The sequence below is a fragment of the Pseudomonas xionganensis genome, from assembly GCF_009763245.1.
GTDB lineage: Bacteria > Pseudomonadota > Gammaproteobacteria > Pseudomonadales > Pseudomonadaceae > Aquipseudomonas > Aquipseudomonas xionganensis.
This window is the reverse complement of sequence record NZ_WKJZ01000002.1, coordinates 1-111,103: the sequence shown is the minus strand read 5'-3', so window position 1 is coordinate 111,103 and position 111,103 is coordinate 1. Positions and strand designations below refer to the sequence as shown.

Annotated in this window: 113 protein-coding genes and 7 tRNA genes (1 of these 120 cut by a window edge); 75 read left to right on the top strand and 45 right to left on the bottom strand. The window is 62.3% G+C overall.

All coding sequences use genetic code 11. The features are described from left to right. The 22 genes from fliL to GJV18_RS13000 form a co-directional block, all read left to right on the top strand. Positions 1-255: the final stretch of a flagellar basal body-associated protein FliL gene (gene fliL / locus GJV18_RS13105; protein WP_160346310.1), read on the top strand. 267 nt of this gene lie to the left of the window's left edge; only the last 255 of its 522 coding nucleotides appear in the window; its start codon lies beyond the left edge, outside the window; it ends in the stop codon at positions 253-255. A gap of 9 nt (positions 256-264) precedes the next feature. Further along, entirely contained in the window at positions 265-1,236 is a 972-nt protein-coding gene (fliM, locus tag GJV18_RS13100) for a flagellar motor switch protein FliM (protein ID WP_160346308.1), read from the top strand. 46 nt (positions 1,237-1,282) lie between these two features. Next, positions 1,283-1,750: a flagellar motor switch protein FliN gene (fliN, locus tag GJV18_RS13095; protein ID WP_160346306.1), complete on the top strand. Its 468-nt coding sequence runs from the start codon at positions 1,283-1,285 to the stop codon at positions 1,748-1,750. Between the two features lie 2 nt (positions 1,751-1,752). Continuing rightward, positions 1,753-2,178, top strand: coding sequence for a flagellar biosynthetic protein FliO (fliO, locus tag GJV18_RS13090; RefSeq protein ID WP_160346304.1), 426 nt, complete (start codon positions 1,753-1,755; stop codon positions 2,176-2,178). After that, positions 2,178-2,963, top strand: coding sequence for a flagellar type III secretion system pore protein FliP (fliP, locus tag GJV18_RS13085; protein ID WP_160346302.1), 786 nt, complete (start codon positions 2,178-2,180; stop codon positions 2,961-2,963). The genes fliO and fliP overlap by 1 nt, the downstream gene beginning before the upstream one ends. 2 nt (positions 2,964-2,965) lie before the next feature. Then, on the top strand, positions 2,966-3,235 hold the full coding sequence (gene fliQ, locus GJV18_RS13080) for a flagellar biosynthesis protein FliQ (protein ID WP_160346300.1): 270 nt from the start codon (positions 2,966-2,968) through the stop codon (positions 3,233-3,235). A gap of 1 nt (position 3,236) precedes the next feature. Beyond that, positions 3,237-4,013: a flagellar biosynthetic protein FliR gene (gene fliR, locus GJV18_RS13075; RefSeq protein WP_160346298.1), complete on the top strand. Its 777-nt coding sequence runs from the start codon at positions 3,237-3,239 to the stop codon at positions 4,011-4,013. A gap of 9 nt (positions 4,014-4,022) precedes the next feature. Further along, a complete protein-coding gene (gene flhB, locus GJV18_RS13070) occupies positions 4,023-5,153 on the top strand; it encodes a flagellar biosynthesis protein FlhB (RefSeq protein WP_160346296.1) in 1,131 nt (376 codons plus the stop codon). 132 nt (positions 5,154-5,285) lie between these two features. Further along, positions 5,286-7,409: a flagellar biosynthesis protein FlhA gene (gene flhA, locus GJV18_RS13065; RefSeq protein WP_160346294.1), complete on the top strand. Its 2,124-nt coding sequence runs from the start codon at positions 5,286-5,288 to the stop codon at positions 7,407-7,409. A gap of 11 nt (positions 7,410-7,420) precedes the next feature. Continuing rightward, positions 7,421-8,722: a flagellar biosynthesis protein FlhF gene (flhF, locus tag GJV18_RS13060; RefSeq protein ID WP_160346292.1), complete on the top strand. Its 1,302-nt coding sequence runs from the start codon at positions 7,421-7,423 to the stop codon at positions 8,720-8,722. A 66-nt stretch (positions 8,723-8,788) separates the two neighbouring features. After that, positions 8,789-9,619 (top strand): flagellar synthesis regulator FleN, encoded by an 831-nt coding sequence (fleN, locus tag GJV18_RS13055; RefSeq protein ID WP_178113451.1) that lies wholly within the window; start codon positions 8,789-8,791, stop codon positions 9,617-9,619. Next, complete coding sequence (fliA, locus tag GJV18_RS13050; RefSeq protein WP_160346291.1) at positions 9,616-10,362, top strand: RNA polymerase sigma factor FliA; 747 nt, start codon at positions 9,616-9,618, stop codon at positions 10,360-10,362. The genes fleN and fliA overlap by 4 nt, the downstream gene beginning before the upstream one ends. A 133-nt stretch (positions 10,363-10,495) precedes the next feature. Continuing rightward, positions 10,496-10,870: a chemotaxis response regulator CheY gene (locus GJV18_RS13045; RefSeq protein WP_178113450.1), complete on the top strand. Its 375-nt coding sequence runs from the start codon at positions 10,496-10,498 to the stop codon at positions 10,868-10,870. 19 nt (positions 10,871-10,889) lie between these two features. After that, positions 10,890-11,678, top strand: coding sequence for a protein phosphatase CheZ (locus GJV18_RS13040; protein WP_160346287.1), 789 nt, complete (start codon positions 10,890-10,892; stop codon positions 11,676-11,678). 11 nt (positions 11,679-11,689) lie between these two features. Further along, positions 11,690-13,918 carry a chemotaxis protein CheA gene (locus GJV18_RS13035; RefSeq protein WP_160346285.1) on the top strand — a complete coding sequence of 743 codons (2,229 nt, stop codon included), beginning with the start codon at positions 11,690-11,692 and terminating at the stop codon, positions 13,916-13,918. A 44-nt stretch (positions 13,919-13,962) separates the two neighbouring features. Next, positions 13,963-15,072 (top strand): protein-glutamate methylesterase/protein-glutamine glutaminase, encoded by a 1,110-nt coding sequence (locus GJV18_RS13030; RefSeq protein ID WP_160346283.1) that lies wholly within the window; start codon positions 13,963-13,965, stop codon positions 15,070-15,072. Then, complete coding sequence (locus GJV18_RS13025; protein WP_160346281.1) at positions 15,072-15,812, top strand: flagellar motor protein; 741 nt, start codon at positions 15,072-15,074, stop codon at positions 15,810-15,812. Before GJV18_RS13030 ends, GJV18_RS13025 begins: the two co-directional genes overlap by 1 nt. Positions 15,813-15,824: 12 nt before the next feature. After that, positions 15,825-16,694, top strand: coding sequence for a flagellar motor protein MotD (motD, locus tag GJV18_RS13020; protein ID WP_160346279.1), 870 nt, complete (start codon positions 15,825-15,827; stop codon positions 16,692-16,694). A gap of 49 nt (positions 16,695-16,743) precedes the next feature. Further along, a complete protein-coding gene (locus GJV18_RS13015) occupies positions 16,744-17,532 on the top strand; it encodes a ParA family protein (RefSeq protein WP_160346277.1) in 789 nt (262 codons plus the stop codon). An 87-nt stretch (positions 17,533-17,619) separates the two neighbouring features. Further along, positions 17,620-18,459 carry a CheW domain-containing protein gene (locus tag GJV18_RS13010; RefSeq protein ID WP_160346275.1) on the top strand — a complete coding sequence of 280 codons (840 nt, stop codon included), beginning with the start codon at positions 17,620-17,622 and terminating at the stop codon, positions 18,457-18,459. A 150-nt stretch (positions 18,460-18,609) separates the two neighbouring features. Next, positions 18,610-19,089, top strand: a complete 480-nt coding sequence (locus GJV18_RS13005; protein WP_160346273.1) for a chemotaxis protein CheW — start codon at positions 18,610-18,612, stop codon at positions 19,087-19,089. A gap of 3 nt (positions 19,090-19,092) precedes the next feature. Beyond that, positions 19,093-19,497: a DUF2802 domain-containing protein gene (locus GJV18_RS13000; protein ID WP_160346271.1), complete on the top strand. Its 405-nt coding sequence runs from the start codon at positions 19,093-19,095 to the stop codon at positions 19,495-19,497. Here GJV18_RS13000 and GJV18_RS12995 read toward each other — a convergent pair whose 3' ends face one another. Next, positions 19,498-19,824 carry an EscU/YscU/HrcU family type III secretion system export apparatus switch protein gene (locus GJV18_RS12995; RefSeq protein WP_160346269.1) on the bottom strand — a complete coding sequence of 109 codons (327 nt, stop codon included), beginning with the start codon at positions 19,822-19,824 and terminating at the stop codon, positions 19,498-19,500. Beyond that, positions 19,821-21,371: a flagellar hook-length control protein FliK gene (gene fliK, locus GJV18_RS12990; RefSeq protein WP_160346267.1), complete on the bottom strand. Its 1,551-nt coding sequence runs from the start codon at positions 21,369-21,371 to the stop codon at positions 19,821-19,823. The genes GJV18_RS12995 and fliK overlap by 4 nt, the downstream gene beginning before the upstream one ends. A gap of 204 nt (positions 21,372-21,575) precedes the next feature. Between fliK and ccmA the strand changes: the two genes are divergently transcribed. The 9 genes from ccmA (at position 21,576) to ccmI (ending at position 28,552) form a co-directional block, all read left to right on the top strand. Continuing rightward, entirely contained in the window at positions 21,576-22,211 is a 636-nt protein-coding gene (gene ccmA, locus GJV18_RS12985) for a cytochrome c biogenesis heme-transporting ATPase CcmA (protein ID WP_160346265.1), read from the top strand. Beyond that, the gene (gene ccmB / locus GJV18_RS12980) at positions 22,208-22,879 is read left to right on the top strand and encodes a heme exporter protein CcmB (RefSeq protein WP_160346263.1); all 672 of its coding nucleotides are present in this window, start codon (positions 22,208-22,210) and stop codon (positions 22,877-22,879) included. Before ccmA ends, ccmB begins: the two co-directional genes overlap by 4 nt. A 63-nt stretch (positions 22,880-22,942) precedes the next feature. Then, the gene (locus GJV18_RS12975; RefSeq protein ID WP_178113460.1) at positions 22,943-23,701 is read left to right on the top strand and encodes a heme ABC transporter permease; all 759 of its coding nucleotides are present in this window, start codon (positions 22,943-22,945) and stop codon (positions 23,699-23,701) included. After that, on the top strand, positions 23,698-23,874 hold the full coding sequence (ccmD, locus tag GJV18_RS12970; protein WP_160346259.1) for a heme exporter protein CcmD: 177 nt from the start codon (positions 23,698-23,700) through the stop codon (positions 23,872-23,874). Before GJV18_RS12975 ends, ccmD begins: the two co-directional genes overlap by 4 nt. After that, complete coding sequence (gene ccmE, locus GJV18_RS12965) at positions 23,871-24,359, top strand: cytochrome c maturation protein CcmE (protein WP_160346258.1); 489 nt, start codon at positions 23,871-23,873, stop codon at positions 24,357-24,359. Before ccmD ends, ccmE begins: the two co-directional genes overlap by 4 nt. Then, positions 24,356-26,329 carry a heme lyase CcmF/NrfE family subunit gene (locus GJV18_RS12960; RefSeq protein ID WP_160346255.1) on the top strand — a complete coding sequence of 658 codons (1,974 nt, stop codon included), beginning with the start codon at positions 24,356-24,358 and terminating at the stop codon, positions 26,327-26,329. Before ccmE ends, GJV18_RS12960 begins: the two co-directional genes overlap by 4 nt. Further along, entirely contained in the window at positions 26,326-26,865 is a 540-nt protein-coding gene (locus GJV18_RS12955; RefSeq protein WP_160346254.1) for a DsbE family thiol:disulfide interchange protein, read from the top strand. The genes GJV18_RS12960 and GJV18_RS12955 overlap by 4 nt, the downstream gene beginning before the upstream one ends. Continuing rightward, positions 26,862-27,344 (top strand): cytochrome c-type biogenesis protein, encoded by a 483-nt coding sequence (locus GJV18_RS12950; protein ID WP_160346251.1) that lies wholly within the window; start codon positions 26,862-26,864, stop codon positions 27,342-27,344. The genes GJV18_RS12955 and GJV18_RS12950 overlap by 4 nt, the downstream gene beginning before the upstream one ends. Continuing rightward, positions 27,344-28,552 (top strand): c-type cytochrome biogenesis protein CcmI, encoded by a 1,209-nt coding sequence (gene ccmI, locus GJV18_RS12945; RefSeq protein WP_160346249.1) that lies wholly within the window; start codon positions 27,344-27,346, stop codon positions 28,550-28,552. The genes GJV18_RS12950 and ccmI overlap by 1 nt, the downstream gene beginning before the upstream one ends. Before the next feature lie 25 nt (positions 28,553-28,577). On the opposite strand, the gene GJV18_RS12940 is transcribed toward ccmI, so the two are convergent. From GJV18_RS12940 to GJV18_RS12915, 6 genes are all read right to left on the bottom strand, one after another. After that, on the bottom strand, positions 28,578-29,021 hold the full coding sequence (locus GJV18_RS12940) for a MerR family transcriptional regulator (protein ID WP_160346248.1): 444 nt from the start codon (positions 29,019-29,021) through the stop codon (positions 28,578-28,580). Positions 29,022-29,088: 67 nt separating this feature from the next. Beyond that, on the bottom strand, positions 29,089-29,841 hold the full coding sequence (locus tag GJV18_RS12935; RefSeq protein WP_218572121.1) for an MlaA family lipoprotein: 753 nt from the start codon (positions 29,839-29,841) through the stop codon (positions 29,089-29,091). Between the two features lie 13 nt (positions 29,842-29,854). Beyond that, a complete protein-coding gene (locus tag GJV18_RS12930; protein ID WP_160346244.1) occupies positions 29,855-31,153 on the bottom strand; it encodes an alpha/beta fold hydrolase family protein in 1,299 nt (432 codons plus the stop codon). Between the two features lie 94 nt (positions 31,154-31,247). Continuing rightward, positions 31,248-31,472, bottom strand: a complete 225-nt coding sequence (locus tag GJV18_RS12925) for a DUF2061 domain-containing protein (protein ID WP_160346243.1) — start codon at positions 31,470-31,472, stop codon at positions 31,248-31,250. A 185-nt stretch (positions 31,473-31,657) separates the two neighbouring features. Then, on the bottom strand, positions 31,658-31,867 hold the full coding sequence (locus tag GJV18_RS12920) for a cold-shock protein (protein WP_004423761.1): 210 nt from the start codon (positions 31,865-31,867) through the stop codon (positions 31,658-31,660). A gap of 230 nt (positions 31,868-32,097) precedes the next feature. Next, positions 32,098-32,670: a COG3904 family protein gene (locus tag GJV18_RS12915; RefSeq protein ID WP_160346241.1), complete on the bottom strand. Its 573-nt coding sequence runs from the start codon at positions 32,668-32,670 to the stop codon at positions 32,098-32,100. Between the two features lie 132 nt (positions 32,671-32,802). Here GJV18_RS12915 and GJV18_RS12910 point away from each other — a divergent pair, with 132 nt between their 5' ends. Then, a complete protein-coding gene (locus GJV18_RS12910) occupies positions 32,803-33,240 on the top strand; it encodes an HIT family protein (RefSeq protein ID WP_160346239.1) in 438 nt (145 codons plus the stop codon). Between the two features lie 76 nt (positions 33,241-33,316). Then, entirely contained in the window at positions 33,317-33,739 is a 423-nt protein-coding gene (locus tag GJV18_RS12905) for a 3-isopropylmalate dehydratase (RefSeq protein ID WP_160346237.1), read from the top strand. Between the two features lie 127 nt (positions 33,740-33,866). Here GJV18_RS12905 and GJV18_RS12900 read toward each other — a convergent pair whose 3' ends face one another. From GJV18_RS12900 to GJV18_RS12890, 3 genes are all read right to left on the bottom strand, one after another. Next, complete coding sequence (locus GJV18_RS12900) at positions 33,867-34,619, bottom strand: substrate-binding periplasmic protein (RefSeq protein WP_160346235.1); 753 nt, start codon at positions 34,617-34,619, stop codon at positions 33,867-33,869. Then, the gene (locus GJV18_RS12895; RefSeq protein ID WP_160346233.1) at positions 34,620-35,231 is read right to left on the bottom strand and encodes a LysE family translocator; all 612 of its coding nucleotides are present in this window, start codon (positions 35,229-35,231) and stop codon (positions 34,620-34,622) included. A 131-nt stretch (positions 35,232-35,362) separates the two neighbouring features. Beyond that, on the bottom strand, positions 35,363-36,436 hold the full coding sequence (locus GJV18_RS12890; RefSeq protein ID WP_160346231.1) for a hypothetical protein: 1,074 nt from the start codon (positions 36,434-36,436) through the stop codon (positions 35,363-35,365). Between the two features lie 336 nt (positions 36,437-36,772). On the opposite strand from GJV18_RS12890, the gene GJV18_RS12885 reads away from it, so the two are divergent. The 7 genes from GJV18_RS12885 to GJV18_RS12855 all read left to right on the top strand — a co-directional run bounded on the left by GJV18_RS12885 (position 36,773) and on the right by GJV18_RS12855 (position 43,075). Beyond that, entirely contained in the window at positions 36,773-37,894 is a 1,122-nt protein-coding gene (locus GJV18_RS12885; RefSeq protein WP_160346229.1) for a beta-ketoacyl-ACP synthase III, read from the top strand. Continuing rightward, on the top strand, positions 37,891-38,505 hold the full coding sequence (locus GJV18_RS12880) for an RNA polymerase sigma factor (RefSeq protein ID WP_160346227.1): 615 nt from the start codon (positions 37,891-37,893) through the stop codon (positions 38,503-38,505). Before GJV18_RS12885 ends, GJV18_RS12880 begins: the two co-directional genes overlap by 4 nt. Continuing rightward, positions 38,499-38,732 (top strand): anti-sigma factor family protein, encoded by a 234-nt coding sequence (locus GJV18_RS12875; protein WP_160346225.1) that lies wholly within the window; start codon positions 38,499-38,501, stop codon positions 38,730-38,732. The genes GJV18_RS12880 and GJV18_RS12875 overlap by 7 nt, the downstream gene beginning before the upstream one ends. Positions 38,733-38,965: 233 nt before the next feature. Continuing rightward, complete coding sequence (locus GJV18_RS12870; protein WP_160346224.1) at positions 38,966-40,318, top strand: OprO/OprP family phosphate-selective porin; 1,353 nt, start codon at positions 38,966-38,968, stop codon at positions 40,316-40,318. Positions 40,319-40,479: 161 nt separating this feature from the next. Then, the gene (locus tag GJV18_RS12865) at positions 40,480-41,604 is read left to right on the top strand and encodes a GNAT family N-acetyltransferase (RefSeq protein ID WP_160346222.1); all 1,125 of its coding nucleotides are present in this window, start codon (positions 40,480-40,482) and stop codon (positions 41,602-41,604) included. 112 nt (positions 41,605-41,716) lie between these two features. Next, a complete protein-coding gene (locus tag GJV18_RS12860; protein WP_160346220.1) occupies positions 41,717-42,208 on the top strand; it encodes an REP-associated tyrosine transposase in 492 nt (163 codons plus the stop codon). Between the two features lie 126 nt (positions 42,209-42,334). Beyond that, the gene (locus tag GJV18_RS12855; RefSeq protein WP_218572111.1) at positions 42,335-43,075 is read left to right on the top strand and encodes an MgtC/SapB family protein; all 741 of its coding nucleotides are present in this window, start codon (positions 42,335-42,337) and stop codon (positions 43,073-43,075) included. A 48-nt stretch (positions 43,076-43,123) separates the two neighbouring features. On the opposite strand, the gene GJV18_RS12850 is transcribed toward GJV18_RS12855, so the two are convergent. Genes GJV18_RS12850 through GJV18_RS12840 form a run of 3 tightly spaced genes read right to left on the bottom strand, consistent with a single transcriptional unit; the run spans position 43,124 to position 45,428 of the window. Continuing rightward, the gene (locus GJV18_RS12850; protein WP_160346218.1) at positions 43,124-43,678 is read right to left on the bottom strand and encodes a peptidylprolyl isomerase; all 555 of its coding nucleotides are present in this window, start codon (positions 43,676-43,678) and stop codon (positions 43,124-43,126) included. A 14-nt stretch (positions 43,679-43,692) separates the two neighbouring features. Next, the gene (locus GJV18_RS12845) at positions 43,693-44,496 is read right to left on the bottom strand and encodes an alpha/beta fold hydrolase (protein WP_160346217.1); all 804 of its coding nucleotides are present in this window, start codon (positions 44,494-44,496) and stop codon (positions 43,693-43,695) included. A gap of 23 nt (positions 44,497-44,519) precedes the next feature. Next, entirely contained in the window at positions 44,520-45,428 is a 909-nt protein-coding gene (locus tag GJV18_RS12840) for a LysR family transcriptional regulator (RefSeq protein ID WP_160346215.1), read from the bottom strand. A gap of 90 nt (positions 45,429-45,518) precedes the next feature. Between GJV18_RS12840 and GJV18_RS12835 the strand changes: the two genes are divergently transcribed. The 7 genes from GJV18_RS12835 (at position 45,519) to GJV18_RS12805 (ending at position 51,017) form a co-directional block, all read left to right on the top strand. Beyond that, positions 45,519-45,833: a 3-phosphoglycerate kinase gene (locus tag GJV18_RS12835; protein WP_160346213.1), complete on the top strand. Its 315-nt coding sequence runs from the start codon at positions 45,519-45,521 to the stop codon at positions 45,831-45,833. A gap of 144 nt (positions 45,834-45,977) precedes the next feature. Next, the gene (locus tag GJV18_RS12830) at positions 45,978-46,577 is read left to right on the top strand and encodes an FMN-dependent NADH-azoreductase (RefSeq protein ID WP_160346211.1); all 600 of its coding nucleotides are present in this window, start codon (positions 45,978-45,980) and stop codon (positions 46,575-46,577) included. Positions 46,578-46,786: 209 nt separating this feature from the next. Further along, complete coding sequence (pomA, locus tag GJV18_RS12825) at positions 46,787-47,554, top strand: flagellar motor protein PomA (protein WP_160346209.1); 768 nt, start codon at positions 46,787-46,789, stop codon at positions 47,552-47,554. Between the two features lie 6 nt (positions 47,555-47,560). Next, positions 47,561-48,469, top strand: coding sequence for a flagellar motor protein MotB (locus GJV18_RS12820; RefSeq protein ID WP_160346207.1), 909 nt, complete (start codon positions 47,561-47,563; stop codon positions 48,467-48,469). Positions 48,470-48,538: 69 nt separating this feature from the next. Continuing rightward, positions 48,539-49,411 (top strand): carboxylate/amino acid/amine transporter, encoded by an 873-nt coding sequence (locus GJV18_RS12815; protein ID WP_160346206.1) that lies wholly within the window; start codon positions 48,539-48,541, stop codon positions 49,409-49,411. Further along, entirely contained in the window at positions 49,408-50,322 is a 915-nt protein-coding gene (rarD, locus tag GJV18_RS12810; RefSeq protein ID WP_160346204.1) for an EamA family transporter RarD, read from the top strand. The genes GJV18_RS12815 and rarD overlap by 4 nt, the downstream gene beginning before the upstream one ends. After that, positions 50,322-51,017: a cupin domain-containing protein gene (locus GJV18_RS12805; RefSeq protein ID WP_160346202.1), complete on the top strand. Its 696-nt coding sequence runs from the start codon at positions 50,322-50,324 to the stop codon at positions 51,015-51,017. The genes rarD and GJV18_RS12805 overlap by 1 nt, the downstream gene beginning before the upstream one ends. On the opposite strand, the gene GJV18_RS12800 is transcribed toward GJV18_RS12805, so the two are convergent. Next, entirely contained in the window at positions 50,987-51,403 is a 417-nt protein-coding gene (locus GJV18_RS12800) for an anti-virulence regulator CigR family protein (RefSeq protein ID WP_160346964.1), read from the bottom strand. The two genes, GJV18_RS12805 and GJV18_RS12800, sit on opposite strands and share 31 nt — an antisense overlap. A 50-nt stretch (positions 51,404-51,453) precedes the next feature. Further along, on the bottom strand, positions 51,454-52,725 hold the full coding sequence (locus tag GJV18_RS12795) for a mechanosensitive ion channel family protein (RefSeq protein WP_218572109.1): 1,272 nt from the start codon (positions 52,723-52,725) through the stop codon (positions 51,454-51,456). Positions 52,726-52,900: 175 nt separating this feature from the next. Between GJV18_RS12795 and GJV18_RS12790 the strand changes: the two genes are divergently transcribed. Then, positions 52,901-54,253: a DEAD/DEAH box helicase gene (locus GJV18_RS12790; RefSeq protein ID WP_160346198.1), complete on the top strand. Its 1,353-nt coding sequence runs from the start codon at positions 52,901-52,903 to the stop codon at positions 54,251-54,253. 65 nt (positions 54,254-54,318) lie between these two features. On the opposite strand, the gene GJV18_RS12785 is transcribed toward GJV18_RS12790, so the two are convergent. Continuing rightward, complete coding sequence (locus GJV18_RS12785; protein WP_160346197.1) at positions 54,319-55,299, bottom strand: zinc-dependent alcohol dehydrogenase family protein; 981 nt, start codon at positions 55,297-55,299, stop codon at positions 54,319-54,321. A gap of 157 nt (positions 55,300-55,456) precedes the next feature. Between GJV18_RS12785 and GJV18_RS12780 the strand changes: the two genes are divergently transcribed. Both GJV18_RS12780 and GJV18_RS12775 read left to right on the top strand, forming a co-directional pair. Next, complete coding sequence (locus GJV18_RS12780) at positions 55,457-56,179, top strand: substrate-binding periplasmic protein (protein WP_160346195.1); 723 nt, start codon at positions 55,457-55,459, stop codon at positions 56,177-56,179. 131 nt (positions 56,180-56,310) lie between these two features. Next, positions 56,311-57,411, top strand: a complete 1,101-nt coding sequence (locus GJV18_RS12775; protein ID WP_233280184.1) for a PQQ-dependent sugar dehydrogenase — start codon at positions 56,311-56,313, stop codon at positions 57,409-57,411. 48 nt (positions 57,412-57,459) lie between these two features. On the opposite strand, the gene GJV18_RS12770 is transcribed toward GJV18_RS12775, so the two are convergent. Then, positions 57,460-57,648, bottom strand: coding sequence for a hypothetical protein (locus tag GJV18_RS12770; protein WP_178113449.1), 189 nt, complete (start codon positions 57,646-57,648; stop codon positions 57,460-57,462). Positions 57,649-57,946: 298 nt separating this feature from the next. On the opposite strand from GJV18_RS12770, the gene GJV18_RS12765 reads away from it, so the two are divergent. Then, positions 57,947-58,789, top strand: a complete 843-nt coding sequence (locus tag GJV18_RS12765) for a CvfB family protein (RefSeq protein ID WP_160346191.1) — start codon at positions 57,947-57,949, stop codon at positions 58,787-58,789. Between the two features lie 50 nt (positions 58,790-58,839). After that, a tRNA-Thr gene (locus GJV18_RS12760) sits at positions 58,840-58,915 on the top strand. A gap of 169 nt (positions 58,916-59,084) precedes the next feature. Here the strand turns inward: GJV18_RS12760 and GJV18_RS12755 are convergent. Together GJV18_RS12755 and GJV18_RS12750 are read right to left on the bottom strand one after the other, a co-directional pair. Continuing rightward, a complete protein-coding gene (locus GJV18_RS12755; protein WP_160346189.1) occupies positions 59,085-60,755 on the bottom strand; it encodes a GGDEF domain-containing protein in 1,671 nt (556 codons plus the stop codon). Between the two features lie 90 nt (positions 60,756-60,845). Further along, entirely contained in the window at positions 60,846-63,032 is a 2,187-nt protein-coding gene (locus GJV18_RS12750) for a hypothetical protein (protein ID WP_160346187.1), read from the bottom strand. Positions 63,033-63,337: 305 nt separating this feature from the next. Between GJV18_RS12750 and GJV18_RS12745 the strand changes: the two genes are divergently transcribed. Continuing rightward, the gene (locus tag GJV18_RS12745) at positions 63,338-64,684 is read left to right on the top strand and encodes a spinster family MFS transporter (RefSeq protein ID WP_160346185.1); all 1,347 of its coding nucleotides are present in this window, start codon (positions 63,338-63,340) and stop codon (positions 64,682-64,684) included. Between the two features lie 120 nt (positions 64,685-64,804). Then, on the top strand, positions 64,805-66,757 hold the full coding sequence (locus tag GJV18_RS12740) for an HD domain-containing phosphohydrolase (protein ID WP_160346183.1): 1,953 nt from the start codon (positions 64,805-64,807) through the stop codon (positions 66,755-66,757). A 220-nt stretch (positions 66,758-66,977) separates the two neighbouring features. On the opposite strand, the gene GJV18_RS12735 is transcribed toward GJV18_RS12740, so the two are convergent. The 4 genes from GJV18_RS12735 to rapA form a co-directional block, all read right to left on the bottom strand. After that, positions 66,978-67,865 carry a M48 family metalloprotease gene (locus GJV18_RS12735; protein WP_160346181.1) on the bottom strand — a complete coding sequence of 296 codons (888 nt, stop codon included), beginning with the start codon at positions 67,863-67,865 and terminating at the stop codon, positions 66,978-66,980. A 16-nt stretch (positions 67,866-67,881) separates the two neighbouring features. Further along, entirely contained in the window at positions 67,882-68,388 is a 507-nt protein-coding gene (locus GJV18_RS12730; RefSeq protein WP_160346179.1) for an SH3 domain-containing protein, read from the bottom strand. After that, positions 68,381-70,225, bottom strand: coding sequence for a CHASE2 domain-containing protein (locus GJV18_RS12725; protein WP_160346178.1), 1,845 nt, complete (start codon positions 70,223-70,225; stop codon positions 68,381-68,383). Before GJV18_RS12725 ends, GJV18_RS12730 begins: the two co-directional genes overlap by 8 nt. 141 nt (positions 70,226-70,366) lie before the next feature. Continuing rightward, positions 70,367-73,210, bottom strand: coding sequence for an RNA polymerase-associated protein RapA (gene rapA, locus GJV18_RS12720; RefSeq protein ID WP_160346176.1), 2,844 nt, complete (start codon positions 73,208-73,210; stop codon positions 70,367-70,369). A 162-nt stretch (positions 73,211-73,372) separates the two neighbouring features. Here rapA and GJV18_RS12715 point away from each other — a divergent pair, with 162 nt between their 5' ends. The 4 genes from GJV18_RS12715 to ccoM all read left to right on the top strand — a co-directional run bounded on the left by GJV18_RS12715 (position 73,373) and on the right by ccoM (position 74,740). Next, entirely contained in the window at positions 73,373-73,672 is a 300-nt protein-coding gene (locus GJV18_RS12715; protein ID WP_160346174.1) for an aspartate-semialdehyde dehydrogenase, read from the top strand. Positions 73,673-73,708: 36 nt separating this feature from the next. Further along, on the top strand, positions 73,709-74,314 hold the full coding sequence (locus GJV18_RS12710) for an alpha-ketoglutarate-dependent dioxygenase AlkB family protein (protein ID WP_160346172.1): 606 nt from the start codon (positions 73,709-73,711) through the stop codon (positions 74,312-74,314). After that, positions 74,304-74,471 carry a hypothetical protein gene (locus GJV18_RS18535; protein WP_178113448.1) on the top strand — a complete coding sequence of 56 codons (168 nt, stop codon included), beginning with the start codon at positions 74,304-74,306 and terminating at the stop codon, positions 74,469-74,471. Before GJV18_RS12710 ends, GJV18_RS18535 begins: the two co-directional genes overlap by 11 nt. 152 nt (positions 74,472-74,623) lie before the next feature. Next, positions 74,624-74,740, top strand: a complete 117-nt coding sequence (gene ccoM, locus GJV18_RS18775; protein ID WP_325065257.1) for a cytochrome c oxidase subunit CcoM — start codon at positions 74,624-74,626, stop codon at positions 74,738-74,740. A 71-nt stretch (positions 74,741-74,811) separates the two neighbouring features. Here the strand turns inward: ccoM and glpD are convergent, their stop codons facing one another. Next, the gene (gene glpD, locus GJV18_RS12705) at positions 74,812-76,353 is read right to left on the bottom strand and encodes a glycerol-3-phosphate dehydrogenase (RefSeq protein WP_160346170.1); all 1,542 of its coding nucleotides are present in this window, start codon (positions 76,351-76,353) and stop codon (positions 74,812-74,814) included. Between the two features lie 291 nt (positions 76,354-76,644). Continuing rightward, complete coding sequence (locus GJV18_RS12700; protein ID WP_160346168.1) at positions 76,645-77,403, bottom strand: DeoR family transcriptional regulator; 759 nt, start codon at positions 77,401-77,403, stop codon at positions 76,645-76,647. Between the two features lie 99 nt (positions 77,404-77,502). Here GJV18_RS12700 and ybaK point away from each other — a divergent pair, with 99 nt between their 5' ends. Both ybaK and glpK read left to right on the top strand, forming a co-directional pair. Further along, positions 77,503-77,973: a Cys-tRNA(Pro) deacylase gene (gene ybaK, locus GJV18_RS12695; RefSeq protein ID WP_160346166.1), complete on the top strand. Its 471-nt coding sequence runs from the start codon at positions 77,503-77,505 to the stop codon at positions 77,971-77,973. A gap of 39 nt (positions 77,974-78,012) precedes the next feature. Then, a complete protein-coding gene (gene glpK, locus GJV18_RS12690; protein ID WP_160346164.1) occupies positions 78,013-79,500 on the top strand; it encodes a glycerol kinase GlpK in 1,488 nt (495 codons plus the stop codon). 58 nt (positions 79,501-79,558) lie between these two features. On the opposite strand, the gene GJV18_RS12685 is transcribed toward glpK, so the two are convergent. After that, the gene (locus GJV18_RS12685; RefSeq protein WP_160346162.1) at positions 79,559-80,347 is read right to left on the bottom strand and encodes a type IV pili methyl-accepting chemotaxis transducer N-terminal domain-containing protein; all 789 of its coding nucleotides are present in this window, start codon (positions 80,345-80,347) and stop codon (positions 79,559-79,561) included. Between the two features lie 54 nt (positions 80,348-80,401). Next, positions 80,402-81,631: an alginate export family protein gene (locus GJV18_RS12680; RefSeq protein ID WP_160346160.1), complete on the bottom strand. Its 1,230-nt coding sequence runs from the start codon at positions 81,629-81,631 to the stop codon at positions 80,402-80,404. Positions 81,632-82,026: 395 nt separating this feature from the next. Here GJV18_RS12680 and GJV18_RS12675 point away from each other — a divergent pair, with 395 nt between their 5' ends. Continuing rightward, positions 82,027-82,833, top strand: a complete 807-nt coding sequence (locus tag GJV18_RS12675) for a PhzF family phenazine biosynthesis protein (RefSeq protein ID WP_160346158.1) — start codon at positions 82,027-82,029, stop codon at positions 82,831-82,833. 35 nt (positions 82,834-82,868) lie between these two features. Here GJV18_RS12675 and GJV18_RS12670 read toward each other — a convergent pair whose 3' ends face one another. Further along, entirely contained in the window at positions 82,869-83,978 is a 1,110-nt protein-coding gene (locus GJV18_RS12670; protein ID WP_160346156.1) for an ABC transporter ATP-binding protein, read from the bottom strand. Then, complete coding sequence (argF, locus tag GJV18_RS12665; RefSeq protein WP_160346154.1) at positions 83,975-84,895, bottom strand: ornithine carbamoyltransferase; 921 nt, start codon at positions 84,893-84,895, stop codon at positions 83,975-83,977. Before argF ends, GJV18_RS12670 begins: the two co-directional genes overlap by 4 nt. Positions 84,896-85,225: 330 nt before the next feature. Between argF and GJV18_RS12660 the strand changes: the two genes are divergently transcribed. From GJV18_RS12660 to grxD, 3 genes are all read left to right on the top strand, one after another. After that, positions 85,226-85,657 carry a hypothetical protein gene (locus tag GJV18_RS12660; RefSeq protein ID WP_160346152.1) on the top strand — a complete coding sequence of 144 codons (432 nt, stop codon included), beginning with the start codon at positions 85,226-85,228 and terminating at the stop codon, positions 85,655-85,657. Between the two features lie 141 nt (positions 85,658-85,798). Continuing rightward, positions 85,799-87,907 (top strand): molybdopterin oxidoreductase family protein, encoded by a 2,109-nt coding sequence (locus GJV18_RS12655; protein WP_160346150.1) that lies wholly within the window; start codon positions 85,799-85,801, stop codon positions 87,905-87,907. Positions 87,908-88,028: 121 nt separating this feature from the next. After that, positions 88,029-88,355, top strand: a complete 327-nt coding sequence (gene grxD / locus GJV18_RS12650; RefSeq protein ID WP_160346148.1) for a Grx4 family monothiol glutaredoxin — start codon at positions 88,029-88,031, stop codon at positions 88,353-88,355. Positions 88,356-88,423: 68 nt separating this feature from the next. Here grxD and bfr read toward each other — a convergent pair whose 3' ends face one another. The 4 genes from bfr to pyrC all read right to left on the bottom strand — a co-directional run bounded on the left by bfr (position 88,424) and on the right by pyrC (position 91,247). Beyond that, complete coding sequence (gene bfr / locus GJV18_RS12645; RefSeq protein WP_160346146.1) at positions 88,424-88,894, bottom strand: bacterioferritin; 471 nt, start codon at positions 88,892-88,894, stop codon at positions 88,424-88,426. 207 nt (positions 88,895-89,101) lie between these two features. Then, positions 89,102-89,320, bottom strand: coding sequence for a bacterioferritin-associated ferredoxin (locus GJV18_RS12640; RefSeq protein ID WP_160346144.1), 219 nt, complete (start codon positions 89,318-89,320; stop codon positions 89,102-89,104). Positions 89,321-89,529: 209 nt separating this feature from the next. Then, on the bottom strand, positions 89,530-90,204 hold the full coding sequence (gene rnt / locus GJV18_RS12635) for a ribonuclease T (RefSeq protein WP_160346143.1): 675 nt from the start codon (positions 90,202-90,204) through the stop codon (positions 89,530-89,532). Next, on the bottom strand, positions 90,201-91,247 hold the full coding sequence (gene pyrC / locus GJV18_RS12630; protein WP_160346141.1) for a dihydroorotase: 1,047 nt from the start codon (positions 91,245-91,247) through the stop codon (positions 90,201-90,203). The genes rnt and pyrC overlap by 4 nt, the downstream gene beginning before the upstream one ends. Positions 91,248-91,428: 181 nt before the next feature. Between pyrC and GJV18_RS12625 the strand changes: the two genes are divergently transcribed. From GJV18_RS12625 to gloA, 3 genes are all read left to right on the top strand, one after another. Next, on the top strand, positions 91,429-92,346 hold the full coding sequence (locus GJV18_RS12625; RefSeq protein WP_160346139.1) for a flagellar protein MotY: 918 nt from the start codon (positions 91,429-91,431) through the stop codon (positions 92,344-92,346). A gap of 113 nt (positions 92,347-92,459) precedes the next feature. After that, a complete protein-coding gene (locus GJV18_RS12620) occupies positions 92,460-93,677 on the top strand; it encodes an argininosuccinate synthase (protein ID WP_160346137.1) in 1,218 nt (405 codons plus the stop codon). Positions 93,678-93,752: 75 nt separating this feature from the next. Beyond that, positions 93,753-94,145 carry a lactoylglutathione lyase gene (gloA, locus tag GJV18_RS12615; protein ID WP_160346135.1) on the top strand — a complete coding sequence of 131 codons (393 nt, stop codon included), beginning with the start codon at positions 93,753-93,755 and terminating at the stop codon, positions 94,143-94,145. Positions 94,146-94,197: 52 nt separating this feature from the next. Here the strand turns inward: gloA and GJV18_RS12610 are convergent, their stop codons facing one another. The 9 genes from GJV18_RS12610 to metG form a co-directional block, all read right to left on the bottom strand. Beyond that, positions 94,198-94,377, bottom strand: coding sequence for a PA3496 family putative envelope integrity protein (locus tag GJV18_RS12610; RefSeq protein ID WP_160346133.1), 180 nt, complete (start codon positions 94,375-94,377; stop codon positions 94,198-94,200). 107 nt (positions 94,378-94,484) lie between these two features. Continuing rightward, entirely contained in the window at positions 94,485-95,123 is a 639-nt protein-coding gene (nth, locus tag GJV18_RS12605; protein WP_160346131.1) for an endonuclease III, read from the bottom strand. Further along, a complete protein-coding gene (locus tag GJV18_RS12600; RefSeq protein WP_160346129.1) occupies positions 95,120-95,827 on the bottom strand; it encodes an electron transport complex subunit E in 708 nt (235 codons plus the stop codon). The genes nth and GJV18_RS12600 overlap by 4 nt, the downstream gene beginning before the upstream one ends. Further along, positions 95,824-96,459 carry an electron transport complex subunit RsxG gene (gene rsxG / locus GJV18_RS12595; RefSeq protein WP_160346127.1) on the bottom strand — a complete coding sequence of 212 codons (636 nt, stop codon included), beginning with the start codon at positions 96,457-96,459 and terminating at the stop codon, positions 95,824-95,826. Before rsxG ends, GJV18_RS12600 begins: the two co-directional genes overlap by 4 nt. Before the next feature lie 2 nt (positions 96,460-96,461). Beyond that, the gene (locus GJV18_RS12590) at positions 96,462-97,493 is read right to left on the bottom strand and encodes an RnfABCDGE type electron transport complex subunit D (RefSeq protein ID WP_160346125.1); all 1,032 of its coding nucleotides are present in this window, start codon (positions 97,491-97,493) and stop codon (positions 96,462-96,464) included. Positions 97,494-97,686: 193 nt separating this feature from the next. Continuing rightward, entirely contained in the window at positions 97,687-100,368 is a 2,682-nt protein-coding gene (rsxC, locus tag GJV18_RS12585; protein ID WP_407692361.1) for an electron transport complex subunit RsxC, read from the bottom strand. Further along, positions 100,365-100,940: an electron transport complex subunit RsxB gene (gene rsxB / locus GJV18_RS12580; RefSeq protein ID WP_160346123.1), complete on the bottom strand. Its 576-nt coding sequence runs from the start codon at positions 100,938-100,940 to the stop codon at positions 100,365-100,367. The genes rsxC and rsxB overlap by 4 nt, the downstream gene beginning before the upstream one ends. Next, positions 100,937-101,521 (bottom strand): electron transport complex subunit RsxA, encoded by a 585-nt coding sequence (rsxA, locus tag GJV18_RS12575; RefSeq protein WP_160346121.1) that lies wholly within the window; start codon positions 101,519-101,521, stop codon positions 100,937-100,939. The genes rsxB and rsxA overlap by 4 nt, the downstream gene beginning before the upstream one ends. A gap of 219 nt (positions 101,522-101,740) precedes the next feature. Beyond that, positions 101,741-103,786 carry a methionine--tRNA ligase gene (gene metG, locus GJV18_RS12570; protein WP_160346119.1) on the bottom strand — a complete coding sequence of 682 codons (2,046 nt, stop codon included), beginning with the start codon at positions 103,784-103,786 and terminating at the stop codon, positions 101,741-101,743. A gap of 156 nt (positions 103,787-103,942) precedes the next feature. Between metG and apbC the strand changes: the two genes are divergently transcribed. After that, positions 103,943-105,031, top strand: a complete 1,089-nt coding sequence (gene apbC, locus GJV18_RS12565) for an iron-sulfur cluster carrier protein ApbC (protein ID WP_160346117.1) — start codon at positions 103,943-103,945, stop codon at positions 105,029-105,031. Positions 105,032-105,227: 196 nt separating this feature from the next. On the opposite strand, the gene GJV18_RS12560 is transcribed toward apbC, so the two are convergent. Both GJV18_RS12560 and GJV18_RS12555 read right to left on the bottom strand, forming a co-directional pair. Continuing rightward, positions 105,228-105,303: transfer RNA gene (locus GJV18_RS12560), tRNA-Asn, on the bottom strand. Positions 105,304-105,370: 67 nt separating this feature from the next. Further along, on the bottom strand, positions 105,371-106,567 hold the full coding sequence (locus GJV18_RS12555; RefSeq protein WP_160346116.1) for an amino acid aminotransferase: 1,197 nt from the start codon (positions 106,565-106,567) through the stop codon (positions 105,371-105,373). Between the two features lie 187 nt (positions 106,568-106,754). Here GJV18_RS12555 and uvrB point away from each other — a divergent pair, with 187 nt between their 5' ends. The 7 genes from uvrB to GJV18_RS12520 all read left to right on the top strand — a co-directional run bounded on the left by uvrB (position 106,755) and on the right by GJV18_RS12520 (position 111,100). After that, positions 106,755-108,770, top strand: coding sequence for an excinuclease ABC subunit UvrB (uvrB, locus tag GJV18_RS12550; RefSeq protein ID WP_160346114.1), 2,016 nt, complete (start codon positions 106,755-106,757; stop codon positions 108,768-108,770). Between the two features lie 87 nt (positions 108,771-108,857). Continuing rightward, on the top strand, positions 108,858-110,339 hold the full coding sequence (gene gltX / locus GJV18_RS12545; RefSeq protein ID WP_160346112.1) for a glutamate--tRNA ligase: 1,482 nt from the start codon (positions 108,858-108,860) through the stop codon (positions 110,337-110,339). Positions 110,340-110,517: 178 nt separating this feature from the next. Continuing rightward, positions 110,518-110,593, top strand: a tRNA-Ala gene (locus GJV18_RS12540). Positions 110,594-110,653: 60 nt separating this feature from the next. Beyond that, positions 110,654-110,729: transfer RNA gene (locus GJV18_RS12535), tRNA-Glu, on the top strand. Positions 110,730-110,778: 49 nt separating this feature from the next. Then, positions 110,779-110,854: transfer RNA gene (locus tag GJV18_RS12530), tRNA-Ala, on the top strand. Positions 110,855-110,901: 47 nt separating this feature from the next. Then, a tRNA-Glu gene (locus tag GJV18_RS12525) sits at positions 110,902-110,977 on the top strand. Positions 110,978-111,024: 47 nt separating this feature from the next. After that, positions 111,025-111,100 (top strand) — tRNA-Ala (locus GJV18_RS12520). Positions 111,101-111,103 lie beyond the last annotated feature (3 nt).

The following is a 111,103-nucleotide window of genomic DNA, read 5'->3' as shown; positions in this document are numbered from 1 at the left end:
CGCTATATGCAGGTCAGCGTGGCTCTGCAGAGTCGTGATCAGGTGGCGCTCGATGCGCTCAAGGTGCATATGCCGGTGCTGCGCAACCGCCTGGTTATGCTGTTTTCCAGTCAGGATTTTGATGCCCTGCTGACGCCTGTCGGCAAGGACATGCTGCGCCAGCAGGCCACCGCCAGCGTGCAGGAACTGGCGCAGAAAGAAACCGGCAAGACCGTGGTCGAGCAAGTTCTGTTCACCAATCTCGTATTGCAGTAGGAGCCACAGATGGCTGTGCAAGACCTGCTTTCCCAGGACGAAATCGATGCCTTGCTGCATGGTGTCGACGATGGCTTGGTGGACACCGAGGACGAAGCCGAACCGGGTACGGTCAAGCAATATGACCTGACCAGTCAGGATCGCATCGTTCGTGGTCGCATGCCGACCCTGGAAATGATCAACGAGCGCTTTGCCCGTTACACCCGTATCAGCATGTTCAACCTGCTGCGCCGCTCGGCCGATGTGGCCGTGGGTGGGGTGCAGGTGATGAAGTTTGGTGAGTACGTGCACTCGCTCTATGTGCCGACCAGTCTCAACCTGGTGAAGATGAAGCCGCTGCGTGGCACCGGGCTGTTTATCCTCGACGCCAAGCTGGTGTTCAAACTGGTGGACAACTTCTTCGGCGGTGATGGCCGCCACGCCAAGATCGAGGGTCGCGAATTCACCCCCACCGAGTTACGCGTGGTGCGCATGGTGCTGGACCAGGCCTTTGTCGACCTCAAGGAAGCCTGGCATGCGGTGATGGACATCAACTTCGAGTATGTCGGTTCGGAGGTCAACCCGGCCCTGGCCAATATCGTCAGCCCCAGCGAAGTGATTGTGGTATCCACTTTCCATATCGAGCTGGACGGCGGCGGCGGCGATCTGCACATCACCATGCCCTACTCGATGATCGAGCCCATTCGCGAGATGCTCGATGCCGGCTTCCAGTCCGATGTGGATGATCAGGATGAGCGCTGGATCAAGGCCCTGCGCGAGGACATCCTGGGGGTCAGCGTGCCCCTGGGCGCCACCGTGGCGCGCCGGCAGCTGAAGCTGCGCGATATTCTGCATATGCAGCCCGGCGACGTGATTCCGGTCGAATTGCCGGAAAGCGTGGTCATGTGTGCCAATGGCGTGCCGACTTTCAAGGTCAAGCTGGGGGCGCACAAAGGCAACCTGGCGCTGCAGGTGCTTGAACCCATTGAACGTCAGCGTTGATGCTGCCGACTCGTTAACCCGTTGCAAGATAAGTTGAGGAAACCCCATGGCCGAAGACGAAAACGAAGCCACCTCGCCCGAGGAACAGGCGCTGGCCGATGAATGGGCGGCAGCCTTGTCCGAAGCCGGGGATGCCGGCCAGGACGATATCGATGCCATGCTCGCTGCCAGTGATGCCGCTCCGGCTGCGCCGCGGGCGCCGATGGAGGAGTTCGACAGCGCGCCCAAGGTCAATCTGCCGGTCAATATGGACGGGCCCAACCTGGATGTGATCCTGGATATTCCGGTGTCCATTTCCATGGAAGTCGGCAATACCGACATCACCATCCGCAACCTCCTGCAGCTCAACCAGGGCTCGGTGATCGAGCTGGACCGCCTGGCCGGTGAGCCGCTGGATGTGCTGGTCAACGGCACACTGATCGCCCATGGCGAGGTGGTTGTGGTCAACGAGAAATTCGGCATTCGCCTGACTGATGTGATCAGTCCGAGCGAGCGCATCAAGAAGCTGCGCTGATCATGTACCGACTTCTTGCGTGTGTCGGGTTCGCCCCGCTGTCGGTTGTCGCGGCCGAGGCGACGCAGGCAGCTCCGGCTGTTTCCTCGGACATGAGTGGGCAGCTGCTGCAGCTGCTGCTGGGTCTGCTGCTGGTGATCGGGGTCATCTTCCTGATGGCCTGGCTGCTGCGTCGGATGCAGCAGATCGTGCCCAGAGGCGGTCAGGTCATCAAAATTGTCGCCACCCAGGCGCTGGGGCCGCGGGATCGTCTGGTGCTGGTACAGGTGGGCGGCGAGCAGATTTTGCTGGGCCTCTCCCCGGGCACTATCACCTCCCTGCATGTGATGAATGAGCCGGTGCACCTGCCCGATGCCGAACCCGCCTCCACCGAGTTTGCTCAGCGCCTGATGGAGCTGTTGGGCAAGGATCAGAAGGACAAATCCTGATGTTGCGTTTGTTGCTGGTGCTGGTTCTGAGCCTGGGCGCCTCGCTGGCTTTTGCCGAAGATCCGCCGGCCGCCAGCGCACTGATTCAGCAGGGCGCCAGCCCGTTGTCGATTCCAGCCATCACCCTGAGTACCGATACCGAGGGGCAGCAGGAGTATTCGGTCAGCTTGCAGATCCTGCTGATCATGACGGCGCTGAGTTTTATCCCGGCCTTCGTCATGCTGATGACCAGCTTTACCCGCATCATCATCGTATTTTCTATCCTGCGTCAGGCCCTGGGTCTGCAGCAGACACCGTCCAATCAGATCCTGGTGGGCATGGCGCTGTTTCTCACCATGTTTATCATGGCGCCGGTGTTTGACGAGATTAATCGCACCGCCTTGCAGCCCTATCTGAATGAGCAGCTACCGGCCCAGCAGGCGATCAGTCGGGCGGAGATCCCGATCAAGAACTTTATGCTGTCGCAGACCCGCGAGAGCGATCTGGAGCTTTTTGTGCGCCTGTCCAAGCGCACCGATATTGCCAGCCCCGATCAGGCGCCCCTGACCATTCTGGTCCCTGCCTTTGTCACCTCCGAGCTGAAAACTGCTTTCCAGATCGGTTTTATGATCTTTATCCCCTTTCTGATCATCGACCTGGTGGTGGCCAGTATCCTGATGGCCATGGGCATGATGATGCTTTCACCCCTGATCATCTCGCTGCCGTTCAAGATCATGCTGTTTGTGCTGATCGACGGCTGGGCGCTGATCATGGGCACCCTGGCCGCCAGCTTTGGGGGAACCTAGCCATGACTCCAGAAGTCGCGGTCGATCTGTTACGTGGTGCCTTGTGGCTAACGGCCGTCATCGTTGCCATTACCGTGGTGCCGAGCCTGTTGGTGGGCTTGCTGGTGGCCATGTTTCAGGCAGCCACCCAGATCAACGAGCAGACACTGAGCTTTCTGCCGCGCCTGCTGGTTATCCTGATGACCTTGATCTTTGCCGGGCCCTGGCTGGTGCGTGAACTGATGGAATACACGCAGATGCTGATCATGAATATCCCCATGATGATTGGCTGACATGCTGGAGCTCAGTGATGCGCAAATCGGTGGCTGGGTAGGCAGTTTTCTCCTGCCCCTGTTTCGTATTGCCTCCATGCTGATGCTGATGCCCATTATCGGCACCCAGTTGGTCTCGGGGCGGATACGCCTGTATCTGGCCCTGGCCATCTGCCTGGTGCTGATGCCGACCTTGCCGCCGATGCCGCAGATCGATGCCATCAGCGTGCAGGCCTTTATCTGGATTGCTCAGGAAATACTGATAGGCGCCATGCTGGGCATGACCCTGCAGCTGTTGTTTCAGGTGTTTGTGATCGGTGGGCAGATTGTCGCCATGCAAATGGGTCTGGGCTTCGCCTCCATGGTCGATCCGGCCAATGGCATTTCGGTGCCGGTGATCGGTCAGGTCTTTATGATTCTGGTGACGCTGTTGTTTCTGGCCATGAACGCCCATCTGGTGGTATTCGAGGTGCTGGCCGAGAGTTTCTTCACCTTGCCGGTGGGGGCCGGGTTTCTGGTGGACAGCTACTGGCAGCTGGTACTCAGGCTCAGCTGGGTAATCGCCGCCGGGCTGCTGCTGGTATTGCCGGCCGTGACGGCCCTGTTGGTGGTCAACCTGGCCTTCGGGGTAATGACCCGCGCCGCGCCGCAGCTGAATATCTTCTCGATTGGTTTTCCTTTGACCCTGGTGTTGGGGCTGGTGATCGTCTGGATCGGTATGGGCGATATCCTTGCCCAGTACCAGCTGTTCGCCACTGAGGCTCTGCAGTTTCTGCGGGTCATGGCAGGGGCGGGTTGAGGAGGGGAAATGGCAGAGTCGGAGAGCGGTGCCGATAAAAGCGAGGAACCCACGGAGAAACGCCTGCGCGAATCCCGTGAGAAGGGGCAGATTGCCCGTTCCAAGGAGCTCAATACCCTGGCTGTAACCCTCGGTGGTTTTGGTGCGCTGCTGATGTTTGGTGGCAGCATGGGCAATGCCATGCTGGAGATCATGCGCGGCAATTTTTCCCTGCCGCGCGAGGTGCTGATGGATGAGCGCAGCATGGCGCTCTGGTTCGCCGCTTCCGGGCAGATTGCCCTGGAGGCGATTGCTCCCTTTCTGTTGATGCTGCTGGCGGCTTCCATCATCGGTCCCGTCTCCCTGGGCGGCTGGCTGTTTTCCGCCGAGGCTATGGCGCCCAAATTCAGTCGTATGAACCCGCTGGCCGGGCTGAAGCGGATGTTCTCCGTTCAGGCTCTGGTTGAGCTGCTCAAGGCCCTGGCCAAGTTTGTGCTGATTCTGCTGGTGGGCCTGGCGGTATTGTCGGCCTGGCAGGGGGATTTGCTGGCTATCGTCCATGAGCCCATCGAGTCGGCCATTCTGCATGCCATGACCGTGGTGGGCTGGAGCGCGTTCTGGATGTCCTGTGGGCTTATTCTGATCGCCGCGGTGGATGTGCCCTTCCAGCTCTGGAGCAACAAGCAGAAGCTGATGATGACCAAGCAGGAAGTGCGCGACGAATACAAGGACAGCGAGGGCAAGCCCGAGGTCAAGTCGCGGATTCGCCAACTGCAACGGGAGATGTCCGAGCGGCGCATGATGCAGGCGGTGCCCGAGGCCGATGTGGTGATCACCAACCCGACCCACTTCGCCGTGGCGCTCAAATACGACCCGCAGAAGGGCAGTGCCCCGCTCTTGCTGGCCAAGGGTGGTGATTTTGTCGCCTTGAAGATTCGCGAAATCGCCAACGAGCATCAGGTCATGGTGCTGGAGTCGCCCGCCCTGGCCCGTGCCGTGTTCTATTCCACCGAGCTGGACCAGGAAATTCCCGCTGGCCTTTACCTGGCGGTCGCCCAGGTGCTGGCCTATGTCTACCAGCTGCGCCAGTACCAGGCTGGCAAGGGCAAGCGCCCGGGGCCCCTGCCGGATCTGCCGATTCCGCCGGATCTGCAAAAGTAGCGGTTGCCCCTGGCGCGCCCTTGCTGGCGGCTATTTGAGTCGCTGGGCCAAGTTGGAATGCTTCTTGCCATAACCTCCCCAAGGCGCCTCGAAGCGTCAAAAAATTGAGCGGGCTGGGGTAGAGCAGTGGCAATGGATCGGACACAAGTCATCAGCGATGTGCGCAGCAACCTGTCGGGTTTGCGCCAGGGCAACCTGGGGATTCCGCTGCTGCTGCTGGTCATGCTCGGCATGGTCATGCTGCCAATTCCGCCGTTTCTGCTCGACGTGCTGTTCACCTTCAGTATCGCCCTGTCCATCGTGGTGTTGCTGGTGGCCATCTATGCCCTGCGCCCTCTGGACTTTGCCGTCTTTCCCACCATCCTGCTGGCAGCCACCCTGCTGCGTCTGGCCCTGAACGTGGCCTCCACCCGGGTGGTGCTGCTCAATGGCCATGCTGGCGGCGATGCGGCCGGCCAGGTGATCAAGGCCTTCGGTGAGGTGGTGATCGGTGGCAACTACGTGGTGGGTATCGTGGTGTTCGCCATCCTGATGATCATCAACTTCGTGGTGGTCACCAAGGGCGCCGGGCGTATCTCGGAAGTGTCGGCGCGTTTTACCCTGGATGCCATGCCCGGCAAGCAGATGGCCATCGATGCCGACCTCAATGCCGGTCTGATCGATCAGGCCGAGGCCAAGAAGCGGCGCTCGGAGGTTTCTCAGGAAGCCGACTTCTACGGCTCCATGGACGGTGCCAGCAAATTCGTCCGGGGTGATGCCATTGCCGGTCTGTTGATTCTGTTTATCAACCTGATTGGTGGCGTCGCCATCGGCATGTTCCAGCATGGGCTGAGCTTTGTTGACGCGGGCAAGGTGTACACCCTGCTGACCATCGGTGATGGCCTGGTGGCGCAGATTCCTTCGCTGTTGCTGTCCACCGCTGCGGCCATCATGGTCACCCGGGTTTCCACCTCGGAAGACATGGGCGCCCAGGTTGGCCGGCAGATGTTTGCCTCACCCCGGGCTCTGGCGGTGGCGGCGGCGATCATGATCGCCATCGGCCTGGTGCCGGGCATGCCGCATTTCTCCTTTATCAGCCTCGGCCTGCTGGCGGCGGGGGCGGCCTACTGGATCGCCAACAAGCAGCGGGTGACCAAGGAAAACGAGATCAAGGAAGTGCAGCGTCAGCAGGAGTTGCTGCCGGCGCAGAAGGCCCAGGAGGTCAAGGAACTGGGCTGGGATGACGTGATGCCGGTGGATATGGTGGGGCTTGAAGTGGGCTACCGCCTGATTCCCCTGGTGGATCGCAACCAGGGCGGCCAGTTGCTGGCGCGAATCAAGGGGGTGCGCAAGAAGCTGTCCCAGGAAATGGGCTTTCTGATGCCCTCGGTGCATATCCGCGACAACCTGGATCTGCAGCCCAATGCCTACCGCCTGACCCTGATGGGCGTCAGTGTGGCCGAAGCCGAGGTCTACCCGGATCGCGAGCTGGCGATCAACCCTGGGCAGGTGTTTGGTCCGCTCAATGGCATTGCCGCCAAGGATCCGGCGTTTGGCCTGGAGGCGGTGTGGATCGACCCCGGCCAGCGCGATCAGGCGCAGTCTCTGGGCTACACGGTGGTTGATGCCAGTACCGTGGTGGCCACTCACCTGAATCAGGTCCTGCACAAGCACGCACACGAGTTGCTCGGTCATGAGGAAGTGCAGCAACTGCTGCAGCTACTGGCCAAGAGCTCGCCGAAGCTGGCCGAGGAGCTGGTGCCGGGGATGATTTCCCTGTCGACCCTGCTCAAGGTATTGCAGGCATTGCTGCAGGAGCAGGTGCCGGTGCGTGACATCCGCACCATTGCCGAAGCCATCGCCAATGTGGCGGTGAAGAGTCAAGATCCCGCCGCGATGGTGGGCGCCGTGCGTGTCGCCCTGGCCCGCGCAATCGTGCAAAGCATTGTGGGGCTTGAGTCCGAGCTGCCTGTGATCACTCTTGAACCCAGGTTGGAACAGATCTTGCTCAACAGTCTGCAGAAGGCCGGTCAGGGCTCCGAGGATGGCATCCTCCTGGAACCTGGCATGGCCGAGAAGCTGCAGCGATCCCTGGTGGAAGCGGCGCAGCGCCAGGAAATGCTCGGCAAGCCGGTGATACTGCTGGTGGCCGGTCCGGTCCGGGCGATGCTCTCGCGCTTCGCGCGGCTGGCGGTTCCGAATATGCACGTACTGGCATATCAGGAAATCCCGGACAACAAGCAAGTCACCATAGTTGCGACTGTGGGACAGAACTGAGGTAACAGGCCATGCAGGTCAAACGCTTTTTCGCCGCCGATATGCGCACCGCCATGAAACTGGTGCGTGATGAGCTGGGTGCTGATGCCTCGATTATTGCCAATCGCCGGGTCGCCGGTGGTGTCGAGCTGACGGCCGCCCTGGACTATCAGGCGCCTGCCGCACCCGTGCGTCAGGCCAATCCGGCGCTGGAAGCCGAGCTGCGCAAGACCCAGGCGAAGATCGCCACCGCCCAGGCGGAACTGGCAACCCGCGGCAAGCCCGAGGTTACCGGCGATCGTCAGCTCTTTGGCGCTGCCCCGGCCGAGCCTGTCAGCCGACCTGCAGCGGCAGCGTTGCCGGCGCAAGCCGCCAGTCGTGAACGGGTCGACCAGCAGGCCCTGGAAGCCATGCGCTTCGAACTGCATGGCCTGCGTGAGCTAATCGAGGTGCAGCTGGGCTCGATTGCCTGGGGCCAGCTGCAGAGCCATCGCCCGCAGCAGGCCAATTTGTGGCGCCGTCTGCAGCGCATGGGCCTGTCGGCGGAGCTGTGCAAGTCGTTGCTGGAGCGTGTCGGTCAGATCAGCGAGCCGCGTCAGGCCTGGCGCATGCTGCTGGCCCATCTGGCCCATGCCATTCGCACGCCGCAGCAGGAACCGATGGAAGAGGGTGGGGTCATCGCCCTGGTTGGTCCGGCCGGCATGGGCAAGACCACTACCCTGGCCAAACTGGCGGCGCGCTATGTACTCAAGTACGGCGCGCAGAACATTGCCCTGGTCAGCCTGGACAGCTATCGCATCGGTGCCCAGGAGCAGCTCAAGACCCTGGGGCGTATTCTCGACGTGCCGGTGACCCTGGTCGACCCGGGCCAGTCATTGACCCAGGCGCTGGCGCCACTGGCGCGCAAGAAGGTGGTACTGGTGGATACCGCGGGTCTGCCGGCCAATGATCCGGCCCTGCGCATGCAGCTGGAAGCCTTGGGCAGTCGTGCCATCAAAGCGAAAAATTATCTGGTATTGGCGGCAACCAGCCAGGATCAAGTGCTCAAAGCCGCCTACCATAGTTATAAGCGCTGCGGCCTGAGTGGCTGCATTCTGACCAAGCTGGACGAGGCGGCGAGCCTGGGTGAGGTTTTAGGACTGGCTATTGGCCAGCGTCTGCCGGTAGCCTATCTCACTGATGGGCCACGTATTCCGGATGATATCCAGGTGCCGCGCAGTCATCAGCTGGTCAGCCGGGCGGTGGGCCTGCAGGCCACTCAGGATCCGAGTGAGGAAGCCATGGCCGAGATGTTCGCCGGGTTGCATCAGCAACCAACGCGCCGCGCCAGTTGAGGGTGTAGAGGCTGCAGACGTAATTGGGTGGTTCCAGTCGAAGTTATACAAGGTATGTAGAAAATTATGGCTATGCATCCCGTACAGGTGATCGCAGTGACCGGCGGCAAGGGTGGCGTCGGCAAAACCAACGTCTCGGTCAATCTGGCCCTGGCCCTGGCTGATCTCGGTCGCCGTGTGTTGTTGATGGACGCCGACCTGGGCCTGGCCAATGTCGATGTACTCCTGGGCCTGAGTGCCAAACGTACCCTGGCCGATGTGATCAGTGGTGAGTGCGACCTGCGTGACGTGATCCTGCAGGGGCCGGGTGGTATTCGCATCGTGCCGGCTGCTTCCGGTATCCAGAACATGGTGCAGCTTTCGCCCATGCAGCATGCCGGCCTGATTCAGGCATTCAGCGATATCAGCGACAACCTCGATGTGTTGATCATCGATACCGCCGCCGGCATTGGCGATGGTGTGGTCAGCTTCGTGCGCGCCGCCCAGGAAGTGCTGGTGGTGGTGTGCGACGAGCCCACCTCGATTACCGATGCCTATGCCCTGATCAAGTTGCTCAACCGCGATCACGGCATGACCCGCTTCCGTGTGCTGGCCAATATGGCCCACAGCCCCCAGGAAGGGCGCAATCTCTTTGCTAAGCTGACTAAAGTGACGGATCGATTTCTGGATGTCGCCCTGCAGTATGTGGGCGCCGTGCCGTACGATGAATCGGTGCGCAAGGCCGTGCAGAAACAGCGCGCGGTCTATGAGGCCTATCCGCGTTCGAAATGTGCGCTGGCGTTCAAGGCGATAGCCCAGAAGGTCGATACCTGGCCCTTGCCGGCCAACCCTCGTGGGCATCTGGAGTTTTTCGTTGAACGCCTGGTGCAGCAACCGACCGCGGACAATGCCGTATGACAGCAGCCTCTGGACTTCGTATGTATAGCAAGGCGCAGGCTCAGGATTCCCAGCATCAGTTGATCGAGCGCTACGCGCCTCTGGTCAAGCGTATTGCCTATCACCTGCTGGCGCGGTTGCCGGCGAGTGTGCAGGTCGATGACCTGATTCAGGCGGGGATGATTGGTCTGCTCGAAGCCGCGAAAAAATACGACTCCAGCAAGGGCGCCAGCTTTGAAACATTCGCCGGCATCCGCATCCGTGGTTCCATGCTCGATGAGGTACGCAAGGGCGATTGGGCGCCGCGCTCGGTGCACCGCAACAGCCGCATGGTCAGCGATGCGATCCGCGTGGTTGAGGCCAGAACCGGACGCGACGCTAAAGATCACGAGGTTGCGGCCGAACTCCAATTGAGTCTCGAAGATTACTACGGCATTCTTGGCGACACTTTGGGCAGCCGCCTGTTCAGCTTCGATGACCTGTTGCAGGACGGTGAACATAGCGGTTTGCGCGAAGACGCCAGTTGCAATCAGCTCGAACCTTCACGGGACCTGGAAGATGAGCGTTTTCAGGCGGCCCTTGCTGATGCCATCAGCAAGTTGCCTGAACGCGAACAGCTGGTGTTAGCGCTATATTACGATGAAGAGCTGAATCTCAAGGAAATTGGCGAAGTACTGGGGGTTAGCGAGTCGCGGGTGAGTCAGCTACACAGCCAGTGTGCCGCCCGCTTGCGCGCGCGTTTGGGTGACTGGCGAGCCAGCTGAATACTTTGCAGGTTTCTGGGAAAGCCCGCCTATGCATGTGCTGCAGCGGTTTACCAGGCCGGTTTCACGATTAAGGGCGTAGCCAGGTGCTGGATACGTTTGGGACTGTACGGAGGTCGACTTGGACAAGAACATGAAAATCCTCATCGTTGATGACTTTTCAACGATGCGACGGATCATCAAGAACCTCCTGCGTGATCTGGGGTTCACCAATACCGCGGAGGCCGATGACGGCACCACCGCCTTGCCGATGCTGCAAAGTGGCAGTTTCGATTTTCTGGTCACGGACTGGAATATGCCCGGTATGACCGGCATTGACCTGCTGCGTGCGGTGCGCGCCGATGAGCGCCTGAAGACCTTGCCGGTGCTGATGGTCACGGCCGAAGCCAAGCGCGATCAGATCATCGAGGCGGCACAGGCCGGCGTGAATGGCTATGTAGTTAAGCCATTCACTGCCCAGGTGCTTAAGGAGAAGATTGAGAAGATCTTCGAGCGGGTCAACGGCTGATGTCTGCCGCGAGGGTACTATGGAACACAAAGATTCCCCTCAGGGTGACCTTGAGTCGACCCTGAAGCAAAGCGCTCGTCAGCTGGTTGATAGCCTTGAAAAAGGCAACTTCGGCGAAGCTGTGCAACTTATTCATGAACTCAACAAGGCCCGCGACCGCGGCCTCTACCATGAGGTCGGCAAACTCACCCGCGAGCTGCATAACGCCATCGTCAACTTCCAGCTCGACCCTCGCGTGCCGCATGCCACCGAGGTGTCGCAGATCACCGACGCCACCGAGCGCCTCAACTACGTGGTGACGATGACGGAGAATGCGGCCAACAAGACCATGGACCTGGTCGAGCAAAGTGCGCCGCTGCTCAACGAACTCAACGATGAAGCCCAGAGCCTGAGTGCCGACTGGGGGCGCTTCATGCGCCGGGAAATGAGTGCCGACGGCTTTCGCGAGCTGGCCAAGCGGGTCGAGTCGTTTCTGGCCCGCAGCGAGCGTGATAGCGCCAAATTGTCCGGGAACATGAACGATATTCTGCTGGCCCAGGATTTTCAGGACCTGACCGGGCAGGTGATCAAGCGGGTCACTCAGCTGGTCACCGAAGTCGAGAGCAACCTGCTCAAGCTGGTGATCATGGCCAGCCAGGTCGACCAGATTGCCGGTATCGAACACAACCATGAGTTGCTTCGTGCCGAACAAGAACAACAAAAAATGCCTTCCAGTGGTGAAGGTCCGCAGATTCATGCCGATAAGCGTGATGACGTCGCATCCAATCAGGATGATGTCGACGATCTGCTTTCCAGCCTAGGATTTTAGGAGCACGTCTTATGAGCTTCGGCGCCGATGAAGAAATCCTCCAGGACTTCCTGGTAGAGGCCGGCGAGATTCTTGAATTGTTGTCCGAGCAGCTGGTAGAGCTGGAGAGCCGGCCGGATGACATGAATCTGCTCAATGCGATTTTCCGCGGCTTCCATACCGTCAAGGGGGGGGCCGGCTTTCTCCAGCTCAACGAGCTGGTGGAGTGCTGCCATATTGCGGAAAACGTTTTCGACATCCTGCGCAAGGGTGAGCGCCGTGTCGACTCGGCCCTGATGGATGTGGTGCTGGAAGCACTGGATGCGGTCAACAGCATGTTTGGCCAGGTGCGTGAGCGTACCGAGCTGACACCCGCGACGCCGGAGCTGCTGGCGGCCCTGGCCCGTCTGGCCGAGCCGGCTGGGGCTGATGAGGTCGCAGCTGTCGAGCCGGAACCCGAGTCCGAACCTGCCGCTCCCGAACCCGTAGCCGAAGCCGCATCGGACATCACCGATAGCGAGTTCGAGCAATTGCTGGGCGCCCTGGACGAAGACCCGGCCGAAAGCGCAAATGCGGCGGCCAGCGATGAAATCACCGACGATGAGTTCGAGGCCCTGCTCGATCAGCTGCATGGCAAGGGACAGTTTGTCGCCGCCGAGGCTGCCGCTGCGCCAGCCGCGCCTGCCCAGGCCAGTGCGGCGCCGGCCAGCGATGAGATTACCGATGACGAATTCGAGTCGCTGCTTGATCAATTGCACGGCAAGGGACAGTTTGTTCCTCCTGCGGTGACGCCGCCTGCTGCTGCCAAGGACGAGCCCGTTGCGGCCGCCCCTGGCGGTGACGAGATCACCGATGATGAGTTCGAGGCGTTGCTCGACCAGCTGCATGGCAAGGGCAAATTCGTTGAGCCCGAGGCGATCAAGGCCGATGAGGTGGCGCCGGTCAAGCCGGCTGCCCCTGCCAAAGCGGTAGAATCCGCCAAAGCCGCGGCCAAACCGGCACCTAAGGCTGAAAGCAAAGCCGCTCCCGCGCCGAAGGCTGAGCCGATCAAGGCAGCTGCTCCGGCACCTGCTGCCGCAGCACCGGCCAGCGAAGCGGAAACCACCGTGCGGGTGGACACGGCGCGCCTGGACGAGATCATGAACATGGTCGGCGAACTGGTGCTGGTGCGTAACCGTCTGGTGCGCCTGGGCGCCAACAGTGGCGATGAAGCCATGTCCAAGGCGGTATCCAACCTTGATGTGGTGACTGCCGATCTGCAGACCGCGGTGATGAAAACCCGCATGCAGCCGATCAAGAAAGTCTTTGGGCGCTTCCCACGCCTGGTGCGCGACCTGGCTCGCAGCCTGAAGAAAGAGATCAACCTGGAGCTGGTGGGCGAGGAAACCGACCTCGACAAGAACCTGGTCGAGGCCCTGGCCGATCCACTGGTGCACCTAGTGCGCAATGCCGTCGATCACGGTGTGGAAACCCCGGAGGAGCGCGAAGCCGCCGGCAAGCCCCGTGGCGGCAAGGTGGTGCTGTCGGCCGAGCAGGAGGGCGATCATATCCTCTTGTCCATCTCCGATGATGGCAAGGGCATGGATGCCGACGTGCTGCGCGCCAAGGCCGTGGAAAAAGGCCTGCTGGACAAGGATGCAGCCGACCGGCTCAACGAGTTCGAATGCTACAACCTGATCTTCGCCCCGGGTTTCTCCACCAAGACCGAGATTTCCGACGTGTCCGGCCGCGGTGTGGGCATGGACGTGGTGAAAACCAAGATCACCCAGCTCAATGGCACGGTCAACGTGTTCTCGGTCAAGGGCCAGGGCTCGAAGATCATCATCAAGGTGCCGCTGACCCTGGCCATCATGCCGACGCTGATGGTGATGCTGGGCAATCAGGCCTTTGCCTTCCCGCTGGTCAATGTCAACGAGATCTTCCATCTGGATCTGTCGCGTACCAATGTCGTCGATGGTCAGGAAGTGGTGATCGTCCGTGACAAGGCCCTGCCACTGTTCTACCTCAAGCGTTGGCTGGTAGGTGGCGCAGCTCACGAAGAACCGGGGGAGGGGCACGTGGTGATCCTCACCGTGGGCAGTCAGCGCATAGGTTTTGTCGTCGATCAATTGGTCGGTCAGGAGGAAGTGGTAATTAAGCCACTGGGCAAGATGCTGCAGGGCACCCCGGGCATGTCCGGGGCAACTATTACCGGCGACGGTCGCATTGCCCTGATTCTTGATGTGCCCAGCATGCTCAAGCGCTACGCCCGGCGTATCTGATTGATCAGCGGCACGGTCTGTATTCGTGCCGTCTAGGAGTGTTTATGGCTGTTAAGGTTTTGGTGGTGGACGACTCCGGCTTCTTTCGCCGGCGTGTTTCGGAAATTCTCTCAGCCGACCCGGATATCCAGGTCATCGGCACTGCCACCAACGGCCGTGAGGCCATCGAGCAGGCGCAGTCGCTCAAGCCCGATGTGATCACCATGGATTACGAGATGCCGATGATGGATGGCATCACGGCGGTGCGTAATATCATGCAGCGCTGTCCGACCCCGGTACTGATGTTTTCCTCGCTGACCCATGAAGGCGCCCGGGTGACTCTGGATGCGCTGGAGGCGGGTGCTGTCGATTTCCTGCCGAAGAATTTCGAGGATATTTCGCGTAACCCCGAGCGGGTCAAACAGTTGCTGTGCGAGAAGATCCATACCATTGCGCGCAGCAACAGGCGCAGCCTCAGTTCATCCAGCATGGCGGCGCCTGCCCCGAGCAGCAGTGCTGCGAGCAAGGTCGCCGCGCGTCCCAGCAGTCTGGCCAGACCTGCCCCGGCTCCCGCTCCGGCGCCGGCCAGTAGTTCGGCGCCGGCCAAGCGCAAGGCCTACAAGCTGGTGGCTATCGGCACCTCCACCGGTGGTCCGGTGGCGCTGCAGCGGGTGCTGACCCAGTTGCCGGCCAGTTTCCCCGCGCCATTGGTGTTGATCCAGCATATGCCTGCTGCCTTTACCAAGGCCTTTGCCGAACGCCTGGACAAGCTGTGCAAGATCAGCGTGAAAGAAGCCGAAGATGGCGATGTGCTGCGGCCCGGCCTGGCCCTGTTGGCCCCCGGCGGCAAGCAGATGATGGTCGATGCCCGTGGGGTGATCAAAATCCTGCCGGGCGATGAGCGCCTCAACTACAAGCCCTGTGTCGATATCACCTTTGGCTCGGTGGCCAAGTCCTATCACGACAAGGTCCTGGCCGTGGTGCTGACCGGCATGGGCGCCGATGGTCGCGAAGGGGCGCGCCTGCTCAAGCAGAGCGGCAGTCAGGTGTGGGCTCAGGATGAAGCCAGCTGCGTGATCTATGGCATGCCCATGGCCATCGTCAAGGCCAACCTGGCGGATGCGGTCTACTCGCTGGATGACATTGGCAAGCGCCTGGCCGAGACCTGCATGTAATGGATGTCCTGAGCCTTATAGGGGTCATCCTGGCGTTTGTCGCCATTCTCGGTGGCAACTACCTGGAAGGCGGTCATGCGACGGCATTGCTCAACGGGCCGGCCGCACTGATTGTGATCGGTGGCACCCTGGGTGCGGCCTTTCTGCAGGCCCCGATGGCGGTGTTCAAGCGCGCCCTGATGATCATCCGCTGGATTTTCTTCCCCCCCCATGTGGACCTGGCCGGCGGTATCAACCGGGTGGTGGGCTGGAGCCTGACCGCGCGCAAGGAAGGTCTGCTCGGTCTTGAGGCCGTAGCCGATGCGGAGCCCGATCCCTATGCGCGCAAGGGGCTGCAGTTGTTGGTCGATGGCGTCGAGCCGGAATCCATCCGCAGTATTCTCGAAGTCGATCTGTATACCCAGGAAGGGCGGGACATTCAGGCCGCCAAGGTGTTCGAGAGTATGGGGGGGTATGCGCCCACCATTGGCATCATTGGTGCGGTCATGGGCCTGATCCACGTCATGGGTAACCTGGCCGATCCCAGCATGCTGGGCAGCGGCATCGCTGTGGCGTTCGTTGCAACCATCTATGGCGTGGGTCTGGCCAACCTGCTGCTGCTGCCCATTGGCAACAAGCTCAAGAGCATCGCCCTGCGCCAGTCGCGTTACCGGGAGATGCTGCTCGAAGGCATCCTGTCCATCGCCGAGGGTGAGAATCCGCGCTCCATCGAGCTGAAGCTGCAAGGCTTTATGGACTGATGGAGGTAGCCCATGCCCCGCAGGCGTCATCACGAAGAGCATGAAAACCATGAGCGCTGGCTGGTGTCCTATGCCGACTTCATCACTCTGTTGTTCGCCTTTTTCGTGGTCATGTACTCGATCTCCTCGCTGAACGAGGGCAAGTACAAGATCCTCTCGCAGAGCCTGACAGGAGTGTTCAATCAGCCTGATCGCTCGATCAAGCCGATTCCAGTGGGGGAGGAGCGGCCGCGTACCAGTGAGGCGGAGCTGGTGCTGCCCGAGGATGGTGCTCCCCAGGCTCCGATGGACTCTCTGGAGAGCATCGCCAGCAGTGTGCGTGAGGCTTTTGGCGATCTGATCCAGAGCAGTCAGCTGAAGGTCAGCGGCAACGAGTTGTGGATCGAGATCGAACTGAGTTCCAGTCTGCTGTTCTCCAGTGGCGAGGCGCTGCCAAACAATGCGGCGTTCGAGATTATCGAGAAGGTTGCCAAAATTCTGGCGCCCTATGAGAACCCCATTCACGTTGAGGGCTTTACCGACAACCAGCCGATCCAGACCGCGCAGTTCCCGACCAACTGGGAATTGTCGGCAGCCAGGGCGGCCAGCATCGTGCGCATGCTGGCCATGGATGGGGTCAATCCTGGGCGTATGGCCGCGGTGGGCTATGGTGAATTTCAACCGGTGGCGGACAATGCCACGGCTGAGGGGCGGGGGCGCAATCGGCGGGTGGTGCTGGTGGTGTCGCGCAACCTCGATGTGCGCCGCAGCGTCAGCGGCGTGGGCAGTGGCAATGCGCGCCCGGATGCAGCCCTGCAGCGGGCTGGCACGCAATCTGCACCAGAGCAGCCAGTACAGGCCCCGCCCGCGGGCGCCGTCAATCCCCCGTCGCCCGCCCCTTAGGCGAGCACCTGATCTCGGTTGTCGTTATGCCGCCGGGAGGATAAAGAGAATGAGAGTCTGGGCAGTAGCGAATCAGAAAGGTGGCGTCGGCAAGACCACCACATCCATTGCCTTGGCCGGCCTGTTGGCCGACGCCGGCAAGCGGGTGGTGGTGGTCGACCTCGATCCCCATGGGTCCATGACCAGTTACTTCGGGCATGACCCCGACAGCCTGGAACACAGCAATTTCGATCTGTTTCAGCATCAGGGCAGCGTGCCCCGTGGCCTGCCGCAGCAGTTGCTGTTACCCACCAGTCATGAGCGTATCTCGCTGCTGCCCTCCAGCACCGCGCTGGCCACCCTGGAGCGCCAGTCGCCCGGGCAGAGCGGCCTGGGCCTGGTGGTGGCCAAGAGCCTGGCGCAGCTGTGGCAGGAGTTCGACCATGCGGTGATCGACAGCCCGCCGCTGCTCGGGGTGCTGATGGTTAATGCCCTGGCGGCCAGCCAGCAGTTGGTGATTCCTGTGCAGACCGAGTTTCTCGCGGTCAAGGGGCTGGAGCGCATGGTCAGTACCCTGGCGATGATCAACCGTTCGCGTCAGCAGGCCCTGCCCTATACCATCGTGCCGACCCTGTTCGATCGCCGTACCCAGGCCTCGATGAGCACCTTGCGGGTCCTGCGCAATACTTATCCCGAACACCTGTGGCAGGCTTATATTCCAGTGGACACGCGTCTGCGTGATGCCAGCCGAGCCGGCTTGACGCCATCGCAGTTCGACAACAACAGCCGCGGGGTGATTGCCTATCGTGCGCTGCTCAAACATCTGCTGGCGCAACAGGCCGCGGCCCAGGTAGCCTGAGATGAGGGTCTATGCTCAAGATAATCGCTCAAGTCTGCAGCTTGAGTGGCCGATAGTCTGTACAGAGTGTTCTAGCGGGTTGTATTCATGAGTCGTTCCCCGGTTATTGCCACACGTTCGCAACAGGCTTTGCAGTCCTATCTGGACGGCCTGCTGCAGGAGGCTGCGAGCGAATTGGCCGAAAGCATCAGCCTGGATGAGTTCGAGGCGGCTGTGCTGGAAGAGCAGGTGCGCGACTCCCGGCCACTGCGTGCCGCCAGCCCGCCGATTGCCCGCCCTCTGGCCGAAGCCGAGGTGCGCCCCCTGACGCTGACGACTCTGAGCATGCCCCAGCCGCTGCCCGAGGTAGCGTCTGTGGTTGAGCCGGTGGCGTTGGTTCCGACGCCGGCCGAACCTGAGGTGGAGCTGGCGCCAACCCCTCCCGTACAGGCCAAGCCCGCAACTGAAGGACGTCCCGCCTGGGCCGAGGAGCCGTTCGAGTGCCTGCTGTTTGATGTGGCGGGCCTGACCCTGGCGGTGCCGCTGGTGTGCCTGGGCAGCATCTACCCCTTGAGTGGCCAGGAGCTGACGCCATTATTTGGCCAGCCGGACTGGTTTCTCGGCATACTGCCGTGCCAGGCCGGCAACCTGAAGGTGCTGGATACCGCGCGTTGGGTGATGCCTGATCGCTACCGTGACGATTTTCGCGATGGGCTGCAGTATGTGATTTCCGTCGAAGGGTATGAGTGGGGGCTGGCGGTGCATCAGGTCAGCCGCTCCATACGTCTGGATCCGGCCGAGGTCAAATGGCGCAGCCACAGGACTCAACGACCCTGGTTGGCCGGTACGGTCATCGAGCACATGTGTGCTCTGCTCGATGTGGCGGCCCTGGCGGAGTTGATCGCCAGTGGCGCGGCCCGTCGTATGCAGATGGGGCGGGTGCATTAACCATGCTATCCGGCCTGTAACAGGTCGTGCTTAACGCAGGCTTGCCCGCGCAGGTAGTTTTCAACGGCCGGCTGGGGGCAACTATAGTAACCAGAGCGGGGCTAACACCCGCGTTCGCCGCCCCGAGCGGTTTATGACGAGGCTAGGGATATGAATAAAAGTTCTGCACAGGGTTCTGACGATCCGATTCTGCAGTGGGTGACCTTCCGCCTGGATAACGAAACCTATGGCATCAATGTGATGCAGGTGCAGGAAGTCTTGCGTTACAGCGAGATCGCCCCGGTTCCTGGTGCGCCGAGTTATGTGCTGGGCATCATCAACCTGCGTGGCAATGTGGTGACCGTGATTGATACCCGCCAGCGCTTTGGCCTGGATTCCTGCGAGGTGACGGACAACTCGCGTATCGTCATCATCGAGGCGGACAAGCAAGTGGTCGGCATTCTGGTCGATAGCGTCGCCGAGGTGGTCTACCTGCGTCAGTCCGAGGTGGAAACCGCACCGAATGTCGGTAACGACGAGTCGGCCAAGTTTATCCAGGGCGTGTGCAACAAGAACGGCGAGCTGCTGATTCTGGTTGAGCTGGACAAGCTGATGAGTGAAGAAGAGTGGTCTGAGCTGGAGAGCATCTAAATCATGCTCGAATGGCTGCTGCTGGTGTTGGCGCTGATCTGCATGGGGCTGGTGGCGACCTGTGTCTGGCTGGCCATGCAGCAACGCCATGCCCAGCAGCTGCAGGCCGAGCGTGATGCGGTGCGGGATCGGCGCATCAAGGAGCTCGGAAAGCGTTTGGATGCCTACCTGACCGGTAGCATCCAGATGGGTGAGGAATTGCACGAGCTGCGCCGGGTGGTGGCGCCGCTGCCAGACAAACTCAACCAGATCGAGCAGCGTGATCCCGGCAGCCTGTCCTTTACCCAGGCCGCACGTCTGGCGGGTATGGGCGCCACCGTCGATGATCTGACCCAGTCCTGTGGCCTTAGCCAGGCCGAGGCCGAGCTGGTCAGCAAGATGCAGCAGGCCAAGCGCCTGCGTTCCTGATCAGCCCTGGGGGCCACCGAGAAGGATCTGTCCGGGGCTGATATCCCGTTCCTGCTCGCTGCCCGCCGGGCGCTTGCCCTTCAGGTACCAGGCAAAGGCGATGATTTCCGCAATGCAGCGGTACAGCTGTTCGGGAATTGCCTCCCCCAGTTCCAGGCGCGCCAGCAGACCAACCAGCTCGGCATTCTCGTAGATCGGCACTTCGTATTCGCGGGCGATGGCCAGGATCGCTTCGGCCAGTTCGTCATCCCCCTTGGCGGTGAGGGTGGGCGCGTTCTGGCCATCGTAGTTGAGGGCAATGGCCTGCTTCGGGCTGTGTTTGCTCATGCGGTTTCATCCACCCAGCGCTGCTCCAGGGTCGTGCGCGGCCCCTGGGGCGGAATGCCCTGATTACAGGCCAGCTCGCCAACCTGCAGGCCAGCGGCATTCAGGCGCTGGCGCAGATTGTCCAGTTCGGCTTCGATCAGGCTGGCGGTGCTGGCACGTTCGGCCCAGAGCTGACTGGACAATCGGCCGTGAGCCAGCTGGGCCTGTACCTGGAGTGGGCCCAGTGGGTCGAGATCGAAGGCCAGTTCGACCTTCCACAGGGTTTCCTTCTTTTCCTCTTTGGCCTTGCTCTGCGCTTCATCGCGTTGGATTTTCAGCTGCAGCGGCACCAGTTCCTGCTGATTGCGCATGGGCAGCTCCAGTTGCCAGGTGGTCAGCAGGTTGCCATCCGGGCCGACCTGGCTCTGCGCCAGGCTGGACAGCTGATGGGTCTGCAGGCGTGACAGGGCGGCGGCAGCCAGTTTCAGCAGCGTCTCCAGATCGGCTTCGCCTTCCATGTTCTGCAACAGGCGCGAGGGGAGAGGGAATTTCAGTGCCTGCAGGCGACTGTTCTGTTGCTCCAGACCGCCGAGCAGATTGCGCGCCAGGGCCGGCAGGGCCAGCGCCAGGGCATTGCCGGCATTGGCTGCGGCCAGGGGCGAGGCGCCGGGTGTCAGGGGCAAAAGCTGGGTAATCAGGCGCAGCAGATTGGCTTTCAGGTCTTGGCCAAGGGCGCTGCTCTGGCCTGCCAGCAGTTTGCTTTCCAGCAGCAGGCCACTGTTCTCCAGGGCCTGGCTGACGCCCTTGGCCGTGCTCAGCTGGGCGCTGTCCGGCAGGGCGGCAAAGAGCTTGTCAATGGCGCCGCGCACCCCTTCATTGCCAGCGCCGGCCTGAGTATGCAGGCCCTGCAGGGCGGTAAACAGGGTCTGTAGCGAGCCCTGGCGTTCATGCTGAGTGCCCAGTTGCTGGCTCAATACCAGCTGATCCAGGCGGCTGCTCAGGGGGAGGAAACTAAGTGACTGGCTGCCCTGTACCTGGGCGCTGAGCAGGCTGCCGACCGGCAGGGCAAGGGGGGTTTCCAGGGCCAGCTTGCTGCCGGCCAGAGGCGTATTGAGCAGGCTCAGGACCACCTTGTACAGCACCTGTGCGCCCTGCTGTGGCATGGGCAGCGGCTCGCGGCTGATCACCTTGCCCTGGAGCAGGGTGCCCTGAGGTAGCGTGTTCAGGTCCAGGCTGCTCAAGAGCTTTTCGCTGCTACCGGTCAGGGCAACGGCCAGTTGGCTCTGTGACAGCGCGGTAACCGCCAGGGCGGTGCCCTGGGCCAGGGGGCGCGGGCTTTCGGCCTGCAGGGTGGTCTGCCGGCCGTTTTCCAGGGTCAGTTTGAGCACCAGTTGGAAACTCTGAGCCATCTCCTTGAGGGCAATGACCTCGGCCTTGGCACTCTCGCCACTGGCCAGTAGCCCCTGCATGGGCTGCAGCAGCTTGAGCGCCAGCTCGGTCGCGGCGGCTGGGGCTCTGCTGCTGGGGGCGACGGCTGGCAGGGGGCGGGTGCCGCTGATTTCGCTCATGGGCGGGTTACAACCTGTTGAAAATGCTCGCTGCGGGAGGGCGGGCCTGGCATGTATAATCGCGCCCCGTCTCAACCGGCTGCGCACTGTACTCGCGTCAGTATAGCGGCCAAGACCTCGTCGACTTGAAGCGCCTTGCGGTTCTGCTTCGGCCTGGTGAATGCGGCTTATGCCGGAAACTCCATCGACCCCGGTACTTATGTCTTGAGCAGTCCTCTTCTTGAAGCCGTGGCGCTCGCCTGTGAGCGGGATTGGCGCATGCTGTTCGAGCGCCTTGACCTGCGTCTGGAGGCCGGTCAGATGCTGCAGGTGTCCGGCCCCAATGGCAGCGGCAAGACCAGTCTGCTGCGTCTGCTGGCCGGGCTGATGCAGCCGACTGCCGGGGAAATACGCTGGCAGGGCCGAACCCTGAGTGAACAGCGTGCCGAGGTGAGCCGCAATCTGCTGTGGCTGGGCCATGCAGCCGGGATCAAGGGCCTGCTCACTGCCGAAGAGAACCTGGCCTGGCTCTGCGCCCTGCATCAACCCGCCGAACGCGCGGCTATCTGGCAAGCCCTGGAGGCGGTCGGTTTGCGCGGTTTCGAGGATGTGCCCTGCCATACCCTGTCGGCCGGTCAGCAGCGCCGTGTCGGCCTGGCGCGTCTGTATCTGCCGGCGCCGCCGCTATGGATTCTCGACGAACCCTTTACTGCCCTGGACAAGGCCGCCGTGGCCCAACTGGAAGCCCATCTGGCCGAGCATTGCCGTCAGGGCGGGCTGGTGGTGCTGACCACTCACCACAGCCTGGCGCTCAAACCCGACGGCTACCGCGAACTTGATCTGGGGCAGCGCAGCCTATGAGCAATGTCTTTAGCCTGCTGCTGGCCCGGGAAACCCGCCTGCTGTTCCGCCGTCCGGCCGAGCTGGCCAACCCGCTGGTGTTCTTCGCCATCGTGATCGCCCTGTTCCCCTTGGCGGTGGGCCCGCAGACCCAGTTGTTACAAAGCCTTTCGCCGGGCCTGGTGTGGGTGGCGGCCCTGTTGGCCGTGCTGCTCTCGCTGGACGGGCTGTTTCGCAGTGATTTCGAGGACGGCTCCCTGGAGCAGTGGGTCCTTTCGCCGCACCCCCTGCCTCTTCTGGTGCTGGCCAAGGTGCTGGCACACTGGCTGTTCTCGGGGCTGGCGCTGGTACTGCTGGCACCGCTGCTGGCGCTGATGCTCGGCTTGCCGGGGCGCTGCCTGCCGGTGCTGCTGTTCTCCTTGTTGCTCGGTACCCCGGTGCTCAGCCTGCTTGGCGCCGTCGGTGCGGCCCTGACCGTGGGGCTGAAGCGTGGTGGCCTGCTATTGGCCTTGCTGATCCTGCCGCTGTATATCCCGGTGCTGATTCTCGGCAGCGGCGCGCTGCAGGCCAGCCTGCAAGGATTGCCAACCCTTGGTCACCTGTTGTGGTTGGCCAGCCTCACCGCCCTGGCGGTGACCCTGACACCCTTTGCCATCGCCGCGGGTCTGAAGATCAGCGTTGGTGAGTGATAGATAAACCCGCCGGGAGCATGTTGCAGAGAACGTGCAGCATCCTGGAGTAGAACGAGTAGCCTGATGAATTGGACATGGTTTCACAAATGGGGCTCGCCCAAGTGGTTCTATGAGATGAGCGGCCGCTGGCTGCCCTGGCTCAGTGTCGCCGCCGTGCTGTTGATGGCCGTGGGGCTGGCCTGGGGACTGGCCTTTGCGCCGCCGGACTACCAGCAGGGCAACAGCTTTCGCATCATCTATATCCATGTGCCGGCGGCGTTTCTCGCCCAGTCGGTGTACGTGATGCTTGCGATTGCCGGGCTGGTCGGGCTGGTGTGGAAGATGAAGCTGGCCGATGTGGCCCTGCAGCAGGCCGCGCCCATCGGCGCCTGGATGACCGTGATTGCCCTGCTCACCGGCGCCATCTGGGGCAAGCCGACCTGGGGCACCTACTGGGTGTGGGATGCGCGTCTGACCTCGATGCTGATTCTGCTGTTTCTGTATTTCGGTGTGATCGCCCTGGGCCAGGCCATCACCAACCGCGACAGCGCGGCCAAGGCCTGCGCCGTGCTGGCCCTGGTCGGGGTGGTGAACATCCCGATCATCAAGTACTCGGTGGACTGGTGGAACACCCTGCACCAACCGGCCACCTTCAGCGTGGTGGCCAAACCGGCCATGCCGTTCGAGATGTGGATGCCGTTGCTGCTGATGGTGCTCGGCTTCTACTGTTTCTTCGGCGCTGTGCTGCTGTTGCGCATGCGCCTGGAAGTGCTCAAGCGTGAGGCCCGCGCCAGTTGGGTGAAGGCTGAGGTGCGCATGCAGGTGGAGAAGGGCTTATGAGTTTTGCATCCTTTGCCGAATTTATCGCCATGGGTACCCATGGGCCTTATGTCTGGGCCTCCTATGGCGTCAGCCTGGCGATCATCGGTTTGAATGTGGCACTGCCGCTACTGGCACGTCGCCGTTATCTGCAAGACGAGGCGCGCCGTATGCGCCGGGAGGAGTCGAAGTGAACCCTGTGCGCAAGAAACGTCTATATGCCCTGATGGCCCTGCTGGCCGGTGTCGGCATCGCCGTGGCGTTGGCCCTCAGCGCCCTGCAGCAGAATATCAACCTGTTCTATTCGCCCGCCCAGATCGCCGCCGGCGAAGCGCCTCAGGATACCCGCATCCGTGCCGGCGGCCTGGTGGCCGAGGGCTCGGTCAAGCGCGCCAGTGACTCGCTGGATACCGACTTCGTGGTCACCGATGGCGCCGCCAATGTGACCATCCGCTACAGCGGCATCCTCCCGGACCTGTTCCGCGAAGGGCAGGGCATTGTCGCCATGGGCAAGCTCAATGCGCAGGGCGTGCTGATCGCCGACGAGGTGCTGGCCAAGCATGATGAGAACTATATGCCGCCAGAGGTGATGCAGGCCCTGGAGCAAAGCGGCATGAAGCAGCAGCACGATGCCGCCACCGCCGGCAAACAGGCCTATCAGCAGGAGGGCGGGCAATGATCCCCGAGCTCGGCCATCTGGCCATGATCCTGGCACTGTGCATGAGCCTGGTGCAGGCCACGCTGCCGATGATTGGTGCCTGGCGCGGTGATCGGCAGTGGATGAGCCTGGCCCAGCCCGCAGCCTGGGGTCAGTTCGCCTTCCTGCTGTTTTCCTTTGCCTGCCTAACCTACGCCTTTATGGTCGACGACTTCTCGGTCGCCTATGTGGCCAACAACTCCAATACCGCACTGCCCTGGTACTACAAGTTCAGCGCGGTGTGGGGTGCCCACGAAGGCTCGCTGCTGCTTTGGGCCCTGATCCTGGCCGGCTGGACCTTTGCCGTGGCGATCTTCTCGCGCCAGCTGCCGGAAGAGATGCTGGCCCGGGTGCTGGCGGTGATGGGCATTATCAGCATTGGTTTTCTGCTGTTTCTGATCGTCACCTCCAACCCCTTTGAGCGGCTGATTTTCAACGCACCGGCCGATGGTCGCGACCTCAATCCTCTGCTGCAGGACTTCGGTCTGATCATCCATCCGCCGATGCTCTACATGGGCTATGTCGGTTTCTCCGTGGCCTTCGCCTTCGCCATTGCCGCGCTGCTCGGCGGCAAGCTGGATGCGGCCTGGGCGCGCTGGTCGCGGCCCTGGACCCTGGTGGCCTGGGCCTTTCTCGGCATCGGCATCGCCCTGGGCTCCTGGTGGGCCTATTACGAGCTGGGTTGGGGTGGCTGGTGGTTCTGGGACCCGGTGGAGAACGCCTCCTTTATGCCCTGGCTGGTGGGCACGGCGCTGATTCACTCCCTGGCCGTGACCGAGAAGCGCGGCGTGTTCAAGAGCTGGACCGTGCTGCTGGCCATCGCGGCCTTCTCCCTGAGTCTGCTCGGCACCTTCCTGGTTCGTTCCGGGGTGCTGACCTCGGTGCATGCCTTCGCCAGCGACCCTGAGCGCGGGGTGTTTATCCTGGCCTTCCTGTTGCTGGTGGTGGGCAGCTCCCTGGCGCTGTTTGCCATCCGCGCTCCGGTGGTCAAGAGCCAGGTGGGCTTTGCCCTGTGGTCGCGGGAGACCTTGCTGCTGATCAACAACATCATTCTGGTGGTGTCGGCAGCGATGATTCTGCTCGGCACCCTCTACCCGCTGGTGCTGGATGCCCTGACCGGAGCCAAACTGTCGGTGGGGCCACCTTACTTCGATGCCCTGTTCGTGCCGCTGATGGGCCTGCTGATGGCGATGATGGCGGTGGGCGTGCTAGTGCGCTGGAAGGACACCCCGCTGAACTGGCTGCTGGGCATGCTCACCCCGGTGCTGATCGCGACCGTGGTGCTGGCCGTGATCCTGACCTTCGTGCATGGCGACTTCAGCTGGGCGGTGCTGGGCGTCTGTTTGCTGGCCCTGTGGGTGGTGCTCGCCGGTGTGCGCGATATCCGCGAGAAGACCCGGCACAAGGGCCTGCTGCGCGGCCTGCCGAGCCTGACCCGCAGCTACTGGGGCATGCAGATAGCGCACCTGGGTATGGCCATCTGCGCGGTGGGCGTGGTGCTGACCAGCGTGGGCAGCTTCGAGCGCGATATGCGCATGGATAAGGGCGACTCGGTGGAGATCGGCGGCTATCGCTTTGTCTTCGAGGGCGCGGTGCATTTCGACGGGCCCAACTTCAGCTCCGACAAGGGCACGGTGCGGGTGCTCCAGGGTGAGCGGCAGATTGCCGTGCTGCACCCGGAGAAGCGTCTGTATACCGTGCAGCAGACCGTGATGACCGAAGCCGGCATCGATGCCGGGATCACTCGCGACCTGTTTGTCGCCCTGGGTGAACCCCTGGAAGACGGGGCCTGGGCGGTGCGTGTGCATATCAAGCCGTTCGTGCGCTGGATCTGGTTCGGTGCCTTGCTCATGGGCCTGGGTGGTTTCCTGGCAGCGATGGATCGGCGTTATCGGCTCAAGGTGCGTACCCGGGTGCGTGAAGCCCTGGGGCTGGCGGAGGCTCAGGCATGAAACGATTGATCCTGTTGCTGCCTTTGGCGGTGTTTCTCGGGGTGGCGGTGTTTCTCTACCGTGGCCTGTTTATGGACCCTTCGGAGCTGCCCTCGGCGCTGATCGGCAAACCGTTTCCAGCGTTCTCCCTACCGGCTCTGGATGACCCCGAGCGGACCCTCAGCGAGGCCGATCTCAAGGGCCGGCCGGCTCTGGTCAACGTCTGGGCCACCTGGTGCCCGTCCTGTCGCCATGAGCATCCGGTGCTCAATCAACTGGCCGAGCGTGGTGTGCTGATTCATGGGGTCAATTACAAGGACGAGCGCGGCGCGGCGCAGAAGTGGCTGCGCGAATTGCACGATCCCTATCAGCTGAATATCGAAGATGCCAAGGGCACCCTGGGCCTGGATCTGGGCGTGTACGGCGCCCCGGAGACCTTCTTTATCGACGCCCAGGGCATCATTCGCCACAAGTTCGTCGGCACCATCGATGAGCGCATCTGGCGTGAGCAGCTGGCGCCCATCTATCAGTCCCTGGTCGACGAGGCTACGCCATGAAGACCTGGATCAGTGCCGCACTGCTGAGCCTGGCGCTGGTTGCCAGCAGCCAGGCGGCCATCGACACCTACGAGTTCGCCAGCGAGGCCGAGCGTCAACGTTATCGCAGCCTGGTGGAAGAGCTGCGCTGCCCCAAGTGCCAGAACCAGAATATCGCCGACTCCGATGCGCCGATTGCCATGGACCTGCGTGAGCAGATCTTCCGCATGCTGGAGGAAGGCCAGAGCAACGAGCAGATCGTCGAATTTCTGGTCAGCCGCTATGGCGACTTTGTCCTCTACAAGCCGCCGGTGACGGCGCGCACCCTGCTGCTCTGGTACGGCCCGGCGGTTTTTCTCGGGATCGGCTTTGTCCTGCTCGGGGTCATCGTGCTGCGCCGTCGCGGCCAGTCAGCTAGCGCGGCCAGTGGCCTGTCAGCCGATGAACAGCAACGCCTTACGGCGCTGCTCAAGCAAACGTCCGTGGATAACAAAGACTGATGATCGAATTCTGGTTGTGCGCCGGTCTGCTGCTGCTGACCGCTCTGGCGTTTCTCCTGCTTCCCGTGGTGCGTGGGCGTGGCGTCCAGGCCGAGGAAGACCGTACCGCATTGAACGTTACCCTCTATCAGGAACGCCTGCAGGAGTTGCAGACCCAACATGCCAGCGGCGCCCTGGATGACGCCCAGTTGCAGCGGGGCCGTGACGAGGCCGCCCGCGAACTGCTGGCCGACACCGAAGGCGCCGAAGCGCAGCGCAAGCGTGGCGTGCTGGGCAGCAAGATCCCCTTTGCCGCCGCCTTGCTGATGCCGGTGCTGGGCTATTTCCTCTATATGCACTGGGGGGCCATCGATGAGCTGGAGCGGGCGCGCAATTTCGCCAATCAGCCGCAGAGCATCGAGGAAATGACCGCGCGTCTGGAAGCCAATCTCGAGAGCAACCCCGAGTCTGCCGAAGGCTGGTATTTCCTCGGTCGCACCTATATGGCCCAGGACCGGGCTGGCGATGCGGCGCAAGCCTTCGAGCGCGCCATCGGCATCGCCGGGCGCGCGCCGGAACTGCTCGGCCAGTGGGCCCAGGCCCTGTATTTCGCCGGCAACAAGCAGTGGAGCGAACAGCTCCAGGGGTTGACCGAGGAGGTGTTGCAGGCTGACCCCGAAGAAGTTACCACCCTCGGTCTGCTGGGCATCGCTGCCTATGAGGAGGGGCGCTACCAGGCGGCCGTGGATTACTGGCAGCGCCTGGTTGCCGTGCTGCCCGCCGGCGACCCCTCGCGTCAGGCCATCGAGGGTGGTATCGCCCGGGCCCGGCAGGAACTGGGGCAGGCCGAAACACCGGAAGCAGTGACTGAGGACACTGTCCATACGCTGCAAGTCAGGGTGCAATTGAACCCTGAGCTGCAGGGCCAGGTTCAGGCCGATGACAGCGTGTTTGTCTTTGCCCGTGCCGTATCCGGGCCGCCCATGCCATTGGCGGTCAAGCGCCTGCGTGTGGCGGATCTGCCGGCCCAGGTCAGCCTGTCCGACAGCGATGCGATGATGCCGCAGCTCAAACTCTCGGCCTTCGAGCAGGTGGAGTTGGTGGCGCGGGTATCTCGTGCCGGCAACGCCACGGCAGGGGAGTGGATCGGTCGCAGCCAGCCGCTGGCCAGCGATACGGTGGAACTGCAGCAGCTGGTGATCGACCAGGTCGATAGCCCGGCGCGGTAATTTGTCGACTGCCTGTGCCCGCTGCCTAGTGGGCCGGGCAGGGGCTGGCCGGTCTGCGCTCAACCTCGGCTTCGAAATCCTCGATCAGGCGGCAGATGGCCTGGCCGTCGGGGGCGCACTGGCCCTTGTCTGCCCAGCTGTCCAGGGCCTTTTCCATCACCGCCGCCAGGCGTGTGCACTCCTCGATATGGGCCTTGAGCTCGCTCAGCCTGCCTTGCATCAGTTCCCGCACATCCGCACAGGGTGCCTGACCCTGATCGGCGCTGGCGAGGATGCGCTGGCAATCCCTGAGGCTAAAGCCCAGGCGCCGCGCCCGGGCGATAAAGTGCAGGCGTTGCAGATCCCGCGCTGGATAGTGTTGATAACCGTTATGGGGATCACGGCTGGGTCTGAGCAGGCCCAGGTCGGTGTAATGGCGCACGGTTTCGGCGCTGACACCAGCGGCCTTGGCCAGTTGCGAGACGCGCATAGGGACTCCACAAGTAGTTGCTGCCTGCAGACTAAACCCCCGGGGCGGCCCCAGGGTCAAGGCGCTCTTACTCGGCTATCAGCAAGTTGCGCGACTCATGGTAGAAGTAGCGCAGCTTTTCGTATTCGAAGGGCGAGTTGAGCTGGCCGTAGCGGAAGTTGACGGTGGAGCGCTGATCAACCACCTCAAGCAGGGTGATAGCGGGGTGCTCGCGGCTGGCCTCGGCGACATTCAGCCAGTTCACCTGGCTGCTGAGGTTGAAGTCCACCACCAGGCCGCCGGTGTCGCGCAGGTTGGAGGGGCCCAGCAGCGGCAGCATCAGGTAGGGGCCGGCCGGCACACCGTAGAAGCCCAGGGTCTGGCCGAAATCTTCCTTCTGCTTGGGCAACCCCATGCGCGTGGCCGGGTCCCACAGGCCGGCCACGCCCAGGGTGGTGTTGAGCAGCAGGCGGGCAGTGGTCTGCATCGAGCGCTTGCCCTTGAACTGCAGCAGGCTGTTGAGCAGGTTGGGCACATCGCCCAGGTTGCTGAAGAAGTTGCTCACCCCGCTCTGCAGCAGATTGGGGGTGATAGTGCGGTAGCCGTCGACTATAGGCAGGAACACCCACTCATCGAAGCGGTAGTTGAAGTGGTACACCCGCCGATTCCAGCCTTCCAGAGGGTCATGTACGCGCAGTGCTCTAAGGCTGGAGCGCTCGAACTCATGCTGATCCAGCGCCGGGTTGAATTGCAGGTGCTTGAGCGGCTGCTTGAAACCATCCTCCTCGACCTGATGCTGGGCCAGGGCCAGGGGGCTGCCGAGCAGTAGAGCCAGTATCAATACCGGACAGAACTTAACCACGGAAAAACTCCAGAATGGCGGCGCTGTTGACGTGATAGTTGAGGTTGCCGCAGTGACCACCGTAGGGATAAACCGTCAGGCGTGGGCCCAGGGTGCGGCGTAGGAAACCCAGGTCGCCGGAGCCCAGAATCATATCGTCGGCGTTGTGCATTACCCCCAGCTTGTTGCTGCTTTGCAGATAGTCCTCAAGGGCGTACAGGCTGACTTCATCGATCAGCTGCTCCAGCGTCTGGCCACCATGACGGGCCTGCCATACCGGCATCAGCTGCTCGGTCAGGTAACACTCGAAATCGCACTCTAGGGCCTCGCGGAAAAACGGCGACAGGCTGGTGCCTTCACGAATCGGCTCATCAATGGGGGTAATCAGGCCGCGACGGTTGATAAGGTCCGAGGTAAAGGCAATGTCGGCTGAGGAGAAGCGGAATACCGCACCGATCAACATGGCCATCTGCTCGTCGCTCAGTTGCTCGCGGGACTTCTGGAAGTCGTAGAGCAGGGCATCGTTGATATCCACATAGCCTTTTTCCTGGAAGTAACGGGTCAGCTTGCCCAGGATCACTTCATAAAAGGTGGTGCTGTTGTCGATACCTTCGACCCGGGTCTGCACCAGCTTGTCCAGGTTGCTGACCGAGGTATAGAGATTGACGGGTGGATTGAGCAGCAGCACGCGCTTGAAATTGAAGCTGCGCCGGGTTTCATCCAGTTCACTGACAAAGGCCGCATTCAGGCCGCCAAGGCTGTAGCCGGTCAGGTGGTATTCGCTGACTTGTAGGCGCGGATGCTGTGCGCGCACGGCCTGCATGGCGCGGTACAGATCATCGGCATCTTCACGGCTCAGGCCTGGAGTGGCATAGCGCGAGGCGGCGCTCATAAAGTCGTAGCTGGTGGGCGAGGACAGCTGTACCACGTGGTAGCCCGCGCCATAGAACAGCTTCTTCAGGTACTCCGGGGTGCTGCTGGCATAGTGCGCGCCAGTGCCGGCAATGATAAAGATCAGTGGTGCCTTGCCGCTCTGCTGGGCCAGGCGGTAGCGCATTTTCTTCACTGGCCAGAAGTTCGCCGGTAGCTCGAACTCCCGTTCCGGGCGCAGTTTGATCTGGTAATCGGCTTGGCGGATATCGCGGTCAGCTGGCAGATCTGGGCGCAGCGCCGGTGGCGTGCTGACCAGGGTGGCCTCGAAGGGGTTGCTCAGGGGGTAGTCGTAATCCTCAGGATCGATATCCGTTGCCAGCAATGGAGCGCTGGCGAGCATGCCAAACAGCAGGCAGAGCAAGCGGTTGGGTAGCGACATTTTCAGATCCCTTGAGACAGGCAGGACATTGGGCATTTATCAGACAGTGCGTGTCGGTCAGAGTGCCCTAATTGTGGCCAGCCGTCATGGGGTGTCAGGCCTGATGGTGCAGCCAGGCGTGGGCGGGTCGTTCGCCGTTGGGGCGAGGGCCTTTTTCCAGGCGCTGCCAGATTTTCTCGTGGAAGTAGAAACCCACCGAGTTGCACAGTGGCTCGATGGCTGCGACCAGGCTGCTGGCGGCCACGCTGCCGGTCAGTGCATAGGTAACCCCGAAGGCAATGCAGAAATGCATCAGGGTGAAGGTCAGGGTCTTAAGCATGGCGCACCTCAGCTCAGCGTTTGTCTCTGAGGTTGAGCGTAGTTGGATGGCGATTATTAATTAAATAATTTGAGCGAATTGTTTCGATAGTTTTTGATTATTTAGATGGTCGCGTCTGCTTTTCATGCAGGCATAAAAAAACCCCGCACAAGGCGGGGCTTTTTCTCAAGCCAGGTTAGTGCAGGTTATACAACCTGAACTTCCTCAGCCTGCATGCCTTTCTGACCACGGGTGGCCACGAAAGTCACTTGCTGGCCTTCTTTCAGGCTCTTGAAGCCATCGCTCTGGATAGCTTTGAAGTGTACGAAGAGGTCGTCACCGGATTGCGGGGTGATGAAGCCGTAGCCTTTCTCATCGTTGAACCACTTAACGGTGCCAGTTTGACGATTGGACATGTGATGTCTCCTAACAAAAGTAATAACAGCCCTGGAAAAGCCCAGGCCGGGACTGAGTGCAACGAGTACTAGGAGTCGGACGATGTTTGGATCGAAATCTAGGCATCAAGTAGCGATTCGCGGTGACACATGCAGCACAGTGGGATCACCATACCCGCTTTTCGCGCCAAGCGCGAATGCTCTGTGCATCTTTTGACGAATTACTGATTTTTGGCCACTGCCAGGCTGGCTTATCTGAGGCCAAAACCGGCCAGCTCCTGGGTTGTCAGCACCTTCATGCGATGGGGCTCGATGCGCTGCATCTCCTCGGCCAGCCGACTGGATACCTGCATCTCGCGAAAATAGGCCGCGGGACTGTAGCGCTCATGGCGATGCAGGCTGCGAGCCAGAGCGGACTCGCCGCTGGGGTGATGGGGACGATGCAGGCCGACCGGGCCGTTGACGGTTCTTCTGTGCCCGGCGGCCAGAAGATAGATGCAACTGCCCTGGCACAGGCCGGTGGAAGGCACCACGGCATCGAAGCCGGTTTCCCGCAGCAGGCGGCCCATGCGAATGGCTTCCGGGGCACTGCCGCCGATGCTGTCGAGCAGAACAATCTTGCGTGAGTAGTGGCCGGGATGGGCGCGAATGCCTCGGAGCAGTGCCTCGTAGTCGCCAGGGGCGATGTCCTCACTGATCTTGGCGGCCAGGATGCGGCCCATGCTCTGATGCTGCAGAGCTTCGACCTCGACCTTGGCCTGGCTGGTAAAGCTGAATAGCAGAGCACAGCCGAGTGCGGCGGGGCGCAGGATGGAACAGAGCATGATGTGATCCCGTAGAGGCGATAGTGGGCAGAAGATACCTCTCGCGGCCGGGCTGTGCATCTGCCCGCTAGTTAACTATTACGCGCCAAGGCGCTATGGTGCGTGCTTTCCATTGTCCCGAGGAGAGACCTGATGAGCCTGCATGGCGACTACGATCCGCAGAACATCTTCGCCCAGATCATTCGTGGCCAGGCCCCCTGCTACAAGCTTTATGAGGATGAGGATGTGCTGGCCTTTCTCGATGTGTTTCCGCAGTCCTATGGCCATACCCTAGTGATTCCCAAGCGGGTTGCGGCGCGCAATATTCTCGATGTGGACAGCGATAGCCTGGCCAAGGTCATGACCGTGGTGCAGCGTCTGGCTCGCGTGCTGGTTGAGGAGCTGGAACCCGCTGGTGTACAGGTGGCGCAGTTCAACGGTGCGCCGGCCGGGCAGACCGTGTTTCATCTGCATATGCATATCGTGCCGCGCTATGCCGGTGAAAAGTTGGAGTTGCATGCCAGTGCCCGGGCCGAAGCCTCGCTGCTGGAGCAGTTGCAGGCGCGCTTGCTGCGCCGGATCAATGCCTGACGGAAGCCCGCTGGCTGATTGTGAAACGCTACATCGGCCTCATCCGGCTGACCTCATGCGCCCAAGGAGGGCCTTTATGCGTCTGATTCTTGCTGTACTCCCCCTGTTGCTGGCTGGCTGTTCTTCCTGGAAACCTGACGCTGAATATATAAAGCCCATACCTGAAGATCGCCTGCTGGGGTATCAGCAGGTGCAGCAATGGGGCGGGCAGATCGAGGTGACCCGGGACTTCGGCGGCATGGGCAGTGGCTGCTATGTAGCGGTGCTGGTGGATCGCCAGTTGGCGGCACGCATCGGTGTTGGCGAGCAGGCCAGTTTTCAGGTGCCGGTAGGTACCCGGGTGCTGGGCATTGGCATCGACCCGCTGGACGATACCCTGTGCGGCAAGGGGCGTCTGCGCCGTGAGCTGGCGGTCAAGGTCGAGGATGGCAGTCGCCAGCAGTTCCGCATCATCAGTCAGAACCGCGGCGGCTTCGATATTCTGGCCGTGGAGCCTTGAAGCCTCTTGCGCCAGCACCCGTCACTTCGGTGTGGCCGCTGCGGGTAGAAAACACTGCAGCAGGCCCCGTGCTGTGCCCATTTTCCTGCTGCTCGCTGTCGAGGTGCGGCAAGGGCCTTGCCAAGCTTTAACGATAGGCCCGGAGAATGGCTTCGAACTCACCGGCCTGCTTCATCTGCACCATGGCCCGCAGCAGAGCCATGGTGGGCACGTCCGGCGCATCGCGGACGATGCAGGCGATGGGGTCGCTGCTGATTTCGCCAAGGGCATGCAGGCGCGGGCTGGTTGGGTGCTGGCGGTTGAACCAGTGCAGGGAGAGGTCATTGCTGACTGCGTAGGGATAGCGGCCAGCTTGCAGTTTGAGCAGCACCTGCTCCTGGGTGCGGGCGTCTTCCCGGCGTAGCCGGCCATCGGCAAAGAGTGGTTCCAGGCTGGGGTAGGTGAAACCCAGTACGGTGCCCAGGCGCTGGTTCCTGAGCTGCTCGGGTCTCAGTGTGCCTTTCTCGCGACCGACCAGAAGATCGCGCTGGGTCATAAAGGGCAGGCTCCAGATATAGCGGTGGTGGCCGCTGCCCAGCCAGTTGGGACTGACATAGCAGCGCACGTCGATATCGCCATTCTCCAGGGCCTGCTGCACACGCAGGCGTGGCATCACCAGCATCCTGGCCTGGCGTCCGACCTTGGTCGCGAGGCGCTGCTGCAAGTCGAAGAGAATGCCGCCGACGGCCTGGCCTGCTTCGATTCTGACCATGGGCATGGCCCAGCTGTCGTTTACTGAAAAGCGCAGTGCTCGGTCATTGGCCAGGCTGGCCTGGGCCGCGAACAGCAGCCCGAGGGTGAGCAACTGGCAATAGCGATGTTGTCCGAGGCGGCTGGGCATCTAGCGGGTCATGGGCAGGGCCGCGCCCATCAGGGCAAACAGCCCACCGCAGGTGCGGTTGAAAGCCTTGCCGCTGCGTTGCAGCCAGGGGCGAATACGCTGGGCCATACGCGCCAGCAGATACTCCGTCATGCCTTCAACCACGGCAAAAGTGGCCGCCATGATCAAGAACTGCAGCCACAGCGGATTGCCGGGGCGGATAAATTGCGGCAGGAAGGCGGCGAAGAACAGGATCACCTTGGGATTGGACAGGGCAGACAGCAGGCCCTGGCTAAAGAGCTGCGTGCTGTGGCTGGACGTGGCCGGGCGCTCAAGCTGCAGATGCAGGGCCGGCGCGCGCCAGAGCTGGACGCCGAGCCAGATCAGGTAGGCGCCACCCAGCCATTTGAGCAGGATCAGGATATCGGCCGAGGCTTGCAGCAGGGTGCCAATGCCGAGCATGGACAGGGCCATCAGCAGGGTAAAGCCGAGCACGCCACCGGCTATGGTGAACAGGGTTTTGCGATGGCCATGCATGGCCCCGTGGCTGAGCGCCAGCAGGCCATTGGGGCCGGGGGTGAGGGATAGGCCGATCACCGCGATGAGATACAGCAGCCAGGTATGCAGGGCCATGGGCAGGGTTCCAAAAAAACAGCAGGCCACACCGGGAGGGTGGCCTGCTGTTTTTTCATGCTGTGACTGGATAGTCAAGTCGCGCTGCGTCGCCTGAGGCGTCCCGCTGCCTGGCTGCAGTGGTGCAGAGGTTAGCGATTGACGCTCTTGAAGTTGTCGTCGGAAGGTTCCTTGGTATAGGCACCCTGGTCATGCACCAGCTTCTTGCTGCCATTCATCAGGGTGCTGATGCGACTGTCGCTGGTCCTGGCCGAGGCCGCCTGGCTGGTGGTGCCGGTAATCAGCGGTGGGTTGAAGCTGAAGGACCAGAGGTAGTGCCAGACGGCGGCATTGTGCTTCTCGGTCTGCTGCACGGAGTTGAAGTACCAGGGTTTGAGCTCGCTGAAGGCGGTCATCTTCATCAGGCCGGTATTGGCATCGCCGACGAACACCGTGCTGGTCACCGAGGAGGTGCGATAGGCTTCGAAGATCACGCCCTTGGTTTTCAGCTCGCTGACATAGGTCCGGCACACTTCGCCGACCCATTTGTTGCCCAGATAGCTCTTGGCGTAATTGGAATAGAAGGGGTCGAGCAAAGCCACCCGCTTGGGCAGCAGGCGGCTGGGCAGTGTGCCGGCACTGACTGCATCGCTGATTTTCTTGGTCAGGACGATGGCCATCTGGTTGCCCAGGGAGTGGCCGAGGATGCGAATATTGCTGCCGGTGTAGCTGGCCATGTTGGCCTTGTAGTGATCGAACAGCAGATCGCCGGCGGACTTGTTCGGCCCGCTGCTGTAGACGCCGCTGCTGTTGCGCCAGCGCATGGCACGCGGGCCGCTGGCGGTCCAGATCTTGGCTTCGGCGTCCTTGACTTCACCTTCGTCGGCGAACTGGTTCCAGTACAGGATGCCGACGTTGTAGCCTGCCGCTAGCCAGGCATGGGCAAGATCCAGATCCGGGCCGCCGGCGTCCTTGCGGTTGAAGGTTTCGCGATTCTTCCTCTGGGTGGCGCCGTTCTGCCAGCCGTGGATATAGATAACCGTGGGTTTGCTGTTGGCGAAGTAGGCATTGCTCTGGCCGGGCACGGCCTTTTGCCAGCTGTCGCCGTAGCCGAACCAGTACAGACCATGGTCGAGGTTCTGGAAGGTGCTGTCGGGGAACACGCCGACGGCGGCATGCAGCAGGGAGGAGAAACTCAGCACAAGCAACAACAGGAGCTGGCGCATGACGGAACCTTTTATTGTTATGGGGTGGTGCCGGCAGTCTATGGATTGTCGGACAATTGCCTATCGCCCGAACGGGTGAACCCCCAGGACTGTCGCGTCGGTGTGTCCTGCTGCGCGCTGTGCGCATCTTTGCCTAAATAGCCGCCTGTTTACGCCATAAACGCTGATCAGCCGAGCGGACGCAGGCCCCGCGCCTGTGGCAAACTCAGCGGCTAGTTACAGGACGTTTCAGGGAATGAGGCATTACTGTCAGCCTAATTTTGTTCTCGGCCCCAGCGGGTCGAGACTTGACGCATACCTGGCCGCCGCACGCGGCAGCGAACAAGAGGAATCACCGTGCATAAAGTCGTGATCAGTGGTACCGGCCTCTATACCCCGGCCAACAGCATTTCCAATGATGAGCTGGTCGAGTCCTTCAACGCCTATGTGCAGCTGTTCAACGCCGAGCATGCCGAAGCCATTGCCCGGGGTGAGGTCGAGGCCCTGAGCGAATCGAGCAGTGCCTTTATCGAAAAGGCCTCGGGTATCAAGAGCCGCTTCGTCATCGACAAGGCCGGCATCCTCGATCCGCGGCGCATGACCCCGCGCATCCCGGAACGCAGCAACGAGGAGTGGGGCATCCTCTGCGAGATGTCCGTGGCGGCGGCCAAGCAGGCACTCGAGCGCGCCGGCAAGACCGTGGCCGATATCGACGGGGTGATAGTCGCCTGTTCCAACCTGCAGCGCGCCTACCCGGCGGTGGCCATTGAAGTGCAGGCGGCCCTGGGCATCCAGGGCTGGGGCTATGACATGAACGTGGCCTGTTCCTCGGCCACCTTCGGCATCCAGGCCGCGACCAACGCGATTCAGACCGGCCAGGCCCGCGCCATCCTGATGGTCAACCCGGAAATCTGCACCGGGCACCTGAATTTCCGGGACCGCGACAGCCACTTCATCTTCGGTGATGCTGCCACTGCGGTGATCATCGAACGGGCCGAGCAGGCCACCTCCAGCTATCAGTTCGATGTGGTCGGCACCAAGCTGATCACCCAGTTCAGCAACAATATCCGTAACAACTTCGGCTTCCTCAATCGCTGTGCCGAAGAGGGCATCGGCGCCCGCGACAAGCTGTTCGTGCAGGAAGGGCGCAAGGTGTTCAAGGATGTCTGCCCCATGGTGGCCGAGCTGATCGCCGCACACCTGGCGGAGAACCAGCTGAACGTCGGTGACGTCAAGCGCTTCTGGCTGCACCAGGCCAACCTCAACATGAACCTGCTGATTGCGCGCAAGCTGCTGGGGCGTGACGCCGAACCGAGCGAAGCGCCGGTAATTCTCGACAGCTACGCCAATACCAGCTCGGCCGGTTCGGTGATCGCCCTGCACAAGCATCAGGACGACCTGCCCAGCGGGGCGCTGGGTGTGCTGAGCTCCTTCGGTGCCGGCTACTCCATCGGCAGTGTGATCCTGCGCAAGAAGTGACGGACTATCCTGCCGACCAGGCCCTGCTCGCCCGTCTGCGGGCGGGCGAGCAGAAGGCGTTCCGCGAACTGGTCGCCACCTACCAGGGGGCGATGCGTGCGGTGGCATTTGCCATAGTCGGCAGTCGTCAGGCCGATGAAGCGGTGCAGGACGCCTGGCTGTCCGTGGTGCGTGGTCTGGATGCCTTCCAGGCGCGTTCCAGCCTGAAGACCTGGCTGCTCACCATCACTGCCAATAGCGCGAAAAATCGTCTCAAGCAAAATCGCCGCGAAGTGCTGCTGGATGATCTGCCGGCCCCCCATGGCAGCATCGGAGATGAGCGTTTCAGTGAGTCAGGCCACTGGCTGCTGGCTCCTCATGCCTGGCATCACGACAGCCCGGATGCACTGCTGACCGAGGATGAACTGCGCCAGTGTCTGGAGAGGACCCTGGCCAGTCTGCCGTCACAGCAAGGCAGTGTGCTGCACCTGCGTGAGCGCGAAGGCCTTGAACTGGAGGAGATCTGTAACCTTTTGCAGGTTTCCGCCTCCAATGTCCGGGTGCTGCTGCACCGCGCCCGACTCAAGGTGTACGCCACCCTTGAGCACTTCGAGGAGACCGGTCAATGCTGAGTTGCAAGGAGCTGGTGGCCCTGTCCAGCGACCTGCTGGACGCTCATCTGAGCCTGCGCCAGCGAGTGGCCGTGCGTCTGCACCTGGCCATGTGTTACCGCTGCCGCCGCTTTATCCGTCAGATGCGCTTGAGCCGGGCGGTCTTGCGCCAACTGCCGCAAGGGCAGAGCGCCGAACTGGACGCCCTGGCTGCACGCCTGGCCGAGTTGCGTCGCCAGCAAGGCTGACCCTCACAGCGGCCCTTCCTCCTGCTCCGCTCGCTTCTGCGCTGGCGGCATCACGAGCCGATGGGCTGCTGTTTCACTTATATTTAAAAGAATTAAAAAGTTCCTCTGTAATCAAAAGTTTATCTATCAGCAACTGCCCCGAAATATTTCCTCGCCAAGATTCCCTCCAGCACGAACGAGCCCCCAGTGCTCGGGTGTTTTCAACACTTAAAGTCCATTTAGAGGAATCTTCGATGATCCGTAAGCACAGCTTCCGTGGAGTAATGGCCGGCTTCGCCACCAGCGCTCTGGCCATGGCTATTTCCGCCCAGGCTTTCGCCGGTACCGTCACCACTGATGGCGCCGACCTCGTGATCAAGACCAAGGGTGGCCTGGAAGTCGCCACCACTGACAAGGAATTCAGCTTCAAACTGGGCGGCAAGCTGCAGTGGGATGCCACCAACTTCGATGGCCTGCAGGCTGCCGGTCAGAACAAGCCGTTCGATGACACCTTCAATACCTATATCCGTCGTGGCGAAATCGGCCTGGAAGGCGTGGCCTACAAGGACTGGGGTTGGGGTGTGCGCCTGTCCTACGACGGTTTCGCCGATGGCACTGACATTGACCGTGCCTATATCACTTACACCGGCCTGGATGTTGTTGATGTAACCGTGGGTCGTTTCGGCGTGGACTACGGCCTGGAAAATACCACCAGCTCGTCCTGGATCACTGCCATCGAGCGTCCCTTCATGTACGACTTCCTGCATGGTGATGAAGATGCGCAGTTTGGCGTAAACGTTAAGCACTCTGGCGACAACTACGGCTTTATGGCTCAGGTTGCGACCTATGATGTAAGCGACAACAACAACAACTACGAGTCTGACGGCAACGATGAGCTGTTCGGCTACACCCTGCGTGCCCACTGGGCTCCGTACCTCAACGGTACTGACGTGATTCATCTGGCGGCCAACTACCATGACAGCAGCTCGGATGATGACCGTGCTCGCGCCCGCACCCGTCTGGGTATTCGCAGCGATGACGATCAGCGCCTGACCTTCGCCAATGTGGCGGTGGCTGACAAAGACAGCGAATGGCTGCTTGAGTCCGGGGCTCAGTTCGGCTCTTTCCGCGCCGCAGCCGAATACTTCCAGCGCAGCATTTCCGGCGAAACCGCAGGCGGCCTCGACTCCGATGCTGACCTCAGCGGCTATACCGCTCAGGTTTCCTATATGTTCGGCGCGGCCCGCGGCTACAAGGGCAGTGACGGTAAGTGGGACAAACCGACCGATATGAAGGGCACCTGGGAGGTCTTCGCCCGCTACGAGAGCACTGATATTGACTCTGATGCCAATGCAATTCCGGGCGATCTGGCTGGTCTGGATAATGCCGATTTCATAGGCGATATCTCGGCAGCTAATATGAATGATGAGTTCACGGCCAGCGCCATGGTGGTGGGTGTCAACTATTTCGCCACGCCTGCTGTGCGTATGAGCCTGAACTACGTTGACTATGAGGTCGACAACATTGATACCACTGGCCAAGTAAACGGCAAGGACGTGCAGGACGATGGCAAGGCCATCGTGGGTCGTCTGCAGTACGTGTTCTAAGCACTATCGTTCAAGCGTTGCTCCTACCTTCCAGCCCCGCCTCTGTGCGGGGCTTTTTTATGTCTTGTTGGCCCTTGCGGTCACCCTGTGGGCCGTCGTTACGCGACGTTAAAAAGACTCCTGGCCTTTTTTTCGTGTGGGCAACAGGCCAGACTGCGCTTATGACCCTATCCAGCCTACCTGCACTCAAGCACCTCGACGCCGATTGTTGGGACGGTCTGTGCGCCGAACCCCAACCCTTTCTAAGGCATGGCTTTCTCAGTGCCCTGGAAGAAAGCGGCAGTGTCGGGCCCGGGACGGGCTGGATGCCGGCTCACCAAGTGATGCTGGGCGCTCGGGGTGAGCTGTTGGCGGCCTTGCCGGCGTATATAAAAGACCACTCCTATGGCGAATATGTGTTCGACCATGGCTGGGCCGACGCCTGTCGACGTGCCGGTATCGCCTATTACCCCAAGCTTCTGGGGGCCATTCCCTTTTCTCCGGTCAGCGGCCCACGCCTGCTGGGGGAGCCCTCTGCCGCTGGGCGGCTGCTTGCAGCACTGACCGGCAATCTGCAGCCGCAAGGATTGTCCGGGCTGCATATCAACTTTACCCGGCCGGAAGATGATGTCTTGCTCCAGGGGCAGGAGGGCTGGCTGGCGCGGCTGGGCTGTCAGTTCCATTGGCGCAATCGGGGTTACCGGGATTTTCAGGACTTTCTCGATACCCTGGCCTCACGCAAGCGCAAGCAGATGCGCAAGGAGCGTGAGCAGGTAGCGGGGCAGGGGATCGAGTTCGACTGGCGCGAGGGCCATCAGCTCAGCGAGGCTGAGTGGGATTTCGTCTACCTGTGCTACGCCAACACCTACCGGGTACGGGGACAGGCGCCCTATCTGACCCGCGTGTTTTTCAGCCTGCTGGCCGAGCGCATGCCCGAGATGATTCGCGTGGTGCTGGCGCGGCGGGCAGGGCAGCCGGTGGCCATGGCCTTTAGTCTGGTCGGTGGCGACAGCCTCTACGGCCGTTACTGGGGTTGCCTGGCCGAGTTCGACCGCCTGCATTTCGAAACCTGTTTCTATCAGGGCATGGAGTACGCCATTGCTAAGGGATTGCAGCGCTTCGATGCCGGGGCCCAGGGTGAGCACAAGCTGATTCGCGGCTTCGAACCGGTGATCACGCGCTCCTGGCATTACTTGTGTCATCCGGGGCTGCGGGCAGCGGTGGCGCAGTTTCTCAGCGAGGAGCGCCTCGCTGTGCAGCGTTACGCCGAGCAGGCCCGAGAACTATTGCCTTATCGTCAAAGCTGATCAGCCCTGATCGCTGCCATGGGCCGCTCCTACGGTGCAGCTTATTGGCAGTCTATCCTGCACGTAGGAGCGGCCCCTGGCCGCGATTCTGCAGAGGTGGAGGCATAAGCTTATGGATGAGCGCAACTCGATAGTTCCCACGTGTGATAGTCGCTCTGGCCACCGCGCTCTACGCCGTGGCAGGGTTTCACTCAGCTACAGCGTTTATCTGGTAACTGCAACCACCCTAGGACGGCAAGCATTCTTCAGGCATTTTTCGGCAGCTTGCTCGGCCAGCCGCTGTTTCGCCGATCGGGCTCTGTTAGGTGATAGTCAGATGCTGGCCTGGGTCTTGATGCCCGATCATGCGCACTGGCTGCTGCAGTTGGGTAGGCAAGAGTCGCTCAGTGATCTGGTCAGCCGCCTGAAATCAGCCAGCGCCCGTCATGCCAATCGTCAGCTTGGTCGTATTGGGGGATTATGGGCTCCGGCCTTTTACGATCAGGGGCTGCGTCATGAACATAACCTGCAGAACATGGCCCGCTATATCGTGGCCAATCCTTTGCGTGCGGGGTTGGTTCGCCGCATTGGCGACTATCCGTTCTGGGATGCAGTTTGGTTATAGGTTGTTCGCGGCCATGGGCCGCTCCTACAGGGTGCGGGACATGCCGCTGAGTCACCCTGACAGGCGCGCACAGTTGATTGGTGGCAACTAGGCTAAGAGCATCGCTGTTGCCGTTTGAGGTTTCCCGTGAGCGCATTTCCTCTGTTTGATGAGCTCGGTTTGCTGCCCGGTGTCGCAGTCAATCTGACCCTGTTTTTCAATATGATCGGTGCCCTGCTGTTGGGCCTGCTGGTGGGCTATGAGCGCTCCTACCATGGCCGCGCCGCGGGGATGCGCACCTATGGCATGGTCTGCATGGCCTCCTGCGCCCTGACGGTGCTGTGCGTCTATCCGCAGTACTGGCTGGGCGATCATTCCCTGAGCGGGGTTGATCCAACCCGGGTGATTCAGGGCGTGGTCACCGGCATCGGCTTTCTCGGTGCCGGGCTGATCATGAAGGACGGCATGAGCATCAGTGGCCTGACCACGGCGGCGTCAATCTGGGCCTCGTCGGCTATCGGCGTGCTGGTGGGGGTGGGCTTCTATGGCGCGGCGGTGCTGCTCAGCCTGGTGTCTGCGGCGCTGATGATGTGGGGCGCCAAGCTGGAGGCCAGATTACCGTCGCGGCCGGCGATTGCCATCGTGCTGCGCTTTGCCCCGGGCTTTGTCCGCCCGGATGAAGCGACCCTGCGCCGTATCGCCCGTGAACGCGGCTATGTGATTGCCGGCGGCTCCTTTACCGTGAGCTTCGAGCTGGGCCAGCTGGAATGGCGCTTTGTGGCCGTGGCGGTGGAGGGGCAGCGCAGTGCGCGGATCAGCGATATGGCCGATGAACTGGCGCAACTGGAAGGTGTAGCAAAATTTCAGATGTCCCATGCGCGCAATTGAACGAGCAGGACGGGCAGGCCGTGGCGCTGTCCGTCCTGCCGTCAGTGTTTACAAGCGTTTCGCTTCAAGAATCAGCACCGGCTGCTGCGGCACATTCTGGTGGCCGGCGCGGTTGCCGGTGGGCACCTGGGCGATCTTGTCCACCACCTCCATGCCGCGGGTCACCTTGCCGAATACGGCATAGCCGAAGTCGCGGGCGCCGTGGTCGAGAAAGGCGTTGTCCTTGTGGTTGATAAAGAACTGGCTGGTGGCCGAGTCGCGCACCTGGGTGCGGGCCATGGCCAGTGTGCCGCGCAGGTTGCGCAGGCCGTTGTCGGCTTCGTTCTTGATCGGCGCTTCGGTCTGCTTCTGCTGCATGTCGGCGTCGAAGCCACCGCCCTGGATCATGAAGTTGGGGATGACCCGGTGGAACTGGGTGTTGTTGTAGTAGCCGCGGTCGACGTAGCCGAGGAAGTTCTCCACGCTGACCGGGGCTTTCTGGGCTTCCAGCTCGATTTCGATCTCGCCCAGGCTGGTGGTCATCAGCACCTTGGGGTTTTCGGCGGCGTGCAGGCTGCCGGCCAGCAGCAGGGAACAGGCGGTGAGGGCGATTGTTTTCAGCATGGTTGGGTTCCTTGTTAGCGGTTGGGAGCGACCTGTTCGACTTCGGCGAGGAAGGCGAGCAGGCTGCTGTTAAATGCCTGGGGTTGATCCATGGGGGTGGCGTGGCGCGAATCCTCGATCACCAGCAGACGGGCATCAGGCAGTTCGCGCACATAGGCTTCCTTCTGCGCCACCGGGGTGTAGTCGCGGTCGGCCGTCACCACCAGGGTGGGACAGCTGATAAGGCTGAGGCGTTCCCGCACGCCCCAGCCGATAATGGCATCCAGGCTGGCCAGATAGGCACGCTTGTCGTTCTGCGGCCAGCGTTCTTCGATCTTGCGCCGCAGCTCGCCCTGTTCCGGCTTGGGAAAGAGCAGGCGGCCCAGGCCCTTGGCGATGGTTTCCAGGCTGAGCAGGCGCGACAGGCTCCAGCGTTTGCCGATTTCCAGCCAGTCGCGCAGGCTTTTGGCCTTGACCTCCGGGCCGCTGTTGACGATGCACAGGCTCTTGAGCCGCTCGGGGTTGTCCACGCCCAGCTGAAAACCGATCATGCCGCCCATGGAAATGCCCACCAGATGCACCTGGGGCAAACGCAGGTGATCGAGCAGGGCCAGTACGTCGCCGGCGAAATCACTGATCTGGTAACGCTCGCTGGGCTTGTCGGAGCGACCGTGCCCCCGCACATCAAGGGCAATGACCCGGTACTGCGCCGCCAGGTCGGGAATCTGGTATTCCCAGTCGCGGGTGCTCGAACCCAGGCCATGCACCAGTACCACCGGGGCGCCATGACCATATTCTTCGTAGTGCAACTGGCAGCCGTTGTGAGTGAAGTAAGACATGCTTGGGCATCCTTTGCGCGTGGCTACAGGTCCGGTGAGTCGGCTGCGGGCGTGTCGTAGAGCTTGATCAGGTTGATCAGGATCTGAGTGGCCGGCCCCAGTACCTTGTCCTTGTTACTGTACAGGCTGAAATGGGGCCTGCGGGTGCTGCCTTGCTGCAACGGCAGCGGTTTGAGCAGGCCTTCGGCCAGCTCGCGGACGATCAGGTGCTGTGGCAGCCAGGCAAATCCCAGGCCGCTGCTGACGAAGGTGCGTGCGGTGGGCAGGCTGCCGACCGTCCAGCGCTGTTCGGCGCCCAGCCAGCCGGAGTCGCGTGGCTGGATGCGACCGCTGTCGCGAATCACCACCTGCATGTGCCCTTCCAGATCCTGAAAGCTCAGTTCACGTTCCAGGCGGTGCAAGGCGTGGTCTGGGTGCGCCACCGCAATGAATTCCACCTCGCTCAGCTCGATAGGCAGGTAGCCGGTGATATTGAGGGAGCTGATGGCCAGGTCGGCGGCGCCTTCCAGCAGTACCTCCTCGACCCCGGACAATACTTCTTCGCGCAGGCGCACGCGGCAACCACGGCTTTGCGGCATAAAGGCGGACAGCGCGCGGACGATATTGGCGGTGGGGTAGGCGGCATCCACCACCAGGCGCACTTCGGCTTCCCAGCCCTGCTCCAGATGATGGGCCAGCTCTTCCAGCTGGCTGGCCTGCCTGACCAGATGGCGCGAGCGGCGCAGCAGCACTTCACCGGCTTCGGTCAATACGGCCTTGCGGCCATCGATACGCAGCAGCGGGGCCCCCAGCTGTTCCTGCATGCGTGCCACGGTGTAGCTGATCGACGACTGCGAACGGTGCAGTACTTCGGCGGCCTGGGCGAAACCACCCTGATCGACCACGGCCTGCAGGGTGCGCCACTGATCCAGGGTTACGCGCGGGGCTTTCATCAATCATGTCCTATATGCATGGCGTAGAAGGGTGCAAATGCTGACTTGTTCCACCTAAACTGGCCGCCTGTTCACCGGAGAGTTGTCACCATGAAATCAATTTGCTGTGTCCTGCTGGCGTTGTTGCCGCTGACTGCATTCGCCTATCCCATCGATGTGGAGCGACAGATGAATGGTGCCGAGGTGTCGGTCACGCCCCAGGAGATCGACCACAACATGGCCGCACTGCTGCTCTACAACTATGGCGCCAGCGCCGCCGAGTGCACGGCCGTGATACGCAATGGCCCGGAGTCGCCGCGCACCCGCAAGGTGGCCATCGAGCCTGGCGCAAGTAGCAATATCACCGCCAAGTTCACCCGCAGCATCATTCGACTCAGGATCAAGCTGGACTGTGGTCTGCAGTGATCGGCTTGCCTTTGAGGCTAAGCCAGGCTCACTTATAAATCAATTTATTCGATTGCTTTAGCCGATTATTTGCGCTTTTTAATCGGTTTAGGCATTCGTAAGCTGTGCCCATCGACAGTTACTTCCCACGATGGAGCACACAGCATGTCCCAGATCCTGGTTATCGAAAGCAGCGCCCGTAAGCAAGGTTCGGTCTCCCGTCAGCTTACCGAACAGTTTATCGCCCACTGGCAGGCCGCCCACCCGGGCGACCAGATCAAGGTGCGTGATCTGGCCGTGGACCAGGTGCCACACCTGGATGGCAACCTGCTCGGCGGCTGGATGACCCCGGCCGAGCAGCAGAGCGAGGCCGAGCGTGCGGCCCTGGCGCTGTCCAATACCCTGACCGATGAACTGCTGGCCGCCGACGTGCTGGTGCTGGCCGCCCCCATGTACAACTTCGCCATCCCCAGCACCCTCAAGGCCTGGCTGGATCATGTGTTGCGTGCCGGGGTGACCTTCAAGTATGGCGAGCAGGGCCCCGAAGGCCTGTTGCAGGGCAAGCGCGCCTTTGTCCTGACCGCCCGCGGTGGTGTCTACGCCGGCACTGGTCTGGATCATCAGGAGCCCTACCTGCGCCAGGCCCTGGGCTTTATCGGTATCGAGGATGTGCAGTTTATCCATGCCGAAGGTCTGAACATGGGCGGCGAGTTCCAGCAGCAGGGTCTGGCCAAGGCTCAGGCGCAGCTGGCGGCCGTCGCTTAACAGGCTGCTTAAATCCCCTTTCCCGTATCACCGCTCCTTTGGATACGACCAGGCACCCAGGTGCCTGGTTTTTTCTGTCTGCCGTCAATCCTTTGGCCTTTTGCCAGCACGCGATGCATTACTGTTCATCTTTTGTCGGCTAAACTCTCCAGCCTGCATCAATATGTACAGGTCTTGTAGGGCATTCGCCTCGCATTTAAGGAGTTCAGGTGGATCTCGCCACGCTTATCGGGTTGTTCGGCGCCTTTCTGGTGATCGGTTCGGCCATCATTCTGGGTGCCTCCAGTGAGGTGTTCTTCAACGTTCCCTCGCTGCTGATTGTGGTGGTGGGCAGTCTGTTCGTGGTGCTGATGAAGTTCAGCCTCAAGCAGTTTCTCGGTGCCTTCAAAGTGGCGGCACGGGCGTTCAAGTTCCGTCTGCCCAGCGTCGAGGAATCCATTGTTGAACTGGTGGAAATCGCCCAGGTGGCGCGCAAGGAGGGGGTGCTGGCCCTGGAGGAGCGGGAGATCAGCTCGCCTTTTCTCAAGGCCGGCATCCAGCTGATGATCGACGGCCAGGGCCAGGACACCATTCGCGCCTTTCTGGAAAAGGAGCGCCTGCTGACGCTGGATCGCAACCGCTGGGGCGCCAAGGTATTCAGCGCCATGGGCGATGTGGGGCCGGCCATGGGTATGATCGGCACCCTGATCGGTCTGGTGCAGATGCTCTCCAATATGGAAGACCCCAAGTCCATCGGCCCGGCCATGGCCGTGGCCCTGCTCACCACCCTGTATGGCGCGATGATGGCGACCATGCTGTGTTTGCCCCTGGCCGACAAGCTCAACCTGCGCATGACCGAGGAAGCGCGCATGCAGGCGTTGTGGATCGATGCCCTGCTGGCCATTCAGGACGGCATCAATCCACGCATCATCGAGCAGATGCTGAAAACCTACCTGCCGCCGGACAAGCGCGCCGCGGCTGATGCTGAGGCAGGCTAGGGCGTTATGAGCGATCTGGAAGAAGAGGCCCCCGCCGGCATCCCCGCCTGGGTGATGACCTTCGCCGACCTGATGTCGCTGCTGATGTGTTTTTTCGTGTTGCTGCTGTCTTTCTCCGAGATCGACGCCATGCGCTTCAAACAGATCGCCGGCGAAATGGCCAAGGCCTTTGGCGTGCAGCGCGATGTGCCGGCACTGGAAGTGCCCATGGGCACCAGCGCGGTATTCGACAAGTTCTCCCCGGGCAAGCCGGAGCCGACCCTGGTCGATCAGGTGCGCCAGCAGGCCAGTGAACAGGCCCCGGAGCTCGATACCCTGCGCGGTGAAGACGCCGATGCCGAGGCGGAAAAAACGCGCCAGGCCCAGCGTCAGGCCGAGGCCCAGCTGCAGGAGAGTCGCGCGCAGCTGGAGCAGATTCTGCAGCAGGAGCTGCAGGCCGGGCGTATGCAGCTGTTGGAAGAAAGCCGGCGGATTATCCTGCGGGTCGAGGAGAAGGGCTCCTTCCCCTCGGGCTCGGCCGACCTGACGATGGAGTTCGAGGACTTGCTGATGCGCATCTCCGATGCCCTGGTGACCATCCCCGGGGAACTGACCATCGAAGGGCATACCGACAATATCCCCATCAGTACCGCGCGCTTCAATTCCAACTGGGACCTGTCTGCCGCACGCGCTTCGGCAGTGACCAATACCCTGCTGTTCAATCCCGCTGTCGATCCTGCGCGCCTGAGCCTGCGTGGTTATGCCGATACGCGCCCACGGGTGGCCAACGACACGGCGGAAAACCGCGCGCTGAACCGGCGGGTGGAGATCATCATCGATCAGTCCGGCAGCGACGATCAGCACGATGAGCAATTGCGCAGCCTGCTACGCGGCGGTGAGGGGTTGCAGCAAGAGATGGACGTGCAGCAAAACTGATCCCTCATCACTGTATCTGAGCAGTCGGCAGCGGCCCTGTTAAGATCGCCGGCCCCTATGGAGGTGGTGATGCGTTATCTGCTGGTTGTAACCCTGCTCTGGGCCTTTTCCTTCAGCCTGATCGGTGAATACCTGGCCGGTCAGGTGGACAGCTACTTTGCCGTGCTCAGCCGGGTGCTGATTGCCGGCCTGCTGTTTCTGCCACTGACCCGCTGGCGCGGTGTGCCCGGTGGTTTTGTGCGCGGCATGCTGCTGATCGGCGCGCTGCAGTTCGGCATCACCTATGTCTGCCTGTACCTGAGCTTCAGTGTGCTGACGGTACCCGAGGTGCTGCTGTTCACCATCCTCACGCCGTTGCATGTGACCCTGATCGAGGATGCCTTCAACCGCCGCTTCAATCCCTGGGCGCTGCTCGCCGCGCTGGTGGCGGTGGCAGGAGCGGCGATCATTCGCTATGACCAGGTCAGTGCCGACTTCTTCCTGGGCTTCTGTCTGTTGCAACTGGCCAATGCCACCTTCGCCGCCGGCCAGGTGTTCTACAAGCATCTGCTGCTGCGTTATCCAAGCCCGGCGCCGCAGTACCAGCGCTTTGGCTATTTCTACCTGGGCGCCTTGCTGGTGGTGCTGCCGGCCTTTGTTCTGTTGGGCAACCCGGCAAGACTGCCCAGCACGCCGCTGCAATGGGGCGTATTGGCCTGGCTCGGTGTGGTGGCCTCGGGTATTGGGCTTTACTGGTGGAATAAGGGCGCCAGCCTGGTCGATGGCGGTACCCTGGCGGTGATGAACAATGCCCTGGTGCCGGCCGGCCTGCTGGTCAACCTGCTGCTGTGGAACCGTGATGCCGATCTGCTGCGCCTGGCCCTGGGCGGTGCGGTGATCGCCGCCTCCCTGCTGCTGACCGGCCTGGGTGCGGCGCCACGTGAGCAGAAGGTGATGGGATGAATCTATCCGGGCGGGGCGTGGCTCTTTCGGTGGGCGCTTCGGCGCTGTTCGCCGTGATTCCGGCCTATGTGCAGCAACTGGCACCTCTGGATGGCATGCAGGTGTTCGCTCAGCGGGTGCTCTGGTCGCTGCCGGCGGTACTGTTGATGGTCGCCCTGGCGAGCCAGTGGGCGGTGCTGGGCGAGGCCTTTGGCCGTCTGCGTCGCGAGCCTCGGTTACTGGCGGCCTTGCCCCTGGCGGCGGCGATGATGGGCGTGCAGTGGGCGCTGTTTGTCTGGGCGCCTTTGGCCGGACGCATGCTGGAGGTGTCTCTGGGCTATTTCCTGTTGCCCTTGAGCATGGTGCTGGCCGGGCGCCTGTTCTATGGCGAGCGTCTGCGTCCGTTGCAGCGCCTGGCGGTGGCGGCGGCGCTGTTGGGCGTGCTGCATGAGCTGTGGCTGACCTGGGCCTTTTCCTGGGTGGTGCTGGTGATCGTGCTGGGCTATCCACCGTATTTCATGCTGCGCCGCTGGATGGGCCTGGATGCCCTGAGCGGCTTCGTACTGGAGATGCTGGTGCTGTTGCCTGTGGCCGTCTGGCTGGTGCTGACGGCTTCGCCGGCGCAGCTGTTTGCCCAGGCGCCACAGCTGTGGTGGTTGCTGCCGGGCCTGGGGCTGCTCAGCGCCATGGCCTTCGCCGCCATGATGGCGTCCAGCCGCCTGCTGCCCCTGGGGCTGTTCGGCATTCTCAGCTATGTGGAACCGGTGCTGCTGTTTCTGGTGGCCCTACTGTTTCTTGGCGAGTCCTTCAATACCGAGCAATGGCTGACCTATCTGCCGATCTGGCTGGCGGTGCTGCTGGTGGGGTGGGACAGTGCGCGCTTGCTGATCAAGCAACAGCGCAAGGGCACGTTGCTGCGGGAGGGTGAGTGATGCGGGTCAATGCCAATCTGAATGAACGGGTGGTGATCGATACGACCCAGCTGCCCTGGCTGGACTCGCCGCTGCCGGGCGTGCAGCGTCGCCCCCTAGAGCGCTTTGCCGCGGAAAGCGGGCCCACCACCTCCATCGTGCGCTATGCCCCAGGTTCGGCGTTCAAGCCCCATGAGCATCCGGGCGGTGAGGAAATTCTGGTGCTGGAAGGTGTTTTCAGTGACGAGCAGGGTGATTATCCGGCGGGTACCTGGATAAAGAATCCACCGGGCAGCCGGCATCGCCCGTCCAGCGCACCGGGCTGCCTGCTGTTGGTCAAGCTCTGCTACCAGGCGCCGGATGACCAGGCGGTGCTGCGTATCGACACGCGGCAGGCGCAATGGCGGCCGGGGCTGGTCGAGGGCCTGAGCGTCTTGCCACTGCACAGTCATGGCACGGTGCACACGGCCCTGGTGCGCTGGGCACCGGGCACCCGCTTCAGCAGGCATCGGCACTGGGGTGGGGAAGAGATTCTGGTGCTGGAAGGGGTGTTTCAGGATGAACAGGGCGACTACCCGACCGGTACCTGGCTGCGCAACCCGGATGGCTCGGTGCACGAGCCGTTTTCCTCTGCCGGGTGCCTGATCTATGTCAAGGTCGGACACCTGGCCGAGGGGCTGGCGGATCAGTCCAGCACGTTTCTCAATATCTCGTAAATGATGCCGGTGGCAGTGACCAGCACGATATCGCTGCCCACCTGTTTCCATTCATAGCCGTCGTAGCGTGGCAGCTGGCCGAGCAGGCGGTTGTCGAAATTCTTGGCGATACCCGGTGGCAGCGGCTTGCCGCGGGCCAGGTTCTTGGCGATGCCTGGCGGCAGCGCCTGTGTGCTGCCGAGCAGCTGGCGGTTATCGCCAAGGATGCGGCGGATCAGTTGTTCGTCAATATCAGGGGCATGTTGACTGTACTGCTGTTCATGGGTCGGTTTTTTCCCGCCCGCCTTGCCGGGCTTGTCCTGAGGAGGGCTGGCCAGGCTGCTTTGGGTGCCGAGCAGCAGGGCCATACAGCTGATGAGCAGGGACACGCGTAGTTTGAACATGATGTAGCTCCATGGCAGTGACAAGGTATTTGAGCCGGATCCGGGCAATTGGTTCAGGCGTGTGCTGTTGCCCTGGCCGATCCGTCCTGCAGCCCCTGGCGCAGGTCATGGCCGCTGGGTTGCTGGAACAGATTGAGATCGAACTCCGGCAGCAGGGCCAACAGGTAGTCGAACAAATCGGCCTGGATGCGCTCATATTCCAGCCAGTCTGTGGTGCGGGTAAAGCAGTAGACCTCCAGGGGAATGCCCTGGGCGCCGGGCTCCAGCTGGCGGACCATGCAGGTCATGTCGGGGTGAATGCTCGGGTGGGCCTTGAGGTAGGCCTCGGCATAGGCGCGGAAGGTGCCGATATTGGTCAAGCGCCTGCGGTTGGCGGACAGCTCGCCATGGCCGCCCTGGGCCGCATTCCACTGGCGCAGTTCAGCCTGTTTGCGTTCCAGATAGTCGCTGAGCAGGCTGACCTGACGCAGGCGCTGCTCCTGTTCGGTCGTGAGAAAGCCCACGGCGCTGGCGTCCAGATGCAGGCAGCGCTTGATGCGCCGGCCGCCAGCCTGTTGCATGCCGCGCCAGTTCTTGAAGGATTCGGCCATCAGGCGCCAGGTAGGGATGGAGACGATGGTCTTGTCGAAGTTCTGCACCTTGACCGTATGCAGGGTGATATCCACCACATCGCCATCGGCGCCGAACTGGGGCATCTCGATCCAGTCACCGACGCGCAGCGAATCGTTGCTGGTCAGCTGTACGCTGGCCACGAAGGACAGCAGGGTGTCCTTGTAGATCAGCAGGATCACCGCCGACATGGCGCCAAGGCCGGAGAGCAGCAGCAAAGGCGAGCGGTCGATCAGGGTGGCGATAATGACGATGCTGCTGAAGATATACAGCACCATCTTGGCCAGCTGGATATAGCCCTTGATCGAACGGGTGCGGGCATGACTGGTACGCCCATAGAGCACCAGCAGGGCGCTGAGCAGTGCGCTGCTGGCCAGGGTCAGAAAGAGCAGGGTGACGGCCAGGGCCAGGTTGCGCAGAAATTGCTCGGCCTTGTCGCCCAGCCCTGGCACCAGCACCAGGCCAAACTGGATGATCAGTGAGGGGGCCATCTGCGCCAGACGATTGAACACTTTGCTGTCCAGCAGCGCATCCAGCCAGCGCAGGGGCGCCTGGCGCGACAGCAGGCGCATCGAGTGCAGCAACAGAAAGTGCACCAGGCGACCGACGATAAAGGCGATCAGCAGCAAGGTGCCCAGGCTGATTGCCGTATCCAGCCAGGGGTGTTGGCCAAGCTGCTGCCACAGGTTTTGGCTTTCACTGATTAACGCTTGCATATCCACTCTGGCTGTTTCTCCGCGGGTTGCCTGGGGCCGAATTAAACCATTGCCCGGGCGGTTGATGACAGGCTGAGCAGGACAATGGGCGCTGCTATGCAAAGATGCTCGGCCCGCAGCCCAGAAACCGTTAGGCTATGCAGCTGTTTCTGTTCTTTTCTGAGGTGTCACCGTCGTGTTTGCCCAATTCGCCCTGCATGAACGCCTGCTTAAAGCCGTGGCCGAGATGAACTTCGTCGAGCCCACGCCGGTGCAGGTGGCGGCTATTCCGCCTGCCATCGCGGGCAAGGACCTGCGGGTGATCGCCCAGACCGGCAGCGGCAAGACCGCCGCCTTCGTTCTGCCCATGCTCAACCGGCTGCTCGGCGATGGTGGCTCCCAGGCCCGGGTCAGTGTGCGCGCGATGATCATGCTGCCGACCCGCGAACTGGCCCAACAGACCCTCAAGGAAGTCGAGCGCTTTGCTCAGTTCACTTTTCTCAAGGCCGGGCTGATTACCGGCGGCGAAGATTTCAAGGTGCAGGCCGCCATGCTGCGCAAGGTGGACGTGCTGATCGGCACCCCGGGGCGCCTGATCGAGCATGCCAATGCCGGCAACCTGCTGCTCGATGAAGTCGAGGTGCTGGTGCTGGATGAGGCCGACCGCATGCTCGATATGGGCTTTGCCGAAGACGTGCAGCGCCTGGCCGAGCTGTGCAATGCCCAGCGCCAGACCCTGCTGTTCTCCGCCACCAGTGGTGGCGCGGCATTGCGCGAAGTGATCGCCAAGGTGCTGAAAGAGCCCCAGCACCTGATGCTCAACAGCGTCAGCCAGCTCAATGAGGGCACCCGCCAGCAGATCATCACTGCTGACCACAATCATCATAAAGAGCGCATGGTGGAATGGCTGCTGGCCAATGAAAGCTACGACAAGGCGATTATCTTCACCAATACCCGGGTGCAGGCCGATCGCCTGTACGGCAAGCTGGTGGCGGCCGGGGTGAAAACCTTCGTGCTGCATGGCGAGAAGGACCAGAAGGACCGCAAGCTGGCCATCGACCGTCTCAAGCAGGGCGCGGTCAAGGTGCTGGTGGCCACCGATGTGGCGGCCCGTGGCCTGGACGTGGATGGCCTGGACCTGGTGATCAACTTCGACATGCCGCGCTCCGGCGATGAATACGTGCACCGTATCGGTCGCACCGGCCGCGCCGGCAATGAAGGCCTGGCCATCTCGCTGATCTGCCACAACGACTGGAACCTGATGTCGAGCATCGAACGCTACCTCAAGCAGCGTTTCGAGCGGCGCAACATCAAGGAAATGAAAGGCATCTACCAGGGCCCGAAAAACCTCAAGGCGTCGGGCAAGGCAGTAGGCGCCAAGAAGAAAAAGATCGACCCCAAGACCGGCAAGAAGCTGGCCACGAAAAAGCCGGCAGCCAAGGCACCGAGCAAACGCAATACGGTGAACAAGCCGAAAGTCGAGGCACCGGCCCTGGTCAGCCAGGATGGCCTGGCGCCGCTCAAGCGCCGCAAGCCTGCCGCCGAATAAATCGGCAGATGAAAAAACGGCCGCCTGCATAGGCTATGCAGGCGGCCGTTTTTTTATGGCGACTGTTATTTCGGCACGATCAGGATCTTGCCGCCGCGCTCACCGCCAGCAGCGGCCGCTACGGCCTGCTGGATTTCGCTGACGTCATAGGTTGTGGCCACGCGGGTGTGCAGCTTGCCGCTGGCGATCAGCTGTACCAGTTCGCCAAACACCTTCATCTGCTCGGCCTGGCTGGCGTTCTGGAACCACTTGGCCAACCAGAAACCACGCAGGGTCACGTCCCGGAAGACAAAGGAGGCCGGCGACACCTGGCAGGGCTGGCGGCTCATCATGCCGTAGTTGACCAGGGTGCCGCCGTCACACAGGCAGGCGGCCAGGTGATCGGTGGCTTCACCGCCCACCGCATCGATACCCAGGCGCACTGGTGCGCCCTCGGTGGCGGCGCGCACGCGCTTGGCCAGATCGGGGCCGTCCACTAGCACCAGATCACCGCCTTCGGCCTCGACCCCGGCGACCGCCGACTCACGGCGCACCACGTTGATGGTCTTGAATCCGCGTAGCTTGGCCAGCTGGATCAGGTAGCTGCCCACGCCGGAGTTGGCGGCGTTCTGGATCACCCAGTCGCCGGGCTTGAGGTCGACGAACTCGCTGAGCATCAAGGAGGCAGTGGGTGGGTTGACGGTCAGCATGGCCAACTGCTGCGGATCAGCCTCAGGCAGGGGGATCAGCTTGCTGGCGGGGGCGTTCAGGTGGCTGACCCAGGTACCGCAACCCACCGGCAGCAGCACCATCTGGCCGACCTTGAGGTTGCGCACCTCGGCGCCCAGGGCTTCGACGCGGCCCACACCCTCATTGCCACCAATGGCTGGCAGCGGCGGCAGCATGCCGTACTCGCCGGTCAGGGTCAGTACGTCGGAGGGGTTGATCGGCGCGGCCAGCACCTTGATGCGTGCCTGGTCGGCAGCCGGTTCGGGCAGCTGCAGGGGCACGGCGCTGATCACATCCTGTGGCACCGGGCCGCGTTTCTGGTATTCGGCTTTAAGCATCTGGGCTCTCCTGGGTTGGCTTGAGTGCTGGCAGTCTAGACCGGGGCGTGGGCGAGTGGGCTAATCCGGCTAAATCCATCTGGGTGATAGTCCTCGGGGCTGCACTCAGGAGGTCATGCGGGCTATGCTCCTAGTTCAGTCAGATAAAGGTATGAGCATGAGAGCATGGTGGGGGCTGGGTCTGCTGGTCCTGAGCCTTTCGCTATCGGCACAGACTCTGCGCGTGGGGATGGGCACGGACAAACCCCCCTATGTTTTCGAGAACCAGGCCCGTGGGCTTGAGTACGATATCGTGGTGATGGCCGCCGAGCGCGCGGGCTTTCAGGTTCAGGTGCAGTATGCGCCCATGGAGCGTTTGCACCTGAAGCTGCGCCGCGGCGAGATCGATGCCATCGCCACCACCAATAAGCATAGCGGGGTGACGGCCTTCTATTCCGAACCCTATATCCAGTACCAGAATGCGGCCGTGGCCCTCAGCGCCCGGCAACTGGAGATCAAGCAGATCAGTGATCTGGGGCGCTATTCGGTCAGTGCCTTTCAGCGCGCCCGCTTCCTGCTCGGGCCCGAGTTCCAGAAGATGGCCGAGCATAACCGGCAGTATCGCGAGGAGGCCTACCAGATTGCCCGCAATCGCCTGCTCTACAGCGGCCGGGTCGATGTGGTGGTGTCGGAGCTGCGCATCCTGCGCTACTTCAATCGCGAGGTGTACACCCAGGTGGATGTCAGCCAGCCCCTGGATATCTTCCCGATCTTCCCGCCCACCGATTACCAGCTTGGCTGTGTCGTCGAGGCCGACTGCCTGCGCTTTAACCAGGGGTTGGCGGCGCTGCGCGAAAGCGGTGAGTACGCGGCCATCGAGCGCCGCTACGCCATGCACTGAGCGGCTGTAACACTTTGCAACCGCTAGCGGGCTGATCTGTCCCGGCTGCCGTTGGATCATGGGCCTTCATTCGATGCCGAGACCCGGAGGCCAGCATGCTTGTTCAATTCTTGCGCAGTCTGACACTGCTGATGTTGATCGGCAGTGCTCAGCTCGGCGCGTCCGAGTTCAATAGCGAGCGGGGGCCACTGAGCCTCGAACCCCTGGTGTCCGGGCTGGAGCATCCCTGGGGGCTGGCCTTTTTGCCCCAGCAGCAGGGCTTCTTGATTACCGAGCGTCCTGGCCGCTTGCGCTGGCTGGACACTGCAGGGCGCCTGTCGCCACCGCTGGCTGGAGTGCCGGCGGTATACGGCAAGGGGCAGGGCGGTTTGCTGGATGTGGCGCTATCCCCGGATTTTGCCCGTGAGCGCTGGGTGTACCTGAGCTATGCCGAAGTGGGCGAGGATGGCCAGGCCGGCACCGCCGTGGGGCGCGGGCGCTTGGCCGTGGACAACAGCGCGCTGGAAGATTTCAGCGTGATCTTCCGCCAGACACCCAAATTGTCTACGGGCGCCCACTTTGGCTCGCGCCTGGTGTTCGATACTCAGGGTTATCTGTTTATCACCCTGGGCGATAACAACCAGCGCGCCGCCGCCCAGGGCCTGGACAAGTTGCAGGGCAAGGTGGTTCGCCTGCATGCCGATGGCCGGGTGCCGGCCGATAATCCCTGGGTCGGTCAGGCCGGCGTCCGTGCGGAGATCTGGTCGTACGGCCACCGCAACCCCCAGGGCGCTGCGCTCAACCCCTGGAGCGGGCAACTGTGGACTCACGAACACGGCCCCCGGGGCGGTGACGAGATCAATATCCCGAAGGCGGGCAAGAACTATGGCTGGCCGCTGGCCACCCATGGCGTCAACTATTCCTTTCTGCCCATTCCCGAAGCCCAGGGCAAAGTCGTGGCAGGCACCGAGCCTGCGCTGCATGTCTGGGCCAAGTCGCCGGCTCTGAGCGGCATGGCCTTCTATGACGGCGAGCGCTTTACGGCCTGGCGCAACAACCTGTTTATCGGTGCTCTGGCCGGGCAGGCGCTGCTGCGTCTGCAGCTGGACGGGGATCGAGTGGTGCATGAGGAGCGCTTGCTGCAGGGCAAAGCGCGTATCCGCGATGTACGTCAGGGGCCGGACGGTTATCTCTACCTGCTGACGGATGCGGCCGATGGGCAGTTGTTACGACTGGGGTTGCGCGAGGATTGAGCGGGGGACTGCCAGCGCCTTGGAGTGACAAGGCGCTGTGGGGCAGTTTTACTTCTTGCCGATGGTGATCTGCTTGGAGGCGCCATAGACCTGGCCACTGACACCCTTGGCGATCTGCTGGATTTCACCGCCTGATTGCAGGAATGCAGCGATCTGCGCGTCGAGCGAGGCGCTGGTTTCAACGGCCGGAGCCGGCTTGGATTTGCTGGTGGAGGCTTTTACGCGCATGACGGCCATTAACCTATTTAAAAATTAATTTGGCCGGTCATCCTACCTGAAATGCTTGACAATTACCCGGTAAATATTATTTGGCAGGAAAACTACCAGGCCAAATCAAGGTGACTGTAATGACGAAACTATTCGGAAAGTTTCTGTAAGGTCATGTTTTAAATTAAATAATTATTTTCAACAGAGTGTCGTCGGCTGCCCGAAATGCTCGCGTATAGCGGCGTATTTCCCGGGCGTCAGAGGGCCGAGCCGCGAAACAGGCGGCAACTCGGGTAGAATGCGCGGCTGTAAATAAGGGTAGGGCATCATGGCGCTGATTGGACGGATGAATAGTTTGCAGGTGGTGAAACACACCGATTTCGGCCTGTATCTGGATGGTGGGGCGGACGGCGAAATACTGCTGCCCAAGCGCTATATACCCAGTGACAGTCCCAGTGAAGTTGAGGACTGGCTGAATGTGTTCGTCTATCTGGACAGTGAAGACAAACTGATCGCCACCACGGAAAAGCCCAAGGTGCAGGTCGGCGAGTTTGCCAGCCTGAAAGTGGTGGATATCAACCGTGTCGGCCTGTTTCTCGACTGGGGCCTGCCCAAGGATTTGCTGCTGCCTCATTCGGAAGAAAAGCGCCCGTTGCAGGTGGGCGATTACTGCGTGGTGCACGTGTTTCTCGACAAGCGCAGCAAACGCATCACCGCCAGCGCCAAGCTGGATCGCTACCTGGACAAACTGCCGGTCAATTACCAGAGTGGCCAGGAGGTCGACCTGCTGGTGGTCGAGGCCACCGATATGGGCTTCAAGGCCATCATCAATGGCCAGCACTGGGGTCTGATCCACAAGAACGAAGTCTTCAAGTTTCTGCGTTCGGGCATGCGCGAAAAGGGCTATATCAAGGAAATGCGCAGCGACGGCAAGATCAGCCTGAGCCTGCAGCCGGTCGGCGAGGAACTGATGGGCAGCCTGAGTCAGCAGATCCTGGCCAAACTGCGCGAGCAGGGTGGTGTCCTGGCGCTGAGCGACAAGAGCTCGCCCGAGGCCATCAGCGCCCATTTCCGGGCCAGCAAGGGCAACTTCAAGAAGGCCATCGGTGGGCTGTACAAGCAGGGTTTGATCCAGATTCACGCCGACCGCATCGAACTGGTCAAAGCCTGAAATCGGCGGCTTGAGTCGCCGCAGCGCTTGATCGATACTGCGCGGGCGTTGCCGCAATAGCTCAGTTGGTAGAGCAACTGATTCGTAATCAGTAGGTCGGAGGTTCGATTCCTCTTTGCGGCACCATATAAATCAAAGGCTTGCAGCGATGCGGGCCTTTTTGGTCGGGCTATCACCGGGCTGGCGTTGTAAAGAAACCCCGAAAGAAATTTGCCGTGCCCCCCCCCTGGCCAATACCTGCTACCGCAACGCTACGCCCAACCTCAAGCGGCCAACTTCTAATCTCAAAGCATCATTAGGTTCGGCTGCCAAGCTCGCCGGCCTGATCAGCCGGACGCGGCATGCATTCGACCCGGTTGCGCCCGCCTTGTTTGGCGCGGTAGAGCAGGCGGTCGGCGCTGTCCACCAACTGGTTGAGGGACTGCCCTGGCTGCCATTGACTGACACCGAAACTGGCGGTCACCCGAAGATCGGCGTACAGCGGCGCCGAGGCAACCTGGCCGCGTAACTTTTCGGCAAGCTCGCAGGCGTGACCCAGTTCGGTATGGGGCATCAGGATGACAAATTCCTCGCCACCCCAGCGGCACAGGCTGTCGGCTTTACGCAGGTGGGATCTGAGCCGTTGCGCCAGGGCACTGAGTACCTTGTCGCCCACATCATGGCCATGCTGGTCATTGATCTGCTTGAAATGATCGAGGTCGAGAAAGATCAGGCTCAGGGGCTCGCCATAACGCTCGGCGCCGGCAATGGCCTGCAGCGCCACCTCCTCGAATTTGCGCCGGGTCCACTGGCCGGTCAGGCGGTCGGTATTGGCCAGTTCTTCCAGCCTCTGGTTGCTTTGCAGCAGTTGCTCTTCGGCCTCGCGACGGCGCCCGACCTCACGGCGCAGGCGAGCGCTCAGGTGGGCGAAGCGCAGGGCAATGGCGGTGACCAGCAGCAGCGTCAGCAAGCCACCTGCGACTATCTGGTAGAGCAGACGGTGATCGGTTTCGAGCCTGCGTGTGTAGAGAAAACGGTCCAGATCCAGGCTGCCCTGGGCCAGGCCCAGCTGTACATAGTGCTGGGCAATGGTTTCCCAGCGTCCGGGGTTCATGTGCCCCAGTTGCACCAACTCGGGCATGATCAGTTGCCTGAGCGCCTCGGCCTCAAAGCGCAGGTGAGCCAGGCTCTTCTGTGGGGCATGCTGCTGATGGATCAGCTGGATGCTTTCTTCTATGTGTTCCAGGGCGTATTGCCAGCCACGCAGGCTGGCCTGGAGAAAGGCGTCTACCTGTTCGGGGCGGCGGTGCAGCAGGTCGGCATGGGTGCTCAGCACGTCGTTGTAGAAGTTGACCCCATACTCGCGCGGCTTGAGCAGGCGGTAGGGCACCTGCCGCTGTTGCAGCCAGAAGGGTTCATTGGAGACATAGCCATTGTAGGCATCGGTGTGACCGTCAATCAGATCCTGCGGGTTGAAGCTGGTGGGTTGTTCCTGCACCTGATCGAGGCGGATGCCTTCACGCATCAGCATGATGCGCAACTCGGCGCTCTCCGGCAGGGGCATGGCCATGACCCGTTTGCCCGCCAGGTCGTGGGGCGTGTAGATGCCTGAGTCGGCCCGCACTATCCACACGCTGGGCGAGCTCTGCATCAGGGCCGCCAGGGCGACCACGGGCTTGCCGGCCATATGGGCAATGACCAGACCGCTGTTGCTGATGGCAAAGTCCACCTCGCGGGCCAGCAGACTGTCTATGGGGTTGGGCGTGCCCGGCCCGCCCGGCAGGATTTCCACCTCCAGCCCGGCTTCGCGGTAGTAGCCTTTTTCCTGAGCCATGTAATAGCCGGCAAACTGAAATTGCGGCAGCCAGCGCAGTTGCAGGCGCAGGGGTTCGGCTGTCAGGGCCAGGCCCGGAAGGCAGAAGAGCAGAGCCAGCACTACTTGCGCTAGCAAAGGCCGGGTGTGGTGCGGGCCGGGTGAAGTGGGCATCACGACCCCCTGTGGGGCTGGCAGGCTGTCGCGCTGCCGTTACGTCCTTGTGGTGTGGCCCGGCAGGCGCTTTGCCTGCCGGGCCACGGTTCAGTGCTGGGCGTCGTAGTTGTTCAGGGAGATCACGCGGGTCTTGCCGATGCGGTGGCGGTAGATCTCGCGCAGGTACTTGATGGACTTCTTCACGCTGTCGCGGGACAGGCGGATATCGTTGATCGAGACGAACTTGTCCTGATCATGGATCAGCTCGCGGTATTTCTTCTCGTACATCGGTTTGATCGCATACCAGTTGGTATCGAGGATTTTCGCCGGGTTTTCGTACTCGTTGAGCATGGCATCGAGTCGCGCTTCGTCGAATTCATCGGCGACGATAAAGTCGAGAATCGCCTGGTCCAGGCTGTCGTCGAAGCGGTGCGGCTCGCGGGCAAAGCAGCGCTTGATAAAGGCCACGATCAGGGTCAGGAAGTCGTCCGACAGGCACGGGCTCTTGACGATCAGGGTAGTCAGCGAGAGGTTGGCCGAGGCGCCGATGACCAGGGCGTAGCGCTTCAGGGTGGTGTTGGGGAACAGGCTGTTCAGGTGAGTCTTGAGCCGGTTCAGGTCCATATAGGACAGCTTGTAGTCCTTGGGCAGGGAGACGATGGACACCACCGAGGAGCAGTTCTTGAAGAAGTGCAGGTTGTTCAGCTGGCTGGCGTCATAGCCGCTGGCCTTGTACTGCTGCAGGGCCTCGCGGTAGCGCTTGGACTCGATCGGCAGCAGGCTGATGCCTTCGATGGCCTGGGTCACCTTGTTGAAGTGCGGCAGGTCGATGGAGCGGAAGAACAGGTCGTCGACATCCAGGCGCGGCTGCTCCTTGTCCAGCACGCGGAATTTTTCCAGGGTGGCGGCGGCGCTCTGTTCCGGCACCACGGATTCGGCATAGGCCACGGCCACGGGACCGGCCAGGCTCATGAACAGGTCGTTGGCATCCAGGCGGATGGTTTCGCCGATGTCGATACCGGCGCGGCGGAAGTAGTTCTGGTCGTAGTCGGTGGTCACCGCCTGGGCGGTGAGGATGTTGAAGATCTGCTGGGAGATGTACTGGTTGGCGTGACGCTCCATGGCGTTGACGTCGATGTTCTGGATATTGCCGTCATCGGTTTCTTCGGCGTAACGCATGATGTCGTTGGAGATCAGCATCATCGCGTTCCAGGGGCGGATGCGGCGCATCACGCTGGCCTCGCTGTTCTCCTCGTTGTCGAAGTTGTAGGAGAAGTCCCATTCCTCGGCCAGGTACTTGCACAGCAGGCGCCCGGCGTTGATATGCAGGGCCTCGGACATTTCGCTGCGTTGGTCGGAGATGTTCGGCAGGATGCAGATGCCGCTGGTGAAGATCGGCTCGAAGACGAAGCTGTGGTCGCGATTTTCCGGGTTTTCGTCGAAGTTCTTCGTGTCGAAGGTCTTGCTCATGTAGGCGAACTGCTGGGCCAGGCCGAATTCCGAGGCCATGCCCGAGCCGGTACCGCCGCCGGCGCTGAAGATATAGAAGTACAGGCGCGACTGGTTGGCCTTGATCCCGCAGGAGTCGATCAGGTAGCTGTGGATGAATTTCCAGTCTTCATTGGTGAAGCGCTGGGTGTCCTTGTTGAGGATGATCTTGGCCAGGTACTGGCCGAGGATCGGAGCGTTACCGGCACCACCGGCATGTACCTCGGACAGGTCCATGATCTTCATCTTGCTGTAGTCGCTGAGGAACCCGCTGGTTTCCCCCTTGCGCGAGAAGCGGATGCGCCCCTCGATATCCTTGTCCAGGTCGCCCAGCATCACCAGCGGCTCGATCAGAAACACCGGCTTGGCGCCCTTGGCCGGCGCACGCAGCAGGTTGCTGCGAATCCAGCGGGTGGGGCGGAAGTCCTGCTCGGCCACGGCCTTTTCTTCGCTGTTGAATTCGCTCAGGTAGAACTGCCGGGCGTTGTACACCAGGGAGGCGACATCCAGGGCGATATTCGAGCCGCAGCGCCCGAGGCCGATCAGGCACACCGAGGGGAAGTGCTGCACGCGCTTTTCGTGCTCGTCATCCGGGTTGGCCGGCGGGAACACCATGCTGCGCAGGCCGTCGAGGTTGTCGAGGATGCGTTCGATATCGCTCTCGGTGAAATACATGTACTGCTCGCCACTGTCGCTCTGAACATAGGGCGCGCTTGCCGGTACCTCCGGTGCTAGCAGCGTGTCGGCCAGATTGGCCAGGGTGGCTTCGGAAGCAGGGGTGGCAGCGGCGTCTTTTTTTGTTTTCATCGAGGACAATCCGGCGGCTGGAATCGGGGACGAGTAAATGATGGTCAATAGCCATGTTTGTAGCATGAAAAGCCGACGGCTGTAGCCCTGTTGCGTATTTTCCTGATGCCTATGGGTGTAGTTGCCCGGTGCCGGGCGCTTGTTTAGGGGCGGCTACCGGCCAGGGTATCGCCTGGCATCAGCCTGATTGATAGTCACAGACAGCATGGAGGGGAGGCTCTAGATTGTTGGACAGCTGACTGACCAGTCGCAGGATCCGGCCGCCAAGGGTGGCGCCTGTCATAAAAACAAGAGAGAGCGATCCCATGCAGCAAACCCAGCAAGCGGCCAATGCCTGGCGCGTCCTGTTTCTTCTGTTTCTCGCCAACCTGTTCAATTTTTTCGATCGCACCATCCCGGCAATCATCATCGAGCCGATCCGCCTGGAATGGAGCCTCAGTGATTTCCAGCTGGGGCTGATCGGCACTGCCTTCACCATCGTCTATGCCATTGCCGGCGTGCCCCTGGGGCGCATGGCCGACAATGGTGCGCGGCGCAAGATCATGGGCTGGGGCCTGGCGGTGTGGAGCGCGCTGACCGCGGTCAACGGCCTGGCGTGGAATTTCTGGAGCTTTCTGCTGATACGCATGGGCATCGGTATCGGTGAGGCCAGCTATGCGCCGGCGGCCAATTCGCTGATTGGCGACCTGTTCCCGGCGCACAAGCGCTCACGGGCCATGGGCATCTTTATGCTCGGCCTGCCCCTGGGCCTGTTGCTGGCCTTCTTTACCATCGGCGCCATGGTCGCGGCCTTCGACAGCTGGCGCGCGCCCTTCTTTATCGCGGCGGTGCCGGGGCTGGTGCTGGCGGTGTTTATCTTCTTTATCAAGGAGCCCAAGCGCGGGGCGGCCGAGCAGGTGCAGCAACACGCCGATATCGCGCCGGTGCAGCAGCCGATTCGCAAGGTGCTGGCGATTCGCACCTTCTGGTGGCTGATCATGGCCGGGCTGGCCTTCCAGTTTGCCTCCTATGCCTGCAGCTCCTTTATGGTGCCGATGTTGCAGCGCTATTTCCTCCTGTCCCTGCAGCAGGCCGCCATGGCCACCGGGGTGATTGTGGGCCTGACCGGTCTGGTTGGCCTGACCCTGGGCGGCTGGGTGGCGGACAAGGTACATCAGCGCTGGAGCCAGGGGCGTTTGCTGTTTGCCACCCTGAGCATGCTGATCGCCGCGCTGTGCACAGGCTGGGCCCTGGCTGCCGGACGCATCGACACGGCGGTGTTTGTCGGGGTGTTCAGTATCGGCTGGCTGTTCTCCTACAACTTCTACACCTGCGTCTACACCGCCATTCAGGATGTGGTCGAGCCGCGTCTGCGGGCTACCGCCATGGCCCTGTTCTTCGCCGGTCTGTACCTGCTCGGTGGCGGCTTCGGCCCGGTGGCGGTGGGGCTGTTGTCGGATTTCTATGCCCAGGCGGCGATGCAGGCGGCCGGTGCCAGCGAGATGACCGAGGCCTTCAAGGCCGTGGGGCTGCACAACGCCATGCTGTTGATCCCGGTGGCGCTGCTGCTGACCATGCTGGCGCTGTTTATGGCCTCGCGCAGCTTCGTGGCCGACAGCCTGCGCATGCAGCAGGGCTTGCAGCGCGACAGTCAGCAGCCGTCTTTGGCCTGAGGCTCGGTTAGCGGCGCTTGGGCTCGGTAGGCCAGGCGCCGGATGGCCGGGCAGGCTGCGGGCCTTGTGCAATACTCAGAGGCATGGCCGTCACGGCCATCGCAGCTGAGGAATGCCGGTATGCTCGACAGCCATCTTGTCCTGGGCCACAGCAGTGCATTGGCCGACCACCCCCTGCAGGCCAGCCTGCAGCAGTGTGCGGTGAGCCTGTGCGGCTTGCAGCCTGGTCAGCCCCTGCCGCCCGAGGTGCAGGTGCTGCTGCTGGATGAGGCGCTGCTGGATGAGCATCCCCTGAGTCACTGGCAAGGCTGCGGTGCGATTCTGGTGGGCTGCCTGGATCTGCCCGGGGTGCTGCCACTGCCGGCTGCTTCGGCGCCGACAGAGCTGATGGCGTTGCTGCGTTTTGCCGTGGAGCAGCAGGCGTTGCGGCGCAAGAGCGAGCAGCTGGCGGCGGCCCTCGAAGGCAAGCACGATGACCTGAGCAAGTTGGTGGATGTGGGCCTGGCGCTGTCCGCCGAGCGCGATCTGGACCGGTTGCTGGAAAAGATCCTGATCGAAGGTCGGCGCCTGTCCAATAGCGATGCGGCCTCGTTGTTTCTGGTGGCACGTCGGGCCAATGGCAGTGCCCAGCTGATCTTCAAGCTGACGCAGAACACCAGCCTCAGCCAGAACAGCTTTCAGGATCAGCGCATGCCCCTGAGCAAGGCATCGATTGCCGGCTATGTGGCTCTGACCAGCACCGAGCTGAATATTGAGGATGTGTATGCCATCGCCGAGGATGCGCCGTACCGCTTCAACCGCTCCTTCGACCTGCAGATGGGCTATCGCACCCTGTCCATTCTGGCCATTCCCATGCTCAATCACCGTGGTGAAGTGGTGGGGGTGCTGGAATTTATCAACCGCCAACGCAAGGGCGGCGACCCGCACAACCCCGAGCTGATTCCCTTCGATGAAGAAGTGGCGGTGTCCTTGCGCGCCCTGGCCAGCCAGGCCGCGGTGGCCATCGAGAACCGCCAGCTGCTGGACGATATCAGTCGCCTGTTCGACGGTTTTGTGCAGGCTTCGGTATTCGCCATCGAACAGCGCGACCCGACCACCAGTGGCCACTCCTTCCGCGTTGCCGAACTGTGCCTGGCCCTGGCCAACCAGCTGCCCCATGCGCCGGTATCGCGTCTGCGCGAGCAGGCGCTGAGCGCCGATGGCCTGCGCGAGCTGCGCTATGCCGCGTTGCTGCATGACTTTGGCAAGGTCGGGGTACGCGAGCATGTACTGGTCAAGGCCAAGAAGCTGCCCGAGCACAAGGTCGAGCTGTTGCAGTATCGGGTGGCCCTGGCCAAGGAGAATCTGCACAACCAGTTCCTGCGCAAGATGCTGCATGCCTATCGCCACCAGGGAGGGCTGAGCGATGAGCAGCGCCTGCTGCTGGAAGCCGAGGTGGCCAAGGAATGCGAGCGCCTGGATCGCTACCTGACCAGCATCCTTACGGCCAACGAGCCGACCATGCTCAGTGAAGGCAATTTCCAGCACCTGCAGGAGATTCAGGGCGAGCTGGTCAAGGCGCCGGGCAACTGCCTGATCAGCCTGCTCAGCGAGGACGAATTCGGCGCGTTGGCCATCCGCAAGGGCAGCCTGACCGAGCAGGAGCGCCACGAGATCGAGCGCCATGTGGTGCATACCCAGGAGTTTCTCAGCCTGATTCCCTGGACCCCCGACCTGCAGGGCGTGCCCCATATCGCCGGGGCTCACCATGAAAAGCTCGATGGCAGCGGCTATCCCAAGGGGCTGGTGGGCGACGCCATTCCCTGCGCCTCACGGATCATGACCGTGTGCGACATCTACGATGCCCTGACCGCTTCCGATCGACCCTACAAACCAGCCATGCCCCTGGAACGGGCCCTGGATATCCTCAAGAGCGAGGCCCAGAGCGGTTTGCTGGATGCCGAGCTGGTGGAGCTGTTTATCGCCAGCCGCTGCTTTCAGGTCAGCGGCCCGCCCGGTTCCCACCCGGCCTCGCACTATGTGCACCATGTCTGCGACTTCGAGCCGGGCTGCAAGGGTGACCACCCGCATTAATTCCTGGCTTGCGTGACAGACTTGAACAGGTGGCATTGGGTTTGTCTTGCGGCAAGTAGGGTGTGCCGTGCGCACCAATGCCAAGTAGCAGGTGCGCCTGGCGCAACCTACTGATACAGCTATTCTCGGACTCGTGGCACTGGCCGAAGGCCGCATGCAATGGCCTCATTGCTCGCAGGAGTCGGCCATGCCTGCGATCTGCCCATGTTCATGGCCCTGCCTACTGCGCCCGCAATGCCTGCAGGTAGCGCATATCAAGCATCTGCGGCGAGCCGTGGGCATGGCGTTCGATATGCTGATAGACCGGCTCCAGGCGCTGCAGGCGATCGCCGATATTGGGGTGGGTCTTGAGGAAGCTGACCAGGGTGGCATCGTCCTGGCGGGTACTGGCCAGGGTCTGCAGCACGCCGGCCAGGCCGTAGGGGTCGTAGCCGGCCCGGGTGGCGATTACCGCGCCCATGGCATCGGCCTCGTATTCGTCGCCACGGTCCAGGCCGCGGGCATACAGATCACTCACGCTGCGGGTGAACTTGTCGGCTATGGCGGTTTTGCTGCTGTCGCCGCTCTTGGCGGCACTGGCCTGTACGGCCAGGGTCGCCAGGTCGCTGAGCAGGCCGGTCTGAGCCTGCTGCTGGATGGCCTTGAGGTGATGGCGTTGCACCACATGGGCCGCTTCGTGGGCCAATACCCCGGCCAGCTCGGCCTCGCTGTTCATGCGCAACAGCATGCCGCGGGTGATAAAGATATAACCGGCTGGTGCCGCGTAGGCGGCCACCTGGGGGCTGTCCAGAACCACGAAACGCCAGCGAAGGTCGGGACGCTCGCTATGCTGGGCGACCCACAGGCCGACCCGGTTGACGTAGCGCTGCAGCTCCTGATTGTTCAGTACGCTGGCCTGCTGCAGCAGCACGCTGGCGGTGTTCTGGCCGATGACCTGCTCCTCGTCGGCGCTTTTCTGGCCCATATTGGTTAGGTTCTGGCCGACGCTGGCCAGTTTGCCCAGGTCGACTCCCTGTACCTGAATACCTTCCAGGCCCTGGCAGGCGGCCAGATTCAGGCACAGGCCCAGGAGCAGGGCACGTTGAGCGGTGATGCGTATCGCGAACATGGCGTGAACCTCCTGGTCATTGGCGGGAGTAGGGCAGGGGCTGGCTCTGCAGGCCGCCCTGCTGGGCGAAGGCGCGTGCTTCAGCGGGTTGGGCGGCGAAGTGCTCCAGGTCGTACAAGTTGGCCGGCAGGCTGCCGGCTGCGCTTTTCAGCTGCTCATCACTGATGCCACGCACACCGGTGGCGACCCCGCTGGCGGGGGCGGCCTTGCTGCCGAGGCTGAGCAGGTTGCCCAGGTTGCTGCTGCCGCTGCCCTGAGTCTGCTTGACGAAGCGCAGGCTGAGCAGGGGGAGCCAACCCTCCTGGCCGGTGCTGGTTCTGACCTGGTACCAGCCGCCTTGACGGGCCTGAACCATAACGCTGGCCTGCTTGCCGATTCGTCCCAGGCTGCTGGCGTTGTGGCTGGGGTCGGCGCGCAACTCACTGTCCTGCACGGTCTGGGCCTGGCGCAGTTCGCTCAGGGCCAGGCCACTGTAGAGGGTCAGCAGTAGGGCGACCAGGCAGGTGTGAAGGAGCTTAGTCATGCAGTTTCCTCCTTGGTTCAAACAGCTGTACAGGCTCGGCGCGGCCCTTGACCTGATGCTCGCCCTGGGCGATGAAGTCCAGCGGCAGGCTGCAGGCCAGGCGCGTGGCCTCGGAAATCAGCAGGTGCGCGCGGCCCTTGGTCAGCCCCTCGATACGGCTGGCCAGATTTACCGTGTCACCTATTGCAGTGTAGTCATAGCGTTGGCTGGCACCGACCAGGCCGACGACCGCCGGTCCCGTGTGCAGGCCAATGCCGATATCGAAATCCGGGCAGTTGTAGTCGCGGCGAAAGGCTTCGAGGTTGTCGAGCATCTCCAGGGCCGCCAGCACTGCCTGGTCGGCCTGCTGCGGGTTGTCCAGGGGCGCGCCCCAGAAGGCCATGATGGCGTCGCCGATAAACTTGTCGAGGGTGGCCTGATGCTTGAACAGCACCGCCACCTGGCTGTTGAAGTAGCCCTCCAGCAGGCTGACGATCTCCTGGGCACTGTGCTGCTCGGAAAGCGTGGTGAAGTTGCGAATATCGGAAAACAGCACGGTCAACTGGCATTCCTTGCTGGCCAGCAGGGCTTCGGGGTCGTCGCGGCTGACCAGCTGGCTGACCACTACCGGATCCATAAAGCGGCTGAACAGGCGGATGGTGTCCTGCAGTTGCTGGCGCCGGCGCAGGTAGAACAGGGCCAGGGCGCTGGCCAGCAGCAGCCATAGGCAGATCAGCCCGGCGACCACGCTCATGAGCTGGCCCTGCAGGGCCAGCCAGTAGCTGCCGGCCAGCAGACCCAGGCTGCCCAGCAAGCACAGGGCGAAGGCTGCGGGCAGTCGCTCGCGTAACAGCAAGGCAATCAGCCCCAGTAACAGCAGCCCTGCCGGGAGCAACTCCTGCCAGGCTTGTGGGCGATGCAGCTGACGAGCATTGAGCAGGTTGTCGATGGCGGTCATCAGAATAAAGGGGGCCGGGTACAGGGTATCCAGGGCGGTGGGGCGCAGATCGTGCAGGCCCGAGGCGGTGGTGCCGATCAGGATGATTTTGCCCTGCAAGTCATGTTCCAGAGGTTCGCCCTGGCCGCGGGCCGCAGCCAGGACTGCGGCGTAGGGCAGGCGTGGGTAGGGCAGGCGTGACTGGCTGGGCCAGTCGAGCAGAATGCTTGGCTGTTCGGGCAGCCGGACCCCCAGATCGTGCGCGATACGTGCCGGCAGGCTGGGCAGGCGCCAGTCGGCGAAGTCCCGATACAGCTCATAGCGCCGGCCGATACCGTCGGGGTCGGCGCGAAAGTTGATGCTGCCCAGTTTCCACAGTTCACTGGGAAAGGCTCGGGGCAACAGCAGCAGGGCGCGTGCCTGTTCCGTGCCGCGCCGTCCTGGCGCTTGCCAGGTCTGCTGCGGATAGCTGTCGAGCAGAGGCGCCTGGCCGGCTTCGACAGTCTCCTGGGTGAGGGCCGCCAGGTAGGTGTTGGGGTGAGCGGCCAGTACTTCGGCGAAGAACTGGTCGGCATCCGGGTTGAAGGCATCCGCCTCGCTGAACAGCACGTCGAAGGCCACGGCCAGGGGCTGCTGTTGCTGCAGGTAGTCCAGCAGTTCGGCATGTACCGAGCGCGGCCAGGGCCATTTGCCGGCCTCGCTGGCCATCACCTGCAGACTCAGGTCGTCGATATCAATCAGCAGCAGGCGCGGGTCCGGGCTCTGCTCGGCGGCACGCTGGCGGGTCAGCCAGTCCAGATGGGCATTGTTCAGGCCGCTGAGGGTCTGTGACAGGTGCAGTGTGGGCAGCAGCAGGAGAGCCAGCAGGCAGAGGCTGTATAGGCTTCGCTTGAACAGGCGTGATGTGGAGCCGGCGGGCACTGAGGCGCTTCCTTGTTGGCTGCTGCAGGGCTATGCCACTGAATCTAGCAGCTAATCCGCCGTGTGCCTTTGTAGGAGCGGGCCAGGCCCGCGATCACGGATCATCGCGGCCAGGGGCCGCTCCTACAGGGTGGTGGATGTTTAGCCGGCCACCAATACCCGGATGGCTTCCAGGCGCAGGGCCGCCTTGTCGAGCAGGGCCAAGCCCTGTTCGCGCTGTTCACGCAGGGCCTGCAGTTCACTGTCACGCACGCTGGGGTTGACTGCCTGCAGGGCGGTCAGGCGGGCCAGTTCCTCGCTGGTTTGCGCATCCAGGCGCTGCTTGGCCTCGGCGACGCGGGCCAGGTGCTTGGGCTCCACCTTGCTTTCGCCGATGCCAATCAGAGGGTTGAGGCTGTCGCGCTGAGCCTGGACAAACTTGTTGGCACTGGCCCGCGGCACGCTTTCCAGCTGATCGTTCAGGGTTTCGAACGCCACCTTGCCGGCCAGGTCGTTGCCATTGGCATCCAGCAGGCAGCGCAGCGCCACCGGCGGCAGGAAGCGCCCCAGCTGCAGGGCGCGGGGCGCCACCACTTCGCTGACATAGAGCAGTTCCAGCAGCACGGTGCCGGGCTTGAGGGCCTTGTTCTTGATCAGCGCCACCCCGGTGTTGCCCATGGAGCCGGAACGCACCAGGTCCATGCCGCCCTGCACCATGGGGTGTTCCCAGGTGAGAAACTGCATGTCCTCGCGGGCCAGGGCCTGGCCACGGTCGTAGGTGATGGTCACGCCTTCGTCGTCGCCCAGGGGGAAGCTGGCATCCAGCATCTTTTCGCTGGGGCGCAGGATCAGGGCGTTTTCCGAGTGATCTTCGCTGTCGATACCGAAGGCATCGAACAGCTGCTCCATATAGATGGGCAGGGCAAACTGGTCGTCCTGTTCGAGGATCGCCTCCACCAGCGCCTCGCCCTCACCGGCGCCGCCGGAGTTGAGCTCCAGCAGGCGGTCGCGGCCGGCATGCAGCTCGCTTTCCAGGCGTAGGCGCTCGGCTTTGGCAGTGTCGACCAGGGCTTGCCACTGGCCGTCATCGCCGCCTTCGAGCAGGGGCAGCAGCCGGCTACCGAACTGCTGCTGCAGGGCGTTGCCGGTGGGGCAGGTGTTGAGGAAGGCATTCAGGGCCTGGTGATACCACTGGAACAGGCGCTCCTGGGGGCTGTTCTCCAGGTAGGGCACATGCAGCTGGATACGGTGCTTCTGGCCGATGCGGTCGAGACGGCCGATGCGCTGTTCGAGCAGGTCCGGGTGGGCCGGCAGGTCGAACAGTACCAGGTGGTGGGCGAACTGGAAGTTGCGGCCTTCGGAGCCGATTTCCGAGCAGATCAGCACCTGGGCGCCGAACTCCTCATCGGCAAAGTAGGCGGCGGCGCGGTCGCGCTCCAGGATGCTCATGCCTTCGTGGAACACGGTGGCGGGGATGCCCTTGCGCACACGCAGGGCGTCTTCCAGGTCCATGGCGGTTTCGGCGTGGGCGCAGATCACCAGCACCTTGAATTTCTTGAGCATTTTCAGGGTATCGATCAGCCACTCGACGCGGGGGTCGAACTGCCACCAGCGCTGTTCCTCGGCATCGTCGCCCTGGGCCTGGTAACTCACCTCCGGGTACAGATCCGGATGCTCGCCAATCGGCAGCTCCATATATTCCACCGGGCTGCTCAGGGGGTAGGGGTGCAGCTCGCGCTCGGGGAAACCCTGCACCGCCGCACGGGTGTTGCGAAACAGCAGGCGGCCGGTGCCGTGGCGATCCAGCAGCTCGCGGATCAGGCGCGCGCGGGCATCTTCGTCCCCGCTGTCCAGGGCGTCGAGCAGTTCACGACCCTCGTCGCCGAGGAAGCCGCCAATGGCAGCGCGGGCCTGGGCGCTGAGCTGGCCGTGATCGAGCAACTCCTGCACCGCCTCGGCCACCGGCTGATAATGAGCGCTTTCGGCGCGGAAGGCCTCAAGGTCATGGAAGCGGTTGGGGTCGAGCAGGCGCAGGCGGGCGAAGTGGCTGTCCTGACCCAGCTGCTCGGGGGTGGCGGTCAGCAGCAGCACGCCTGCAATGACGCCGGCCAGCTGTTCCACCAAGGCATATTCGGGGCTGACGTGTTCCGGGTGCCAGACCAGGTGATGGGCCTCGTCCACTACGAGCAGATCCCAGCCCGCGGCAAACAGGGCGTCCTGGGCGCGCTCGTCCTCGCACAGCCATTCCAGGGCGACCAGGGCCAGCTGGCAGTCCTCGAAGGGGTTGCTGGCATCGCTTTCGATAAAACGCTCGGCGTCAAACAGCGCGACATCCAGGTTGAAGCGCCGACGCATTTCCACCAGCCACTGATGCTGCAGGTTCTCCGGTACCAGGATCAGCACCCGGTTGGCACGGCCACAGAGCAGCTGACGATGGATCACCAGGCCCGCCTCGATGGTCTTGCCCAACCCCACTTCGTCGGCCAGCAGCACCCGCGGGGCGATACGGTCAGCCACTTCACGGGCGATATGCAGCTGGTGGGCGATGGGTTGTGCACGCACCCCGCCCAGGCCCCAGAGCGGCGATTGCAGCTGCTGGCTGGTGAATGCCAGGGTGCGGTAGCGCAGGGCGAACCAGGGCAGCGGATCGATCTGTCCGGCGAACAGGCGATCGCTGGCCAGGCGGAACTGGATAAAGTTGGACAGCTGGGTTTCCGGCAGGGTGACGGCCTGGTTCTGTGCGTCCAGGCCGTGGTAGACCAGCAGACCATCGATATCCTCGACTTCCTGCACGGTCAGCTTCCAGCCTTCGAAGTGGGTGATCTCGTCACCCGGGGCGAAGCGCACGCGGGTCAGGGGGGCATTGCGGGTGGCGTATTGGCGCGTTTCGCCGGTGGCGGGGTAGAGCACGGTGAGCATGCGGCCATCCTGCATCAGGACGGTACCCAAGCCCAGCTCCGCTTCGCTGTCACTGATCCAGCGTTGCCCCGGTTGATACTGCGCCATACCTGTCTCCCCGCGTGAAAAAGCCGGCTATGGTAACGGAAGCGCCTCTTCAGCCATAGTTGCAATGGCACTTGATGGGCGTATCTGGGTCGAAAGTGTAGCGACAGCTGGCTCAAGTCGAGGCCCGCGCGGCCGACAGTCTGACCAAAGGAGGGCCGAATCGTGCTACCACCCATTCCCCATGGTATGGCGCCGGTGACCGTTCAACAGGACGTGATCAAGCCGCGCCCGGAAATCCCCCCCGTCACGCCCTCGGCCGAGAGTGCCAAGGAGAGTGGGGTCAGCCTGGACAAGCGCCACCCCCAGGAAGCCGAGGAACTGTTGCGTGAAGAGCAGCGACGGCGTCAGCGGCGCGGCTACAGTGCCCAGGAGCTGGCGGGCATGAGCGAGGAAGAGGTGGCCGAGGCTGCGGGCCAGGAGTCCCTGCCGCGTCAGGGGCTTTGGGTGGATGTGGAAGTCTGAGACACTGGCCTCATCTTGACTGCTGCCGTGCTTGCCATGCTGTTTAGCGACCCGTTGCCCACCTTGCCCGATGCCGAACTGACCTATCACGCCCATTGGCTCGATAGCGTCACGGCGGATGCCTGGCTCAGCGCCCTGCTTGGCGAAACACCCTGGGCTCAGCCCAGCGTCCAGCTCTATGGGCGCCAGTATCCGGTGCCGCGGCTGGTGGCCTGGTATGGCGATGCCGAGGCCAGCTACCGTTATTCCGGGCTGACCCACCGGCCCCTGGCCTGGACGCCCCGGCTGGCCGAGATTCGCGCCCGGGTCGAGGCTGCGGTGGGGCAGTCGCTCAATGGCGTATTGCTCAACTATTACCGCGACGGCCAGGACTCCATGGGCTGGCACAGCGACGATGAGGCCGAACTGGGGCGTAACCCCCTGATTGCTTCGCTGAACCTGGGCGGCACGCGGCGTTTCGACCTGCGGCGCAAGGGGAGCAACCGTATCGAACACTCCTTGCTGCTGGAGCATGGTTCGCTGCTGGTCATGGCCGGGCCAACCCAGCATCATTGGCAGCACCAAGTGGCGAAGACTCGCAGCCCCTGCGCGCCGCGCCTGAACCTGACCTTTCGTTTGATCAAGCCGAGCCATGAACACTGACAGCAAACTGATCGATTTTGCCGCCGAGCGCGACAAGCGCATCCACGATCTGCGCGACAAGAAACTCAATGAGATGCGCGAAGCCTTCGAGCAGGCCCTGCCGATGCCCAAGGGCAAGGCCAAGAAAAAGCCCAAGGGCAAGCCGAAAAAACGCTGAGTCGCGCCCGCACCCCGTGATCCATTGATCTGGATCAGTCAAACCCCGCCTGCCGTACCCGCTCACCGGCCATTCTTGATTTGGATCAATGGCCGTACATCGCCCCTTGATAACCTGCAGCCATTCCCACACAGGCTGCATCAGGAGGCACCATGTTTATCGATGTTGTTGTTCTTGCCGGAATCGGCACCGTCGGTCTGATGGTCGCCTTCTTCGCCGGGGTCGGTTATTTCATCTGGAAGGACTCGCACAAGCGCAAGCAGAGCTGAGTTTCCAGTACGCAGAGCACGCAAGGCAATTTGGGCGACTTAGGTCGCCCTTTTTTTACTTGTTTTTTAGGTCAGGCTGCGTGGCTATCTGCAGGGCTGTGCGGCGAGCGCGCCTGTAGATAGTGATCCAGGCGCTGTTGCTGGTGAGGGCTCATAAACAGCCCCAGCTTGCTGCGCCGCCAGAGAATATCCTCGGCCTGCAGGGCCCATTCCTGTTCGCACAGATAGTCCACTTCGCGGGTATAGAGGCCACCGCCCAGGTGTTCGCCCAGGTCGGTCAGGTTGACCACGCCCTTGAGCATCAGCCAGCTGCGGCTGCCGTAGCTGCCGGCCCAGCGTCGTGCCAGGCTGGTGGGCAGCCAGCCGAAGCGCGCGCACAGGGCCTCGACCAGCGCGCTCTGGCTTTCCATCTGCTCGGCGCCGGGCAGGGGGCTGCTGGCGGTCCAGCTGGGGCCCAGCTTGGGGAAGTAGGGCGCCAGTTGCGCCATGGCCGACTCGGCCAGCTTGCGGTAGGTGGTCAGCTTGCCGCCGAAGACCGACAACAGCGGCGCCTCACCGGGATGGCCGGACAGCGCCAGGGTGTAATCACGGGTCACTGCAGAAGGGTCATCCGATTCGTCATCGCACAGTGGGCGTACACCGGCATAGGTGTGCACGATATCGCTGCGGCTCAGGCTGTGCTTGAAGTGGGCATTGACCACCTGCAGCAGGTAATCGGTTTCTGCCTCGGTGATGGCCACCTTGGCCGGGTCGCCTTGGTATTCGCGGTCGGTGGTGCCGATCAGGGTAAAGCGCTCCTGATAGGGGATGGCGAAGACGATGCGGCGATCCTCGTTCTGCAGGATATAGGCCTGTTCACCTTCGAACAGGCGCGGCACCACGATATGGCTGCCCTGGATCAGGCGGATGCCATAGGGCGAATCCTGCTTCAGGTCTTCGCGGATAAAGCGCGCCACCCAGGGGCCAGCGGCATTGACCAGGGCCCGGGCACGAATCGACAGCAGGCTGCCATCGGCGCGTTCCAGGTGGATATGCCACAGGCCCTTGCTGCGCCGGGCGCTGACGCAGCGGGTGCGGGTGTGCACATGGGCGCCCTGTTCGCGGGCCGCCATGGCGTTGAGCAGCACCAGGCGGGCGTCATCCACCCAGCAGTCGGAATATTCGAAACCGCGGCTGATCTCGGCCTTGAGCGGGCTGCCGGCGCCGAAACGCAGGCCACGCGAGCCCGCCAGCTTCTCGCGCTTGCCCAGGTGGTCATAGAGAAACAGGCCGGCGCGGATCATCCAGGCCGGGCGCAGGTGCGGGCGGTGCGGCAGGATAAAACGCATGGGTTTGACGATGTGCGGGGCCTTGGCCAGCAGCACTTCGCGTTCGGCCAGGGCTTCGCGCACCAGGCGGAACTCGTGATGCTCCAGATAGCGCAGGCCGCCATGGATCAACTTGCTGCTGGCCGAGGAGGTGTGGCTGGCCAGGTCGTCCTTTTCGCAAAGGAACACCGACAGACCGCGCCCGGCTGCATCGGCGGCGATCCCCACGCCATTGATGCCGCCGCCAATCACGGCGAGGTCGTAGATTTCGGCGAGGGGTGTGCTGGGGGCTGGTTTGATCGGCATGGCGGCACCATTAAGTCGATAACGAACATTTTTATGTTCACTTTCGAAAATATGCTAGTCCAATAGGCGCGACTTTGCCACCCCGCCGCAAATTTTTGCGCCGGGTGGTCGTTATTTTGGGAGCGTGTTTACGACTTCGCGAGCTAGAGCACTGCAAGGCGCTACGTTAGTAACAGCCTCCGGCTGGTCAAAACGGCGAGGAAGCGGAGTTTACGAGCTGTAAATGAGCATCCGAGCCTGTTTTTAACGCAGCAGGGCCGACGCGCAGCAGGTCGTAAACAGGCTCTAGGTTCAGACCAGATCCAGCTGTACCTTGTTCTCGGCCAGCAGGCGGCTGATGGCGGCAGGGGGCTGGCTGTCGGTAAATACGCGGTCGACCAGAGCGATGGAGCCCAGGCGCACCACCGCATTGCGGCCAAACTTGCTGGAGTCGGCGGCGAGAAAGACCTGGCGGGCGTTGTCGATAATGGCCTGGGACACCCGCACTTCCTGGTAGTCGAAGTCCAGCAGGCTGCCGTCCTCATCGATGCCGCTTATACCCACCAGGGCGAAGTCCACCTTGAACTGCTGGATAAAATCCACCGCCGTCTGGCCGACGATGCCACCGTCGCTGCGTACCGTGCCGCCGGCCACCAGCACCTCGAAGTCGGCCTTGGCACTGAGCTGGGCGGCCACATGCAGGTTGTTGGTGATGACTTTCAGACCCTTGTGTCCCAGCAGTTCACGGGCTATGGCCTCGGTGGTGGTGCCGATGTTGATAAACAGCGAGGCGTGGTCGGGGATATGGGCGGCGATGGCGGCGGCGATACGCTGTTTTTCCTCGCGCATCTGCCCGGCGCGCATGCTGTAGGCGGTGTTCTGGATGCTCGATGCTTCGCTCGCCGCGCCACCGTGGGTGCGCCGCAGCAGGCCCTGTTCGGCCAGCTGGTTGATGTCGCGGCGAATGGTCTGCGGAGTGACGGCGAAGGCCTGGACCAGCTCGTCGATGCTGACATAGCCGCGTTCGCGGGCGAGTTCGAGAATGTCCTGTTGGCGTGGCGGCAGGGTCATGGGGTAGATCCTTGCAAATGCGCGACATTATAGGCTGCCGAAAGGGCAATAGATGGGCTAAGGTACGCGAACTTTGTCAGATGATTTTCACATTCGAACATGACTCCTGCCATCGATCTGCTGAAAAAGGCCAAGGCTGAGCACCAGGTGCACAGCTATCACCACGACCCCAAGGCGCCTTCCTATGGCCTGGAGGCGGCGGAAAAGCTCGGTCTTGAGCCGGCTCGTGTGTTCAAGACGCTGCTGGCTGCCAGCGACAAGGGCGAGTTGCTGGTGGCGGTGGTGCCGGTAGCCGGCACTCTGGATCTCAAGGCCCTGGCCCAGGCGGCCGGGGTGAAGAAGGCCGATATGGCCGACCCGGCCGCAGCGCAACGAGCCACCGGCTACCTGCTCGGCGGCATCAGCCCCCTGGGGCAGAAGAAGCGCCTGCGCACCTTTATCGACGAATCGGCGCAGCAGCAATCCAGCATCTATGTGAGCGCCGGCCGCCGTGGCCTGGAGGTGGAGCTGGCAGCCGCCGTGCTGGCGCAATTGACCCAGGCGCTATTTGCGCCCATTGGCCGCATCTAATCGGTCGCTCTACAACCTATAACAACAAGGAACCCAGCCATGTCCCAGTACCTGCTTGCCATCGACCAGGGCACCACCAGCAGCCGCGCCATCGTGTTCAGTGCCCAGGGCCTGCCGGTGGCGCGGGCCCAGCAGGAGTTCAAGCAGTATTTCCCCCAGGACGGCTGGGTCGAGCATGACGGCGAAGAGTTGTGGCTGAGCACCCTCAAGGTCTGTCGTGAGGCGTTGCAGCAGGGTGGCCTGAGCGCCGCGGATATCGCCGCCATCGGCATCACCAACCAGCGCGAGACCACCCTGGTGTGGGACGCCCAGACCGGCACGCCGATCCACCCGGCCATTGTCTGGCAGGACCGACGCACCGCCGATTACTGCGCCAGCCTCAAGACCGCCGGCCACGAAGCGGCTGTGGCGGCCAAGACCGGGCTGCTGATCGACCCCTATTTCTCCGCCACCAAGCTGCGCTGGATCCTTGAGCATGTGCCCGGCGCCCGTGAGCGGGCCGAGCGCGGCGAGCTGCGTTTCGGCACGGTGGACAGCTTTCTGCTGTGGCGCCTGACCGGCGGCAAAGCGCACAAGACCGATGCCAGCAATGCCTCGCGCACTCTGCTATTCAATATCCACAGCCAGCAGTGGGATGAAGAGCTGCTGGCGCTGTTCGAGATTCCCCCTAGTCTGCTGCCGGAGGTGCTGGACTGCGCCGCCGAGTTCGGCCATAGCGACGCCGAACTGCTCGGCGCCAGCATCCCGGTGCTGGGCATGGCCGGTGACCAGCAGGCGGCGCTGATCGGCCAGGCCTGCTTCGAGCCGGGTATGGTCAAAAGCACCTATGGCACCGGCTGCTTTATGATCCAGAACACCGGGGCAACCCCGGTGCAGTCGAAGAATCGCCTGCTCACCACCGTCGGTTATCGCCTGGAGGGTGAGGTCACCTATGCGGTGGAGGGCAGCATCTTCGTTGCCGGTGCGGCGGTGCAGTGGCTGCGCGACGGCATCAAGCTGATCAGCCATGCCCGCGATACCGAGGCCATGGCCGAGCAGACCGGCGACGCCTGCGGGGTCTATCTGGTGCCGGCCTTTACCGGTCTCGGCGCGCCCTACTGGGACCCGAAGGCCCGGGGCGCCATCTTCGGCCTGACCCGCGATACCGGGATCAAGGAAATCGTCACCGCCGGCCTGCAGTCGGTCTGCTACCAGACCCGCGACCTGCTCGAAGCCATGCGCCAGGATGGCGCCGCCGAGCCCAGCGCCCTGCGTGTGGATGGCGGCATGGTGGAAAACAACTGGGTCATGCAGTTTCTCGCCGATATCCTCGGCGTGCCGGTGGAGCGCCCCGAGGTGACCGAGACCACGGCCCTGGGCGTGGCCTACCTGGCGGGCCTCCAGGCCGGACTGTTCCCTGATCTGGCCAGCATCGCCAGCCACTGGCATCGCCAGCAGCGCTTCGAGCCGCGCATGGCCGACAGCCACCGCAGCAAGCTATACGACGGCTGGCTGGATGCGGTGCAGCGGGTGCGCAGCGAGAGCTGAGAAGAGCGCGGGATTAATTCCCTCTCCCTCCGGGAGAGGGGTAGGGAGAGGGCAGGTTTCAGTTCCCCGCCAGCATCACCCCTTCATACTGATTGGTCAGCTCGTGCATCTGCCACAGCAGGGTCTCGGTGGTGGTGGCGATCACCGTGGGTACATAGCGCGAGTCGCTGGCCAGGTTGAAACCGGCGCGGGTAAAGCGCCACTGGGCCTCGGCCTGTTGCAGGCCCTTGCTGATGCTCGGGGTGTTTTGCCGGGCCTGTTGCAATTCGGCCAAGGCCAACTCGAACTCACTGACAGCCTGCTCGAACTGCCCTTGCAGGTTATCGACCGGCAAGCGCCAGCTGATGGCCAGATAGAGCTTGGCGATACGCTGACTGAGCATGCGCTGACGGCCGCTTCGATTGACCAGCACGGCGCTGTGCCCGCCGCTGTGCTGCTCCAGCAACTGCACCACCTGCTCACTCTGACTCAGCAATTGATCACTCAGATCCAGGACCTGCAGGGCGCCGGCCTTGTCCGGGTGGGTCAAGACCTGTTCGCGGTACTGCTGCCAGGTGGCGCCGGCTTGCTCCAGGGCGGTGCGGATCTCTGCCGTGGGTGCGTACTCACTGAGGGCCAGGTAGTTGCTCTCGAACTTGGCGATGCTCTGATCGAGTTGCTGGCCGGCCTGTTCGGGGCGTACTTCGGCACCAAGCATCAGGTAGCTCTTGGCGATACGCTGGCTGAGCATGCGCTGCATGCCGGACAGGTTCATGGCCTCGGCGGCGCTGATCACGGCCCCGGCCGGTTGGGCTTGCAGGCAGGTGGCCAATAGCACCAGCAGTGGGGCGATAAGACGGATTTTCATGGGCTTCTCCAAGGGCGCGCGGACAAGCCGCGCGCCCTTTGCCAGTGGCTGGGATCAGTAGCTGTATTGCACCTGCAGCCACAGCTTGTCGGTGTCCACGGCAAAGTCGTCGGCGTCATAGCGCGCCGCCTTGACCAGCCCTACCAGGCCCTTGACCCCTGGGATTGGCCGGGCATAGGAGAGGTTGTATTCGCTGCCGTAATGGCTGCTGCCCTGTTCGGCGCGGTAGTCGTGGTACATGCCCACCAGGGTGCCGCCCAGTACGGGCAGGCTGGCGCTCAGGTAGCTGTCCTTGATGCCGTCCGCCGGGGTCAGCAGGAAGATATCGGCCCAGCCCTGGAAGGCGTGCTTGGTCGCCAGCGGGGTCTGGAAGGCGCGGTTGCCCGGGCCGCTGTCGCCGCCCAGCACTTCGTAGCCGGCCTTGAGCGCCACGCCCTTGAGGCTGTAGCCCAGCTCCATCAGGTAGTAGTCGCTGTCCAGATCCAGCGGGTTGTTCGCGTACTCACTCTGCTTGGCGTATTCCAGGGCATAGCTGACCCCGGCCACGGCGCCATTGAGGCGCAGGCCGGTGGTCTTGCTCGACTGGCTGCCGCCGGTGAGCTTGTCCAGGCCCAGGCGGTACTGGTAGGCGGTGGCGGTCAGCTCCGGCATCAGCACGTACTGCACGTTCAACAGGTGGCTGTGGCCTTCGATATTGGCCGGGTTGGCGGCGGTGTCGAAGCGGTTGTCGCCGGGGCCGAAGATGCTGTTGATGTTGTCGATATAGGCGTAGCTCAGGGTCAGCCCGGTGAGGGGTTTGAGCTGCAGCAGGGCGCCGTCGTAGGTCTGCTCGTTCTGCCGCCAGGCCACGCCGCCGATAAAGCGCTGGTTATCCAGGTTGATGCGCTGGCGGCCGAGCACGGCGCTGCCGTACTGGTGGTCGTAGCGCAGCAGGGCCTGGTTGATCTCGCTGCCGTCCGGGTCGGCCACCACCGAGTAATCGCCCTGGCCATTGCGGGTGCTGTTGTAGCTAGCATCGCCGATGCGGCTGACATTGTCCGCCTCGATCAGGACGGACAGGCCATACCACTTGCCGCTCTGGAAGCCGATGCGGGTGCGCAGGGTCTGGGCGTTGGCATTGTTCAGGGCGTTGTCCTGGTCGACATGCTCATAGCGGTAGCGCGCATCGAGGATCGGCTTGCCTTCGCTGAACAGCTTGCTGAAGGCCTCCTCGGCAAGGGCGGCGTGGCTGAAGGTGGCGCTGGCAACGGCGAGCGACAGCAGGATCAGTTTCATCATGCGCATAGTGGTCATTCCTAATAGGCCATAGGGGCTGCTGCCGCCTCGCACGAGCGGCATCACAACGGCAACAGATCCTGAAAACGCAAAAAAACGTCACGGCGCCCGGGGCTCAATGAGAGCGGGGTGCGGTGACGTCGTTGTCGGATGTGTGGCAGACACGCCGTTGTGCTGACCGGGGTGAGCCTTAGCAGGCCCCGTGCCAAGAATCACAAGTAGCTGATTTTGTTTGGCTTATAGGTTTTGTAAGACGATTTGGCGATAACTTTATGCACCGTGGCAGATCGCGCTGCCTTGCCAGGGTGCACGGCTGTACGGCTGTAATAGGGCGTGTCTGTAGCGGGCATGTTCTCGGCTGGCGCGGCATGCTTTGGCAAAACCGAACAAGGAGATTTGCCCCTATGCAGCTTGAGTTCCATCAGGTCGATGCCTTTGCCAGTCGACCCTTTACCGGTAATCCGGCCATGGTCTATCGCCTGGATGCCTGGCTCGATGATGCCCTGATGCAGCAGATTGCAGCCGAACACAACCTGGCGGAAACCGCCTTTGTGGTGAAGGAAGGGGCGGTTTGGCATATCCGCTGGTTTACCCCGACGGCCGAGGTGCCGCTCTGTGGCCACGCCACCCTGGCCAGCGCCCATGTGCTGCTGGAGTGCTATGGCGAGCGCGCGCAGGTGCTGGAGTTTACCTGCCTGTCAGGGGCGCTGCGGGTCAGCCGTGAGGGTTCGTTGCTGGTGCTGGATTTTCCCCAGCGCCTGACCCAGCCCTGCGAGCTGCAGGCGGCGGTCGAGCAGGCCATGGGCCGGGCGGTGACCGAGGTGCGCGTGCTGCCGGGGCTGGATGGCGTGCAGGAACTGATGGTGGTGCTGGACAGCGAGGCAGAGGTACGCGCCTATCAGCCCAATCTGCCGGCATTGGCCTCGCTGCCTGGTCTGGGCGTGCTGATCACGGCGCCGGGCGAGCGGCATGACTTCGTTTCGCGCTACTTCGCCCCGTCCATCGGCATCAACGAGGACCCGGTCACCGGTTCGACCCACTGCATGCTGGTGCCCTATTGGGCCGAGCGTCTGGGTAAGCCTGAGCTGAGCGCCTTCCAGTGTTCAGCTCGCGGGGGGGAGTTGCACTGCCGGTTGGAGGGTGAGCGGGTAAAGATCGCCGGGCAAGCGGTGCTGGTGGCCAGCGGTCGACTGAATTTGCCACCGGCATGAGGGGCGCCCGGGCTTGCCCGGGGCGCTGATGCTATTCAGTCGTCGCTGCTATAGCGACGTACCCCGGATTCGCCCAGATTGACCTGGGCGGCGATGCTGCCCGGGGCGGGAAACATCACCAGGTGATCGGCGGCCACGCGGATGCCCACCTGCTCGCCGGGCAGGTGGTCGGCGTGGCTGGGGAAAATCGATTCCAGCTGGCTGCCGGTGGGCAACTGCAGGCGATACAGGGTGGCGGCGCCGAGGAAGGTCTTGCCGACGATCTGCGCCTTCTGCGGGCTGTCCGGGGCGTAGACGATATCGTCCGGGCGCAGCAAGACGTCCACCGCGCTGCCAACTGGCCAGGTGTAGGCGCGATTGCCGCGGATCAGGCCCAGTTCGGTTTGTACCGAGTCGGCGCTGAGCAGCTGGCCGCGGATAAAGTAGCCCTGGCCAATAAAACTGGCGACGAAAGGGGTCAGTGGCTCGTGATAGAGATTGAACGGGGTATCCCACTGTTCCAAGCGACCATGGTTGAACACCCCCACATGGTCACTGACGGCGAAGGCCTCTTCCTGGTCATGGGTGACCAGAATGGCGCTGGTGCCGCGGGCCTTGAGAATATCGCGAACCTCATGGCTGAGGCGCCGACGCAGTTCGCCATCGAGGTTGGAGAAGGGTTCATCAAGCAGCAGCAGCTGCGGCTCCGTAGCCAGAGCCCGGGCCAGGGCCACGCGCTGTTGCTGGCCGCCGGACAGTTCATGGGGGTAGCGCTTGCCCAGGTGGCCGAGCTTGACCAGCTCCAGCAGCTCCTGGGTGATGCGTTCGCAGTTGGCCTGCTTGCGAATACCGAAGCCGACGTTTTCCGCCACGCTCAGGTGTGGGAACAGGGCGTAGTCCTGAAAGACCATGCCAATCCGGCGTTTCTCCGGGGCCAGGGTAAAGCCGGCCTTGGAGATGACCTGATCGGCCAGCTGGATCTCACCTTCCAGCACCGGCTCGAAACCGGCGATGGCGCGCAGGGTGGTGGTCTTGCCGCAGCCCGAGGGGCCAAGCAGGCAGCCAATATCGCCGGCATTGAGGTGCAGATTGAGGTTCTGCACCACGCGATGGTCATTGAAGCCGCAACTGAGGTTGCGCAGGTTCAGCAGCAGGGGCTGGCTCATGCGTGGTGGTACGCCGGTTCTACGAGAAACTCGAGCAGGGCCTTCTGCGCATGCAGACGGTTTTCTGCCTGATCCCAGGCCGCCGAACGTGGATCGTCGAGCAGGTCCTCACTGATTTCCTCGCCGCGGTGAGCCGGCAGGCAGTGCAGAAACAGCACATCCTCGGCGGCGGCATCGAGCAGGGCGCGGTTGACCTGATAGGGCTGGAAGCGCTTGAGCCGCTCGGCCGCTTCGTCTTCCTGGCCCATGGAAGCCCAGACATCGGTAGTGACCAGGTTAGCACCCTTCACTGCCTCACGCGGATCACGCAGGATCTGTACACGCTCGCCGGCCTGGGCCAGCAGGGCGGCGCTGGGTTCATAACCCTCGGGGCAGGCCACGCGCAGCTGGAAGTCGAACTGCATGGCCGCTTCTATATAGGAATTGCACATATTGTTGCCGTCGCCCACCCAGACCACGGTCTTGCCCTTGATGCTGCCGCGCAGCTCCTGATAGGTCTGCATATCGGCGAGCAACTGACAGGGGTGCAGGTCATCGGACAGGCCATTGATCACCGGCACCCGCGAGTTGGCGGCGAACTCGGTCAGGGTGCTGTGGGCAAAGGTGCGGATCATCACCGCATCGAGCATGCGCGACATGACGATGGCGGCATCGCCGATCGGCTCGCCACGGCCCAGCTGGGTGTCGCGCGGCGAGAGAAAGATGGCCTGGCCGCCGAGCTGGATCATGCCGGCCTCGAAGGACAGGCGGGTACGGGTCGAAGCCTTCTCGAAGATCATGCCCAGCACGCGGTTTTTCAGCGGCTCGAACAGCACGCCGCGGTTGCGCAAGTCCTTCAGCTCCATGCCGCGTCGGATCAGGCCCACCAGCTCATCCGGTGTGCAATCCATCAGCGAGAGAAAGTGTCTTGCGCTCATCGTTAACTACCTTTTGACAGCAGAGGCGCAGGTTCAAGGGCCAGACTGAATAATGAAAACGGCGGAACCTACGGCTTGGGGCCGCACCATGCGACGAAACGGGGAAGGCGCGATCTTATAAGGAAATGACGAGCAGGCGCAAACCGCTCGCGGTTACACCAGTCTCCGGGGCTTTGTAAGCCTTGGCCTATATCTCTGTGAGAGATGTCATAAAAATGACATCTGCGGTTGAAGCCCACCTATCCGCCACTTAGGATGCCCGCGCCTTTTCGAGGCAATGCATTGCCCCGCAATGGGGCTTCCATGGAATGTTATGAAACGGAGTTTCATATGAAACATCTTGCATCTATCGCCGCTATTTCCGCTTTCGCCCTGCTGACTGGCTGTGCCAGCCAGAACATCAGCCAGCCGACCATGCCGCTCAATGGCACCGTTGACACTGGCCTGAAGGCGGACGTGAAAGTCGGCGAAACCATTACTGGTGAGTCTTCGGTGAACATCCTGTTCAATGTGTTCAAGCTGGGTGGTGATACCCAGTTCGCCGATGGCGTGACTTACGGTGGTGGTGAAGGTGGTTTTGCCCTGGGTCTGGATCCGGTGGCTTCCGCCAAATCCGCAGCTGCTTACAAAGCCGTCAAGGCTTCGGGTGCCGACGTGATCGTCGCCCCGCGTTACGAAGTCAACGTGCAGGACTACTTCGTATACAAGACCGTCAACGTCAAAGTGACCGGCAACAAAGGTGTCGTCACTGCGATCCGTTAAGGTCCGCGCTGCAATGAATCGGCGGGCATGATGCCTGCCGATTCATAAGACAAAGCCAACTGGTATCCCTCCCTATCTGGCGCCATAGTTCAGCTCTCACGACCCGACCGGTCGTCTCGGATCAGAACAAGAGGCCAGGCCATGACCAAGTCCCTCCATTACCGTGCGTGCCATCTGTGCGAAGCCATTTGCGGCCTCGCCATCGAAACTGAAAGCCAGCCCGATGGCAGTGTGCAGATCCGCTCGATCAAGGGCGATGCCCAGGACAGTTTCAGCCGCGGCCATATCTGCCCCAAGGCGGTGGCCCTGCAGGATATCCAGAACGATCCCGACCGTATTCGCCAGCCCATGCGCCGTATCGGCAGCCAGTGGCAGGCTATTGCCTGGGACGAAGCTTTCGACCTGGTGGCCGAGCGCCTGAGTGCGATCCAGGTGGCTCACGGACAGAATGCCGTGGCGGTCTACCAGGGCAACCCCAGCGTGCACAACTACGGGCTGATGACCCACAGCAACTACTTCCTTGGCCTGCTGAAAACCCGCAATCGCTATTCCGCCACCTCGGTGGACCAGTTGCCTCACCACCTGACCAGCCACCTGATGTATGGCCATGGCCTGCTGATTCCGATCCCCGATATCGACCACACCGACTTTATGCTGATCTTCGGCGGCAACCCGCTGGCTTCCAACGGCAGCATCATGACCGTGCCGGATGTGGAGAAACGCCTGAAAGCCATCCAGAAACGCGGCGGCAAGCTGGTGGTGGTGGACCCGCGCCGCAGTGAAACCGCCGCCATTGCCGACCAGCATCTATTTGTTCGTCCGGGGCAGGATGCGGCGCTGCTGTTTGGTCTGCTCAATACCCTGTTCGAGGAACATCTGGGGCGCGCCAGTCATCTGCCGGTCGCCGGCCTGGATCAGGTACGCCAGGCCATTGCCGGCTTTACCGCCGAGGCCATGAGCGCGCGCTGCGGTGTGCCGGCTGAGCAGATCCGTCAGCTGGCCCGGGATTTCGCCGCCGCCGACAAGGCGGTGTGCTACGGGCGCATGGGCGTATCCACCCAGGCTTTCGGCACCCTGTGCCAGTGGCTGGTGCAGCTGATCAATCTGGTAACCGGCAATCTGGATCGGGTCGGCGGCGTGCTCTGCACCACCCCTGCGGTGGATCTGGTGGCGTCCACCTCCGGTGGGCATTTCAATCGCTGGCAGAGCCGGGTTTCCGGTTTGCCGGAATATGGTGGCGAGTTGCCGGTATCGGCCCTGGCCGAGGAAATGCTGACGGCGGGCGAGGGACAGGTGCGGGCGCTGGTGACGGTGGCCGGTAACCCGGTGCTGTCCACGCCCAATGGCCGCCAGCTGGAGCAGGCGCTCGACGGCCTGGAATTCATGGTTTCGGTGGACTTCTATATCAATGAAACCACCCGCTACGCCGACCTGATCCTGCCCCCCACTGCGGCGCTTGAGCACGATCACTACGACACCACCTTCAATGTCTTTGCCGTGCGCAATGTCACCCGTTTCAACGAGGCCGTGCTGGCCAAGCCAGTCGGCGCCTTGCATGACTGGGAGATCTTCGTCGGCCTGGCCAAGGCCTTTGCTGCCAGGACCGGGGTGGAGCTGAAAGCGACCATGGCCCCCGAGCAGATGATCGACATGGGGCTGCGCTTCGGCCCCTATGGCGATCAATCCGCGCACAAGTTGTCCCTGGCGGCGCTAAGGGATCAGCCCCATGGCATCGATCTGGGGCCGCTGCTGCCGAATCTGGCAGGGCGCCTGAAAACCGCTGACAAGCAGGTACAGGCCGCGCCGGCCCTGCTGCTGGGTGACCTGTCGCGTTTTGCCGCGCAGCCTTTGCCCGGTGCCGACGAGCTGCTGCTGATCGGTCGTCGCCATGTACGCAGCAACAACTCCTGGATGCATAACTATCACCGCCTGGTCAAAGGCAAGCCGCGCCACCAGTTGCTGATGCATCCGCAGGATCTGGCCCAGCGTGGCCTGGTCGATGGTCAGTCGGTGCGGGTGCGTTCGCGGGTCGGCAACATTGAGGTAGAGGTGGCGGCCAGTGACGAGATGATGCCCGGGGTGGTCAGCCTGCCCCACGGTTGGGGTCACGCCCGACCTGGGGTGCAGATGGGGATTGCCAGTGAGCAGCCGGGTGCCAGCGCCAATGACCTGACCGATGAGCGGCAGCTCGACAGCCTGTCCGGTAATGCGGCGCTTAATGGTGTACCGGTGCAGGTCGAGGCGGCCTGAGCTGCTGATTTCGGGGGCTAGGGAAAGTGGCCGGCAAGGCCGAGCATTACGCTCGGCTTTTGGTTACAATGCCGCCACCGTGCCGACCCGTGAGTCGGGAAGTTAAGCCCTGAGGTGCCCAATGGATATCATCGAAACCATCAAAGAGCAGATCGCCAACAACACCGTTCTGCTGTACATGAAAGGCTCGCCGAACGCTCCGCAGTGCGGCTTTTCCTCCAAGGCTGCCCAGGTGGTCATGGCCTGTGGTGAGAAATTTGCCTACGTGGACATCCTGCAAAATCCGGAAATCCGCGCCAACCTGCCCAAGTACGCCAACTGGCCGACCTTCCCCCAGCTGTGGGTCGGCGGTGAGCTGGTCGGCGGCAGCGATATCCTGGTGGAAATGTTCGAGAAGGGTGAGCTGCAGACCCTGATCAAGAACGCGGTGCAGAAAACCGACGCTTAAGTCGTCTGCCCCAAACAACAAACCCCGCCAAGTGCGGGGTTTGTTGTTTATAGCGCAGGGCTTGGCGCTTACTCGTCCATCTGCGACTGCAGATAGTTCTGCAGGCCAACCTTGTCGATCAGGCCGAGCTGGGTTTCCAGCCAGTCGATATGGTCTTCCTCGGAGCAGAGAATCTCTTCCAGCAGATCGCGGCTGGCGTAGTCGCCAATGCTCTCGCAGTAGGCGATGGCTTCCTTGAGGTCAATGTGGGCCTTGTGCTCGATTTTCAGGTCGCATTCGAGCATTTCCTGGGTGTTTTCACCGATCAGGATCTTGCCCAGATCCTGCAGATTGGGCAGGCCTTCGAGAAAGAGAATGCGCTTGATCAGCTTGTCGGCATGCTTCATCTCGTCGATGGACTCGTGGTACTCGTGCTCGCCAAGCTTCTTCAGGCCCCAGTCCTCGTACATGCGCGCGTGCAGAAAGTACTGGTTGATCGCGACCAGCTCGTTACCGAGGATCTTGTTCAGATGCTGGATGACTTTCTTGTCGCCTTTCATAGAGCCTGCCCTTGTGTGAGGAGTTACGGCCCATAAGTCTGGGCCGGCCAGGGGCCGCTGTCAAAGCGTAAGCCCATGAAAGTTAAGCGGAAAGTAATAAGAATAAGAACGCTTTGCCGATGCTTCTTGGTGTGCATGCTAAGTGCCTGAAAACAGGCACAAAAAAGCCGGACTCAAATATCCGGCTTTTGGCGGGGAAGGGCGGGGTTAAGCGGCAACAAAGTTACCGGAGCAGGCCAGGGCGGACTGGGCGCTTTGTACCTCGTTCAGAGTCTCGCGTACGACCTGCTTGGCCAGGCAGGCACATTTGCCACACTGGCTGGCGACGCCCAGGCTGGCGCGTACATCGCGGTAGCTGCAGCAGCCTTCGTAGATCGCATCACGGATCTGGCCGTCGGTGACACCTTCGCAGAGACAGACGTACATGGCAGAGCGCTCATCGCAGTGGAGTTGATGAGGTGATACTAATGTTAATGAGAATGAGTGTCAAACGCTTGGGTGGGCAATTCAGAACCACTGGATGAATGGCGTGCTGGCGGTTAACTGGCGAGATCATCCAGACAGCTTGACGCATTAAAAAGCCGCCGACCTGTAAGGGAGCGGCGGCTTGGGGTCAGGGCTGTGACGTGCCGGTGTCAGTCGTCGAATTCCATCCAGCCGCCCATTTCCTTCCAGCGGTTGACTATGCCGCAGAACAGCTCGGCCGTTTTCTCGGTGTCGTAGCGCGCCGAGTGGGCTTCCTTGCCATCGAAGTCGATACCGGCCGCCTGGCAGGCTTTGGCCAGTACGGTCTGGCCGTAGGCGAGGCCAGCCAGGGTGGCGGTGTCGAAACTGGAGAAGGGGTGGAAGGGGTTGCGCTTGATCTCGCTGCGCGCCACCGCAGCATTGAGAAAGCCCAGATCAAAGCTGCTGTTGTGGCCCACCAGAATCGCCCGCTTGCAACCGTTGGCTTTCAGCGACTTGCGCAGGCCGCGGAAAATTTCCGTCAAGGCGTGTTCTTCGCTGACTGCCATGCGCAGCGGGTGATCCAGCTTGATACCGGTAAAGTCCAGGGCCGCCTGCTCGATATTGGCTCCGGCAAAGGGCTCGATGCGGAAGAAGTGGGTGTGTTCTGGATAGAGAAAGCCGCCCTCGTCCATGGCGATGGTGGTCGCAGCGATTTCTAGCAGAGCATCGGTGGCGCAGTTGAAGCCACCGGTTTCCACGTCGACCACCACCGGCAGATAGCCGCGAAAGCGCGCCGCCATGGGGTGGCGCGGGCCGGATGGGCTGTGCTGTTCCTGTTCGTCGTCGTACAGATCTTCGCTCACGCCTGCGCCTCCAGTACCCGCCAGCGCAGTGTCTCGCCGGCACGCAGGGGCACGACCTGCTGGTCGCCCAGGGGCAGGCTGGCAGGGGCGGTCCAGTCTTCACGGATCAGGGTGATGTGATCGCTGTTGCGTGGCAAACCGTAGAAGTCCGGGCCATGGTGGCTGGCGAAGCCTTCCAGTTTGTCCAGGGCACCGCGCTGCTCGAAGGCTTCGGCATACAGTTCGATAGCCGCATAGGCGGTGTAACAGCCGGCGCAGCCACAGGCGGCTTCCTTGGCATGCTTGGCGTGGGGCGCCGAATCGGTGCCGAGGAAGAACTTGGTATTACCGCTGGTGGCCGCATCCAGCAGGGCTTCCTGATGCACGTTGCGCTTGAGGATAGGCAGGCAATAGAAGTGCGGACGAATACCGCCCACCAGCATATGGTTGCGGTTGTACAGCAGGTGATGGGCGGTGATGGTGGCGCCGACATTGGCCGAGGCCGCCTCGACGAACTGCACCGCGTCACGGGTGGTGATATGTTCGAACACCACCTTGAGCGTCGGGAAACGCTCGACCACGCGAGTCAGGTGCTCGTCGATAAAGGCCTTTTCGCGGTCGAACACGTCGATCTCGGCGCGGGTCACTTCACCGTGCACCAGCAGCAGCATGCCCACCTCGGCCATGGCTTGCAGAGCCGGGAAAATCTTGTCGATGCTGGTCACGCCCGAGTCGGAGTTGGTGGTGGCGCCGGCCGGGTAGAGCTTGGCGGCATGTACGAAACCGCTGGCCTTGGCCGCGCGTACGTCCTCGGGGCTGGTGTTGTCGGTGAGGTAGAGCACCATCAGCGGCTCGAACGCGCTGCCGGCCGGACGGGCGGTGAGAATACGCTGGCGGTAGGCGTCGGCCTCGACGGCGTTACGCACCGGCGGTACCAGGTTGGGCATGATAATGGCGCGACCGAAGGTGCGCGCGGCATCCGCGACGGTATGTGGCAGCACGGCGCCATCGCGCAGGTGAATGTGCCAGTCATCGGGGCGCAGCAGGGTCAGGCGATCGGTCATGGGGGCTTTCCAGGCGGGCAAAAACGAGGCCTGAATGCTACCGGAAAAGGCCGTCCGGGGCACGCCGCAGATCACCTGCCATTGGCCGGCCCGCTGCAGTCGCTGGGCAAAAGAGTCTTAAGTTTTTGCCAATCTCACCGATACCCCGAGGGAACGCCGTAATTCCCCTTTGGAGCGTGCCGTGCGCCAGCCATCCCTGATTCTGTTAAGCCTGCTTACCTGCGTGCCGCTAACGCCCGCCGCCTGGGCGATCAGCTTCCAGACGCGCCTGGAGAAGGTCGAATGGCAGGTGGAAGGGGATCAGTTCGAGTGTCGTCTGTCGCAGCCGGTAAGCAATTTCGGCGTGGGTGAGTTTGTCCGCCGTGCTGGCGAGCAGGTGACCTTCCGCCTGCAGTCCCGTGAGCGCTGGCTGGATACCGGCTCGGCCACCCTGCTGGCCGCAGCCGCGCCCTGGCAGCCGGGGCGTGGCGATATCAACCTGGGTGTGGTGCCGGTCAGTGCTGCGCCGGTTGCGCTTAGCAGCAGTCAGGAGCAGGGGGCGCGCCTGCTCACCAGCATGCTGGAAGGGCGCAGCCCGCTGGTGCGTCATCGTACCGCCCAGGGGCGCGACAGTGTCGAGGTGCGCCTGCTGCCGGTTAAGTTCCAGAAGGCTTATGACGACTATCTCGAATGCACCGCCGGGCTGTTGCCAGTCAACTTCGATCAGGTGCGCCAGAGTCAGGTTGGCTTTCCGGGAGGCGGCGTGGCCCTGGATCCCATGGGGCAAGCCAAGCTGGATATCATTCTGGGCTTTCTGCGTGCCGATCCCAGCGTCAACCGTATCCAGCTCGACGGCCATGCCGACAACAGCGGCAATCGCCTGACCAATCGCGATCTGTCACGTCGCCGCGCCCTGGCCGTCATGGAGTATCTGGTGGCCCAGGGGGTGCCGGCCGAGCAGATCACCGTGCGCTTCCATGGAGAACGCTACCCGCTGGTGCCCAATAACAGTGAGGCCAATCGGGCGAAGAATCGCCGGGTGACCATGCTGCTGGAGCGTGTGCCGGCAAGTCAGGTGCCTGTATCGCAGGCACCTGCAGAGGCCATCAACCCGGATTGAGTCGTGTGACTGGAGGGTCGCTTGGTCGATCTCTCTTGTCGCACCCCTGTAAAAGATCGAGCGCGGCCAGTAGAATCACGGGTTTTCCCGCACAACCCCGTGGAGTTGATGGCATGGCCGACGTAAACAAGGTAGTCCTGGCATATTCCGGTGGCCTGGACACTTCCGTGATCCTCAAGTGGCTGCAAGATACCTATAACTGCGAAGTGGTGACCTTCACCGCAGACCTCGGCCAGGGTGAGGAAGTCGAGCCGGCACGCGCCAAGGCCCAGGCCATGGGCGTCAAGGAAATCTACATCGATGACCTGCGCGAAGAGTTCGTCCGCGACTTCGTCTACCCGATGTTCCGCGCCAATACCGTCTACGAAGGCGAGTACCTGCTGGGCACCTCCATTGCCCGTCCGCTGATCGCCAAGCGTCTGATCGAAATCGCCAACGAGACCGGTGCCGACGCCATATCCCACGGCGCCACCGGCAAGGGCAACGACCAGGTGCGTTTCGAGCTGGGCGCCTATGCGTTGAAGCCGGGCGTCAAGGTGATCGCTCCATGGCGCGAGTGGGACCTGCTGTCGCGCGAGAAGCTGATGGATTATGCCGCCAAGCACGAAATCCCGATCGAGCGCCACGGCAAGAAGAAGTCGCCGTACTCCATGGACGCCAACCTGCTGCACATCTCCTATGAAGGCGGTGTGCTGGAAGACACCTGGACCGAGCACGAAGAAGACATGTGGCGCTGGACCAAGTCGCCGGAAGCCGCGCCGAACACTCCGACCTATATCGAACTGACCTACCGCGCCGGTGACATCGTCGCCATCGACGGCAAGGACATGAGCCCGGCCACCGTGCTGGCCGAGTTGAACCGCATCGGTGGCGATAACGGTATCGGGCGTCTGGATATCGTCGAGAACCGCTTCGTCGGCATGAAGTCCCGTGGCTGCTACGAGACCCCCGGCGGCACCATCATGCTCAAGGCCCACCGTGCCATCGAATCGATCACCCTGGATCGTGAAGTGGCGCACCTGAAAGACGAGCTGATGCCCAAGTACGCCAGCCTGATCTACAACGGTTTCTGGTGGAGCCCGGAGCGTCTGATGCTGCAACAGATGATCGACGCTTCCCAGGCCAACGTGAACGGCGTGGTGCGTCTGAAGCTGTACAAGGGCAACGTCATCGTCACCGGGCGTAAGTCTGACGATTCGTTGTTTGACGCCAATATCGCGACCTTCGAGGACGATGCCGGTGCCTACAATCAGCAGGACGCAGCCGGCTTTATCAAGCTCAACGCCCTGCGCATGCGCATCGCCGCCGGCAAAGGGCGCAAGATGCTCTAATGGATTGGAGCGCCTGAGCCACAACAAGCCCCGGCCATAAGCCGGGGTTTGCATTTATAGACGAGGAGAAATCTGATGAGACTGCTGCATACCATGCTGCGCGTTGGCGATCTGGACAAATCCATCGCCTTCTACACCGAAGTGCTGGGCATGACCCTGCTGCGGCGCAAGGACTATCCCGAAGGGCAGTTCACCCTGGCCTTTGTCGGTTATGGCGACGAGGCGCACAACAGCGTGATCGAGCTGACCCATAACTGGGGCGTGGACAGCTACGAGCTGGGCAGTGGCTACGGTCATATCGCCCTGGAAGTGTCCGATGTCTACAAGGCTTGTGAGGACATCCGTTCACGCGGTGGCAAGATCACCCGCGAACCCGGGCCGATGAAGCATGGCACCAGCATCCTGGCTTTTGTCGAAGACCCGGACGGCTACAAGATCGAGTTGTTGTCGCCGTCGCGCAAGGACTGAGAAGCAAAAAGCCCCGCTGTGATGCGGGGCTTTTGTTGTTTCTCTGGGCAAGTTACAAGTCGAAATCGTACTCGGCCAATTGCTTGTGCAGGCGGCGCTCTTCGAGGAAGTTGTCGATGATGCGGCGCTTGGTCAGGTTGGTTTTGGCGACTTCAACCGGGGCTTCGCTGTCTTCGGCGTCCTCGGCGACAAAGTCTTCGTCCAGTTCGAGATCTTCTTTATCAGTGCTCATCTATTTCACTCCAGGCCACCAGAGCCATTTGCGCACCTTATAGCGGCAAACAGGGAGCGGGTAAAAAAGATTTTTTCAATCAGCTGATAGGTTTATTCGCTAGCGGATCAATCGTCCGAGGTCTTGGCCTTGAATTCGCACAGATCCTCGATGCGGCAGCTGCCACAGCGGGGTTTGCGCGCCACGCAGACATAGCGGCCATGCAGGATCAGCCAGTGGTGGGCGTCCAGCAGATAATCCTTGGGCACGAACTTGAGCAGCTTCTTTTCCACTTCCAGCACGTTCTTGCCGGGGGCAATGCCGGTGCGGTTGCTGACCCGGAAGATATGGGTGTCCACCGCCATGGCCGGCTGGCGAAAGGCGGTGTTGAGCACCACGTTGGCGGTCTTGCGACCGACGCCGGGCAGGGCTTCGAGGTCTTCGCGGTTATCCGGCACCTGGCTGTTGTGCTTCTCGATCAGCAGGCGGCAGGCTTCGATGACATTCTTCGCCTTGCTGTTGTACAGGCCGATGGTCTTGATGTAATCGCTCAGCCCTTCCACGCCCAGGGCATAGATGGCCTCCGGGGTATTGGCCACCGGGAACAGCTTGGCCGTGGCCTTGTTGACGCTGACATCGGTGGCCTGGGCCGACAGGGTGACGGCTACCAGCAGCTCGAAGGGCGTGCTGTAGGCCAGCTCGGTCTTGGGCTCGGGGTTGTCTTCATGCAGGCGACGGAAGATTTCCAGGCGCTTGGCTGCATTCATTCGATCACCCCGGTGACCCGCACGCGGCGGCTCTGTGCGGGCGCTTCCGGCGCGGCGGCCTTGGCTCGCTCGGCCAATACCTGATCGATACGGTTTTTGCCGGCGATCAACAGGCCGAGGACGATAAAGGCGCCTGGTGGCAGGATGGCCAGCAGGAAGCCCTTGTAGTCGCTGACCAGGGTCAGCTGCCAATCCGCGGCCATGGGGCCGAACAGCAGGTGCATATTGGCCAGCAGGGCGCCGGTGCCGAGCAGCTCGCGGGCGGCACCGATCAGCACCAGCACGATGCCGAAGCCGATGCCCATCATCAGGCCGTCGTAGGCGGCGCGGGCCGGGGCGTTTTTCGCCGCGAAGCCGTCAGCGCGGCCGAGGATCACGCAGTTGGTGGTGATCAGCGGGATAAAGATGCCGAGAATCTGGTACAGCTCGTAGGTGAAGGCCTGCATCAACAGCTCGATGCAGGTGGTCAGGGCGGCGATGATCATGACGAAGGCGGGCAGGCGCACGGCGGTGTTGACCACACCGCGCACCAGCGACACGGCGGTGTTGGAACACACCAGTACCACCGCGCTGGCCAGGGCCAGGCCAAGGGCGTTGACCGTGGAGTTGCTCACCCCCAGCAGCGGGCAGAGGCCAAGCAGCTGCACCAGGGCCGGGTTGTTCTTCCACAGGCCATTGAGGGTTATTTCGCGGTAGCTGCTCATTGCGCGTCCTCCGCCAGGCCCAGCAACTGGGCGCGGTGTGCATCGAAATACTGCAGGGCGCCGTGCACGGCCTTGACCACTGCGCGCGGGGTGATGGTGGCGCCGGCGAACTGGTCGAACTCGCCGCGATCCTTCTTCACCGCCCAGCCTGCTGCGCCGGGGTTGCTCAGGGATTTACCCTCGAAGCTGCGGATCCAGTCGCTCTTGGCCAGTTCGATCTTGTCGCCCAGGCCCGGTGTTTCCTTGTGACCGAGCACGCGCACGCCGGCCAGGCGGCCGTCGGCGAAGATACCGACCAGCAGCTGGATGGCGCCGCTGTAACCATCCGGCGCGGTCACCGGCAGGATGATGGCGCTGGGGCTATTGCCCTTGAGCGCCCGGTAGGCCTGCTGTGGGCTGCGCTGGCCCAGCTCGCGGGCGTTGACCTCAATGGGGTGATCGAGCAACTGATTGTCGTAGCTGCCGGGCGGCAATATTTCACCCAGGGCACGGGCCTGGGCGGCCCGTTCGGCGGTGGCGATACGGCTGGCGGTGACCTGCTGCAGCACGGCCACAGTGCCGACAGTGGCAATGGCGAACAGGCCCAGCACCAGGGCATTCTTCAGCATCGAGCGGCTGATTTCCGGCAGCATGCTCATTCTCCCAGCTTGAAGCCGCTATTGGGCTTGCGGTGGCCATAGCTGCGTGGCCGGGTGTAGTAGTCGATGGTCGGCGCGGCCAGGTTCATCAGCAGTACGGCAAAGGCCACCGCATCCGGATAGCCGCCCCAGGCGCGGATCACATAGACCAGCACGCCGACGCCGATGCCGAACACCAGGCGGCCACGGTTGCTGGTGGCCCCCGATACCGGGTCGGTGACGATAAAGAAGGCGCCGAGCATGGTCGCCCCGGTCAGCAGGTGAAACAGCGGCGAGCCGTTGGAGTCCGAGCCGCTGCCATTCCAGAACAGCAGGCTCATCACCGCCAGGGCGGCGAGCATGCCCACGGGGGCGTGCCAGCTGAAGATGCGCTTGTGCAGCAGGTAAAGGCCGCCAGCGAGAAACGCCAGGTTGACCGCCTCGCTGCCGGCACCGCCGAAATGGCCGAAGGCCGGGTTGGCGGCGCGCAGTTCGTCCATGGTCAGGCTGTTGTTGACCTTGAGTGCGTCCAGGGCGGTGGCCTGGGCCCAGCCGTCGGGCAGGGCGGCGATACCCAGCACCTGCTTGAGGCCATCCAGGGCGCCTACGCTGTGTGGCGCCGGCCAGCTGGTCATTTCCACCGGGAAGGAGATCAGTACCACCACATAGCCAAGCATGGCCGGGTTGAAGGGGTTCTGCCCGAGGCCGCCATACAGTTGCTTGCCGAACACAATGGCGAAGCCCACCGCCACCAGGGTCAGCCACCAGGGCGCATAGGGTGGCAGCGCCAGGCCCAGCAGCACGGCAGTTACCAGGGCGCTGTAATCCTTGAGGAAGAAACCCACCGGGCGCTGGCGCGCGACCAGGATCAACGCCTCGAAGGTAATGGCAAACAGGCTGGCCAGGGCCAGGTTGTACAGGGTGCCGGCGCCAAATAGCCAGGTCAGGGCGAGAATGCCGGGCACGGTGGCCAGCAGCACCTGCAGCATGACCTGCTGGGTGCGGTTGCTGCCCTTGGCGTGGGGCGATGTGATACGGGGCAGGGCCATTGGCGCTCCGGTTGTTCTATCACTGCGCTTGCGTTGGCGCGGTGTCGTGTTTATTCCCCGGATGCTATCGGAGCTACATGCGGTGCCAGGAATTGTAGGAGTAGGCTTGCCGGCGATGTTCTTCGCCATGATCGCCAGCAAGCTGACTCCTACAGAAGCGGTGCAGTAGCCCGGATACAATCCGGGACGGTTATCAGGGTTGGTATTCAGCCAGCTGGCGTTCGGCCTCAGCCAGGCGTGTACGGGCCTGTTCCAGAGCCTCGGCTTCGGCGCTTTCGTCGCGCTCCAGCTTGCGCAGGTCGGCGCGGGCAAAGGCCACTTCGGTTTTTAGCGCCTTCAGCTTATCGGTCATGCCCGGTTTTTCCGTGCGAACCAGCTGTGGTTCGGGTTTGCCCGAGGCATCTTCGGCCTGGTGCAGGGACTGCTCGGCGGCGCTCAGGGCGTCACGCAGGGGCTGCAGTTCGGCTTCACTGGCGCCAGCCTTTTCGGCTTTTTTCAGCTCGGCGCGTTTCATGGCCAGTTCGACCTTGGCCTTTTTCAGCGCATCATCGCCGGCGGATTTGGTGGCGGGTGCCGGGGCTTGATCCTGCAGGCTGGCGACGGTTTTCTCGGCGGCTTCCAGCTGCTGGCGCAGGCGGGCGAGTTCGGCCTGCTGGTCGTCGTCCGGGCTCTCGATCTTCTCCAACTTGCGCAGCTGAGCCTTGAGCATGGCGGCGTCGATCTTGGCCTTTTTCAGGGCTTCGTCGCCGGCGGGTTTGGCCGCAGGCGCAGGGGCCTGGTCCTGCAGGCTGGCGACGGTTTTCTCGGCGGCTTCCAGCTGCTGGCGCAGGCGGGCGATCTCGGCCTGCTGATCGTCATCCGGGGCTTCGAGCTTTTCCAGCTTGCGCAGCTGGGCCTTGAGCATGGCGGCATCGATCTTGGCCTTTTTCAGGGCTTCGTCACCGGCGGGCTTGTCCGCAGGCGCCGGGGTCTGATCCTGCAGGCTGGCGACGGTTTTTTCGGCGGCCTCCAGTTGCTGGCGCAAGCGGGCGATCTCGGCCTGCTGGTCGTCGTCCGGGCTCTCGATCTTCTCCAACTTGCGCAGCTGAGCCTTGAGCATGGCGGCGTCGATCTTGGCCTTTTTCAGCGCCTCGTCGCCGGCGGGCTTGGCCACTGCTGCCGGTGCGTTGGCCTGGGCGGCGTCCAGGGCCTTCTGTGCGGCCTCGGCGGCGGCGCGTAGCTCGGCAACCTGGGACTGCAGCTCGGCGGTGTCATGCTGGGTCAGTTGCTTCTCGGCCTTTTTCAGCGCCACCTGGGCCATGCTGGCCTCGATCTTGAGCTTTTTCAGCGCTTCGTCGGCCGGTGCGGCGGGAGCTGCAGGGGACTCGGCCTGGGCTGCCTTGGCCCGGGCGGCCTTCTCGGCGCGGGCCTTGCGCTCGGCTTCCTTCTGTTCCTCGGCGCGGCGCAGGCGTTCCTGGCGCTGCTCGAAGCGCTGCTTGGAGTGCTCGGCCTTGAGCTGCTTCTGCTCCAGTTCGCGGATTTCCGCCTTGGCCGCGCGGTAGTACTGCACCAGCGGAATGCTGGAGGGGCAGACATAGGCGCAGGCGCCGCACTCGATGCAGTCGAACAGGTTGTGCGCCTTGAGCTGCTCATGCTCCCGGCCCAGGGCGAAGAAGTGCAGTTGCTGCGGCAGCAGGCTGGCCGGGCAGGCCTCGGCGCATTCGCCGCAGCGGATGCAGGGCAGGGCCGGCGGCGGTGGCGGCAGCTCGGTGGCGGTACTGGCCAGCAGGCAGTTGGCGGTCTTGATCAGCGGCACGTCGAGGCTGGGCAGGGTAAAGCCCATCATCGGTCCGCCCATAATCAGGCGATTGAGTTTGCTCCGGTCCAGCCCGGCAAACTCCAACAGCTCGCCCACCGGTGTGCCCAGCAGCACCTCGATATTGCCGGGGCGGGCCAGGGCTTCGCCGGTCAGAGTGGTGATACGCGAAATCAGCGGCCGGCCCAGCACCACCGCCTCGTGCACGGCCACGCAGGTGCCGACGTTCTGGCAGAGGATGCCAATATCGGCCGGCAGCCCACCCGAAGGCACCTCGACGCCGGTCAGGATCTGGATCAGCTGTTTCTCGCCACCGGAGGGGTATTTGGTGGGGAATACGCGGATCTGGTAGCTGCGCTCGCTGCAGGCGCTGCGCATAGCGGCGATGGCCTCGGGCTTGTTGTCCTCGATGCCGATCAGCACCTGATCAGGCTGGATCAGCTGCACCAGGATATCGATGCCGGAGACCAGTTCACTGGCGCGCTCGCGCATCAGCAGGTCGTCGGCGGTGATATAGGGCTCGCACTCGGTGCCATTGATGATCAGGGTATGGATCTTCTGCGTCGGCCGGGCTGTGAGCTTGACCGCGGTGGGAAAGCCCGCACCGCCCAGGCCGCTGATACCGGCTTCGCGGATCAGCGCCAGCAGCTCGCTGGCTTCCATATGCCGGTAGTCGGGGTTCGGCGTCAGGTCGATCCACTCATCCAGGCCGTCGCTGTCGATCACGATGGCCGGCGCCAGCATGCCGGAGACATGGGGGTAGGGCTGCGGGCCGATAAAACTGACGGTGCCGGAGGTGGGCGCATGCAGCGGCGCGCTGACAAAGCCATTGGCCTCGGCGATCTTCTCGCCCTTGCGCACCCGCTGGCCGAGCGCCACGCAGGGCTCGGCGGCGGCGCCGATATGCTGGCCCAGGGGCAGGGTCAGACGCTTGGGTAGCGGTGCCGGCTGGATCGGCGTGCGGTTGGACAGTTCCTTGCGCTCGGCCGGGTGAATGCCGCCGGGAATGTCCCAGATTTTCATGGCGTCAGCGCGGCTTGTCCGCGCTGCGCCCATGTCGTTTTTTGACATGGTGCTCATGCAGCCTGCTCCCGGTCACTGGTGATCAGCTGGCCGGGGGCCAGCGGCTTGTCCCACTTCCACGTCTGCACCGTGCTGCCCACCGGGATCATGTCGATGCAGTCCACCGGGCAGGGCTCGACACACAGGTCGCAGCCGGTGCATTCGCTGACGATCACCGTATGCATCTGCCGCGCGGCGCCGACGATGGCGTCCACCGGGCAGGCCTGGATGCACTTGGTGCAGCCGATGCATTCGGCCTCGCGGATATAGGCGACCATCTGCGGCTTTTCGCCTTCCACCGCATCCAGTGGCTCGGGCTCGACATCCAGCAGGTCGGCCAGGGCTTGGATGGTCGCTTCGCCACCGGGTGGACACTTGTTGATCTTGTCGCCGCCGGCAATCGCCTCGGCGTAGGGCTTGCAGCCCGGGTAGCCGCACTGGCCGCACTGGGTTTGCGGCAGCAGGGCGTTGATCTGCTCGGCGATGGGGTCGCCCTCGACCTTGAAGCGCACTGCCGCGAAGCCAAGGATGGCACCGGCCAGCAGGCACAGGCCGAGCAGGGCAAGGACGGCGATCAGCACCAGGCTCATAGCTTGATCAGCCCGGTAAAGCCCATAAAGGCCAGGGACATCAATCCGGCGGTGATCATGCCGATGGCCGCACCCTGGAAGGATTTGGGCACATCGGCAATGGCGATGCGCTCACGCATGGCGGCGAACAGCACCAGCACCAGGGAGAAGCCCAGGCCGGCGGCAAAGCCGTTGGCGGTGGCGGTGATAAAGGTGAACTCGGCCTTGTTGGCGTTGAGCAGGGCCACGCCCAGGACGATGCAGTTGGTGGTGATCAGTGGCAGAAAGATGCCCAGCACCCGGTAGAGCAGGGGGCTGGTCTTGTTCACCACCATCTCGGTGAACTGCACGGTCACCGCGATCACCAGGATAAAGCTGATGGTGCGCAGGTATTCCAGGTCCAGCGGCTTGAGCACGTACTGCTGCACCAGATAGCTGCACATGGCCGCCAGGGTCAGCACAAAAGTGGTGGCCAGGGACAGGCCGATGGCCGTCTCGATCTTCTTCGACACGCCCATAAAGGGGCACAGGCCGAGAAACTGCACCAGCACGAAATTGTTGACCAGGATGGCGCTGACCATGATCAAGGCGAGTTCGGTCATTGCGGGTTCCATTGATGGACGGGCAAAAGGCCATTTCCCTCATCCGGCGCTGCGCGCCACCTTCTCCCGGAGAAGGCTAAAAGGATGACGTCGCTGCGCGACTTACTCTGTTTAGGGGCGGCTATTATCGGTAAGCCGACCCAGCCAGACAAGCTGGATCAGCCACCCTAAGGTATCGGCATAAGGCTAGCGCAGCCTGCAACAGCTGGCTGCGCAGGCTTATTTGACCCGCTGGCCCGGTTTGGCGCCGGCATCCGGGCTCAGCAGGTAGATGTCCTCACCACCGGGGCCGGCGGCCAGCACCATGCCTTCGCTGATGCCGAACTTCATCTTGCGTGGCGCCAGGTTGGCCACATACAGGGTCAGGCGGCCTTCCAGCTTGCTCGGGTCCGGGTAGGCGCTCTTGATGCCGCTGAACACGTTGCGCTTGGCATCGCCGATATCCAGGGTCAGGCGTAGCAGCTTGTCGGCGCCCTCGACGAATTCGCACTTCTCGATCAGGGCGATACGCAGGTCGACCGCGGCAAAGGCGTCGAAATTGATCTCGGCAGCCAGCGGGTCTTTTGTCAGTTCGCCATTGCCCTGTACAGCAGCGGGAGTGGCGTCGCTGGCGGCCAGGTCTTCTTTGGAGGCCTCGATCATGGCTTCGATCTTCGCCGGCTCGATTCGGGTGAGCAGGGCGTTGAAGGGGTTCAGCTGGTGGTTGGCCAGCAGGGTCTGATGATCGTCCCAGGTCAGCGCCGGTACATTGAGGAAGGCCTCGGCGTCGGCTGCCAGCTTTGGCAGTACCGGCTTCAGGAAGATCACCAGCTGGCGGAACAGGTTGATGCCCAGTGCACAGATTGCCTGCACCTCGGCCTGCTTGCCTTCCACCTTGTTCAGCGCCCAGGGCGCCTTGTCGGCGATCCAGGCGTTGGCGCGGTCGGCCAGGGCCATGATCTCGCGCATGGCGCGGGCAAAGTCGCGGGCCTCGTAGGCTTCGGCGATGCTCGGCGCGGCGGCCTGGAAGGCCTCGGTCAGCTCGGGGGCGGCATTGCCGGCCACCAGCACGCCGTTATTGCCCTTGTGGATAAAACCGGCGCAGCGGCTGGCGATATTCACCACCTTGCCCACCAGGTCGGAATTGACCTTCTGCACGAAGTCTTCCAGGTTCAGGTCCAGGTCATCCACGCCGCGGCCCAGCTTGGCCGCGTAGTAGTAGCGCAGGTATTCCGGGTTGAGGTGATCCAGGTAGGTGCGCGCCTTGATAAAGGTGCCGCGCGACTTGGACATCTTCTGCCCGTTGACCGTCAGGTAGCCGTGCACGGCTACCGCGGTGGGCTTGCGGTAACCCGCGCCTTCGAGCATGGCCGGCCAGAACAGGGTATGGAAGTTGACGATGTCCTTGCCGATAAAGTGATACAGCTCGGCCGTGGAGTCCTTGCCCCAGAAGGCATCGAAATCCAGCTCGGGGGTACGGGCGCAGAGGTTCTTGAAGCTGGCCATATAGCCGATCGGTGCATCCAGCCAAACGTAGAAGTACTTGCCCGGCTCGTCGGGGATCTCGAAGCCGAAGTAGGGCGCATCGCGGCTGATATCCCATTCCTGCAGACCGGAATCCAGCCATTCGGCGATCTTGTTGGCCACCGCATCCTGCAGGGCGCCGCTGCGGGTCCACTGCTTGAGCATGGCCTCGAAGTCCGGCAGCTTGAAGAAGAAGTGCTTGGAGTCGCGCAGCTCCGGCACGGCGCCGGAAATCGCCGAGCGTGGGTTCTTCAGCTCGGTGGGCTCGTAGGTGGCGCCGCATTTCTCGCAGTTGTCGCCGTACTGGTCCTCGGCCGCACACTTGGGGCAGGTGCCCTTGATAAAGCGGTCGGCGAGGAACATGCCCTTCTCGGGGTCGAAGTACTGGGTTACCGAGCGGGTGGCGATATGGCCCTTGTCACGCAGGGCCAGATAGATGGAGGAGGCCAGCTCGCGGTTCTCAATCGAGTGAGTCGAATGGTAGTTGTCGAAATTCACCAGAAAATCGGCAAAGTCGGCGGTATGTTCGGCCTGCACATTGGCGATCAGCTGCTCGGGGGTGATGCCTTCCTTCTCGGCGCGCAGCATGATGGCCGAGCCATGGGCGTCGTCGGCGCAGACGTAGATGGCCTGGTTGCCGCGCAGTTTCTGGAAGCGCACCCACATATCGGTCTGGATATATTCGAGCATATGACCCAGGTGGATCGAACCGTTGGCGTAGGGCAGGGCGCTGGTAACGAGAATCTTGCGGGCTTGGCTCATGGGATCGGCTGCACTGGTAACTCAGGGAAGCCGGCAACTATATAGGGGCAGCGGATATTTTTCACCCTTGCGGGGGCAATGCCTGCCGGTGCGCACCAATGAGGTTGGCCTGGGTTAATATGTCCGCCTGCTTTACTCAGCCTTTCGGAGTCTTCCATGAGTGTCGTTACCCGCGCAGCGGTCGAGGCCGCCCTGTCCCAATACACCGACCCGCACCTGAATCAGGACCCAGTCAGTGCCGGCTGTCTGCGTGAGGTGGATATTCAGGGCGGCCAGATCAAGGTGCGCCTGGTGTTGGGTTATGCCGCTGGTCTATTCAAGAGCGGCTGGGCGCAGATGTTGCAGATGGCCCTGGAAAACCTTGACGGTGTCGAGCGGGCTCAGGTGCAGATCGACTGCGTGATCGAAGCACACAAGGCGCAGGATCAGGTGCCGGCCCTGGCCAATGTGAAGAATGTGATCGCCGTGGCCTCCGGCAAGGGCGGTGTGGGCAAGTCCACCACCGCCGCCAACCTGGCCCTGGCCCTGGCTCGTGAAGGGGCTCGGGTGGGCATTCTCGATGCGGATATCTACGGGCCGAGCCAGGGCATTATGTTCGGTATTGCACCTGGCACCCGGCCTGAGGTCAGGGATCAAAAGTGGTTTGTGCCGCTTGAGGCCCATGGGGTGCAGGTGATGTCCATGGCCTTTCTCGCCGACGACAACACCCCCATGGTCTGGCGCGGGCCCATGGTCAGCGGCGCGCTGTTGCAGCTGATCACCCAGACCGCCTGGAGTGACCTGGATTACCTGGTGGTGGATATGCCGCCGGGCACTGGTGATATCCAGCTGACCCTGGCGCAGAAAGTGCCGGTGGCCGGTGCAGTGATCGTTACCACGCCCCAGGATCTGGCTCTGCTGGATGCCAAGAAGGGCGTGGAGATGTTCCGCAAGGTGCATATCCCGGTGCTGGGCGTGGTGGAAAACATGGCCGTGCATATCTGCAGCAACTGTGGCCATGCCGAGCATCTGTTTGGCGAGGGCGGCGGCGAGAAGCTGGCGGCTCAGTACGGTGTCGATCTGCTGGCCTCCTTGCCGCTGTCCATGGCCATTCGCATGCAGGCCGATGGTGGTAAGCCCACCGCGATTGCCGACCCGGAAAGCCAGATCGCCATGATCTATCAGGAAATTGCCCGCAGTGTGGCGGCGCGTATTGCCCAGGCCGATGCGCAACAGATGCCGAGTATTGAGGTCAGTGAGGATTAAGGAGGCTGGCGCTGTAGGGTGGATCACGCTTCACCGATCCACCATGGCATTGCCCGGTGGATGTAAAAAGCGACATCCACCCTACAAAAACGGCCGGCTACACCGTATTAAGTTGTAGCCATAGCCTCGGACGCAGCCCCTGGCGAGAGTCCGACAGGCATAAAAAAGCCCCGGTATTAACCGAGGCTTTTGAATTTGGCTCCGCGACCTGGACTCGAACCAGGGACCCAATGATTAACAGTCATTTGCTCTACCGACTGAGCTATCGCGGAACAACGGTGCGTATCCTACTGATTAAAAAGGGGAAGTCAACCCTTGTTGGCTTCCCCTTTGAATCGTTTAAAGCACCTTGGCAATGGCCTGGGTAACGGCCGGCAGGTTGCGCTGGTTAAGCGCCGCGACGCAGATGCGGCCGGTGCCGACGGCATAGATGGCGAACTCGTTCTTCAGGCGTTCCACCTGCTCGGCGGACAGGCCCGAGTAGGAGAACATGCCGCGCTGGCGGGCCACAAAGCTGAAGTCGTGGTTCGGCGCCAGTTCGGCCAGTTGGGCCACCATGGCTTCGCGCATGCCGCGGATACGTTCGCGCATCTCGGCCAGTTCCGCTTCCCACAGGGCACGCAGTTCCGGGTTGGTCAGCACGTTGGCCACGACCTTGGCGCCGTGGGTCGGCGGGTTGGAGTAGTTGGTGCGGATCACGCGCTTGACCTGGGACAGTACCGGGCCGCTTTCATCCTTGGAGCCGGTGACGATGGACAGGGCGCCGACGCGCTCGCCGTACAGCGAGAAGGACTTGGAGAAGGAGCTGGAAACGAAGAAGGTCAGGTCCGACTGGGCGAACAGGCGCACGGCGGCGGCGTCCTCTTCGATGCCGTCACCAAAGCCTTGGTAGGCGATGTCGAGGAAGGGCACATGCTCGCGCTCACGGAGGATGTCTACCACGGCGCGCCAGTCGTCCAGGCTCAGGTCGACGCCGGTGGGGTTGTGGCAGCAGGCGTGCAGCACCACGATGGAGCGCGGTGGCAGGGCTTTGAGATCGTCCAGCATGCCGGCGTGATTCAGACCATGGCTGGCAGCGTCGTAATAACGGTAGTTCTGCACCGGGAAACCGGCGGCTTCGAACAGGGCGCGGTGGTTTTCCCAGCTCGGATCGCTGATGGCCACGGTGGCGCCCGGCAGCAGGCGCTTGAGGAAGTCTGCACCGATCTTCAGCGCGCCGGTACCACCGATAGACTGGGTGGTAATCACTCGACCGTCACGGAGCAGGGGCGAGTCGGCGCCAAACAGCAGGGTCTGCACAGCCTGGTCGTAGGCGGCGATGCCTTCAATCGGCAGGTAGCCGCGCGGTGCCTGGGCTTCGGTCAGGGCTTTTTCTGCCTGGGCTACGGCCCGCAGCAGGGGAATTTTTCCGTCCTCGGTGAAATACACCCCGACGCCCAGGTTGACCTTGTCGGTGCGGGTATCGGCGTTGAATGCTTCGTTAAGGCCCAGGATGGGGTCGCGCGGAGCCATTTCGACGGCAGAGAACAGACTCATGGAGGCAGGAACTCGGATAGAGGAGGGTGGGTGTCAGCAACGCCTAGCGACGACTTGGGCTAGGGGTTGCGCAAATCGGCCGGTAGTATACCCAGCCATACCCTGTGCCGCGACAGCGGACACAGGCTTTTCGCCTGTTTTGACGCCTTGTTTGCCCGGGCGTCACAACCGCTTGTCGAGGTCTTGCATGTCCGAGTTTCAACTGGTCACCCGTTTCCAGCCGGCTGGCGATCAGCCCGAGGCGATCCGGCAGATGGTCGAAGGGCTGGAGGCGGGCCTGTCGCACCAGACCCTGCTGGGGGTGACCGGCTCGGGCAAGACCTTTTCCATCGCCAATGTGATCGCCCAGGTGCAGCGCCCGACCCTGGTGTTGGCGCCGAACAAGACCCTGGCGGCGCAGCTGTACGGTGAGTTCAAGAGCTTCTTTCCGAACAATGCGGTGGAGTATTTCGTTTCCTATTACGACTACTACCAGCCGGAAGCCTATGTGCCGTCCTCCGATACCTTTATCGAGAAGGACGCCTCGATCAACGATCATATCGAGCAGATGCGCCTGTCGGCGACCAAGGCGCTGCTGGAACGGCCGGATGCGATCATCGTCACCACGGTGTCGTGTATCTACGGTCTGGGCAGCCCTGAGTCCTATCTGAAGATGGTGCTGCATGTCGATCGCGGCGACAAAATGGACCAGCGCGCCTTGCTGCGTCGCCTGGCCGACCTGCAATACACCCGCAACGACATGGATTTCGCCCGCGCCACCTTCCGCGTGCGCGGCGATGTGATCGATATTTTCCCGGCGGAATCCGACCTGGAAGCCATTCGCATCGAACTGTTCGATGACGAAGTGGAAAGTATCGCCGCCTTCGATCCGCTGACCGGCGAGGTGATCCGCAAGCTGCCGCGCTTCACCTTCTACCCCAAGAGCCACTATGTGACCCCGCGGGAAACCCTGCTGGAGGCGGTGGAGCAGATCAAGGTCGAGCTCAAGGAGCGTCTGGACTATCTGCGCAGCAACAATAAGCTGGTGGAAGCCCAGCGCCTGGAGCAGCGCACCCGCTTCGATCTGGAGATGATTCTGGAGCTGGGTTACTGCAACGGCATCGAAAACTACTCGCGCTACCTCTCCGGGCGCGGTCCTGGCGAGCCGCCGCCGACCCTCTATGACTATCTGCCGGATCAGGCCCTGCTGGTGATCGACGAATCCCACGTCTCGGTGCCCCAGGTTGGCGCCATGTACAAGGGCGACCGCTCGCGCAAGGAAACTCTGGTGGAATATGGTTTCCGCCTACCCTCGGCGCTGGACAACAGGCCCATGCGTTTTGAGGAGTGGGAGGCGGCCAGCCCGCAGACCATCTTCGTGTCCGCCACGCCAGGGCCTTACGAGGCCGAGCATGCCGGGCGGGTGATCGAGCAGGTGGTGCGCCCCACGGGGCTGGTCGACCCCGAGATCGAGGTGCGCCCGGCGCTGACCCAGGTCGATGATCTGCTCTCGGAAATCCACAAGCGGGTGGCCATCGAGGAGCGGGTGCTGGTCACCACCCTGACCAAGCGCATGGCCGAGGATTTGACCGATTACCTGGGCGACCACGGGGTCAAGGTGCGTTATTTGCACTCGGATATCGACACGGTGGAGCGGGTCGAGATCATCCGCGACCTGCGTATCGGCGCCTTCGACGTGCTGGTGGGGATCAACCTGCTGCGCGAAGGCCTGGATATGCCGGAAGTGTCCCTGGTGGCGATTCTCGATGCGGACAAGGAGGGCTTTCTGCGCTCCGAGCGTTCGCTGATCCAGACCATCGGCCGCGCCGCGCGCAACCTCAACGGCAAGGCGATTCTCTATGCCGACCGCATGACCGGCTCCATGGAGCGCGCCATCGGCGAGACCGAGCGGCGGCGTAACAAGCAGATTGCCTTCAACGAGGCTAATGGCATCGTGCCCAAGGGCGTGTTCAAGGATGTGCAGGACATTCTCGAAGGCGCCACCGTGCCGGGCTCGCGCAGCAACAAGCGCAAGGGCATGGCCAAGGCAGCGGAGGAAAGTGCCCGCTACGAGAACGAGCTGCGTTCGCCCAGCGAGATCACCAAGCGCATCCGTCAGCTGGAAGAGAAGATGTATGCCCTTGCCCGTGACCTGGAATTCGAGGCCGCCGCCCAGCTGCGTGACGAGATCCAGAAGCTGCGCGACCGCCTGCTGCAGGTATAAGTCTGGCGGCGGGCGCTGGAGGCGGGTAGGGCAGGGCTGCTAATATCGCCGCCTTGATTTTTTCGCTTTGCCTGCCTGAGAGCCGCCATGACTACCGTTCGTACCCGTATCGCGCCATCGCCCACCGGCGACCCCCATGTAGGCACCGCCTATATCGCCCTGTTCAATATGTGCTTTGCCCGGCAGCACGGCGGCGAATTTATTCTGCGTATCGAGGACACCGACCAGTTGCGCTCGACCCGTGAGTCCGAGCAGCAGATCTACGACGCCCTGCGCTGGCTGGGCATCGAATGGAGCGAAGGCCCGGATGTCGGCGGCCCCCACGGCCCGTATCGGCAGAGCGAGCGCGGCCCGATCTACCAGAAGTACAGCGCCGAGCTGGTGGAAAAGGGCCATGCCTTCCACTGCTTCTGCAGTGCCGAGCGCCTGGACAAGCTGCGCGCCGAACAGATGGAAGCCAAGCAGACGCCGCGTTACGACGGCCACTGCATGCACCTGTCCGCTGAGGAAGTACAGCAGCGTCTGGCCGCCGGCGAGCCCAATGTGGTGCGCATGAAGGTGCCGAGCGAAGGCGTGTGCGTGGTGCCGGATATGCTGCGTGGCGAAGTGGAGATCCCCTGGGATCGCATGGACATGCAGGTGCTGATGAAGACCGATGGCCTGCCGACCTACTTCCTGGCCAACGTGGTGGACGACCATCTGATGGGCATCACCCACGTGCTGCGCGGCGAGGAATGGCTGCCGTCGGCGCCCAAGCTGATCCTGCTGTACGAGTACTTCGGCTGGGACAAGCCGCAGCTGTGCTATATGCCGCTGCTGCGCAATCCGGACAAGAGCAAGCTGTCCAAGCGCAAGAACCCCACCAGCATCACCTTCTACGAGCGCATGGGTTTCCTGCCCCAGGCCATGCTCAACTACCTCGGCCGTATGGGCTGGTCGATGCCAGACGAGCGCGAAAAATTCAGCCTCGACGAGATGATCGAGCACTTCGATATCAATCGGGTCTCCCTGGGCGGGCCGATCTTCGATCTGGAGAAGCTGTCCTGGCTTAACGGCCAGTGGATGCGCGAGCTGAGCGTCGAGGACTTCGCCGCCGCTGCGCAGAAGTGGGCGTTCAACTCCAACTACCTGATGCAGATCGCCCCCCATGTGCAGGGGCGGGTGGAGACCTTCAGTCAGATCGCGCCTCTGGCCAGCTTCTTCTTCGCCGGCGGGCTGAATTTGGATGCCAAACTGTTCGAGAGCAAGAAACTGTCCGCCGATCAGGTACGCCAGGTGATGCAGCTGATCCTGTGGAAGCTCGAAGCCCTGCGCCAATGGGAAAAAGACAAGATCACGGCCTGCATCCAGGCCGTGGTCGAGCACCTGGAACTGAAGCTGCGTGATGCCATGCCGCTGATGTTCGCCGCCATCACCGGCCAGGCCAGCTCGGTGTCGGTGCTCGATGCCATGCAGATCCTCGGCCCGGACCTGACCCGCTTCCGCCTGCGTCAGGCCATCGAACTGCTCGGTGGCGTGTCGAAGAAGGAAAACAAGGAATGGGAAAAGCTGCTGGCGAGCATTGCCTGAGGTAGGGGGGCGCCGTGCGCACCGGGGTATCCTCGCTTGCGGCGGTGCGCGTAGCGCACCCTACGGGACCTCGCGCGGCCCTAAGTAATTGTTCTAGTGGCAAAAACTTTTGGCTGGCAGAAAAAATGTTGTTGACAGCCATGCGGGGCGCTCTTAACATGCGCCCCGTCCTTGAGATGGGGCTATAGCTCAGCTGGGAGAGCGCTTGCATGGCATGCAAGAGGTCAACGGTTCGATCCCGTTTAGCTCCACCAATCTCAACTCCTTCGGGAGTGCCAGAATCAACTCAGGTTGATTTACGAAAAGGGTTTTGCGTCCCCTTCGTCTAGTGGCCTAGGACACCGCCCTTTCACGGCGGTAACAGGGGTTCGAGTCCCCTAGGGGACGCCACTATTTCCAGCCGCAGTGCCTAGGCATTGCAGCCAAACCGCAAGGTTTTGGGGCTATAGCTCAGCTGGGAGAGCGCTTGCATGGCATGCAAGAGGTCAACGGTTCGATCCCGTTTAGCTCCACCAATCACCGACAGGCCAGCCTAGTGCTGGCCTTGTTGTTCGAAGGTTTCGTCCCCTTCGTCTAGTGGCCTAGGACACCGCCCTTTCACGGCGGTAACAGGGGTTCGAGTCCCCTAGGGGACGCCATTTTCCAGTCGCAGCGCTTGAGTGCTGCGAGCCGACCGCAAGGTTTCGGGGCTATAGCTCAGCTGGGAGAGCGCTTGCATGGCATGCAAGAGGTCAACGGTTCGATCCCGTTTAGCTCCACCAATC

Coding starts and splice junctions, on each gene's coding strand:
- GJV18_RS13035 (WP_160346285.1), top strand. CDS start 11,690: ATGAGCTTCGGCGCCGATGAAGAAATCCTCCAGGACTTCCTGGTAGAG.
- GJV18_RS12890 (WP_160346231.1), bottom strand. CDS start 36,436: ATGCGCCAGCTCCTGTTGTTGCTTGTGCTGAGTTTCTCCTCCCTGCTG.
- GJV18_RS12805 (WP_160346202.1), top strand. CDS start 50,322: ATGCGGGTCAATGCCAATCTGAATGAACGGGTGGTGATCGATACGACC.
- bfr (WP_160346146.1), bottom strand. CDS start 88,894: ATGAAAGGCGACAAGAAAGTCATCCAGCATCTGAACAAGATCCTCGGT.
- rsxA (WP_160346121.1), bottom strand. CDS start 101,521: ATGACCGAACTCGCCTTGATCATGGTCAGCGCCATCCTGGTCAACAAT.
- nth (WP_160346131.1), bottom strand. CDS start 95,123: ATGAATGCAGCCAAGCGCCTGGAAATCTTCCGTCGCCTGCATGAAGAC.
- grxD (WP_160346148.1), top strand. CDS start 88,029: ATGGATATCATCGAAACCATCAAAGAGCAGATCGCCAACAACACCGTT.
- GJV18_RS12960 (WP_160346255.1), top strand. CDS start 24,356: ATGATCCCCGAGCTCGGCCATCTGGCCATGATCCTGGCACTGTGCATG.
- GJV18_RS12820 (WP_160346207.1), top strand. CDS start 47,561: ATGAGCGATCTGGAAGAAGAGGCCCCCGCCGGCATCCCCGCCTGGGTG.
- GJV18_RS13040 (WP_160346287.1), top strand. CDS start 10,890: ATGGAACACAAAGATTCCCCTCAGGGTGACCTTGAGTCGACCCTGAAG.
- GJV18_RS12950 (WP_160346251.1), top strand. CDS start 26,862: ATGAAGACCTGGATCAGTGCCGCACTGCTGAGCCTGGCGCTGGTTGCC.
- ccoM (WP_325065257.1), top strand. CDS start 74,624: ATGTTTATCGATGTTGTTGTTCTTGCCGGAATCGGCACCGTCGGTCTG.
- GJV18_RS12750 (WP_160346187.1), bottom strand. CDS start 63,032: ATGAAAACAAAAAAAGACGCCGCTGCCACCCCTGCTTCCGAAGCCACC.
- metG (WP_160346119.1), bottom strand. CDS start 103,786: ATGAGCCAAGCCCGCAAGATTCTCGTTACCAGCGCCCTGCCCTACGCC.
- GJV18_RS12905 (WP_160346237.1), top strand. CDS start 33,317: ATGCGTCTGATTCTTGCTGTACTCCCCCTGTTGCTGGCTGGCTGTTCT.
- GJV18_RS12785 (WP_160346197.1), bottom strand. CDS start 55,299: ATGCTTAAAGCCGAATACCAGAAACGCGGCCCGGTGCCACAGGATGTG.
- argF (WP_160346154.1), bottom strand. CDS start 84,895: ATGAGCGCAAGACACTTTCTCTCGCTGATGGATTGCACACCGGATGAG.
- fliM (WP_160346308.1), top strand. CDS start 265: ATGGCTGTGCAAGACCTGCTTTCCCAGGACGAAATCGATGCCTTGCTG.
- GJV18_RS12835 (WP_160346213.1), top strand. CDS start 45,519: ATGAAATCAATTTGCTGTGTCCTGCTGGCGTTGTTGCCGCTGACTGCA.
- motD (WP_160346279.1), top strand. CDS start 15,825: ATGCCCCGCAGGCGTCATCACGAAGAGCATGAAAACCATGAGCGCTGG.
- ccmD (WP_160346259.1), top strand. CDS start 23,698: ATGAGTTTTGCATCCTTTGCCGAATTTATCGCCATGGGTACCCATGGG.
- uvrB (WP_160346114.1), top strand. CDS start 106,755: ATGTCCGAGTTTCAACTGGTCACCCGTTTCCAGCCGGCTGGCGATCAG.
- flhF (WP_160346292.1), top strand. CDS start 7,421: ATGCAGGTCAAACGCTTTTTCGCCGCCGATATGCGCACCGCCATGAAA.
- GJV18_RS12925 (WP_160346243.1), bottom strand. CDS start 31,472: ATGCTTAAGACCCTGACCTTCACCCTGATGCATTTCTGCATTGCCTTC.
- GJV18_RS12655 (WP_160346150.1), top strand. CDS start 85,799: ATGACCAAGTCCCTCCATTACCGTGCGTGCCATCTGTGCGAAGCCATT.
- GJV18_RS13030 (WP_160346283.1), top strand. CDS start 13,963: ATGGCTGTTAAGGTTTTGGTGGTGGACGACTCCGGCTTCTTTCGCCGG.
- pyrC (WP_160346141.1), bottom strand. CDS start 91,247: ATGACCGATCGCCTGACCCTGCTGCGCCCCGATGACTGGCACATTCAC.
- GJV18_RS12765 (WP_160346191.1), top strand. CDS start 57,947: ATGGCGCTGATTGGACGGATGAATAGTTTGCAGGTGGTGAAACACACC.
- ybaK (WP_160346166.1), top strand. CDS start 77,503: ATGACTCCTGCCATCGATCTGCTGAAAAAGGCCAAGGCTGAGCACCAG.
- GJV18_RS12555 (WP_160346116.1), bottom strand. CDS start 106,567: ATGAGTCTGTTCTCTGCCGTCGAAATGGCTCCGCGCGACCCCATCCTG.
- GJV18_RS12840 (WP_160346215.1), bottom strand. CDS start 45,428: ATGAAAGCCCCGCGCGTAACCCTGGATCAGTGGCGCACCCTGCAGGCC.
- fliO (WP_160346304.1), top strand. CDS start 1,753: ATGTACCGACTTCTTGCGTGTGTCGGGTTCGCCCCGCTGTCGGTTGTC.
- GJV18_RS12600 (WP_160346129.1), bottom strand. CDS start 95,827: ATGAGCAGCTACCGCGAAATAACCCTCAATGGCCTGTGGAAGAACAAC.
- GJV18_RS13045 (WP_178113450.1), top strand. CDS start 10,496: ATGAAAATCCTCATCGTTGATGACTTTTCAACGATGCGACGGATCATC.
- fliN (WP_160346306.1), top strand. CDS start 1,283: ATGGCCGAAGACGAAAACGAAGCCACCTCGCCCGAGGAACAGGCGCTG.
- gloA (WP_160346135.1), top strand. CDS start 93,753: ATGAGACTGCTGCATACCATGCTGCGCGTTGGCGATCTGGACAAATCC.
- GJV18_RS12795 (WP_218572109.1), bottom strand. CDS start 52,725: ATGCAAGCGTTAATCAGTGAAAGCCAAAACCTGTGGCAGCAGCTTGGC.
- GJV18_RS12775 (WP_233280184.1), top strand. CDS start 56,311: ATGTTGATCGGCAGTGCTCAGCTCGGCGCGTCCGAGTTCAATAGCGAG.
- GJV18_RS12895 (WP_160346233.1), bottom strand. CDS start 35,231: ATGGCCCTGCATACCTGGCTGCTGTATCTCATCGCGGTGATCGGCCTA.
- GJV18_RS12910 (WP_160346239.1), top strand. CDS start 32,803: ATGAGCCTGCATGGCGACTACGATCCGCAGAACATCTTCGCCCAGATC.
- GJV18_RS12955 (WP_160346254.1), top strand. CDS start 26,326: ATGAAACGATTGATCCTGTTGCTGCCTTTGGCGGTGTTTCTCGGGGTG.
- GJV18_RS12660 (WP_160346152.1), top strand. CDS start 85,226: ATGAAACATCTTGCATCTATCGCCGCTATTTCCGCTTTCGCCCTGCTG.
- GJV18_RS12675 (WP_160346158.1), top strand. CDS start 82,027: ATGCAGCTTGAGTTCCATCAGGTCGATGCCTTTGCCAGTCGACCCTTT.
- flhB (WP_160346296.1), top strand. CDS start 4,023: ATGGCAGAGTCGGAGAGCGGTGCCGATAAAAGCGAGGAACCCACGGAG.
- rsxB (WP_160346123.1), bottom strand. CDS start 100,940: ATGAGCCTGGTGCTGATCGCCGTCCTTGCCCTGCTCGGCCTGTGCCTG.
- GJV18_RS12590 (WP_160346125.1), bottom strand. CDS start 97,493: ATGGCCCTGCCCCGTATCACATCGCCCCACGCCAAGGGCAGCAACCGC.
- GJV18_RS12865 (WP_160346222.1), top strand. CDS start 40,480: ATGACCCTATCCAGCCTACCTGCACTCAAGCACCTCGACGCCGATTGT.
- flhA (WP_160346294.1), top strand. CDS start 5,286: ATGGATCGGACACAAGTCATCAGCGATGTGCGCAGCAACCTGTCGGGT.
- GJV18_RS13005 (WP_160346273.1), top strand. CDS start 18,610: ATGAATAAAAGTTCTGCACAGGGTTCTGACGATCCGATTCTGCAGTGG.
- GJV18_RS12755 (WP_160346189.1), bottom strand. CDS start 60,755: ATGCCCACTTCACCCGGCCCGCACCACACCCGGCCTTTGCTAGCGCAA.
- GJV18_RS18535 (WP_178113448.1), top strand. CDS start 74,304: ATGAACACTGACAGCAAACTGATCGATTTTGCCGCCGAGCGCGACAAG.
- GJV18_RS12920 (WP_004423761.1), bottom strand. CDS start 31,867: ATGTCCAATCGTCAAACTGGCACCGTTAAGTGGTTCAACGATGAGAAA.
- GJV18_RS12610 (WP_160346133.1), bottom strand. CDS start 94,377: ATGAGCACTGATAAAGAAGATCTCGAACTGGACGAAGACTTTGTCGCC.
- GJV18_RS12815 (WP_160346206.1), top strand. CDS start 48,539: ATGCGTTATCTGCTGGTTGTAACCCTGCTCTGGGCCTTTTCCTTCAGC.
- GJV18_RS12900 (WP_160346235.1), bottom strand. CDS start 34,619: ATGCCCAGCCGCCTCGGACAACATCGCTATTGCCAGTTGCTCACCCTC.
- GJV18_RS12640 (WP_160346144.1), bottom strand. CDS start 89,320: ATGTACGTCTGTCTCTGCGAAGGTGTCACCGACGGCCAGATCCGTGAT.
- GJV18_RS12915 (WP_160346241.1), bottom strand. CDS start 32,670: ATGCTCTGTTCCATCCTGCGCCCCGCCGCACTCGGCTGTGCTCTGCTA.
- fliR (WP_160346298.1), top strand. CDS start 3,237: ATGCTGGAGCTCAGTGATGCGCAAATCGGTGGCTGGGTAGGCAGTTTT.
- GJV18_RS12730 (WP_160346179.1), bottom strand. CDS start 68,388: ATGACTAAGCTCCTTCACACCTGCCTGGTCGCCCTACTGCTGACCCTC.
- GJV18_RS12740 (WP_160346183.1), top strand. CDS start 64,805: ATGCTCGACAGCCATCTTGTCCTGGGCCACAGCAGTGCATTGGCCGAC.
- GJV18_RS13000 (WP_160346271.1), top strand. CDS start 19,093: ATGCTCGAATGGCTGCTGCTGGTGTTGGCGCTGATCTGCATGGGGCTG.
- GJV18_RS12745 (WP_160346185.1), top strand. CDS start 63,338: ATGCAGCAAACCCAGCAAGCGGCCAATGCCTGGCGCGTCCTGTTTCTT.
- GJV18_RS12620 (WP_160346137.1), top strand. CDS start 92,460: ATGGCCGACGTAAACAAGGTAGTCCTGGCATATTCCGGTGGCCTGGAC.
- GJV18_RS12870 (WP_160346224.1), top strand. CDS start 38,966: ATGATCCGTAAGCACAGCTTCCGTGGAGTAATGGCCGGCTTCGCCACC.
- GJV18_RS12700 (WP_160346168.1), bottom strand. CDS start 77,403: ATGACCCTGCCGCCACGCCAACAGGACATTCTCGAACTCGCCCGCGAA.
- gltX (WP_160346112.1), top strand. CDS start 108,858: ATGACTACCGTTCGTACCCGTATCGCGCCATCGCCCACCGGCGACCCC.
- GJV18_RS12685 (WP_160346162.1), bottom strand. CDS start 80,347: ATGAAAATCCGTCTTATCGCCCCACTGCTGGTGCTATTGGCCACCTGC.
- GJV18_RS12940 (WP_160346248.1), bottom strand. CDS start 29,021: ATGCGCGTCTCGCAACTGGCCAAGGCCGCTGGTGTCAGCGCCGAAACC.
- rarD (WP_160346204.1), top strand. CDS start 49,408: ATGAATCTATCCGGGCGGGGCGTGGCTCTTTCGGTGGGCGCTTCGGCG.
- GJV18_RS12830 (WP_160346211.1), top strand. CDS start 45,978: ATGTCCCAGATCCTGGTTATCGAAAGCAGCGCCCGTAAGCAAGGTTCG.
- GJV18_RS12860 (WP_160346220.1), top strand. CDS start 41,717: ATGGATGAGCGCAACTCGATAGTTCCCACGTGTGATAGTCGCTCTGGC.
- GJV18_RS12680 (WP_160346160.1), bottom strand. CDS start 81,631: ATGCGCATGATGAAACTGATCCTGCTGTCGCTCGCCGTTGCCAGCGCC.
- fliK (WP_160346267.1), bottom strand. CDS start 21,371: ATGAGCGAAATCAGCGGCACCCGCCCCCTGCCAGCCGTCGCCCCCAGC.
- GJV18_RS13015 (WP_160346277.1), top strand. CDS start 16,744: ATGAGAGTCTGGGCAGTAGCGAATCAGAAAGGTGGCGTCGGCAAGACC.
- GJV18_RS13010 (WP_160346275.1), top strand. CDS start 17,620: ATGAGTCGTTCCCCGGTTATTGCCACACGTTCGCAACAGGCTTTGCAG.
- GJV18_RS12780 (WP_160346195.1), top strand. CDS start 55,457: ATGAGAGCATGGTGGGGGCTGGGTCTGCTGGTCCTGAGCCTTTCGCTA.
- ccmB (WP_160346263.1), top strand. CDS start 22,208: ATGAGCAATGTCTTTAGCCTGCTGCTGGCCCGGGAAACCCGCCTGCTG.
- GJV18_RS12845 (WP_160346217.1), bottom strand. CDS start 44,496: ATGTCTTACTTCACTCACAACGGCTGCCAGTTGCACTACGAAGAATAT.
- GJV18_RS12930 (WP_160346244.1), bottom strand. CDS start 31,153: ATGTCGCTACCCAACCGCTTGCTCTGCCTGCTGTTTGGCATGCTCGCC.
- GJV18_RS12875 (WP_160346225.1), top strand. CDS start 38,499: ATGCTGAGTTGCAAGGAGCTGGTGGCCCTGTCCAGCGACCTGCTGGAC.
- fliA (WP_160346291.1), top strand. CDS start 9,616: ATGACAGCAGCCTCTGGACTTCGTATGTATAGCAAGGCGCAGGCTCAG.
- fliP (WP_160346302.1), top strand. CDS start 2,178: ATGTTGCGTTTGTTGCTGGTGCTGGTTCTGAGCCTGGGCGCCTCGCTG.
- GJV18_RS12735 (WP_160346181.1), bottom strand. CDS start 67,865: ATGTTCGCGATACGCATCACCGCTCAACGTGCCCTGCTCCTGGGCCTG.
- rsxG (WP_160346127.1), bottom strand. CDS start 96,459: ATGCTGCCGGAAATCAGCCGCTCGATGCTGAAGAATGCCCTGGTGCTG.
- fliQ (WP_160346300.1), top strand. CDS start 2,966: ATGACTCCAGAAGTCGCGGTCGATCTGTTACGTGGTGCCTTGTGGCTA.
- glpK (WP_160346164.1), top strand. CDS start 78,013: ATGTCCCAGTACCTGCTTGCCATCGACCAGGGCACCACCAGCAGCCGC.
- ccmI (WP_160346249.1), top strand. CDS start 27,344: ATGATCGAATTCTGGTTGTGCGCCGGTCTGCTGCTGCTGACCGCTCTG.
- apbC (WP_160346117.1), top strand. CDS start 103,943: ATGAGTGTCGTTACCCGCGCAGCGGTCGAGGCCGCCCTGTCCCAATAC.
- rapA (WP_160346176.1), bottom strand. CDS start 73,210: ATGGCGCAGTATCAACCGGGGCAACGCTGGATCAGTGACAGCGAAGCG.
- GJV18_RS12770 (WP_178113449.1), bottom strand. CDS start 57,648: ATGGCCGTCATGCGCGTAAAAGCCTCCACCAGCAAATCCAAGCCGGCT.
- GJV18_RS13025 (WP_160346281.1), top strand. CDS start 15,072: ATGGATGTCCTGAGCCTTATAGGGGTCATCCTGGCGTTTGTCGCCATT.
- GJV18_RS12670 (WP_160346156.1), bottom strand. CDS start 83,978: ATGAGCCAGCCCCTGCTGCTGAACCTGCGCAACCTCAGTTGCGGCTTC.
- glpD (WP_160346170.1), bottom strand. CDS start 76,353: ATGCCGATCAAACCAGCCCCCAGCACACCCCTCGCCGAAATCTACGAC.
- GJV18_RS12710 (WP_160346172.1), top strand. CDS start 73,709: ATGCTGTTTAGCGACCCGTTGCCCACCTTGCCCGATGCCGAACTGACC.
- GJV18_RS12850 (WP_160346218.1), bottom strand. CDS start 43,678: ATGCTGAAAACAATCGCCCTCACCGCCTGTTCCCTGCTGCTGGCCGGC.
- rsxC (WP_407692361.1), bottom strand. CDS start 100,368: ATGAGCACCATGTCAAAAAACGACATGGGCGCAGCGCGGACAAGCCGC.
- fleN (WP_178113451.1), top strand. CDS start 8,789: ATGGCTATGCATCCCGTACAGGTGATCGCAGTGACCGGCGGCAAGGGT.
- GJV18_RS12995 (WP_160346269.1), bottom strand. CDS start 19,824: ATGAGCAAACACAGCCCGAAGCAGGCCATTGCCCTCAACTACGATGGC.